Genomic DNA, 92,518 nt, shown 5'->3' on the forward strand with positions numbered 1-92,518 from the left:
CACCACGAGGATGCGCGACAGCAGCCCGAAGGCCTGCTGCGCACCGGCCGTCACCACGATGTCGCCAGCGGTGCAGCCGACCGCGCGGGTGAACGACACATGCCCGGCGATCGCCTCGCGCAGCGCGGGCTGGCCTTGCGGATCGGCGTAGTCGGCCGGCTCGCGCGCCAGGCGCCGCAGCGCGCGGTCGGACAGGCGGCGCCAGATGTCGAAGGGGAAGGCGCCGACGTCGGGCAGGCCGACGCGGAAGTCGTCGCGCGAGCGCTGCGACTGCAGCGTGGGCGCGAGGCCAGCGCCCGGCACGAAGAGCGGCACCAGCCGCGGGTCGCGGCGCACCGCCGCGCTTGCCGTGCGGGCCGGCCGGCCGCGCCGCGATCGCGGCAGCGTACCGGCCACGTAGGTGCCGGCCCCGGGACGCGCCAGCAGATAGCCTTCGCTCAGCAGCAGGTCGTAGGCCGCGAGCATGGTGTTGCGCGACACGCCCAGGCGCTGCGCGAGCGCGCGCGTGGCGGGCAGCCGCGCGCCGGGCTGCAGCCGGCCGTCCAGGATGGCGGCGCGCAGCTGCCGGTGCAGCTCGCGCAGCAGGTGGCGCGAGCCGACGCTCGGCAGGCGGATCGCGAGTTCGAAGAAAAGTGGCTCCATGAATTTCGCCGATTGTGGTTCTTTTGAAGAGCCACCTGCAAGCCTATTCTGGAGGTCTCGAAACGCTCGCCGGAGTCCGCCATGAACACCGAACCCGCTGCCGCTGCACCTCGGACGGAACGCCTGCCCTTCGGCTTGGCGTGGCTCGCGCTTGGCGCCTTCGCCATCGGCACCGAAAGCTTCATGGTGGCCGGCCTGCTGCAGCTCTTGGCAGCCGACCTGCAGGTGAGCGCCACGCGGGCCGGCCAGCTGGTGCTGCTGTTCGCGCTGAGCTATGCGATCGGTTCGCCGCTGATGGCTGCAGCATGCGCGCGATTCGGCCGGCGGCCGCTGCTGATCGCGAGCCTCGCGGCTTTCTCCGCGCTCACGCTGCTGGCCTCGATGGTCCAGGGCTTCGCGCAGCTGGCGCTGGCGCGTGTGGTGCTGGGGCTGGTGGCTGGCGTCTTCCTGCCAACTGCGAGCGCGGTGGCGGCGGCCATGGTGCCGCCCGCGCTGCGTGGCCGCGCGCTCGCCATCGTGAGCGGCGGCGGCACGGTGGCGGTGGCGCTCGGCGTGCCGCTGGGCGCGTGGATCGCGGGCTGGGGCGGCTGGCGCACGGCCTACCTGCTGATTGCCGCGGTGGCGGCGCTGGCCGCCTGGGGCCTCGCTGCCGGCCTGCCGCGCCAACTGGCGGCGGCGCCCGATGGAGCCGCCGCCCGGCCCGCCGTGGCCCTGGCGGTGGCCCGCGAAGCCGGCGTGCCGTCGGCGCTGCTGGTCACGGTGCTGTGGGCCACGGGCGGCTTCAGCTTCTACACCTACATCGCGCCCTTCCTGTCGCACACGCTGGGCGTGGGGGCGGACGGCGCCGGCGCGGTGTTCTGCGCCATTGGCGTGGCGGCCGCGGTGGGCACGGCGGCGGGGGGCTGGGCCACCGACCGCTTCGGCGCCGACCGCGTGGTGCAGGGCTTCGCGCTGATGCTGGTGCTGGTCCTGGGCGGGCTCTCGCTCGCGGCGCAGATGCTGCCGCGCGGCCTCGCGCTGCCGCTCGTCGTGGGACTGTCGGCGCTGTGGGGCCTTGCCGGCTGGGGCTTCGGTCCGGCGCAGGCGGTGCGGCTGATCCGGCTGGCGCCCGAGCGCGCGCCGATGACGCTGTCGCTCCATGCGTCGGCGGTGTACCTGGGCATTGCGGCCGGCTCGGCGCTGGGCGGCGCGGCGATCGAGCTCTTCGGCGTGGCGGCGGTGGGCTGGGTGGGCAGCGCCTGCCAGCTCGCCGGATGGATGCTGCTGTTGCGCGCGGCGCGCCGGGCGCGCACGCTGCGCCTGCCCGCGGCGGCACCGCAAGCCGCCTGATGCAGGCGAAATTGCTCTTGTCTTGATAGCAGCAGATGCTTGAAAACAGGGCGCCGGACCGCCGATTCACGAGACCGTTGTTTTAAACACAAGCAACTGTCATGCCCCGCGGGTTATAATGCCGGGTTCGTTTCGATACCACGACGAAGCACTTTTCGTCATCCGCCGGCTGACCTGCACCGTCCCTTGGATTTTTCAGGCCTCTTTTCCTCAAGCCGGCTTCACAGTGTGTTGGAGCGCCAGACCGGGCGCCCATGATTGCCACCACTGCCTTCGTTCTTGTTGAAGCGAATAGCGCGTCCGCCGCGCCATTCCGGCCGGCCCACGCCCGTTTTCAATTATTTTTTCGGCATCCCGCGCACACTTTCCGCGCAGGGTGCCAAGGCTTCATGGACATCATTCAACACAGTATCGCGGTGGGCAAGTACCTTGTTTCGCCGCTCATTCGCCACCAGGACGACGGCAATTTCGCCGCGTCCGTCTCGATCCGCTCCGGCCGGGGCAGCGGCATGCACGACCGCGTGATGCGTTTCACGCCGCGCTTTGCCAGCCACGCCGCCGCGGCACGCTATGCCGTCGCCCAGGGCCTCGGCTGGGTGCGCGAACGCCATCCCCGCAGCGCGCCGCTGGCCTTGCCGTGCGCAGGCTGAAACAATTACGCCCATCTTCATCTCCAACACACATCGAACGAGAATTCAGAGGTAATCACACATGCCCAAGGAAGAACTGATCGAAATGAACGGCGCAGTGACCGAAGTCCTGCCCGACTCGCGCTACCGCGTGACGCTCGACAACGGCCACCAGCTGATCGCCTACAGCGGCGGCAAGATGCGCAAGCACCACATCCGCATCCTGGCGGGTGACAAGGTGTCGCTCGAACTCTCGCCCTACGACCTGACCAAGGGCCGTATCACCTTCCGCCACCTGGAGCGTCGCGGCCCGCCGCCGACCAACTCCGGCAACAACAACGCACCTCGCCGCTGATCCGCGACGGACGAAGGGCCTTGCAAGCGCCCCGCGGCGGGCGCTTGCAAGGCCTTTGTTTTTGTTGCGGCCGTCCGGCTGCAAAACGATGACCACACCCTCTTCCACAGCCGGCGACCCCCAGGCCGAGAACGGTTTTGCCGCGCTGGCGCTTTCGCCCCAGATGCTGGCCAACCTCACGCAGCTCGGCTACACGCAGATGACGGCGATCCAGGCGGCCGCGCTGCCGCCGGCGCTGCTCGGCAAGGACCTGATCGCGCAGGCCAAGACCGGCAGCGGCAAGACGGCCGCCTTTGCGCTGGCGCTGCTCTCCAACCTGAACCCGCGCCGCTTCGCCATCCAGGCGATGGTGCTGTGCCCGACGCGCGAACTGGCCGACCAGGTCACGACCGAAATCCGCCGCCTGGCGCGCGCCGAGGAAAACATCAAGGTGGTCACGCTCTGCGGCGGCGTCGCGCTGCGCGGGCAGATCGCCAGCCTGGAGCACGGCGCGCACATCGTGGTGGGCACGCCGGGCCGCATCATGGACCACCTGGAGCGCGAGAACCTGAACCTCGAGGCGCTCAACACGCTGGTACTCGACGAGGCCGACCGCATGCTCGACATGGGCTTCTTCGACGACATCGTGAAGGTGGCGCGCCAGTGCCCCAAGGAGCGCCAGACGCTGCTGTTCTCGGCCACCTACCCCGAAGGCATCGCCAAGCTCGCGCAGCAGTTCATGAAGAGCCCCGAGCAGATCACGGTGCAGGCGCAGCATGAAGGCAGCAAGATCCGCCAGCGCTGGTACCAGGTGAAGGAAAGCGAACGGCTGCATGCCGTGAGCCTGCTGCTCGACCATTTCCGCCCCGTCAGCACGCTGGCCTTCTGCAACACCAAGCAGCAGTGCCGCGACCTCGTCGAGGTGCTGCAGGCCCAGGGCTTCAGCGCACTGGCGCTGTTCGGCGAGCTGGAGCAGCGCGAGCGCGACCAGGTGCTGGTGCAGTTTGCCAACCGCAGCTGCTCGGTGCTGGTGGCGACCGACGTGGCGGCGCGCGGGCTGGACATTGCGCAGCTCGAGGCCGTGATCAACGTCGACGTGACGCCGGACGCCGAAATCCACATCCACCGCATCGGACGCACCGGCCGCGTGGGCCAGCAGGGCGGCGCCGAAGGCCTTGCGCTGAACCTGGCCAGCATGGACGAGATGGGCAGCGTCGGCAAGATCGAGCAGCTGCAGGGCCGCGAATCCGAATGGCACCCGCTGGCCGAGCTCACGCCGGCCCAGGGCGTGCCGCTCGCGCCGCCCATGGCCACCTTGCAGATCGTGGGCGGGCGCAAGGAGAAGATCCGCGCCGGCGACGTGCTGGGCGCGCTCACCGGCGACTGCGGCTACGCCAAGGACCAGGTCGGCAAGATCAACGTCAACGAGTTCTCGACCTATGTGGCCGTGGAGCGCGGCATTGCGGCCGAAGCGGCACGCAAGCTCTCGAGCGGCCGCGTGAAGGGCAAGAGCGTGAAGGTGCGCCTGCTGGAGCTCTGAAAGTCACCCCGCCGTGCCGGTTGCTTCGGCTTCCGGCAGGCAAAATCCCCGCTGTGGCCTAATTGAGCCTCGAACATCACTTTTTTACCCGAGCTTTTCATGCCCAAGAAAATTCGTACCGAAGCCGACCGCGTTGCCACCCCGAAGCCGACGCCCCTGCCCGGCTACGCCCTGCCCAAGTCCGGTGGCGGCCAGAAGGTCAGCCTGGAACGCGGCACCGCCACGCGCAGCAAGAAGAACCCCGGCAAGCGCGCCAAGAAGGGCGGCTGATCCAGCCCCCGGAGGCTCGCAAGAGCCGCGACGAACGCGCCCCCGGGCGCGTTTTGTCATTGGGGCAGCCACAAACCAATCCGCGATGTCCGACGACAACCAGATCTTCATCCCGCCCTCGTTCTTCGCGGTCTACAGCGATGCGCGCCAGCGCCTGTCGGAGCCGATCGGCGTGGTGCGCGAGCGCTACGAGATCTGCGAGGACCTCGCCAGCCACCTCGTGGGCCACGCGCAGATCCAGCACCACACCGAGGTGCCGGTCGAGAGCGAGATCCTGCGGCGCATCCATGCCGGGCTGACGGCGCCCGAAGCCGGCGTGTCGGCGGCCGAGGCCGGCTGGATCGTGCAGCGGCTGGCCGAGCTGCTGGGCTGGCCCGGACCCGAGCTGGCCGCGGACTGAAGCAGCGGCCGGGCGCCCGTCAGGCGGGCGCGGCGCGCTTGAGCAGGCTCAGGTAGCCCGGCTGCACTTCCATGCGCGCGGTGGCGCCGCGCCGCTGCAGCAGGCGGTGCGCCTTCGGCAGGCTCCAGCAGGGCAGGCTGGTGAACATGTGGTGCTCGCAGTGGTAGTTGACCCAGTAGGGCGCCACCAGCGCGCGCTCCAGCCAGCCGGCGTGCGTGGTGCGCGCCTGGCGCAGCGGATCGGCCTCGTTCTGCGCCACCAGCGCATGCTCGGCGATGTTGCGCACACGGCTCACGAGCGGCAGCCAGGTGGCCATCGGCAGCAGCCACATCAGGAGCCAGGCCCACCCATGCCCGGCCAGCGCGAAGGCCAGCAGGCCGAGGCCGTTGCCGGCGAGGAAGCGGCGGTCTTTCGCCAGCTCGCGCCCGAAGGCCTTCAGCGCCGATTCGCCGGGTGCGCGGTGCCGGATGCCTTCGGCGATGTGGCCGAAGCGCTGCTTGTAGAAGGTCTGGCCGCTCAGGTCGCGCACGACCTTGCGCCACATCGAACCACGCGTGATCGGGAAGGGCGCAGACAGCACCAGGTCCGGGTCTTCGGTCTGCTGCACGAAGCGGTGGTGCTGCAGGTGGTAGGGCCGGTAGCCGCGCAGCGTGGAGGAGCACAGCCAGTAACCCACCCAGTCGTTGACCCTGCGGCTGCAGTGCAGGCCCGCATGCGCGGCATCGTGCATGAGGATGAAGAGCCCGAGCTGCCGCGCGCCGACGATCGGCACCATGAGCGGCACGGTCCACGGCCACACGATACCCGCGAGCATCGCGGCGCCGATGACGCCCCAGCAGTGCGCCACCAGCCACAGGCCCTTCCATGACGAACGGGCGGTGAGCGACTGCCACTCCTCGGTGGTGAAGAAGTCCTCGGGTTGGGCGCGGGGGGCGACGGCCATCGGGCCAGTATGCGCCGATGGCCCGGCCGCGGCACGCGGAATTCCCCGGGCTTGCCGCCTGGCGGACGCGCCCGCAAACCGGGACCTCAGTTGTCGATCACCTTGCGGGCGAACAGCTCGAGGTAGTCCATCAGGCGGTTGGCGCCCGCGACGGCCGCGGCCTCGTCGCCGGTTGCAATGCCCTGCGCGAGCTCGAGGTGCGCATTGGCGCCTTCCACGATCTCGCCTTCATGCTGGTAGGCATACCAGAAGCGGCGGCATTGCACGATGACCGGAATCACGGCCTTCACCGCCGAATCGTTATGGCTCGCCTGGTGGTTGACGAGGTCGAGCGCGCGGTCGGCCTGCATGTAGTCGTTCAGGTCGCCGCGATGGGCGGCCTTCACCATCAGCTCGGCACAGCGCACGATCTCCTTGCGCTGCAGCGCGGTGGCGCGGCGCGCCGAGCAGGCTGCAATCAGCCGTTCGAGCACGCGCCGGGTCTGGATCACGTCGAGGTGGTCGGCCAGGTCGATGGTCGACACCAGCAGGCCGCGGCGCGGCTGCTGCACGATGAGGCCGATGGACACCATGCGCATCAGCGCCTCGCGCACCGGGGTGCGGCCCAGGCCGGTGCGCTCGGCGAGGTCGGCTTCGACGATCTGGCTGCCGGGCTCCAGCTGCAGCGTGGACAGCAGCGTCTCGATCGCGTCATAGGCGAGGTCGGCAGCCCGTCGCTTGGGCTGGGGGCGGGGCACGGTCTTCGTGGCGGACATTGATTTCTTTTGCTGCAGCTGCTTCGGGCTCATTGTCGGTCCACATCCTCATGGTCCGCGAGGCCGGCCAGCGTTGCGATGCGCGCCGGCGAGAGCGGCGGCCGCGGCGCGGGCGGCGTCCAGCCGAACAGGAACTGCGCCGCATCGCCGCACACGCGCCCCTGGCAGGCACCCATGCCGCAGCGGCGATGGAGCTTGGCGTCGGTCCAGCCGCTGCAATCCGCCAATGCGGAGAAGGGTACGTCTTCGCAGCGGCATACGAGGGTGCCGGGCTGCGGCATCTGCCTGATGGCGGGGCCGAGGGCGAAGCTTCGGTGCAGCCGCGCCGCAAAGGCATTCCAGCGGGCCCGCTCGGCTTCGTGCGGCTTCGCTGCGCGCTCGTTGCCGACCGCCGCATGGCCGGCGATGGTGCCCTGGACCAGCGCGCGCTCGCTGCCGCCGAAACCGGTGCATTCGCCGGCCGCGTAGATGCCGGGCAGGCTGGTGGCTTGCAGTGCATCGACGGCCAGCGCCTGGGCGCCACCGTCGGCAGTCGCGAGGGCGCAGCCCAGCATCCGGCCGAGCTGCGTGTTCGGTGTGAGGCCGAAGCCGCAGGCGACGCGCTCGCAGGCGATCTCCACCTCGCGGTCGCCCTGGAGAAGCCGGACCGACTCGACCTGCGCCCCGCCGTGCGCCGAAACGATGCGCGACGAGGTGCGGTACTGCCCATCGGCCAACGTCACCGCCTGTATCGCCTTGCCCGGCCAGCGCAGCAGGCTGGCGGCAAAGCCCGCGACCGCCGCGAACGACGCCTGCTCGGCAACGCGCACGACCTTGGCGCCCGCCGCGCGCACCGTCGCCGCGGCGGCGAGCAGCAGAGGCCCGCTGCCCGCGATCACGATGCGTTCGCCTTCGACCGGCAGGCCCGCCTTGATGAGCGCCTGCAATCCACCCGCGCCCGTGACGCCGGGCAGCGTCCAGCCCGGGAAGGGCAGCAGCAGCTCGCGCGCGCCGGTGCAGAGGATGAGTTTGTTCCACTGCATGCGCCAGCCGCGTTCGGCATCTTCGAGCAGCAGTTCGTTGCGCGCAGGCGCCGCGACGACGCGCGTGCCGCTGCACACGCGGATGTTGGAATGGCGTTCGAGTGCATCGCGCCAGGTGCGGGCAGCCACGGGCAGCGATGCACCGGGGCCGTCGCGCCAGATCTGCCCGCCGGGCGCGGGGTTGTCGTCGATCACGGCGATCGATGCGCCGCTCGGCGCGGCGGCCACCGCCGCGGCCATGCCGGCGGGGCCCGCGCCGACGATCAGCAGGTCGCAGTGCTCCAGCGCCATGGCCGTCATCCCGAGGTCTCCACGCGCATGCCTTCGGCGCAGACCGCCTGGCAGGCGAGCCTGCGCCGGCCGTCGATCAACACGCGGCATTCCTGGCACACGCCCATGCCGCAGAAAGGCGCGCGCGGCTGGCCCGTGACGGAGGTGCGCGCCACGCCCATGCCGCCGGCCACGCGCAGCGCCGCGGCGACCGAGCTGCCCGCCTTCACGCGGACGAGATGGCCGTCGATGTGCAGCAGGGTCTGGCCGCTCACTGGTGCACCCTTGGCGCTGCGCTCATGCGCTCCTCCAGCAGGCCGCGCGGCGCATACGGCGCCGCGTCGAATCCGGGCGCGGCGCCGGTCATCAGCGCCGCGAGCAGGTGCGCGCTGCCCGGCGCGGTGGTCACGCCCAGGCCTTCGTGGCCGACGGCAAGCCAGAGCTTCTCGCGCCAGGGGTGCTTGCCCAGCAGCGGCAACCCGTCGGGCGTCGCGGCGCGCAGGCCGGTCCACGAGCGGACCGCGTTGAGGTCCGCGAGCCCCGGCAGGTAGTCGAGCGCGCGCTGCAGCATGCGCGCGAGCATCGGCGCTTCGACCGCCGGATCGGTGGTGCCGAACTGGCGCGAGGAGCCGATCAGCAGCTGGCCCGTGGGCCGCGGCTGCACGTTGAAGGCGACCGAATCGCCGTCGCTGTGGTGCGCGCTGGTCACATAGCCGAGTTCGACGAGCTGGTGGTGCACCGTGCCTGGGTAGCGGTCGGTGATCAGCAGGTGGCCCTTCTTGGGGCGGATCGGGAGTTCGGGGCACAGCGTCGTCGCTTCGATGCCGTTGGCCAGCACGATCTGGGGCGCGGTGCGGCGGCTGCCGTCCGCGAGCTGCAGCGTGCCGTCGTCTTCGATGGCATCGACCTTCGCGTGCTCGACGCGGATCGAAGCGCCGCCCTGCGCGAGCAGCCAGCGCGCCGCGTTCGGCGCATAGAGGATGCCGTCGCCGGGCACTTCGAGCGCGCCTGCGAGGTCCTTGCGCAAGGCGGGCTCGGCGCGGGTCAGCGCGGGTGCATCGAGCAGGCGGCTGTCGATGCCGTGTGCATGCAGCCGCTGCTGCTTGCGCTCGGCCTCGGCCATTTCTTCTTCGTTGGCCGCGATCCAGAGCGTGCCGCAGGCGCTGTACGCGCAGTCCTCGCCCATGCGGGGCGCCAGGGCGCGCCATTGCGCCATCGAATGCCGGCTCAACGCAAGTTCGGCCGGGTTGTCGTCCATCACCACCAGGTGCCCCATGCCCGCGCCGGTGGCACCGCCGATGCGCGCATCGAGCACCAGCACCCGGCGGCCGGCCTGCGCCAGCGCATGCGCGCAGGCGGCACCGACGATGCCGGCGCCGATGACGATCACATCCGTGTCCATGGCGGCCGGTGCTAGAGCCGGATTCCCCATCCGAAAGGATCGTTGTCGTCGATCAGGAGCGTGGCTTCGGCGCTGATGTGCGCGCGGCCACGCAGCGTCGGAATGACCCTGCCGTCTTCCAATGCGTAGCTGGCCTCGAAGCGGCTGCCGATCACGCTGGCCTGCGTCCACACCTCGCCCGGCGCGAGCTTGCCGTCGGCCGCGAGGCAGGCGATCTTGGCGCTGGTGCCGGTGCCGCAGGGCGAGCGGTCGTAGGCGTTGCCGGGGCAGAGCACGAAGTTGCGGCTGTCGGCGCCTTCGCTGTCGTTGGCGAAGAGTTCGATGTGGTCAATTTCCGCGCCCTCGGCGCCCGTGATGCCCTGCGCCGCGAGCGCGCGGCGCAGCGCGATGGTGTAGCCGGTCAGCGCGGCGAGGTTGTCGCTCGCCACGCGCTGGCCGTGTTCGCTCACCAGGAAGAACCAGTTGCCGCCCCAGGCGACGTCGCCGCGTACGGTGCCGTGGCCGGGCAGATCCACCGCCACCTGGTGCAGATGCCGGTAGGCCGGCACATTGCGCACGCTCACCGAACCATCGGCATGCAGCGTGGTCGTGACCGTGCCCACGGGCGTCTCGATGCGATGCTCGCCGACGCCGATGCGCCCCATGTGCGCGAGGCTCACGACCAGGCCGATGGTGCCGTGGCCGCACATGCCGATGTAGCCGGCGTTGTTGAAGAAGATCACGCCGGCTGCGGCATCGGGCGACACCGGCTCGCACAGCAGCGCGCCGACCACCACGTCGCTGCCGCGTGGCTCGAGCACTGTTGCCGCGCGCCATTTGTCATGCCGCTCGGCCAGCAGCGCGCGGCGCTCGGCCATGCTGCCGCCGCCCAGATCGGGAAACCCGCCGATGACCAGGCGCGTGGGCTCGCCGCCCGTGTGCGAATCGATGATCTGGATGCGCTGCATGCGGCGTCGTCCGTTCAGTAGCTGGCGATGGGCACCGGGGCCGCGTTCTTGAAGGTGAAGACGGTGATGGGCGCCTGCTTCATGTTGCCCTTGTCGTCGTAGCTGTAGGTGGCGGCCACGCCCTTGTAGGTGTCCTTGTAGAGCTGCGCGCCCACCTTGTCGGGGTCGATCGAGTTGGCCTTCTTCATCGACTCGCCGATGAAGAGCACCTGGTCGTAGTAGGAGGCGGCATACGCATCGGGGTCCGCGTTGAAGCGCTTCTTGAATTTCTCCTTGAAGGCCGGACCGGTCTGCGCCTTCTCGAGCATGGAGCCGCCCTGCGAGCAGAACACCAGGTCGTTGACCGCGTCGCCGCCGATCTTGCCGGTGGCGGGACTGCAGACGGTGTCGCCGCCCAGCAGCTTGCCGGGCACCGCGAGCTGCTTCATCTGCCGCGCCATGGGGGCGGCCTGCGGCGCATAGCCGCCGAAGAAGATGGCCTCGGGCGCCTTGGCCTTCATGTTGGTGAGGATGGCGGTGAAGTCCACGGCCTTGTCGGTGGTGAACTCCTGGCCGACCACCGTGAGGCCCTGCTTCTTCGCTTCCTTGGTGAACTCTTCCGCCAGGCCCTGGCCGAAGGCGGTGCGGTCGTCGATCACGCCGACCTTCTTCACCTTCAGCTCCTTGGCCGCATACACGGCCATGCTGGAGCCGATCTGGTTGTCGCTCGCGATGATGCGGTACAGGTTCTTGTAGCCGCCCTGCGTGACCTTCGGGTTGGTGCCCACGGTGGAGACCATGGTGCCGCCGTCGGCATAGATGCGCGAAGCCGGAATGGCCACGCCCGAGCAGTACGGGCCCATGACGTACTTGACGCCGTCGTCCACGAACTTCTGCGCCACGCTCACGCCGGTCTTGGCGTCGCACTGGTCGTCTTCGGACACCAGTTCGAACTTCAGCGTCTTGCCGCCGGCTGTGAGCTTCTTCGCGTTGAGCTCCTCGATGGCGAGGCGCACGCCGTTTTCATTGTCCTTGCCCGCGAAGGCATTGGGACCCGAGAGCGGCCCGCTGTGGCCGATCTTGACGACCTGCTCCTGCGCATTCGCCAGGCCAGGGATGGCAAGTGCCACGAGGCCGACGACGCTGAGAAGTGGAACCATGCTTGCTTTTGTCTTCATGCTTCTTCCTGGGTTGGAACAATGAAAAGAGCGGTTATTACATGACCGACTGGTACTGCGCTGGCCGCGTGGCCAGCGCCTTCTTCACGATGGCCTCGATGGCCGCGCGCTCATTGCCGATGAGCGGCAGCCGCGGGCGTCGCATGTGCTCGCTGCCCACGCCCACCAGCACGTCGATGAGCTTGAGGTTCTGCACCAGCTTGGTCGACACGTCCAGGTGCAGCATCGGCGTCATCCACTGGTAGAGCTTCAGCGCCTCGGCGAACTTGCCCGCCTTCATCAGGTCGTACAGCGCCACCGTCTCGCGCGGGAAGGCGCAGCCCACGCCTGCCAGCAGGCCGTCGCAGCCCAGCGCCAGGCCTTCGTAGGCCAGGTCGTCCACGCCCAGGAACAGCTGGTAGCGATCGCCCACCGTGTTGCGCAGGTCCGTGATGCGGCGGATGTCGTCCGAGCTTTCCTTGATGGCCGCGATCCATTCGCAGTCCGCGAGCTCCAGCATGTGCTCGGGCTTCAGGTCCACCCGGTAGGCCACCGGGTTGTTGTAGACCATGATGGGTTTTTGCGCCGAATTGGCGATGGTGCGCACATTGAGCATGGCCTCGCGCGCGTCGGCCACGTAGATCACCGAGGGCATCACCATGAAGCCGGCCACGCCGAGCTTGTTGGCGCCGTCCACATAGCGCAGCGCCTCGCGCGTGCTGGTTTCCGACACATTGGCCAGCACCGGGATGCGGCCGTCGGCCGCTTCCAGCGCGATCTTCGCCACCTGCAGCTTCTCTTCGAGCGTGAGCGTGCTGGCTTCGCCCAGCGAGCCGCAGGTCACGAGGCCGTGGATGCCGTTGCGGATCTGGAAGTCGATATGCCGCGCGGTGCCTTCGGCATCGATGCTTTCGTCGGCGTGGAACTTGGTGGTGATGGCGGGAAAGATGCCTTGCCAGCGGGGTTGGGTCACGTGAGCGCTCCTGGATGTGCGGTGGGGAAGGGTCCTACTTTAAATATATTAATGATATATCGTCAAGATATGTGTAGGGGACGCGCTCTTTCGGAGTTAGGGGCTTCTGTGATATCGGGGCACAGACGGGACCTTCGGGGCGCGATCACGCCGACGGGGTACCTTGCTCCGCGAATGTCCCCCGGCCTGCGGCCTCCTCCTTTATTTCGCTGCGCAAGGCACCCCATCAGCGTGCTCGTGTTCAGAGCACGGGTTGATCAGCCGCGAACCAACAGCGTGCCCTGTGCACAGGGCATCGGGTGCTCCCCGCAGCGAAATCAAGGAGGAGGCCGCAGGCCGGGGGACATTCGCGGAGGGGAGTACCCGGTGGCCTGTGCACGCGCCCCGAACAACAGCGCCCCGAACAAGAGCGCCAAGAACAACAGCACAAGATTAGTCGATCTTCGCTCCCGAAGCCTTCACCACCGCCCCCATCGCATCCCAGTCCGCGCGCAGCAGCTTCTGGAACTCCTCCGCGCTTTGCGTGCGCGGCTCCACGCCCAGGCGCTTGAAGCGCTCCTGGATCGCCGGATCGGACAGCACCTTGTTGGTGGCCGCATTGAGGCGCTCGACCTCGGCCTTGGGCGTGCCCGCCGGCGCGAGCAGGCCGATCCATGAATCGAAGGCGTAGCCCGGCAGGCCGCTCTCGGCCACCGTCGGCAGGCTGGGCAGGAACGGGCTGCGCGCCTGGCCGGTGGACGCGAGCAGCTTCATGCGCGGATCGGCCTGGAAACCCATCACGCCGATGCTCGACGAGATCACGGCCTGCACGCGGCCCGCGAGCACCTCGTTGACGGCCTCGCCGGTCGACTTGGTCGGGATGTGCGTCATCTGCAGCCCCGCCTTGGCGAGGAACGACGCCATCGCCAGGTGCGTGGCGCTGCCGTTGCCGGCCGAGGCGTAGTTGTACTTGCCCGGATTGGCCTTGACCTCCTTGATGAAGTCCGCCGTGTTCGACACGTTGAGCCCGCTCGAGACCGCCAGCGCGTAGCCCGCGTTGCCGATGTTGGCCACGCCGACGAAATCCTTCAACGGGTCGTACGACAGCTTGCTGTACAGGAAGCCCGCGATGTTGTGGCTCGCGGCCGCGAGCACCAGCGTGTTGCCGTCCGGCGGCGCCTTGGCCACCGCCGCCGCGCCCACCGTGCCGCCCGCGCCCGCGCGGTTCTCGACGATGGCGCTGGCGTTGAGCGCCGCGCCCAGCTCGGCGTTGAAGGCGCGCGCCACCGTGTCCTGCACCGCGCCGGTGCCGAAGGGCACGACGATGTGGATCACGCGCTGCTGCGCGTGCACGGGCGCAAGGGCGCCGAGTGCCGCGGCGGCTGCAAGGGCAGCGAGCGAACGCCGGGTGAACAGGGTGGAGGTCATCGGGTTGGCCGCTTTCATCATCGTCGTTGCAGTGGAAAATTTCTTCGCTCAGCCGCCCGGCGGCAGCCAGCGCTGCACCAGCTTCACGAAGTAGCTGGCGCCGATCGGAATGATCTCGTCGTTGAAGTCGAACGAGGTGTTGTGGATGATGCAAGGGCCGGGCCCGTGGCCGTCGAGCCGGTGGTCGCCGTCGCCATTGCCCAGGAAGGCGTAGCAGCCGGGCCGCGCGAGCAGCATGTGGGCAAAGTCCTCGGCGCCCATCACGGCGGGGAAGTTGTCGGTGACCATGCCATCGCCCACCACCTCGCGCATCACGCTGGCGGCAAAGCGCGCCTCGGCCGGGTGGTTGACCACCGGCGGCGAGGAGCGGTTGAAGAAGACCTCGGCCGTGCAGCCATGCGCCGCGGCCACGCCCGCGGCCACTTCGCGCAGCCGCGCCTCGATCTTGTCGATGGCCTCGATGGAGAAGGTGCGGATGGTGCCGCCGACCGTGGCCACGTCGGGAATCACGTTGGGCGCATCCGAGCCCTGCAGCTGCGTGACCGCGAGCAGGGCGCGCTCGGTGCTCGGAATGGTGCGCGGCACGATGGTCTGCAGCTGCTGCGCGAGCGTGACCACCGCGGCCACCGGGTCGATGCCGGTGTGCGGCATCGAGGCATGCGTGCCGCGCCCATGCATGGTGATCCTGTAGGTGTTGCTCGAGGCCATCAGCGCGCCTTCGTTGAGCGCGAAGCGGCCCACGTCGCCGACGGGAAAGTTGTGCAGCGCAAAGACCGCGTCGCACGGGAAGCGCTCGAACAGGCCGTCCTGGATCATCTTCTTGGCGCCGGCCTTGCCCATCTCCTCGGCCGGCTGGAAGATGAAATGCACGGTGCCGTCGAAATCGTCGGGCCCCTGCTGCGACAGGTGCCAGGCGGCGGCCAGCAGCATGGTGGTGTGGCCGTCGTGGCCGCAGGCGTGCATGCGGCCGGTGTGGGTGGACTTGTGGGCGAACTCGTTGGCCTCGTGCAGCGGCAGCGCGTCCATGTCGGCGCGCAGGCCGATGGTGCGTGTGCCGGTGCCCTTGCGCAGCACGCCGACCAGGCCGGTGCCGGCAATGCCGCGGTGCACCTCGATGCCCCATTCGGCGAGCAGGCCCGCCACCTTCTCGGAGGTGCGGTGCTCCTCGAAGCCGAGTTCGGGATGGGCGTGGATGTCGCGCCGGATATCGACGAAGCGGGAGACGCTGTTGGCAAAGGAGTCGACGATGTTCATGGTGGCAAGGGTCGTGGGGGGCGAACGATTCTGGCGCAAGGCGGCGATCGGCGCCATGCGATCGGTCAGAGGCCGGCCAGCACCTGGTCGAGCGTCTCGACCAGCAGGTCGGCGTTGGCTTCGGAAAACACCAGCGGCGGGCGGATCTTGAGCGTGTTGGCATGTTCGCCGGTGGCGCTCAGCAGCACCTGCCGCTCGCGCAGGCCGTTGACGATGCGCGCGGCTTCCGCGGTGGCGGGCGTGCGGGCGCGGCGGTCCGTGACGAGCTCCACGCCCACGAAGAGGCCCGCGCCGCGCACGTCGCCGATCAGCGCATGGCGCTCGGCGAGCTTCGCGATCTGCGCACGCAGGTAACGGCCGACGCGCTGCGCATTGGCCATCAGGCCTTCGCGCTCGATCACGTCGAGCACCGCCATGCCCGCGGCCATCGAGACCGGGTTGCCGCCGAAGGTGTTGAAGTAGCGGCACTCGCGGCCGAAGGCGGCCAGCACCCCGGGCCGCACCGCGAGGCCGGCCAGCGGGTGGCCGGCGCCGAGCGGCTTGCCCATGGTGACGATGTCGGGCACCCCGCCATGCCGCTGGAAGCCCCAGAACGCATCGCCGGTGCGGCCGAGGCCGGGCTGCACTTCGTCGGCGATGAAGAGTCCGCCGGCTTCGCGCACCGCGTCCACCGCCTCGGCCATGAAGCCCGGCGGGTCGGTGAAGATGCCGTCGCTCGAAAACACGGTATCCACCATCAGCGCGGCCGGGCGCATGCCGTGCGCCTTGAGGTCCGCGATGGCCTCGCGCACGCCGTTCGCGAACGCGCGGCCCAGTTCGCCGGGCGCGATGCGGTAGCTGTCGGGTGCCGGCACGGTGCGCACTGCGTCGCCGAGCTGCACGAATTTGCCGAGCGAAGGCGAGGCCTCGGCAATCGACGCGGTGACGCCGTGGTACGCGAAGCGCGTGACGATCAGCCCCTCGGCCCGGGTGTGCGCGCGTGCGATGCGCATCGCGAGGTCGTTGGCCTCGCTGCCGGTGCAGGTGAACATCGCATGCGCGAGTTCGGCCGGCAGGGTGGCGAGCAGCCGCTCGGCGTAGTCGAGCACGCCTTCGTGCAGGTAGCGCGTGTGGGTGTTGAGCACGCCGGCCTGGCGCGCGATGGCCTCGACCACGTGCGGATGGCAATGGCCGACCGAAGCGACGTTGTTGTAGGCGTCGAGATGGGGCCGGCCCTCGGCGTCGTACAGCCACACGCCTTCGCCGCGCACCGGATGCAGCGGCGTGTCGTAGAACAGGCGGTAGGCCGGGCCGAGCACGCGCGCGCGGCGCTCGACGAGGGCCTGGGTCGAGGGGGCGAGGGAAGTCATGGGCGATCTCTCAGAGCTTCAGCGCGCGGCGAAAGGCTGCTGTCGCCGCGGCGCTGCCGACGCGCTCGCAGGCCTGCAGCCGCGCCCACGACAGCGGGTTGTTGCGCAGCAGGTAGGGCGCGTTCTCGGGATAGCGCGCGGCGCGCCAGCCGCTGATGGCCACCACCATCACGAGCCGCGCCGTGATCAGGTCGAACAGCACGCCCGCCTCCGCTGGCGACAGCGGCCGCACCGCGTGGTACGCGGCGACCAGCGGCACGATGGCCGCGAGCGGATCGCCGTCGGTGCCGGCCTGGTAGGCGGCAGCCACGGCCAGGTCGTTGATGCACGGCGCGCGGACCATGTCGCCGAAGTCGAGGATCGCGGCAATGCGGTCGGTGTCGGCCGGGTCGACCAGCAGGTTGTAGATGTTGAAGTCGTTGTGGATCGGCTGCGCGGGCAGCGTGCGCAGCACCGGCTTGGCGTCGCGCTCGAAACGGTCGAGCGCGGCGGCGGCCAGCGCGCGGCGCTCGGGCTCGGCGATGTGCGCGAGCAGGCCGCGCACGCTGTCGGCGCGCTGCAGGTCCCAGGGCAGCGGCAGTTCGCCGGCCGGGTGCTCGAAGCCCGCAAGCGCGAGGTCGAGCCGGGCCAGCATGCGCGCGAGGTTCTGCTGCTGCCGCGGCGTACGCGGCGCCTCGGGCAGCGGCAGGCCGGGCAGGTAGCTGAAGAGGCGCACCACGCGCGGCAGGCCGTCGCCCGGGTCGCAGACGAAGGAAGCGGCGCCCTCGCGCGTCGGCACGATGCGCTGCACCGGCAGGCCGGGGTCGGTGGCCGCGAGGTGCAGCAGCGCCTGGGTCTGGAAGTCGGCGACCTGCGCGGTCTCGGCCGGGTGCGAGATCTTCAGCATGAAGCGGGCGCCGTCGGCCGCACGCTCGAGCCGGTAGTTGCGATCGCGCTCGCCGGTCAGCGGCTTCATGTCGCCTTCGATGCCGTAGCGCTCGCGCGCGAGCTCGCGCACCCAGGCGTCGTCGAGCGCGGGCGAGGCTTCGCTGAGCACCTGCGCGTCGGTAAAGTCCGCAGTTGGCGTCATGCTGCGCTTTCAAAACCGCGCAGCGCACTCGCGATGTTCGGGCCGAGGTCGTCGGAGAGGTAACCGCCTTCCTGCACCAGCACCGTGGGCAGGCCCAGGTGCGCGATCTCGGCCAGCAGTACCGCGAAGCCGGCGGTCTGGATCTTCATGCCCTTGTAGGGATCGCGCTCGTGCGCGTCGAGTCCCAGCGCCACCACCAGCGCGCCGGGCGCATAGGCGCGGATGCTGTCGCAGGCATCGCGCAACGCGGGCAGGTAGCCGTCGATGTCGGTGCCCAGCGGCAGCGGCTTGTTGATGTTGTACCCCAGGCCTTCGCCTTCGCCGCGCTCGTGCGCATGGCCGATGAAGAAGGGCGTGAAGTTGCGCGGATCGCCGTGCAGCGAAATGGTCAGCACGTCGGCGCGGCCGTAGAAGATGCCCTGCGTGCCGTTGCCGTGGTGCACGTCGATGTCGAGGATGGCCACGCGGTCGTGCACGCCGCGCAGGTGCTGCGCGGCAATGGCCACGTTGTTGAGATAGCAGAAGCCGTTGGCGCGGTCGGCATAGGCGTGGTGGCCGGGCGGGCGGCACAGCGCATAGGCCGCGCGCTCGCCGTCGAGCACGAGCTGCGCCGCATGCGTGGCCATGTTCGCCGAGGCGATGGCGGCCTCCCAGGTGCGTGGTCCGATGGAGCAGGCGTTGTCGCCCATGTGGAAGCCGGCCTGGCCGACCACGCTGTCGGGGTAGGTGCAGGGCTGGCCCGGGAAGGGGTGGATGTTGGGCATCACTTCTTCCGACGGGTCGTCCAGCAGCTGCCAGCGCGCGTAGGCGGTTTCGAGGAAGCGCAGGTACTCGGGCGTGTGGATGGCGGCGCGCGGGCCGGCGCCGAAGTCGCGCGTGGCGACGATCTCGTGGCCTTCCTGCTGCACCGCCTCGAGCAGGCGGAATGCACGCTCGGGCTGCTCGTTGCTGCGCTTGAGCTTGCCGCGCACCATGAAGAGCTGCGGGTCGTGGTCCTTGTGGGTATCGCTGTAGACGACTTTCATCGGTGTGTCTCTCCGGTCTCAGGCATGGGCGGGAAGGGGCGCGGCGCCGTGCTGCTTCATGAACAGCGCGCGCACGTGCTGCCAGGCGTCTTCCAGGTGCACGCGCATCGCGGCCTTGGCGGCCTCGGGGTCGCGGCGCACCAGCGCATCGACGATGGGGCGGTGGGTCTCGGCCATGGCGGTGGGGTCGTGGTAGACCGCGTCGATCAGCGCGATGATCATCTGCATCTCGGTCTGCGTGTTCATGAAGATGCGGTGCAGGTGCGCATTGCCCGACAGCTCGCAGATCAGCGTGTGCAGCGCCAGGTCGTTGGCGATGCGGTGGTGCTGCGGCTGCGTGTTGGCCTCGCGCACCATGGCCTCGACCAGCGCCTGCACGCGCGCGATGCCCGCGTCGTCGGCCTTGCGGCAGGCCAGCTCGATGGAGGTGAGTTCAAGGCTCAGGCGCACCTCGAACAAATCGTCGATCTCCTGCACGCTGATGGTCCGCACCGCGAAGCCGTGGCGCGGTTTGGCCACCAGCACGCCCTGGCGTTCGAGCCGCCGCGCCGCCTCGCGCACCGGCGCGCGGCTCACGCCCATGCGGCGCGCGATGTCGGCCTCGACGATGCGGCTGCCGGGGGCCAGCCGTCCTTCGACGATGGCGCGCGTCAGCTGGGCCTCGACCAGCCCGACGAGGTCGGTCGACTCGACCGACTCGAACAGGGCCGCGTCGGCAGAAGGAGGAGTGGTTATGGAAGTTGCCATGTTGCTTGTCTCGTCATTGGGATGCTGCGCCAGGGGCGATTCTTCACCGGATGGCGTCCGGCGCGGCCGGTGCGATCTTCAGGCCCCGCCCCGCGCGCGCCAGGTAGATGCCCGCCGCCATGATCAGCGCGATGCCGGCCATCGCGATCGCGTCGGGCGGCCGGCGGAACCAGAAGGTGCTGAAGGCCACGGCCAGCAGCAGCTGGAAGTAGTTGAGCGGCGCGAGCGTGGAAGCCTCCACGCGCTCGAAGGCGGCCAGCAGCAGCCATTGCGCCGCCGCGCTGCAGGCGCCGCCCGCGAGCAGCAGCGCCACGTCGCCCCAGGGCGGCTGCTGGGCCGGCAGGAAGAAGGGCGCGGGAAGCAGCGTGACGACGAAGCAGGCCAGCGCGGTCCAGGCGTACTGCACCGGCCCCGCGACCAGGCCCGCGAGCCGCCGCGTGAGCAGCTGGAAGATGGCATAGCAGACGGCGGCCACGGCCATCAGCACCGTGCCGAGCAGCGGCAGGTCGGCCCCCGGCCGCACGATCAGCAGCATGCCGCCGAAGCCGACCGTCACCGCCACCCAGCGGCTGCGCCGCACCTGCTCGCCCAGCAGCCACGGCGACAGCGCCACCATCAGGAGCGGCGCGGTGAAGTAGATGGCCGTGGCCTCGGCCAGCGGCATCCAGATCAGCGCGGTCATGAAGCAGGTGGCCACCGTCGCGAGCATCAGGCCGCGCAGCAGCAGCAGGGGCTTGTGCGGCGTGCGCCACATGCGCAGGTCGCCATGGCGCAGCAGCATCGCAAAGGCAATGCCGCTCACCGCGACATAGCGCATCACGTTGACGAAGGGCGCCGGGTAGAACTGCAGCATGTACTTGCAGAACGCGTCGTAGGAGGCAAAGGCCACCAGCGCGCAGAAGAACAGCGCCACGCCGGCGCGTCTGGAACCCGCCGGACGCAATGAGAGAGCCGTGGCGGCGGTGCTCATCGCGCGGCCTGGAAGCCCTGCAGGAAATTGTCGAGTGCGGGGCCGATGGCCTCGACCATGTAGCCGCCTTCCTGCACGATCACCGTGGGCAGCTTCAGCGCGCCGACGCGCTCGCCGATGTGGCGGTAGGCGTCGAGGTCGAGCTTCAGCACGCTGATGGGGTCGTCCTTGTAGCTGTCGAAGCCGAGCGCGAGCACCAGCGCCTTCGGCGCGAATTCGCGCAGCGCGGCCGCGCCTTCATCCACCGCCTGCAGGAACGCCGCGTTGTCCGCGCCGTGCGCGAGCGGCAGGTTCAGGTTGAAGCCTTCGCCCGCGCCCGTGCCGCGCTCGTGCGCGTAGCCGGTGTAGAACGGGTAGTAGCCCGAGGGATCGGCATGCGTCGACACGGTCAGCACGTCGCCGCGCGCATAGAAGATGTTCTGCGTGCCGTCGCCGTGGTGCGCATCGACGTCGAACACCGCCACGCGGCCGTGCCGCCCGCAGAGGCGCTGCGCTGCGATGGCGCTGTTGTTGATGTAGCAGAAGCCGCCCGTGCGGTCGCGGTGCGCGTGGTGGCCCGAGGGGCGGCACAGCGCGTAGGCCGCGTCGCCGCTTTCCAGCACCGCATCGGCGGCGGCCACCGCGGTGTGGGCCGAGCGCAGGATCGAGCGCCAGGTGTGCGGGCCGAGCGGGCACGAGAGGTCGCTGATGTAGTAGCCCGTGCGCGCCACCAGCGAGGGCGAAGGACAGGGCGCGCGCGCCACGCCCGGCGTGCCGTTGTAGTAGGGCGAGAGGTTCGGCAGCACCTCGATGCCGGGCTCCACGCCGGGCACCTTCAGTTCGCGCCACAGCGCGTAGGCGGTTTCCAGGTAATCGAGGTAGTCGGCGCTGTGCACGGCTTCGAGCGGCGCGCGGCCATAGTCCCGCGGCTCGGCCAGCGCAATGCCGCGCAGGGCCAGCGCGTCGCGCAGCGCATGCGCGCGGCTTGGCAGGTCGGTCGGCTTGCAGATGCGGCCCAGCCGCATGAACTGCTGCGGATCGTGCAGCAGCTGCTCGTCGGTGAAAAAGGCCTTCACGCGAAGCTTTCCTCGAAGATCGCCATGGCGCGGCCGAAGCGCGCGAACATGTCGTCGATCTGTTCGGCCGTGATGATGAGCGGCGGGCAGAAGGCGATGGAATCGCCCATCGCGCGCACGATGAGCCCCTGCGCCAGCGCGAGCTCGGCCAGGCGGGTGCCGGCCTTCTGCGCGGGATCGAAGGGCGTGCGCTTCGCGGGGTCGGCATACAGCTCGATGGCGCCGATGAGCCCCACGCCACGCACCTCGCCGACGTACCTGCGCCCGGCGTGGGCCTGCAGCCCCTTCTGGAATTGCGGCACCAGCGATTGCACGTGCGCGACGATGTTCTCGTCCTCATAGACCTTGAGCGTCTCGAGCGCGATGGCGCAGGCCACCGGATGGCCCGAGTAGGTGAAGCCGTGGCCGAAGGTGCCGATCTTTCCGCTGTTGGCGGCCACGGCCGCATGCACCTTCTCGTTGACCATCACGGCCGAGATCGGCACGTAGCCCGAGGACAGCGCCTTGGCCGCGGTCAGGATGTCGGGCCGGAGGCCGAAGGTGGTGGAGCCGAACATCTGGCCGGTGCGGCCGAAGCCGCAGATCACCTCGTCGGCGATCAGCAGCACCTCGTACTTCGCGAGCACCTTCTGGACCTTGTCGAAGTAGGTGGCCGGCGGCACCAGCACGCCGCCCGCGCCCATCACGGGTTCGGCGATGAAGGCGCCGACCGTCTCGGGGCCTTCGTCGAGGATGCGCTGCTCGAGCGCAGCGGCCAGCCGCGTCGCGAAGTCTTGCTCGCTCTCGCCGGCCTCGGCGTAGCGGAAATGGTGCGGGCAATCGACGTGCAGGATGCGGTCGATCGGCAGGTCGAAGTCGCGGTGGTTCGGCGCGAGGCCGCTCAGGCTCGCGGCCGCGACGGTGACGCCGTGGTACGCGTTGCGGCGCGCGATGATCTTCTTCTTTTCAGGCTTGCCGATGGCGTTGTGGTAGTACCAGACCAGCTTGACCGCCGAGTCGTTGGCCTCCGAACCCGAGTTGGCGAAGAACACCTTGGACATCGGCACCGGCGCCAGCGACAAGAGCTTTTCGGCCAGCGCGATCGCGGCCGGATTGGAGCGGCCGTTGAACGTGTGGTAGTACGGCAGCCCGTGCAGCGCCTCGCTGCCGGCCTTGGCCAGGCGTGCGTTGCTGAAGCCCAGCGAGGCGCACCACAGGCCCGACATTGCTTCGAGATAGCGGCGGCCCTGGTCGTCCTCCACGAAGATGCCGTCGCCGCGCTGGATCACCAGCGGGCCGAGCTGCGGATGGGTCGCGAGGTTGGTGAAGGGATGGAGATGCGCGGCGATGTCGTTGGCGGCGTTCTCCGCGTGCGTGCTGGCGTTCATGAAGTCGGTTCCGGTTTGTGGGGAGTTCAATAGCCGCGCGCCAGGTCGACCTGGTTGGCGGGCCGGCGGCCTTGCCGCAGCGACGCGAGGTTGTCGAGCGTCTGGCGCGCGATCACGAGGCTGTCGGTGCGCGTGGCGATGTGGGGCGTGACGAGGATGCGCGGGTCGCCCCAGAACGGATGGTCCGGCGGCAGCGGCTCCTGCGAGAACGCATCGAGGGTGGCCGCCGAGAGCTGGCCCGCATCGAGCGCCGGCTGCAGGTCGGCCTCGACCAGGTGGTCGCCGCGGCCGACGTTGATCAGGTGCGCGCCGCGCGGCAGCTTGGCGAACAGCGCGGCATCGAGAAAGCCGTGCGTCTCGGCGGTGAGCGGCAGCAGGCACACCAGCGTGTCGCAGCCCGCAAGGAATTCATCGAGCTGCGCGGCGCCGTGGAAGCCCTCGACGCCGGCCGGCAAGGCCTCTTTCGCGCTGCGGCTCCAGCCGCGCACCGGGTAGCCGATGGCGGCGAGCGCCTCGGCGCAGGCCATGCCCAGCGTGCCCAGGCCGGCAATGCCCACGCGATGGTGGCGCGGCGACACGATCGGCTGTTCCTCCCACCGGCGGGCGGCGGAACTCGCGACGTAGGCCCGCATGCCGCGATGCTGCTGCACCACGGCCCAGCAGACATAGGCCTTCATGCCGGCCGCCATGCCGGTGTCGACGATGCGGCACAGCGGCACCTGGCGCGGCAACTCTGCATCGGCCGTGATGTGCTCGATGCCCGCGGCCAGCGACTGCACGAGCCGCAGCTTCGGCATCCGGGCGAGCAGGCCGTGCGGCGGAAACCAGCACACGGCCGCTTCGATCTGGTCGAGCGCGCCGAGCTCTTCGCCCAGGCGCAGGTCGATGCCCGGATGGGCCTCGCGGAAAGCCACGGCAAGGTATTCCATGTCCAGCACCGCGCTCAGGATCGCCACGCAGGGCGCGCGTCCCTTGTCGTCCGTGGACGCCATCACGCGACCAATGCCTCGGCCGGCGACGCGGCGGACACCAGCCGCGGCACCGCCTCGATCAGCTTGCGCGTGTAGGCGTGCTTCGGATCGCCGAGCACCTTGTGCGTCTCGCCATATTCGACGACCTCGCCGCGCTGCATCACCGCGATGTGGTCGCACATCTGGCCGGCCACGCGCAGGTCGTGCGTGATGAAGACCATGGCGAGCTGGAACTGCTCGCGCACCTGCGCGAAGAGTTCGAGCACCTGCGCCTGCACCGACACGTCGAGCGCCGACACCGGCTCGTCGGCCACCAGCAGTTCGGGCTGCATGGCGAGCGCGCGCGCAATGCCGATGCGCTGGCGCTGCCCGCCCGAGAACTCGTGCGGATAGCGCTCGGCCGCGTCGGCGCCCAGGCCGACGAGCTTGAGCAGCTCCATCGCGCGCGCCATGGCTTCGGCCTTGCCCACGCCCTGCGCGATCGGTCCGCCCGCGATGGCCGCGCCCACGCGGTGGCGCGGGTTCAGCGAGGCGTACGGGTCCTGGAACACCATCTGGATCCTGCCCGCGGCCTCGCGCCGGAAGGCCGGGCCCTGCGACAGGCTGCGGCCCTTGAAGAGGATGCGGCCGCTGTCGAACGGCGAGAGCCCCACCAGGCAGCGGCCCACGCTCGACTTGCCCGAGCCCGATTCGCCGACCAGTCCCAGCGTTTCGCCGCGGCGCAGCTCGAAGCTGACGTTCTTCGCGGCCTGCACCGAGCGGCCGCGCTTGAAGAGGCCGTTGCCCGAGGTGTAGGTCTTGCACAGGTCCTGCACCTGCAGCACGCGCACGATCTCGCCGGTGGGGGTGTCGCGCTCGGCGTTGCCTGTGGGGATCGCGGCGATCAGCTTGCGCGTGTACGGGTGCTGCGGCGCATCGAGCACCTGGCGCACCGGCCCGGCCTCGACCACCTGGCCGGTCTGCATCACGACCACGTGGTCGGCAATCTCGGACACCACGCCGAAATCGTGCGTGATGAACAGCACCGCCGTGCCGCGGCGCTGCTGCAGCTCGCGGATCAGCGCGAGGATCTGCGCCTGCGTGGTCACGTCGAGCGCGGTGGTCGGTTCGTCGGCAATCAGCAGCACGGGCTCGAGCACCAGCGCGCAGGCGATCATCACGCGCTGGCGCTGGCCGCCCGAGAGGCGGAACGGATAGGCGTCGATCAGCAGCTCCGGATCGGGCAGGCCCACGTCGGCCAGCGCGGCCAGGATGCGCCGCCGCTTCTCGGCCGCGGGCACGCTGCCGTGCGCGTCGAAGACTTCGCCGATCTGCTCGCCGATGCGCATCACCGGGTTCAGCGCCGTCATCGGCTCCTGGAACACCATGCCGATGCGGCGTCCGCGCAGCTCGCGCATCTGCGGCTCGCTGAGCTGCAGCAAGTCGCGGCCCTCGAACAGGATCTGCCCGGCCACGGGTGCCACGTGCGGGCGCGGCAGCAGGCCCATCACGGCGTTGGCGATCATCGACTTGCCCGAGCCCGATTCGCCGACCACGCACAGCGTCTGGCCCGGCAGCACCGACAGCGTGGCGCCGTCGACAGCCAGCGCGCGGTCCGCGCCCCTGGGCAGGCGGATGCCCAGGCCGACGACGTCGAGCACCGGCTGCACCGGCTTCATGGGTGTGACGGTGGCGCTCATTTGCCCCTCCCGTCGAGCCGCGTGTTGAGCCCGTCGCTGAGGCCTTCGCCCACCAGGTTGAGCGCGAGCACGGTCAGCACGATGGCCAGGCCCGGGAACAGCGCCATCCACCAGGCCTGGCGCAGCACGGTGCGCGCCGCGCCCACCATGTAGCCCCAGCTCATCTGGTTCGGATCGCCCAGGCCGAGGAAGCTCAGGCTCGACTCCAGCAGGATGGCCGTGGCCGTCATGAGCGAGGCCATCACGATGATCGGCGACATGGCGTTGGGCAATATCTGCGTGAGGATGATGCGCGGCGTCGACTGGCCCGCGAGCAGCGCGGCCTGCACGAAGTCGCGCTGGCGCAGCGTGAGGAACTCGCTGCGCACCAGCCGCGCCACCGGCGGCCACGAGACGATGGCAATGGCCACCACGATCGAATTGACCGAGGGCTGGAAGATCGCCACCAGCACGATGGCGAGCGCGAAGCTCGGCACGGCCTGGAACAGCTCCGTGAAGCGCATCAGCGCCGCATCGATCCAGCCGCCGAAGTAGCCGGCAATGGCGCCGAGCGTCACGCCGATCAGCAGCGCCACCACGGTCGACACCAGCCCGATCAGGAGCGAGATGCGCGCGCCGTAGATCACGCCCGAGAGGATGTCGCGGCCCAGCGTGTCGGTGCCGAGCGCGAAGCCGGGCTCGGTCCACGGCCGCACGAACGGCTGCTCGACCATGTTCCATGGATCGTTGGTCGCGACCCATGGGCCGATGAGGGCCACCACGGCCACCAGCACCAGCACGGCCATGCCGAGCACGGCGCCCTTGTTGCGGCAGAAGCGCCGCCAGAATGGACTTTGCAGCAGGGTCATAGTTCGATCCGCGGATCGACCAGCGTGTAGACGAGGTCGGTGATGAGGTTGAACAGCACGGCCATGGCCGCGGTGACCAGGAAGGCGCCGAGCAGCAGGTTGTAGTCGCGCTGCAGCAGCGCGTCGAACATCAGGCGGCCGATGCCGGGCCAGGCGAACACGGTCTCCGTCAGCACCGCGCCGCCGATCATTCCGCCGGCCTGGATGCCCGCGAGCGTGACCACCGGCAGCAGCGCATTGCGCAGCACGTGCGCGCGCAGGATGCGCCCGGGCTTCACGCCCTTGGCGCGGGCGGTCTTCACGAAGTCCATCTGCGCCACCTCGAGCATGGCGGCGCGCGTCATGCGCGCATACACCGCCATGTAGAAGAGCGCGAGCGTCAGTGCCGGCAGCACCAGGTGGCCCGCGATGTCCCAGGCCAGCGCCAGGCCGGTGGCGCCGGAGCCCACGGTGCTGAAGCCGAAGCCCGGCAGCCAGTCGAGCTGCACCGTGAACACCAGCACCGCCATCAGCGCGAGCCAGTAGAGCGGCGTGGCATAGAAGATGAGCGCCACCACGGTGATCGAGCTGTCGACCCAGGTGCCGGCCCGCCGCGCGGCCAGCGCGCCCAGCGTGATGCCGAACAGCAGCGACAGCGCGAAGGCCGTGCCCGTGAGCAGCAGCGTGGCGGGCAGCCGGTCCATGATGAGCTTCAGCACCGGCTGCTGCTGCCGGTACGAGAAGCCCAGGTCGAGCCGCACCACCTTGCCGACGTAGGTGGCGAGCTGCGTGGTGATCGGCTGGTCGAGCCCGAACTGCGCGCGCAGCTGCGCCACGAACTGCGGATCGGACGCGCCCGCCTCGCCCGCCAGCACCGACACCGGATCACCCGGCGCCGCGCGCACCAGCATGAAGTTGACCGTGGCGATCAGCAGGATCGCCAGCAGGCCCTGCATCACGCGGCCCAGCATGAACTGCGTACGTTTCATCGGCGGCTCCTGTGAGGTGGCGTGCGCAGGCTGGCCGTCATGCGAGCGTTGCCGTACCGAGGCTGTCGTTCAGGCCGATGCCCGACGTGATCAGGTTGCCGAGCTTGGTGCGGTACAGCGTCGGGAAGTTGAGCTCATGCAGCCAGGCCACGGGCACTTCGTCGAGCAGGATCTTCTGCACCTGCAGGTAGATGGCCTTGCGCTTCTCGGGGTCGGCTTCTTTGGCGCCGGCGTCGAACAGCTCGTCCACCTTCGGGTTCGAGTAGCCCTCGACGTTGTTGAAGGGCGAGCCCTTGGCGATGTTGCTGGTGGTGTAGTTGCGCGCCACGCCGAGCGCCGGGTCGCCGTACTGGTAGACGTAGGTGAAGGCGAGGTCGTAGTCCCACTCGTTGAGCTTCTGGTTCCAGCCGGCCACGTCGGTGGCCACCAGCTCGACCTTGATGCCGGCCTGCGCGAGATTCTGGCGCAGGATCTCGGCCGAGCGCGCCCAGGTCTCGCCGTAGGGCAGCGGCAGCAGGCGCAGCGTCTCGCCCTTGTAGCCGGCTTCTTCGAGCAGCTTCTTGGCGGTGGCCACGTTGCGCGGGTACTTGGCGACGTCGGTGCTGTGGAACTTGATGTTGCTGTTGAACGGACCGGTGGCCGGCTTGGCAAAGCCCTGCCAGGCGATCTTGGCCATGGCCTCGCGGTCGATCGCGTACATCACGGCCTGGCGGAACTTGACCTTGTCCATCGGCGCCTTGCGGTTGTTGAGCCACAGCCACGAATGCGGTGCGAAGAACTCCCAGCCCTTGGTGGTGACCGCCGCGCCCGGCAGCTTGGAAAGCCGCAGCACGTCGAAGTATTCGACCGCGCCGCCGGGCACCAGGTCGACCTTGCCCGACTCGAAGGCCGCCGCGCGCGAGGCTGCGTCGGGAATGACGTGGAAGTACACGCTCTCGACCAGCGGCACGTCCTTGACGTGGTACTTGTCGTTGGCCGCGAGCTGGATGTACGAGCCCTTGACCCACTCCTTGAACTTGAACGGCCCGGTGCCGATGGGCGTGGCGTTGGCCGGGTTGGTGGCGAAGTCGGTGCCTTCGTAGATGTGCTTCGGGATCATCGGCATGCTGCCGACCTCGAAGATGCCGATGAAGGGGCCGAAGGGGTACTTGAGCTTGAACTCGACCGTGAGCGGATCGATGGCCTTGATGCTTTCCACCGCCGCCAGGTTGGCGCGCAGCCGCGCATGCGTCTTGCGCAGGAACACGTCGGCCGAGAACACCACGTCGGCCGAGGTGAAGGGCTTGCCGTCGTGCCACGTGACGCCGGGCTTGAGCTTGAAGGTGTAGAGCGTGCCTTCCTTGTTGACGGTCCACGAGGTGGCCAGCGAGGGCAGCGGGTTGATCTTCTCGTCGTAGCGCAGCAGGCCTTCGTAGATGTTGCCCGAGATCATCTGCGTGGGGCCGTTCTGCGTGATGCCCAGCATCAGGCCCGGCGGCTCCGGCTGCACCACGGCGTTGATCACGCCGCCCTTCTTGCCCTGCGCCAGCAGGTGCAGCGGGACACCCGCCAGCGTCAATCCGGCGGCCGAGGCGGCGCCCATCTGGATGAGGTTGCGACGTTTCATGTGCGGAAACTCCTTGTGGCTCTGTGCGAGCGGGTGGGGACGAGGAAACGGGAACGGAAGAACGCGGGCGCCGCGCGCGGCGCCAGGTTCAGTCGCGGTACGAGGTGGCGGGAAGCGGATCGATGCGCTGCAGCAGGGCGCGCCATTCGCGCGCGTTCGGATCGGGCTGGCCCGGCTGGCGCACGCTGTCGCCGCTTTCGTACTGCTGCGCGGTCTTCTCGCAGACTTCGGCCGGCACCGGATGCACCGGCAGGCCGCTCGACTGGATCGCCACCTGCACACGGCAGGCGCGCTCCAGGTTGAGCATCAGGATGAAGGCCTCCGACACCGTGCGCCCGAGCGTGACCAGGCCGTGGTTGCGCAGGATCAGCGCACGCGCCGTCGGACCCAGGTCGGCCACCAGGCGCTCGCGCTCGTCGGCGTCCAGCGCGATGCCCTCGAAGTCGTGATAGACCACCCGGTTGTAGAACTGCAGCGCCCACTGGTTGCACGGCTGCAGCCCGGCGGCCAGCGACGACACCGCCACGCCCGCCACCGTGTGCGTGTGCAGCACGCAGGCCGCGTCGTGGCGCGCCGAATGCACCGCGCTGTGGATGGTGAAGCCGGCCGGGTTCACGTCCCAGGGCGAGTCGTCGAGGATGCGGCCGTCCAGGTCGATCTTCACCAGCGACGAGGCCGTGATGTCCCTGAACAGCATGCCGAAGGGGTTGATCAGGAACTGGTCCTCGGTGCCCGGCACGCGCGCGGAGATGTGCGTGTAGATGCTGTCGTCCATGCCGTAGTGCGCCACCAGGCGGTAGGCGGCGGCCAGGTCTTCGCGCACCTGGCGCTCGGCTTCGGAAACGGGTGGGGCCTTGCGGCCCACTGCCTGCAATTGCATGTCGCGTTCCTTTTTCAGGCCCGGCGGGAAGCCGCCGGCGCCATGTTCGGGTTCATCGGATCGACTGTGCGAGCTGTCGACAGTCAACCGACGACAGTCTTAAGCAATATGCAGGCCCGCGTGATGGGGTAAGCCCTTGGTGGGGCGGCCGGAAGCGCGCAAAGCCGCGCCGGCAAAGGGCAGGCGGCAGGAAAAACGCCGCGCGCACCGGGGAAAGTGCGCGCGGCGCGTGGGGCCGGACGGTGCCTTTGGGGCGGGATGGCTGCGCCATGAAGGCGCCGGCTGCACCAGGGTGTAGCGCTGAAACGCAGCTCAGCGCAGGCGGCCTTCCTCGCGCAGCCGCGCCCCGATGCGGCGGATCTCGGCCTCGCCCTGGTCGAGCGCCGCCTGGCTGGTGTGCACCGAGTAGTGGCCCATCACCAGTTCATGCGGATGCTTCACGGCCGAGCCCAGCACGAAGGACGTGTCGCCATGGGCCACGAAGCCGATGGCCGCGCCCGATTCCTCGAACACCGCCAGCTCGCCGGCGGCGACCGGTTCGCCGCCGCCTACATCGAGCCGGCCCGCATCGACCGCGATCCAGCCCACCGTGTGGCCGGCGGGCGGCGTGTAGCGCCAGTGTTCGCCGTCCTTCAGCTGCACGGCCAGATAGTTGATCGGCGCCGGGGCCGGAATGGGGCTTTGCGCCGCGCCATGGCGCCCGAGCAGTACGCGCGCCGGCCCTTCCCGCGGCACCTGCGAGGGCGCGAGGTAGATGCTTTGCGCCCGCGCGTTCTCTTCCGAGGCCGGCAGGGCCACCCAGAGCTGGAAGCCCTGCACGCGCTTGGTGCCCGGCGCAGGCGCACCGTCGTGCCACACGCCGTTGCCGGCGCGCATCCACTCGACGCCGCCGGCCGGCAGCACGCCCTGTTCGCCGGTCGTGTCTTCGTACCGCGTGTCGCCTTCCATCAGCCAGGTCAGCGTGGCAATGCCCGAATGCGGATGCATGCCGAAGCCCTTGCGGCCGCCCGAGGTGTCGAAGCCGAAAAGGTCGAGGAACACGAAAGGCTTGAGGAATTCGCCCAGGTCGCCCGGGCTCATGAGCCGCGTGATCGGCCCGTGCTGCGAGCCGCGCGTGCGGTAGACGATGGCGCGGGCTTCGGTGGTGGTGGCAACGGCAGTTGTCATTGGAGGGTCCTTAACCGATGGAAGAAGAAAGATCAGGCTGCCCTGCCCGCCGGCACGGGCCGCAGGCGCCAGGCCACGAAGGCCGACAGCAGCAGGAGCACCATGGCCGGCACGGGGCTGCCGCCGATCAGCACAAGGTGCGTGGCCACGGCGCCGGCCATGGTCGCGGTCAGCAGCAGGCCGCCGATGAAGCCGGTTGCCGGCACCAGCAGCAGCACCGCGCCGCCGACCTCGACCACGCCCGTCAGGTAGCGGAACCACTGGCCGAAGCCGACCGCCTCGAACACCTGGACCATCTGCGGCAAGCCGGCCAGCTTGGCGAGGCCGGCGGCACCGAAGGCCAGCGCGAGAAGAATGCGAGCGCCCCAGACGATGCGGCGCTGGATCGGGGAAGTGGAGGATGAGGAAGTCATGGGCACAAGGTTAGGGCCGCACCCATTGATCAACTAGACGGCAGAATCGGATTGCACTCATCCATCAGAAGAAGGAATCACCGCCATGCTCGATCTCAACGACATCGCCATGTTCGTGCAGGTGGTGCGTCACGGCAGCTTTGCCGGGGCGGCGCGCCGGCTGGGCCTGCCGCCCAACACCGTGAGCCGGCGCGTCCAGCAGCTCGAGGCGCAACTGGGCACGCGGCTGATGCAGCGCTCCACCCGCAAGCTCACGCTCACCAGCGCGGGCCAGGCCTTTCACGAGCGCTGCGCGGGCGCGGTCGACGGGCTGGCCGAGGCCGGGCAGGAGCTGATCACCGGCAGCCAGCAGCCCAGCGGCCTGGTGCGCGTGGCGGCGACGGCCGATTTCTTCGATTTCTTCCCGATGGAATGGGTGGCCGACTTCCTGGCTGCGCATCCGCTGGTGCGCATCGACTTCGTGCTCAGCGACGCCAGGGCCGACCTGATCGCCGAGCAGATCGACATCGCATTCCGCGGCGGCGCGCTGCCCGACTCCGGCTACGTCGGCCGCCAGCTGCTGGGCGCCCGGACCGACGGCATGGTGGCGAGCCCCGCCTACATCGCCGCGCGCGGCGCGCCCGCCAGCTTGCAGGACCTGGCGAACCACGACTGCGTCACCTCGCCCCATCCGAGCGGCCGCACCCTCTGGCGCCTGGCCGGCCCCGGCGGCGCGGAGGAAGAAGTGCAGGTCGCGGGCCGCTTCAGCGGCAACACCGCGCAGGCGCTGCGCAAGGCCGCGCTCGCCGGCCTGGGCGTCGCGCTGTTGCCGCCCACCATGGCCAGGCTCGACCTGGAGGCCGGCCGGCTGGTCCCGGTGCTGCCGCAGTACCAGCGCACGGGGCAGGGGCTGAGCGTGCTCTATCCGAGCCGCAAGCACCTGCCGCTGGCGGTGTCGGCGTTCATCGCGATGGTGATGGAGAAGCTCAGTACGGTGGAGGCGTTGCCGGAGATGTTGCGGGCGGCGCGGGCCCCGTCCCGCTGAGCGATCGATTTCCACAGAAAATGCCCCCATGAAAATCGAAAAAGACACCGTCGTCACCCTCAAGTACAAGGTCGCCGACGCCCAGGGCAAGCTCATCGAGGCCAGCCCCGAGCCGATGGCCTACCTGCATGGCGGCTACGAGAACACGCTGCCCAAGATCGAGGAAGCACTCGATGGCAAGGAAAAAGGCTTCCAGACCACGCTGAACCTCGCACCCGAAGACGCCTTCGGCCTGCGCGACGAGTCACTGGTGCGCAGCATCCCCAAGTCCGAATTCCCGCCGGGCGTGAAGGTGGGCGGGCAACTGCAGGGGCGGCTCGACGACGGACGCGAGCACCTCTTCACGGTGATGAAGATCAAGGGCCCGGTCGTGCTGCTCGACGGCAACCATCCGTGGGCGGGCAAGGCGCTGAAGTTCAGCCTCCAGGTGACGGACGTGCGCGCGGCGCTGCCGGTGGAGATCGAGCATCGGCACGTGCATGGTGCGCATGGGCACCATCACTGATCCTTCCGGATCAGCTCTCTAATTCCTCTTTTTCCAGAACCGCGGCGCCTTCCCGATCCTGCCCAGCGCCTTGCGGCAGGCCTTCGCGCCCGCCGCACGGCGCGCGCTGAACCAGCCGACGGCAAACCATGCGCGGGCATCGCGCGCGGTGGCTTCGCGGTAGAGCGCGAGCGCCACGGCTTCGTCGTTGAATTCGCCGAGCGCGTCCTGCGCGGGGCGCAGGCGCTTCAGGTAGCGCTCGGCGGGCGATGACTTTTCGTCTTCATCATTCCCATCGGCGAACAGCGGCGCCACGAATTCGGCCAGGTAGCGCAGGCGCTTGAGCCGCTTGCGCGTGCGGTGCTGGTCCTCGGCCGACAGCGATTCGAAGCGGCGGCCGTCGCGCACCGCCTGCCGATGCAGCCTCTTCAGGCGCTTGCGCAGATGGCGGCGCGCCTCGGTGGCGCCGAGCGGCGCTGACGCGGGCTGCCCGGCGCCTTCGGCACTGGCGTGTGGCGCGGCCGTCGCCGCGGTGAAGCCGATCAGCGAAACCAGCACCGACTGGAACGCGGGCGCTCGCACCACTTCGCCGGGCGACGGCGCTTCGGCCGCCGCATCGTCGCCAGCCAAGGGATCGAACTCCGGCGCCCCCGCGTCGCGCAGTTGGGGCTGCGCCAGCTTCACGACCTGCTCGCGGTCGCGCAGGGCGCCGAGCGCGCGGAAGGCCTCGACCAGCGGCGGCTCCCATTCGGCGCCGTTGAAAAGATCGGTGCGCGGGTCGAGCCCCGCGAGTTCGCGCAGCGCGGTGCGCAGGCGCCGGATGCCGATGCGCAGCTGGTGGATCTGCTCTTCATCCGTGCTGCCCGCGGCGATCTCGCTCGCGTTGGGCAGCATCTGCGCCAGGCAGGACGCGACTACGGCCTGCTGGATGGCGCGGCCGTCGAGCTTGCCTTTCTCGCCGGCAAAGCGCGGCGTCTCGGCCTTCACGGCCGGCACCACGTCGAGCTTCGCGAGCAGGCGCGCGCCGCGCTCGGCCTTGGACACGGTGCTGAACCACAGGCCGTGCTGCTGCGACCAGCGGCGCGCGAGCGCGACCAGGCCCCGCACGCCGCCGCGCTTGAGTTCGAGCTCCAGCTCGCACACGGGCGATTCGCGCTCGTCGGGCGTGCCCGCATGGGCGATGACCTTGCCGACATCGAGCGCCAGCTCCACCACGGCCGCGCCGTCGCCCGTGGTGCGCACGTCGCGCGTGAGCCGCACGATGTCGGTGGACTGCCGTTCGACCAGCGGGGCGCCGCTCGCGGCCAGCACCTTGGCAAGCCGCTCGCCCACGGGCGTGCCGTGGTGGCGCTGCGGGTCAATGGCCGGCGCGGCGCGGCTGGCCGCCGCGGCGCCCAGGTCGACGTTGTGTTCGAGCCGATGCAGCGCGTTGTCCCCGGTGGCCTTGGCGGTCTGCACCCAGCGCCGCCCCTCCTTGCGCAGGCGCAGCACGATGCCCTCGGCGGCCAGCGCCTGGTCGGCGGTGTCGAAGTAGCGCGCCTGCAGCCGGGTACGCACGACGCTGCCGCGCCGCATGGCGGCTTCCACGGCTTTCAGGCGCTGTGCGGGAACATGAAACTTGAACTCGATTTCCATGCCGGCCATGATGCCCGGTCTTTCTCCGCACGCCATGCGGGCACTGTCGCTGGAATGGACAAGCAGCAGAAAGGCACACACCATGACCGCCCTCGACCCCACCACCCTCCTGGCCGCCGGGGCCGCACGGTCGGCCAAGGCGCTGGCCGCCAGGCAAGTGAGCGCGGTCGACTTGTGCGAAGCCGCCATCGCCCGCATCGAGGCGCTCGACGGCCCGCTCAACGCGGTGGTGGTACGCGACTTCGACCGCGCGCGCCGCCAGGCCGCCGAAGCCGACGCGGCGCTCGCGCGCGGCGAGCGCCGGCCGCTGCTGGGCGTGCCGATGACGGTGAAGGAGGCCTTCAACGTCGCCGGCCTGCCGACCAGCTGGGGCCTGCCGCAGTACCGCGATTTCGTGCCGCAGCAGGACGCCGTCGCCGTGGCACGCCTCAAGGCGGCAGGCGCGGTGATTCTCGGCAAGACCAACGTGCCGCCGGCGCTGGCCGACTGGCAGTGCGACAACCCGGTGTATGGCCGGACGGTGCACCCGCTCGATGCCAGGCGCACGCCGGGCGGTTCCTCGGGTGGCGGCGCAGCGGCGGTGGCCACCGGCATGGTGGCGCTGGAGCTGGGCTCCGACCTCACGGGCTCGCTGCGCGTTCCCGCGAGCTTTTGCGGCGTGTACGCGCACAAGCCGAGCGAGGGCCTGCTGCCGACGCGCGGCTTTGCATTTCCGGGCACCGAGGAGGCGCCGGCCGCGCTGCCCTCGGTGATCGGGCCGATCGGCCACGGCGCGGACGACCTCTCGCTGGCGCTCGATGTGCTGGCCGGGCCCGATGCGGCCCACGTGGCGCAGGGCCGCTTCATGCTGCCGGCGGCGCGCCATTCGGCGGCGAAGGACTGGCGCGTGCTGGTGGTCAGCGCGCATCCGCAGGCCGCGGTGGCGGCCGATGTGCGCGCCGCCGTCGAAGGCGCCGGGCAGCGGCTGGCGAAGGCCGGCGCCTCGGTCGCCCAAGCCTCGGACCTGCTGCCCGACCTGGCCGAGGTCGGCGACACCTACGGCCAGATCGTGCAGACCGTGCTCGCGCATGCCGAGCCCGGCGGCCGTTCGCCGATGCGGCTGCGCACCTGGTTCGACCTGCTGGCCACGCGCACGCGCATCCGGGCGCAGCTGCGCACGCTGTTCATGCAATTCGACGCCGTGCTGTGCCCGGCGGCGGGCTGCGCGGCCTTTGAACACGTGACCGAGCCTGATTTCGAGAAGCGCACGCTCACTATCGATGGAAAGCCCACACGCTATGACGCACTGGCCGCCTGGTCGGGGCTCGCGAGCCTGGGCGGCCTGCCCGCCACGGTCGCTCCCGTGGGCTTCACAGCCGGTGGATTGCCGCTGGGCGTGCAGATCGTCGGCCCGTATTTCGAGGACCGCAGCACCCTCGCGCTGGCCGGGCTGCTGGCAAAAAGTGCCCTCCGATAAAAATAATGTGGACACCGTACATTTTCTTTGCTATCTTTTGTGGACGGCGTACACAACACGCCGGCAAACCTCCGATCCACTCTTCATCAACATAGGAAGACAACCATGGCCAACAAGCAGATCTTCGTGAACCTCGCCGTCAAGAACCTCGACAAGTCCAAGGCTTTCTTTGCCGCGCTGGGCTACACCTTCAACGAGAAGTTCACCGACGCCAACGCCGCCTGCATGGTGATCCAGGAAGGCAGCATCCACGCCATGCTGCTGGTGGAAGACTTCTTCAAGACCTTCACGAGCAAGAGCCTGGCCGACACCAGCAAGAGCACCGAGGTGCTGCTGTGCCTCTCGTGCGAAAGCCGCGCCGAGGTCGACGAGATGGTGGCCAAGGCGGTGGCCGCGGGCGGCACGGTGCCGCGCGAGCCGCAGGACTACGGCTTCATGTACGGCCACGGCTTCCAGGACCTCGACGGCCATCTGTGGGAGCTGATGTACATGGACCCGAACGCCGAAGTGACCCATCAGAACGCCTGATGCTGCGCTGCTGACGCACAAGAACGATGCCCATCGTTCCATATGCGCTCCTCACTGTTGCGCGGAAGGCCCCTTCCCTGAAGCGGGTGCGCCCCGATATTCCACAAAGCAGCGCCGCCGCGCATTCAGCGGCGGCGCACCCAACCGAAAGGAATACCGAGGTGTCCAGCAACAACGACAGCAGCAGCCATATCGAGGAAGGCCGCAGCCCCGTGCTGCAGGTGAGCCCGCTCGGCTTCCCGTGGCAGACGATCGATCCGTTCCTGTTCTGCGTCTATCACGACGACGCCTACCCGAAGGCCAACGCGCAGATGGGGCCCGCGGCGCCGCTCGCGGGGCGCCAGATCGGCCAGGACTTCAGCCGCAAGGACGGCTGGAGCATGTACCACGGCGACACGGTGCCGGGCTTTCCCTCGCATCCGCACCGCGGCTTCGAGACGGTGACCATCGTGCGCAAGGGGCTGATCGACCATTCCGATTCGCTGGGCGCCACCGCGCGCTTCGGCGGCGGCGACGTGCAGTGGCTCACAGCCGGCAAGGGCATCGTGCATTCGGAGATGTTTCCGCTGCTCGATGCGAACGCGCCGAATCCGCTGGAGCTGTTCCAGATCTGGCTCAACCTGCCGGCCAGAAGCAAGATGGCCGAGCCGCACTTCACGATGTTCTGGTCGGAATCCATTCCGCACTTTGCGTCCGACGATGCGGCGGGCGGCCGCACCGAGGTCGCGGTGATCGCGGGCCGCTTCGGCGGCACCGCCGCGGACGGCGGAACGGCGCCGATCCATCCGCTCGCGCCGCCGCCGGATTCCTGGGCCGCGCAGGCCGATGCCGACGTGGCGATCTGGACGCTCAACATGACGCCCGGCGCGCAATGGACGCTGCCGGCCGCCGCGGGCGATGGCACGCGGCGCATGCTGTACTTCTTCAAGGGCGCGGTGGCGACCATCGCAGGCCGGCGCGTGGAAGGCCCGGCCGCCATCGAACTGCGCGCCGACACGGCCGTCGAACTGCGCAATGGCGATGAAGAGCCGGGCGAATTCCTGCTGCTGCAGGGCCGCCCCATTGCCGAGCCGGTGGTGCAATACGGTCCGTTCGTGATGAACACGCAGGCCGAGATCAGCCAGACGCTGGCCGACTACCGCCGCACGCAGTTCGGTGGCTGGCCCTGGAGCGATCCGGCACCGGTGCATGGCCGCGATGCGGCGCGTTTTGCGCGGCACCCCGGCGGGCGCGAGGAAAAGCCGGCGGCCTGAGCCACGCGGCCCCGCGGTCTCAAAGCGCCTTGAGGATCTCGGTCGCAGGTGCGGTCATGCTGGGCACGAACTCGATCACGTGCGTGCTGGCCGCGCCGTTCTGCACGAAGGGGTCGCGTGCGAGCACGGCCTCGAGCTCTGCCCGGTCGCCCGAGCGCGCGAAGATCACGCCGCCCTTGCGCGGCACCTGCCGGCCCGAGGCCAGGAACAGACCACTTTGGTAGTGCTTTCGCAGCCACGCCATGTGCCCATCCATCAATACATCGAGCTCTTCAAGCGGACGGATGTAGGTGAGGGTGACGATGAACATGGCAGGGGCGGCAAGTGGATCGGAAGGCTCCGATCGTATGGCCTGGAACGCGGCCATCTCATGACCAGAAGTAACGGAGTGATCCAGGTTTTACGGCTTTCTGATACCGTCTTTTTCGTTGCCCCCAGCTGCAAAGGAGAGTCGCCCATGCCGCTTCACCCACCGGGCCTTGTGCCGCCCAGCTTCGTACCGCCGTACCTGCTGGACCGGCTGGCGCAACATGCCGGTGCGCATGCCAGCGCGAAGGCGGCGCAGACGCTGATGATCGACCGCCAGCACCGCGGGCTGCGCGAGGCGGTGGCCGGGCAGGGCGTGTCGTCGGGCCCCGCGCCCAGCTACCTGCGGCGGGGGTCGCCCGCGCGCGCCATCCACGACGCGGAACACACCATGGCCCTGCCGGGCCGGCTGGTGCGCGCCGAAGGGCAGGCCGCCACCGGCGACATCGCCGCCGACGAGGCCTACGACTACCTGGGCGCCACCTACCGCCTGTATCACGACATCTTCGAGCGCGATTCCATCGATGGCGCGGGCATGCCGCTCACGGGCAGCGTGCACTACGGCAACGACTACGACAACGCCTTCTGGAACGGCAGGCAGATGGTGTTCGGCGACGGCGACGGCGAGATCATGAACCGCTTCACCATCGCGGTGGACATCATCGGCCACGAGCTCACGCACGGCGTGATCGACCACGAGGCGGGCCTGGTCTACCAGGGGCAGCCGGGCGCGCTCAACGAATCGATCTGCGACGTGTTCGGCGCGCTGGTCAAGCAGCACCTGCGGAAGCAGACGGCCCAGCAGGCCGACTGGCTGGTGGGCGCGGGGCTCTTCACCGACAAGGTGAAGGCGCGCGCACTGCGCTCGATGGCCGAGCCCGGCACGGCCTACGACGACCCGGTGCTCGGCAAGGACCCGCAGCCTGCCCACATGAAAGACTTTGTCGACACGCGGCAGGACAATGGCGGCGTGCACATCAATTCCGGCATTCCGAACCGCGCCTTCCATCTTGCTGCCACCGCCATCCAGGGCCCGGCATGGGAGACGGCCGGCCGCGTCTGGTACGACACGGTGTGTGACCGGCGGCTGCGCCGGGACGCCGATTTCCTGGCCTTCGCACAGCTCAGCGTGGAAAATGCGGCCAGGCGCTTCGGCGCCGGCAGCGCGGCGCACAAGGCCGTTGGCGCCGCATGGAACACCGTGGGAGTCACACCATCATGATTCAGCTTCCGCCCCTGGACCAGGCCTCCGTCGTGCGCCTGACGCGCGAGGGCGGCGTGGCCTACGTGCCGGGCCTGTCGCGCCCGCGCAGCTACCAGCTTGGCAACTGCAGCGAGGAATTGCGCCAGCAGATCGGCGAAGCGCTGCAAAGCGCCGCGCCGCACGCGGAGCCGCGCGGCGGCCCCGGTTCGCCGGGCGGCGACCAGCGCTTCTACCGCGTGGAGGTCGTGGTGGAAAGCGCCACTTCCCATTCGGGCTCGGTCAGCTTCGAGGTGCCCGAGAACGAAGCGCCCGAGTCGCTGGTGCACCTGTGGAAGGACGCGGCCGAGCGCTAAAGATACAAGGCTTCGTCTTCACCAAATCAAGGGCCGCCGAGCACCGTCGACGCCACCAGCCACACGTTGGCCGAGCTGATCACGCCGAACAGCCCCCAGGCCAGCAGCTTGACCAGCCTGCCGTTGGCAAAGCCGCCCATCAGCGCGCGGCTGCTCGTGAAGCGGATCAGCGGCCACATCGCGAACGGCAGCTGGAAGCTCAGCACCACCTGGCTCAGCACCAGCATCTTGCCCACGCCGCCATCGCCGAACCACCAGACCCCCAGGAACGCCGGCCCGAGCGCCAGCCCCCGCGTGATCAGGCGGCGCTGCCAGCACGGGATCTTCAGGTCGAGAAAACCTTCCATGATGATCTGGCCCGCGATGGTGCCGGTGAAGGTCGAGCTCTGGCCCGAGGCCAGGAGCGCAATGCCGAACAGCGTGGCCGCCACCGCGCTGCCCACGATGGGCTCGATGAGCCGGTAGGCGTCGTCGATCTCGGTCACCTCCACATGGCCGGTGCTGTGGAAGGCGCTGGCCGCCAGCACCATGATGGCCGCGTTGACCAAAAGCGCGAGCGAGAGCGAGAACACCGCGTCGAAGGTGCAGAAGCGCACTGCCTCGCGCCGCGCCGCATCGCTGTCGGCCACCAGCCGGGTCTGCACGATGGACGAATGCAGGTACAGGTTGTGCGGCATCACGGTGGCGCCGACCACGCCGATCGCGAGGTACAGCGCGCCCGGCTGCTGCAGCCGCTCGAAGCTGGGCGCGAAGCCCATCGCCACGCCGAACCAGTTGGGCTGCGACATCGCGAGCTCCACCACGAAGCAGCCCGCGATGGTGCCCACCAGCCCGAGCACGATCGCCTCGACGCGGCGGAAGCCCGCGCCCTGGAGCCCCAGCACGAGCAGCGTGTCGAACGCGGTGATGCCGATGCCGACCGGGATCGAGACGCCGAACAGCAGGTGCAATGCGAGCGCGCTGCCCAGCACCTCGGCCAGGTCGCAGGCCACGATGGCCAGCTCCGCGCCCAGCCAGAGGAAGCGGCTCACGCGCGGCGAATAGTGCTCGCGGCAGGCGCGCGCCAGGTCTTTCTGCGCCACCAGCCCGAGCCGCACGCACAGCGTCTGCAGCAGCATCGCCGCGAGGCTCGCGAGCAGCACCACGAAGAGCAGGCCATAGCCGAAGCGCGACCCGGCCTCGATGTCGGTCGCCCAGTTGCCCGGGTCCATGTAGCCCACCGACACCAAGAGGCCGGGCCCCGCGTAGCGCAGCAGCTTCTTGCCGAAGGGCAGGTCCTGCGGGACCGCCACGCTACCCTTGACTTCAGAGGGACAGAACGGTGCGGTGGCCGTGCGGGGCAGGGGAAAGAACATGCGGGCGATGATAGGGTCGCGCGCGGGACCGCTGGCCGGGCGGCCGGTCTTTTAGATTCGACGGTCCCATTCCACACACATGCAACAACGGAGCTTTTTTCCATGATCCACGTCGTCGCCGTCATCACCGCCAAGCCGGGCCAGCGCGCCAGCCTGCTCGAAGCCTTTGCCGCCAACCGCGCGGCCGTGCTGGCCGAGGAGGGTTGCATCGAATACGGCGCCACGGTCGACGCCGCGGGCGTGCCTGCATCGAAGGCCAGCTTCGGGCCCGACACCTTCGTGGTGATCGAGAAATGGGAAACGCTGGCGCACCTGCAGGCCCACGCGGTGGCGCCGCACATGGCGGCCCACGGGGCGAAGACGAAGGAGCTGGTCCAGAGCAAGCTGATCCACGTGCTCGAGCCGGTCTGACGCGGCCGGTTTACGTCATGTTACTGTCGCGCCTCCAAACAACTCTGGAGGAGAAGAAACATGGCAAACAACCGCCTGCTCGGCGTTGTCCTCTGTGCGCTCGCCGTCCTGGCGACGGGTTGCGCATCGCCCAAGGCACCGCCCTACGCGCCGGACTACGCCGCGCTTGACCAGCTCAAGGCCTCGAAGCCTTCCACCGTCGCAGTGGTGAAGGTCGAGCCGACCGACCCCAACGCGCCCGTCAACAGGATCTCGCTGCGCGGAACCCGGCTGGATTCGCCCAGCGGCACCTTTGCCAAGTATCTCGAGGAAGCGCTGGTGCGCGACCTGAAGGAAGTCTCCGCATTCGATGCCAAGTCGCGCACGCGGCTCGATGCCCGGATCCTGGCCAACGACGTCAGCGTGGGGAACATCTCCACCGGCACGGGCGTGATGGAAGTGCAGATCGAGGTCACGCGCGAAGGCGTGCAGCGGCTGAAGAAGACCTACAAGGCCGACATCAGCTTCGAGTCCAGCTTCGCGGGCATGGTGGCCATTCCGGCCGGGCAGACGGCCTATCCGACGCTCGTTCGCGCGCTGCTGAAAAAGGTCTACACCGACCCGCAGTTCGCCGCCGCCATCGGCTCCTGACGCCACCCGTTCGAAAAAAAAGGAAGACCAACATGTCCTTTTCCGGAACCGTCCGCATTGCGCTGGCGCTGGCCTTCGCCGCGGTGCTCGCAGGTTGCGCACACCCCATCTCGCTCAGCACCGAGGCGGCGCCGCCACAGCGCGTCGACACCTACCTGGTGCCGAAGAAGGTGGCCTATGCCATGAGCGATGCCGAGCGCGGCAAGCAGGCCATCACCCCCGGCGGCGGCGGCGACCGCATCAGCTACTACCCGTACCGCGACCTGGAAAAATCGATCCGCGATGCGCTTCGCGCGGTCTACCAGGACGTGGTCGTCATCCCCTCGGCGGCCGATGCCAGTGCCGTCAAGGCGTCGGGGGCAGCCTATGTGTTCACGCCGGCGATCACGACCAGTTCCAGCTCCTCGTCGGTCCTCACCTGGCCACCCACGGAGTTCACCACCGAGATCGCCTGCACCGTGACCGATCCGGCCGGCGCGGAAATCACGCGGGTCAAGGCGACCGGCCGGGGTGCCGCGGAGTTCAGCGAGTTCAAGCACGACCTCGCGCTCTCCGCCAAGCGCGCATCGGCCGAGGTGGCGAACCAGCTGGCCAGCGAGATCCGCAGGAACGAGAAGCTGCGCTGAACCGCCCGGTGCCACGTCCATGAAAAAACGCGCCCGAGGGCGCGTTTTTGTTGCCGGGTCCGCGAAGCTTTTACTTCGCCACGACCTTCACCATCTCCAGGCACTTGTTCGAGTAGCCCCATTCGTTGTCATACCAGCTCACGAGCTTCACGAAGGTGCCGTCCAGCGCAATGCCGGCTTCGGCGTCGAAGATCGAGGTGCGCGGGTCGCCGCGGAAGTCGGTGGCCACCACCTTGTCCTCGGTGTAGCCCAGCACGCCCTTGAGCGCGCCTTCGCTCTGCGACTTCATCTCGGCGCAGATTTCCTTGTAGGTGGCTTCCTTCTCGAGTTCCACCGTGAGGTCGACCACCGACACGTCGGAGGTCGGCACGCGGAAGCTCATGCCGGTGAGCTTCTTGTTGAGCTCGGGGATCACGACGCCCACGGCCTTGGCGGCGCCGGTGCTCGAGGGAATGATGTTTTCCAGGATGCCGCGGCCGCCGCGCCAGTCCTTGTTGCTCGGGCCGTCGACGGTCTTCTGCGTGGCGGTGGCGGCGTGCACGGTGGTCATCAGGCCGCGCTTGATGCCCCACTTGTCGTTCAGCACCTTGGCCAGCGGTGCCAGGCAGTTGGTGGTGCAGCTGGCGTTGCTGACGATGGCTTCGCCGGCGTACTTCTTGTCGTTCACGCCGTAGACGAACATCGGGGTGTCGTCCTTCGACGGCGCCGACATGATCACCTTCTTCGCGCCCGCGTCGAGGTGCTTCTGGCAGGTTTCCTTGGTGAGGAAGAGGCCGGTCGACTCGAGCACGATGTCGGCGCCGACTTCGTTCCACTTCAGCTGCGCCGGATCGCGCTCCTGCGTGAGGCGGATCTTCTTGCCGTTGACGATCAGCGTGTTGCCTTCCACCGTGACTTCGCCCTTGAAGCGGCCGTGCACCGAGTCGTACTGGAGCATGTAGGCCAGGTAGTCGGGCTCGAGCAGGTCGTTGATGGCGACGATCTCGATGTCGTTCTTGAAGTTCTGCACCGCTGCGCGCAGCACGTTGCGACCGATGCGACCGAAGCCGTTGATACCGAGTTTGATAGCCATCTGATTTGCTCCTAAGGTTGAAAAACTTGTGGTCGGACAGAAAGGGGAAAGGCCTCGCCGGGCTCAGCCGCGCAGTGCGGCTTCGACCGTGGCGGCAACGTTCTCGGCCGTGAAGCCGAAGTGCTTGAACAGCGCCCCGGCCGGTGCCGACTCGCCATAGGTGTCGATGCCCACGACGGCCGCGCAGCCGTATTTCCACCAGCCGCCGGTGCAGCCCATTTCCACCGCGATGCGCGGCAGCTTCTTGGGCAGCACGGCCTTCTTGTAGGCCACGTCCTGGCGGTCGAAGGTGGTGGTCGAGGGCATCGACACCACGCGCACGGCAATCTTCTTCTCGGCCAGCAGCTTCTGGGCGGCCAGTGCCAGCTGCACTTCGGAACCGGTGGCGATGATGACCGCGGCGGTCTTCTTGCTCTTGAGGCCGACGGCTTCGGGCTCCGCCAGCACGTAGGCGCCGCGGCTGATGTCGCCGAGCTCGCCCTTGGGCGCGTAGGCGATGTTCTGGCGGCTCAGCAGCAGCGCGGTGGGGCGCGACTGGTTCTGCAGCGCCACGGCCCAGGCCACGGCGGTTTCGGCGGTGTCGCCCGGACGCCAGACGTCGAGGTTCGGGATCAGGCGCAGCGAGGCGGCATGCTCGATCGACTGGTGCGTCGGGCCGTCTTCGCCCAGGCCGATGGAGTCGTGCGTGAACACGTGCACCACGCGGCGCTTCATGAGCGCGGCCATGCGGATGGCGTTGCGGCTGTAGTCGCTGAAGGTCAGGAAGGTGCCGCCATAGGGAATGAAGCCGCCATGCAGCGCGACGCCGTTCATGATGCCCGCCATGCCGAACTCGCGCACGCCGTAGTTGATGTGGCGGCCGACGACGCCGTGGGGCGGTTCGGCGTTGTCGGCGGTGCTCTCGGGTGCGGCTTCGTCTTCGGCACCCTGGTTCGGCTGCTGGACCGGCACGTCCATGACCACCGCGCCGGTCTTCGCATCGAAGCGCAGGGCGGCCGTGCTCTTGGTGTTGGTGAGGTTGGAGCCCGTGAGGTCGGCGCTGCCGCCGAGCATCTCGGGCAGCGCGGCGGTGAAGGCCTCGAGCGCGAGTTGGCTGGCCTTGCGGCTGGCCACGGTTTCGCCCTTGGTGTGGGCGGCCACCACGGTGTCGAACGCCACCTGGTGGAAGTTCCTGGGCAGTTCGCCCCGCATGCGGCGGGTGAACTCGGCGGCGAGTTCCGGGAAGGCCTTCGCGTAGGCGGCGAACTTGTCGTTCCAGGCGGCTTCGGCCTTGGCGCCTTCTTCCTTGTGGTCCCAGTCGGCGTAGGCTTCCTCCGGCACTTCGAAGGCCGCGTAGGGCCAGTTCAGCGCGGCGCGGGTGAGCGTGATCTCGTCGGCGCCCAGCGGCTCGCCGTGGGCCTTGGCGGTGTTGGCGCGGTTCGGGCTGCCCTTGCCGATCTGCGTCTTGCAGATGATGAGGGTGGGCTTCGAGTCTTCCTTCTTCGCCTTGGCGATGGCCTTGGACACGTCCTTGGCGTCGTTGCCGTCGATCGGGCCGATCACGTTCCAGCCGTAGGCCTTGAAGCGCTCTTCGGTGTTGTCGATGAACCAGGGCTTCACCTGGCCGTCGATGCTGATGCCGTTGTCGTCGTACAGGGCGATCAGCTTGTTCAGGTGCCAGGCGCCGGCCAGCGCGCAGGCTTCATGGCTGATGCCTTCCATCATGCAGCCGTCGCCCAGGAAGGCGTAGGTGTGGTGGTCGACGATCGCGTGGTGCTTGCGGTTGAACTCGGCCGCGAGGAGCTTCTCGGCCAGCGCGAAGCCCACGGCATTGGTGATGCCCTGGCCCAGCGGGCCGGTGGTGGTTTCCACGCCGGGGGTCACGTCGACCTCGGGGTGGCCCGCGGTCTTGCTGTGCAGCTGGCGGAAGTTCTTGAGCTCGGCAAGGGGCAGGTCGTAGCCGGTGAGGTGCAGCACCGAATACAGCAGCATCGAGGCGTGGCCGTTCGACAGCACGAAGCGGTCGCGGTCGAACCAGTGCGGGTTGGCGGGGTTGTAGCGCAGGTGTTCGCCCCAGAGTGCGACGGCCATGTCGGCCATGCCCATCGGTGCGCCCGGATGGCCGGAGTTTGCTTGTTGGACGGCATCCATGGCCAGCGCGCGGATCGCGTTGGCCATCAGGGCTTGGTTTGCCATGGGCGGTGGGCTTTCGGGGAATGTGGATTAGGGGGAACCCGCGATTTTACCGGCCTCGCTCCAACCCCCTCCTGCAGCGGCCAGAACACCCCACTGATGCTCTTTGGCGACACCCGGGCTGCTAGAGTTGTCACCCATGCACGGGCTGCACCTCACCGCCGATCTCCACGACTGCCAATGCGCCATGCAATGGCTCACCGACAAGGAGGCGCTCGGCGCCGTCTGCATCAAGGCGGCAACGGCCGCCGGGCTGCAGCCGGTGGGCAAGCTGGTCCATGGTTTTCCGGCCACGCCGCAAGGGCCGGGCGGCGTCACGGCCACCGTGCTGCTGGCCGAATCGCACCTGTGCATCCACACCTGGCCCGAACAGCGCGGCGCCACGCTCGACGTGTATGTGTGCAACTTCGGCGGCGACCATTCGGCCAAGGCGCATGCGCTGATGGAATGCCTGGTCGCGCTGTTCCAGCCGCGCCACAGCGAGCGCAACGAACTGCTGCGCGGCAGCGTCGCCGCGTGAGTGCCCCGGCTTCCGTGCGGGCGATGATCCTCGCGGCCGGCCGCGGCGAGCGCATGCGGCCGCTGACGGACACCACGCCCAAGCCGCTGCTCGAAGTGCGCGGCAAGCCGCTGATGCAATGGCCGATGGAGGCGCTGGCCGCCGGCGGCTTCACCGACCTGGTGGTCAACACCGCCTGGCTCGGCGAGAAGATCTCCAGCCGCTTCGGTCTCAATCCCTTGCTGAATGGGCATCCTGCGCTATCGATTTCCTACTCCGACGAAGGCCGCGATTTCGGCGAAGCGCTGGAAACGGCCGGCGGCATCGTGCGCGCGCTGCCCCGCCTGGGCGAGATTTTCTGGGTGGCGGCCGGCGACGTGTTCGCGCCGGATTTCGCCTTCGCGCAGGCCGCGGTGGACCGCTTCGCGGCCAGCGGCAAGCTGGCGCACCTGTGGCTGGTGCCGAACCCCGCGCACAACCCCAAGGGGGACTTCGGACTCTCCGCAGAAGGCCTGGCGCTCAACTCGGCGGCCGAGAAATACACTTTCTCGACCATTGGCCTCTACCGGGCCGCGCTCTTCGCGCCGCCTTACTGCGGCATCCCGGCCGGCAACCCGGCGGGCGCCAAAGCCCCGCTGGCCCCGATCCTGCGCGCCGCGATGGACAATGAACGCGTGAGCGCCGAGCTCTACGCCGGTCCCTGGACCGACGTGGGAACGCCCGAACGGCTTCTTCAACTGAACACGCCAAGATGACCTCAGAAGACCACCGGATCTACGCCGAGCGCCGCGCGCGCCTCGCCTCGCAACTGGGCAAGGACGGCATCGCCATCGTCCCGACCGCGCCCGAGCGCCAGCGCAACCGCGACAGCGACTTCCTGTTCCGGCACGACAGCTATTTCTATTACCTGACCGGCTTCACCGAACCCAACGCCTGGCTGGTGCTCGCGGGCGACGGCCGCAGCATGCTGTTCTGCGCGCCCAAGGACCTGGAGCGCGAAATCTGGGACGGCTATCGCCTGGGCCCCGACGCGGCGCCCGCGCCGCTTGGCATCGACGAGGCCTTCTCGGTCGACGAGCTCGACGCCCGGCTGCCGAAGCTGCTCGAGAACAAATCGACCGTGTGGTTCCCGTTCGCGATCCACAAGGGCCTCGAAACCCGCGTCGACGGCTGGCTGCAGTCGGTGCGTGCACGCGTGCGCTACGGCGCGCTGTGCCCCGAGGAACTGCACGACCTGTGCGGTCCGCTCGACGAAATGCGCCTGGTGAAGGACGCGCACGAACAGGACATCATGCGGCGCGCCGCGCAGATCAGCGCGCGCGCCCACATCCGCGCGATGCAGCTGTCGGCGCGCATGCTGCGCGAAGGCAAGGACGTGCGCGAGTACCACCTCGACGCCGAGCTGCTGCACGAGTTCCGCCTGGGCGGCTCGCAGTACCCGGCCTACGGCTCGATCGTGGCGGCGGGCGCCAATGCCTGCGTGCTGCACTACCGCGCCGACGCCGCGCCGGTGCGCAATGGCGAACTGGTGCTGATCGACGCAGGCTGCGAACTCGACGGCTATGCCAGCGACATCACACGCACCTTCCCGGCCAACGGCAGGTTCAGCGGCCCGCAGCGCGCGCTGTACGACCTGGTGCTCGCGAGCCAGGACGCCTCGGCCGCGGTGACCAAGGCCGGCAACCGCTTCACGGACCCGCACGATGCGGCGGTCAAGGTGCTGGCGCAGGGCATGCTCGACCTCGGCCTGCTCGATGCCGGCAAGGTCGGCAGCGTCGACGACGTGATCGACTCGCGCGCCTACTTCCAGTTCTACATGCACCGCACCGGCCACTGGCTCGGCATGGACGTGCACGACTGCGGCAGCTATGTCGAGCCCACGCAGGTGGGCGAGGTGAGCGAACGCAAGGACCCGCTGTCGAACGAAGTCATCAAGAACCGGCCGAGCCGCATCCTGCACCCCGGCATGGTGCTGACGCTGGAGCCCGGCATCTACGTGCGCCCCGCCGACGGCGTGCCCGAGCAGTTCCACAACATCGGCATCCGCATCGAGGACGACGCGATCGTCACGGCCACCGGCTGCGAACTCATCTCGCGCGGCGTGCCGGTGAAGGCGGACGAGATCGAGGTGCTGATGCGAGCGTGAGCACCGTCCGCAAGCGGCGTTCCAAACCGGTGGACGACCGCCCACCGTATTGGATGCAGCAGTGGCTGGTGCATCACAGGAAGTCTGGCCGCTTCGATGGGCATGAGTACTGCATCTACGACATCCACAAGCCCAAGGGCCCGCCGCTGTCCTCGGCCTGCGCGGAAGGCGTGATCTCGCGGATCGGCGATACCGCACTGGAACTGCGGGAGCCCGAGTCCGCCTTTTCTGGTTATGCGATCTGGTTCGGCCTGCTGGCCGCGGCGCCGATGGTGGCGCTGCTGTTCTACGCAGACATGCCCCGGTCCCTCTGGGGTGCGCTGCTTGCACTCTGCCTTGCCTGTGTGGGAGTGTGTGCCTCCGCTTTCGGGGCGCTCTGGATTTTCGCGACTTTCAAGGAACTGCTGGCCCCCACGCCGTTGAGCGTCGGTTTCCTGTGCGACCGGCTCAACCAGAGACTGTGGTGGCACGACGGCGTGAAGGAACGGTGGGTGGCGTGGGACCGGATCCGTGTCGTCCATCGCCCAGGCTTCCCGGGGACGGAAAGCGTCGAGGCTCTGCGCCTGCTGGTACTGGATCAGGATGATTCACTCGTCTGCACATCGCCGCAAGGGACGAAACCATTGGCGTTCACGCTGCCCGCCTGGCGGGTCGGCCATCGATGCGCGCGATCGCACAATCCCCACACCGAAGCGCGCAAGGCCGTCCTCGACTTCATTGCGGTGTTCATGCGCGAGGGCCGCGCATCGTTGCCTGCCACCCGCTGGCGAACGCCAGCGAAGGACCTCGAAAGGCTGTTTCTGGATCTGGCTCACACATTGGATTTTTTCGCCGGTCCTCGCGCAAGCGCCTCGAGGAATGCACGCGCCCTCTGCGCGGTGCTGATGGCGCTGGCCGCGCCCTTCCTGCTGCCGCCGCAATGGATGCACGCGCTGGCCGAGTTCCGGCGGCGGCCGGGCGAATGGTCGGCTGCCACCTTGCAGGCGGTCGGAATCGACCCTGGTTCGCCAGCAACCCACCTGGCCGCTCCTGCAGGCAGCCGGTCCTTGCACGCCCCTCTTGATCGGGAGCAGCGTACGCTGGCGTGGATCTGGATCGCCACGGCCTTCGCCACGTATCTCATCATCGGGTGGAAGATCATCCACTGAGTCAGCGAAGGATCTGTGCCAGCTGCGAGCTCATTTCGCGCGGCGTGCCGGTGAAGGCGGACGAGATCGAGGTGCTGATGCGAGCTTGACGGCACGCTGAGACACCGGCGGCGGCGCATGCCGCGCCTGCAGGAAGTCGATGAACACCCGGAGCTTGCGCGGCATCTGCGCGCGGCTCGGGTGGTAGAGGTAGAAGCCCGGAAACGTGGGCCACCACGGCTCGAGCAGCGGCACCAGGCGGCCGCTTTCCAGGTCGCCGCGCACCGCGCCCTCGAAGGCCACCATGATGCCCGCGCCGTCGCGCGCGGCGGCCAGCAGCACATCGCCGTCGTTGCTGATCAGCGGACCGGCCACTTCGACGTCGAGCACGCGGCCGTCCTGCGCGTATTCCCAGCGATAGAGGGCCCCCGTGGTCAGGCGGTAGTTCAGGCACTGGTGCTCGCGCAGGTCCTCGGGCGTCTTTGGCAGCCTGCGCCCCGAGAGATAGCGCGGCGACGCGAGGGTCACCATGCGCTGCGGCCCGCCCACCGGCAGGGCCACCACGTCCTGCGCCAGGCTTTCGCCGAGCCGGATGCCGGCATCGAAGCCGCCTTCGACCAGGTCGATCATCCGGTTGTCGCAGACCAGCTCCAGCGTGATGTCGGGATAGGCCTCCGCAAAGTCCGCGAAGTGCGGGTTCAGCAGCAATTCGGCCGACACGCGCGCGACGTTCAGACGCAGCAGCCCGGCCGGCTTGTCGCGCGCCTCGTCCAGGCCTTCGACCGCCTGCGCGAGCGCGGCCAGCGCCGGCTGGGCGCCCTTGAGCAGTTGCTGGCCCAGTTCGGTCACGCCGACGCGCCGCGTGGTGCGGTCGAGCAGGCGCACGCCGAGCCGCCCCTCGAGCATGCGCACGGTCTGCGACAGGGCCGAGGGCGACACGCCCAGCTCTTGCGCGGCCCGCGTGAAGCTGGCGTGGTGCGCAATGCGTGCGAAGGCGGCAATGGCGGGGAGCAGTTCGGGCGACATGCGCGGATTATGAAGACGCGCTTCCGCCGGCCACTCGCGCTGGCGCTACCTGGCCTGCAGCAGCGCGCCCGCTTCCAGCAGCACCAGCTCGTTGTCGTCCGCCTGGTTCGGCTCGCGGCTGCTGGAGAACGGCAGGTTGTTGTCGTTGCCGACCACGATGTGCGTGGCATCGACCACGTCCACGTTCTCGATCGTGAAGAACGGGAACTTGAGCACGCCGTCGTTGAGCGGCTTGCGCGCGAGCCCGGCCGGGTCGGCGATGTTCAGCAGGTCGATGTAGCCGATCTTGCGTACCGCGCCGCCCGCGTTGGCGTCGCTCAACTCGATCTTGTAGACGCGCTTGAATTTGGCGATGTCGTGGAAGCAGTCGCTGCGCTTCTGGCCCTCGGGGCAGGCCTTGTCGCTGGCGCCTTCGCCGTTGTCGCGCTCGATGATCAATCCGGTGGTCGCGTCGATCATGTTGAAGTCGCCGATGGCGTGGCCATTGGCTTCGAGCGGGTATTTCCAGTGGCGGCCGGTCCATTTTTCCGAAGCCACGTCGAACTCCAGCACGCGCAGCGCTTCCTTGCCGTCCAGCTTCTCGTAGTCCTTTGCCTCGGCGTTCCACACCGGGCCTTCGAGCAGCGCGTAGAGCTTGCTGCCGTCCTTCGACGAAGCCATGCCTTCGAAGCCCTTGGAGCGCTTGATCTGGAAATCGACCGCGCCGCCCGGTGCGCCCGGCGTGGTGACGGCCGGATGGTCGGGGGAGCGCACGGCCTTGCCGTCGACCTGCGTGTCGAACACCGCGAGCACCTTGCCCTTGAGGTCGGCCTTGATCAGGAAGGGGCCGAACTCCTCGCCGATCCACAGGGCGCCGCCGGCAAACTGGAAGCTCTCGGGATCGAAGTCGGAGCCGGTCAGGTAGCGCTGCTTCGTGCCTTCATGGACGATGCGGAAGGGCACCTTCTTGTCCGGGTCGTGCAGGAAGATGGTGTTCAGGCGGTTGAACTTGCCGCTCTTGAAGTCCACCTTGTAGTGGTTCAGGTAGAGCATGAAGTCGGGCGAGTTGGCCTCGGCGCCGGCGCCGTTGTCGGTGAGGATCCAGAACGAGCCGTCGTCCATCTTCTTGATGCCCGAGTGGCCCTGCAGCGGCTGGCCCTTGAAGGGCAGCGAGACACCGGTGCCGCGGCCACCCGACAAGCCTTCGATGGTGCCCAGCGCCTCCACGCGCTTGCCCGAGGTGAACTTGCCGCTCACCTGCAGGTCGGCGGGCGCATCCTTGGGCGCCGCGACGAAGCTTTGCGCGGGCAGCACGGCATGGCCGGCCAGCGTCGCAGGGAAGGCGGCCTGTGCGGCGGCATGGCCGCAGGCGAGCGCGGCGGCCAGCGCGATGAAAGAAGTACAGAAGAAGAAAGAAGCGGGGCGCGTCATTGGAAAGAGAGGTTCCGTGTCGAAACGCGAGACCATGCCGGCCACGCGTGACGCGGCCATGACATGAGGCACCCGGGCCTTCAGCCCGGCGCCGCGCCCGCGATGTGCCCGCGCGTGAACGCCTCCTCGAAGATCGAATAGCCCGACCAGTCGGCATGCGCGAACGAAAGCCGGCCCGCGATGACACGGCCGCGGTGCCCCGCGTCCGGCGACATGCGGTGCGCGCCGATCTGCGCAAGCAGGCCCGGCCGCGGGATCGACATGGCGTGGCCGTAGCGCGTGATCTCGATGCGCGTCGCGAGCGAAGGCAGGTCGGGGTGCGGCACCGAGAGTTCGGCGAGCAGCTCGTCGCGCCAGCTGGTCCAGGGGCGGTCGAGCAGCAGGCGCCGGCCATCGGCGCCGTCGTGGCGGCTCGGGCCGAGCGGGCGGTACCAGCTCAGCACGGTGCCGCGCGGCGTGGGGTCGAGCGTCTGATGGCGCGCATCGACGTAGCCGAGGCCGCGCGTGCCGTGGATCACGTTGTCCCAGCTCGGTGCGGCGCCGGGCCGGTCGGCGAGCGGTCCGCGCAGGTGCACGTTGGCCACGAGCCAGGGGGCATAGCGCAGGTGCGCGGCGGCGTTCTTCAATACCTCCGGCGCGTTTTCGACCACGCGCGCGGCGATGAACACCGGCAGCGCGACGATGCAACGCCCGGCCTGCCAGCGCACCAGCGATTGCGATGCGGCATCCCACGCGTCGACCTCGACACCGCCGCGAAGCTCGGCGATGCGCGTGACGGCCTGGCCTGTGCGCAAGCGGTCGCCGAGCGGCGCGGCCAGCCGCTTTGTGAGCCAGCCATTGCCCTCGGGCCAGGTAAGCACTCCGTCGCGCTCGGCGGCCGATTCGGCGCCGCCGCCTTTCGCATCGCCGGGCGCGTGAAAGCCATGGCGGCTCGCGAAGTAGTGGATGCCGGCCCAGGCCGAGACCTGTTCGATGCCTGCGCCGTAGTCGTCGCGGCAGCAGTAGTCGAGGTACCAGCGCAGCTGCGCATCGCCGAAGCCCTCGCCGTCGAGCCATTGCGCGAAGCTGACGGCATCGAGCGCCAGCAGCTCGGGCGTGAGGGCGGCCTTGAGCGTGGGAATGACGAAGTGCGCCGCGTGCTGCAGCGCGTCGATGCGCTGCGCGAACCTGCGGTACTGCGCGTGCGTGTCGGCGCCCACGCCATGCAGGGGCAGCAGGCCGTCCTGCCACTCGCCGCGGAAGAACAGCCGCTCCTGCGGGCTGTGGCAGAGGTGGCGCTCGTCGTATTCCCAGCGGCCCGCCACGCGCCGGCGCAGGCCGAGTTCCTCGAGCAGGTCCTGTACTTCACGCGCATCGTCGCCGGGCGTCGGCAGGTAGTGCGCGCCGAGCGGACAGGCAATGCCGCTCACCATGCCGCCGCGCGCATTGCCGCCCGCCGCATCCTCGAGCTCGAGCAGCACGAAGTCCTCGATGCCCGCGAGCCGCAGTGCGCGCGCGGCGGCGAGACCCGCGACGCCGCCTCCGGCAATCACCACGCGCGTGCGCTTCATGCTTGCCGGAGACGGGCCCTTGAGCGCGCTGTCGCGCAGTGCGTGGCCGCGCGCGACGTCGATGCCGGTGAAGCCGCCGTCGATGGGCGGCGGCGGGGCCTCGCAGCCAGCGAGCGCAAGGGCGCCCGCCGCAGCCCCAAGAAAACCCCGGCGCTTCATTGCACCCGTCCCTTTCGGGAAACACCGCGGAACCGGCTTTGCCGGGCCGCTGGTGTTGCCCCCGGCGAGGGGGTGGGCGAAGCGACACGAAGTGCGCGAAGGCTGGGGGAGATCATTCAGTGCGTCGTGATCACCTTGCCCCACTCCTGCTCGTAGGTGGTGACAAGGGTCTGGTTCGACAGCCGGTTCACTTCGGCCGGCACGCGCGCCATGTCGAGCGGAAAATCGAACATCAGCGGCAGGGTGGAGGGCGAGAGAAAGCGCAGCCCGGAAGGCAGCGCATCGGGCATGCGGTACGGCCGCCGGCTCGCGATGATGTAACCCCATTCGCCGAAGCTCGGCACATGCGCGTGGTAGGGCGTTGCCTGCAGGCCGACCGATTCGATGGTCGCCGCCACGGTCCAGTAGCTCTTGCGCGCGACCAGCGGCGAGGTGGTCTGGATCACCGCGTAGCCGCTCGCCGAAAGGCGCTTTTCGAGCAGCGCATAGAAGCTGTTGGTATAGAGCTTGCCGATCGCGAAGTTGGTGGGATCCGGGAAGTCGACCACGATCACGTCGAAAAAGTCCCCGGGCTGCTGCAGCCACTGGAACGCATCGGTATTGACGACCTTCACCTTCGGCGACGAGAGCGAATGCCCGTTGAGCGCCGCCAGCGTTTCATGCGCGGTGAAGAGCTGGGTCATGTTCGGATCGAGCTCCACCAGCGTGACCGATTCGACCGAGGGATATTTCAGGATCTCGCGCACCGCCATGCCGTCGCCGCCGCCGAGCACCGCGACTTTCTTCGGCGCGCCCTGCGCGGCCATCACCGGATGGACGAGTGCCTCGTGGTAGCGGTACTCGTCGCGCTCGGCGAACTGCAGGTTGCCGTTCAGGAACAGCCGGTGCCCGAGCTGCCCGCGCGTGACCACGATGCGCTGGTAGGGCGAGGTGGCGCTGAACACGATGCGGTCCTGGTAGAACTTGTCCTCGGCCAGCGTGGTGATGTGGCCGGCCCCGGCGAAGGCGCCGACCAGCGCGGCCAGCGCCAGCAGGCAGGCCAGCGCATGCGCGCTGATGCGGCGCAGCTCATGGCGGAACAGCCACAGCGCCCACACGGCCACGGCCGCATTCATGATGCCGAACAGCAGGCCGGTGCGGATCATGCCCAGCTGCGGCACCAGGATGAGCGGAAAGGCCACCGACACCGCGAGCGCGCCGAGGTAGTCGAAGGTGAGCACCTGCGACACCAGGTTCTTGAGCTGGATGTTGCGCTTGAGGATGCGCATCACCAGCGGGATCTCGAGCCCCACCAGCGTGCCGACCACCACCACGAGCCCGTAGAGCAGCAGGCGGAACGCGCCGGGCACGTAGGCGTTCGCGAGGAAGAGAACGGCCGGCAGCGCGCCGCCGACCAGCGCCACGAGCAGCTCGATGCGCAAAAAGTGCGCGGGCAGCTGGCGCTCGAAGAAGCGCGAGAGCCACGAGCCCACGCCCATCGCGAACAGGTAGGTGCCGATGATGGTGCTGAACTGCAGCACCGAGTCGCCGAGCAGGTAGGAGCTCAGCGCGGCCGCGGTCAGCTCGTAGACCAGCCCGCAGGCCGCGACCACGAACACGCTGGCCAGCAGCGCGATCTCGACCGGCTGCGGCCCGCGCGCATCGGCGGAATGCGCGGACACGGCCGCCTCCCCGCTCAATGGATGGCTGCGGCGACGATGACGCAGATGCCCAGGCTCATGGCGGCCACCACCAGGCCCAGCGCCACGTTCTGCTTCTCGACGATTTCGCCCCAGAGGTCGTAGGGCGTGAGCTTGTCGATGATGAGGAAGCAGAGCCAGAAGATCAGCACGCCGAGCAGCGCATACACGAGCGATCCGAGGACCACGCCCGGTTTCAGCCATTCAAATCCCATGGGGACCTCCAGTCGTAGTTGCAGTAGTGGGTGACATCAGCGCGAAGCTATGTTGCTCTTGTTCATTTGTGGCCGCCGCCGCTCGAATAGCCGCCATAGGAGCCGCCGTAGCTGCGCGACCCGCCCGACGAGCCGCTGCAGGTGCTCAGGATGACCAGCAGCACGATGATGACGATCACGATGAGGATGATGGTGCCGCAGCCCAGGCCCGATGCGGCGCTGACCGGCAGCGCATCGCCGCGCGCGAACATGTCCTTCTTGTCGTCGAGCTTGAAGGCGGCGGACACCAGTCCGCTGTCGAGCTTGCTGCCCGAGGACCAGGTCAGCTCGTTGGCCGAGCGCTCCATCGAAAGCAGCGCGTTGCCGCTGGCGAAATCGCGGTTGAAGGTTTTCTGGCCGCGCTCCACCTGCCAGTAGAACTCGCCCGCCACATAGGTGGTTTCGGCGTTGTAGGCGTACTGCTGCGTATAGCGCTTGCCCAGGTAGGTGGCGCTGCTGCCGTTCTCGGCCATGACCGGCGCGCCGGTGGTCGGCTTGACCATGCTCCAGCCGTCCTCGGCGTCCACCAGGAAGCTGAAGCCGCGCTTCTTGTTGTACAGCAGGTATTCGTTCCAGCCGAAGTGCTCGTCGTCGCCGGGCTCCACGCCCATGCGGTGCTGGAAGCCCACCACCTGCCACTGCGCGCCCTGCAGCTGGCCGGTGCTGCCGATGGGGATGAGCGGGCGCACGGGTTCGTTCTGCTCCGCGTGCTTCAGCTCGCCGCCGATGCCCTGCGACAGGTCGATGATGCTGTTGCACGAGCCGCAGGTGATGCTCTTGCTATCGGCCAGGTTGACCGTGACGGGCGCGCCGCAGTTGGGGCAGTTGAAGGCGCGGCCTTTTTCGTCCTTGGCGGATTCGTCGCGCAGGCCCGTGAGCTGCAGGTCCTCAAGCTGTACCGAGCGGCCCAGGTAGGCGCCGGGCGGCTCGGTGCCGTAGTCGATGCTGAGCACCAGCCCCTTGTCGCTGCGCAGTTCGACCATGGGGAACGGGCGGCCCAGCTCGGGCAGGTGCGGCAGTTCGCCCTGGGCGGACAGCAGCGTCACCTGCTCGTTGGACGAGACGGTGTAGCTTTGGCCGTTGAATGCGCTGGCGGCCCCCACGCGCAGGTCGCCCGGCGGTGGCGCGGTGCGCTGCAGCTCGAAGGGCAGCGCGAACACGTAGGCGCCGTTGTCCTCGCTCAGGATGCCGGTGCGGTCGCCGTCGAGCTCGGCGATCCACTCGGTCCAGCGCCCGCCGGCGGTGCTGTATTGCAGCCGGCCGATGATGGTGAACGGCTGGTTCTGGATGCGGCCCGCGGCAAACAGCTGCAGCGGGCTGAAGTCGTCGAACAGCTCCGCCATCTTGCCGATGCGCGCGAGCGTCTCGCCCTGGCGCACGACGGTGCTCTGGCAGTAGGGGCAAACGGCGAAGGCCGATTGTGCGGACCTGAATTCGACCGGCGCGCCGCAGCCGGGGCAGGGCGCACGGTAGGCGCGCTGGGCGCCGCCTTCTTCAGCCATGGCAAACGGCAGCGGATGCAGCTGCGGGGAATGCCGTGGAACCGGCTACGCCGGGCCACAGGCATTGCCCCCTGCAAGGGGGAGGGAGTAGCGACACGAAGTGCGCGAAGCCTGGGGGTTAGACCAACTTCTTGAGCAGCTCCGCCTTCTTGGCGTCGAACTCTTCCTGCGTGAGGATGCCCTTGGTCTTGAGCTCGCCGAGCTTCTCGAGCGTGGTCATCACGTCGGCCGGGCTCACCACGGCCACGGCAGGCTGCTGCTGGGTCGCTGCGGCCTGTGCCGCCGCGCCCGGGCTCAGCCCCTGCGCGAGGTTCTGCGCCAGCACCTGGCCCAGCGCCACGCCGGCGCCCAGGCCCATGGCATCGCCCGCGATGCCGCCGCCCTGGCCCGCGCCCTCGGCGAACTTGGGAATGGCCTGCGCGGTCTGGTACTGCATGAACTTGCCCATGTCGTTGCCGACCATGCCCATGCCGATCTTCTGGTCGAGGATCTTCTGCAGCTCTTCGGGCAGCGAGACGTTCTGGACCGTGATGTTCTCGAGCTTGATGCCGATCTTGGAAAACTCCGGCACCAGCTGCGCGGCCAGCGCCTGGGCAAACTGGATCTGGTTGGCGGCAAGGTCCAGAAACGGCACGCCGCTGGACGCGATGGCATTGCTGATGTTCTGCAGCACCAGCCCGCGCAGCTGGCCGTCGAGGTCGGCCACGCCGTAGACGTCGCGCGTGCCCGAGATCTCGGTGTGGAACAGCTTGGCATCGCCGATGCGGAAGCTGTAGTTGCCGAAGGCGCGCAGGCGCACGGCGCCGAAATCCTTGTCGCGGATGGTGATGGGCTGCGGCGTACCCCACTTCTGGTCGACCTGCTGGCGGGTGCTGAAGAAGTAGACGTCGCTCTTGAACGGGGACTCGAACAGCTTGTCCCAGTTCTTCAGGTACGTGAGCACGGGCAGCGTCTGCGTCGTGAGCTTGTACATGCCCGGGCCGAACACGTCGGCCACCTGGCCTTCGTTGACGAACACCGCCACCTGCGACTCGCGCACGGTGAGCGAGGCACCGTTCTGGATTTCCATCTCCGCCATCGGGAAGCGCCAGGCCAGCGTGCCGTCGCCGGTCTCGGTCCACTGGATGATGTCGATGAACTGTTTCTTGATGAAATCCATCAGGGCCATGGCTGCTCCTCGTCGAATTTTTTCCGGACTGCGCATATTGCCACATCGTCTTGACGGGTCTTGCTGCTTTCGGCAGGGTGGATCTCCGCCATGCGGCCTATGGCGCCCCGGGCCGAGGTCTACAATCGGCGCCCCCAGAAGAAGCGCCACCAGGAGCAACGGCCCATGTCCGATTCGACGATCCCATCGACCCCCACGCCCGAAGACAAGCGCGCCGAACTGCGGCGCGCCGCCCTCGAGTACCACGAGCTTCCGGTGCCGGGCAAGATTGCCATTGCCGCCACCAAGCAGATGGTCAACCAGCGCGACCTGTCGCTGGCCTATTCGCCCGGCGTGGCCGCGCCCTGCGAGGAAATCGTCAAGGACCCGGCCAACGCCTTCAAGTACACGGCGCGCGGCAACCTGGTGGCGGTGATCACCAACGGCACCGCCGTGCTGGGCCTGGGCGACATCGGCGCGCTGGCATCCAAGCCGGTGATGGAAGGCAAGGGCGTTCTCTTCAAGAAGTTCGCCGGCGTCGACGTGTTCGACATCGAGATCGACGAGAAGGACCCGGCCAAGCTGGTCGAGATCATCGCCTCGCTGGAACCCACCTTCGGCGCCATCAACCTCGAGGACATCAAGGCCCCCGACTGCTTCTACGTCGAGCGCGAGCTGCGCAAGCGCATGAAGATCCCCGTGTTCCACGACGACCAGCACGGCACGGCCATCACCGTGGCCGCGGCCATGCTCAACGGCCTCAAGGTGGCTGGCAAGGACATCAGCGAGGTCAAGCTGGTGACCTCGGGCGCGGGCGCCGCGGCACTGGCCTGCCTGAACCTGCTGCTCAAGGTGGGCCTCCAGCGCGAGAACGTGTTCGTGACCGACCTGGCCGGCGTGGTCTACGAAGGCCGCGAGGAGCTCATGGACGACGACAAGCGCCAGTACATGCAGAAAACCACGGCCCGCACGCTGGCCGAGGTGATCGAGGGCGCCGACGTGTTCCTGGGCCTGTCGGCCGGCGGCGTGCTCAAGCCCGCCATGGTGGCCAAGATGGCGCCGCGCCCGGTGATCTTCGCGCTGGCCAATCCGAACCCGGAAATCTCGCCCGAGGACGCCCATGCAGTGCGCCCCGACGTGATCATGGCCACCGGACGCACCGACTACCCGAACCAGGTCAACAACGTCCTGTGCTTCCCGTACATCTTCCGCGGCGCACTCGATTCGGGCGCCACCACGATCACCGACGAGATGGAAATTGCCGCGGTGCGCGCCATCGCCGATCTCGCCCAGGCCGAGCAGAGCGAGCGCGTCGCCGCCGCCTACGTCGGCGAAAAGCTGACTTTCGGGCCCGAATACCTGATTCCGAAGCCCTTCGATCCGCGCCTCATGATGAAGATCGCGCCGGCGGTGGCCAAGGCCGCCGAGGAAAGCGGCGTGGCCTCGCGCCCGATCAAGGACATGGACGCCTACCGCGACCGCCTGCAGAGCTTCGTCTACGCCTCGGGCACCACGATGAAGCCGATCTTCGACGCCGCCAAGCGCGCGCAGAAGAAGCGCGTGGCGTACTGCGAGGGCGAGGAAGAGCGCGTGCTGCGCGCCGCCCAGATCGTGGTCGACGAAGGCATTGCGCGCCCCACGCTGATCGGCCGCCCGGCCATCATCGCGCAGCGTATCGAGAAGTTCGGCCTGCGCCTGAAGGAAGAGCTCGACTACGACATCGTCAACGTCGAGCAGGACCACCGCTACCGCGACTTCTGGCAGACCTACCACCGCATGACCGAGCGCAAGGGCCAGACGGTGCAGACCGCCAAGATCGAGATGCGCCGCCGCCTGACGCTGATCGGCGCCATGCTGCTGCACAAGGACGAAGTCGACGGCATGATCTGCGGCACCTGGGGCACCACGCTGATCCACCTGCACTACATCGACCAGGTGATCGGCAAGCGCCCGGGCGGCTGCGAAAGCACGCCGCAGGACGTGCCGGTGTACGCCTGCATGAACGGCCTGCTGCTGCCCGACCGCCAGGTGTTCCTGGTCGACACCCACGTCAACTACGATCCCTCGCCCGAGGAACTGGCCGAGATCACGACCATGGCGGCCGAGGAAATGATGCGCTTCGGCCTCAAGCCCAAGGCCGCGCTGCTGTCGCATTCGAACTTCGGCACGAGCAACGAGCCCAGCGCGGTCAAGATGCGCAAGACGCTCGACCTGCTGCGCGTGCAGGCGCCCTGGCTCGAGGTGGACGGCGAAATGCACGGCGACGTGGCGCTCGACAGCAAGCAGCGCGCGATCGTCATGCCGCACAGCGCACTGGCGGGCGATGCCAACCTGCTGGTTTTCCCGAACATCGACGCGGCCAATATTTCCTACAACCTGCTCAAGACCGCGGCCGGCGGAAATATCGCGATCGGCCCGGTGCTGCTCGGTGCCGCCAAACCTGTGCATATTCTCACGGCCAGCGCAACAGTTCGGCGCATCGTGAACATGACAGCCTTGACAGTCGCCGACGCAAACGCAGAGCGATAAGCCATTTGGCGAGAGTGGCCGCCAACTTAAAGCGCCACTCGATCCCCTTGCGACTGCTCAAACTTTGGGCAGTCGCTTGCTATTTTCGCCAGCGTGGTGCACACTCGCGGGCTTGAATTTGCGGGTTAACCCCAGGGTTGGCTGCCAATTCGGAACCCCGCTCTTTTCTTGTGGTGCCCCATGGCGGCTTACGCCTCGATCACGTCCTCTGTCACTAAGTTTGCGCTCACCGGCTTGATGCTGGCGGCGTTGGCGACGGGGGCCGAGGCCCGCGGATGGTTCGGCACCGGAAAGCCCGCCCAGGAATCGATTGCACTGTCCGAACTGCCGGTTCAGGGCCAGCGAACCTACGAAGCCATCCTGAACGGCGGCCCCTTCCGATTCGAAAAGGACGGCACGGTATTTGGCAACCGCGAGCGTCTTTTGCCGCCCGCGCGGCGCGGTCACTACCGCGAGTACACGGTGGCAACGCCCGGCTCGCGCGATCGCGGTGCGCGGCGCATTGTCTGCGGCGGAGAACAGCGCACCACACCCGAGGCCTGCTGGTACACGGCAGACCACTACGCGAGTTTCAGACGGATTGCACCATGAGCGATGACAAAGACTTGAGCGGCGCCCCGAAGCGCCCCGAAGAAATGATGATGACTATGGAAAGACCAGCGGAGATGACCCTATCCCTTCGTGCCGTACGCCCGAACATCGTGCAGTCGATTCGTGCGTTCCGCGTGAACGACCTGCAGGAAGCCGCCAACGCCGCGGGCCAGCACTTCCTGTACGCCAATCTGGGGAATGCCCAGACCAAGCAGGACGTTCTGGACCTGATCGCCCAGCAGTTCACCTTTCCGGCGCATTTCGGCAAGAACTTCGACGCGCTGTACGACTGCATGACCGACCCGTTGCATAAATCGGGCCCGCAGCCCGGTTTCGTGATCGTGCTCGAGCAGATCCCGGCCAACGCCAAGTTCGACAAGGAAGCGCGCGAGCAGCTGCTCGACATCTTCCGCGATGCTTCCGACTACTGGGGCGACCGGAAAGTCCCGTTCCGCTGCTTCTATTCTTTTCTGTAGCCCGTTCTGCACACACCAGCCAAGCAGAACGGGCGAACGAGGCTCAGCCGAACGGCGCAGCACTCGATGGCATCGAAATCAACGGCAGCACCGCCAATGCGGCCGCCGGCACGGAACCCGAAGGCGAAAAGATGCCGACCGACAAACTGGTCGACGTCTCGCCGCTCGCATTGCGCATGAGCAGCCCCTTCAACGCGGGCTACTGGCTCGCGGCGGCCTGAACAAGCCCACCCCCGAAGCGGCTCACTTCGTGTAGCCGCCTCCCCCTCAAGGGGGCAACACCTGCGGCCCGGCTAAGCCGGTTCCGCGGTGTTCACGAACGAAAGCCCGCCTTTGCCAAGGCGGGCTTTTCTATTTGGGCTCGGGGGGAACGGCCTGGGCCAGGGCGACGTATTCGGCCACGGGCACTTCCTCGGCGCGGCGCTGGGCGTCGAATTCGCCTGCAAAGCCGTGCGCGTCCAGCCATTTGCCCAGGGTGTGGCGCATGATCTTGCGGCGCTGGCTGAAGGCGACCTGCACGATTTCGCCCAGGCGGGCGGCATCGACGGCCGGCGGCTCGGCCAGCGGCACCATGCGCACCACGGCGCTGTCGACGCGCGGCGGCGGATCGAAGCTCTCGGGCGGCACAAACAGCACGTTTTCCATCCGGTAGCGCCACTGAAGCATCACGCTCAGGCGGCTGTAGTCGGACGTGGCGGGGCGCGCGACCATGCGGTCGATCACTTCCTTCTGCAGCATGAAGTGCTGGTCGGCGATCAGGTGCGCGAAGCCCAGCAGATGGAACAGGATGGGCGTGGAGATGTTGTAGGGCAGGTTGCCGACCACGCGCAGCGGCGCCGCGAACCTGGCGGCCAGCGCGGCGAAATCGACCTTGAGCACGTCGGATTCGATGACGTCGAGCTGCGGATGCTCGCGCAGCCGCTTGGCCAGGTCGCGGTCGAGCTCGATGACGGTCAGGCGCCCGAGCCGCTCGACCAGCGGCTGGGTGAGCGCCGCCAGCCCCGGACCGATTTCGACCATGGCGTCGCCAGGCTGCGGCGCGATCTCCTGCACGATGGCATCGATGATGCCGCCGTCGGACAGGAAGTGCTGCCCGAACCGCTTCCTGGCGATGTGTGCCATCAGGACTGGGGCGCCTCGCGGTATTCGACGTAGGCGCGCGCGCGCACTTCCTGCACCCAGGTGCTGAAGGCTTCATCGACCCGTTGCTCGCGCAGCACGGCCCGCGCGGCTTCGCGCTGCTCGGCCTGGGTGAGCTTGGATTCGCGCCGGCCGACCACCTGGATCAGGTGGACGCCGAAGCGCGACACCACGGGGTCGCTGATCTGGCCCGGCGCCAGGCGGTCCATGGCTTCCTCGAACTCGGGCACGAACTGGCCCGGGCGCGACCAGCCCAGGTCGCCGCCTTCCTTGGCGCTCGCGTCCTGCGAGTTGTCGCGCGCCAGGCCGGCAAAGTCGGCCGTGCCGGCCTGCAGGCGGCGCTTGAATTCCGCGAGCTGCGCAACCGCCTGCGCGGTGGTGCGCTTGGGGTCGTTGAGCAGCAGGATGTGGCGCACCTGCGTCTGGGTGACGGTGGCGTCGGCGGCGCCGAGCTGGGCCTTGGCCAGCACCTTGAGCACGTGGAAGCCCGCACCCGAACGGATCGGGCCGGCAATGCCGTTGACCGGCGTCGACTGCGTGGCTTCGACGAACAGCGACGGATAGCGGTCGGCGGTGCGCATGCCGACGGCGCCACCGTTGGCGCGGTCCGGCGAATCGGAGTTTTCCTGCACCAGCTTGGCGAAGTCTTCGCCGGAGCGAGCGCGCTGCGCGAGGCCCTGGGCCCGCTGCTGCAAGGTGGCGACCTGCGCGTCGGTGGCGTTCTCGGGCACGGCGACCAGGAGGTGCGCGAGGTTGATGTTCTGCAGCGCCGCATCCTTGGTGGGGGCATTGCGCTGGTCGCGCAGGTATTCGTCGGCCTCGGAGTCGCTGATCTTGACCTTGGACTCGACCTCGCGGTCGCGCAGGCGCGTGAGCAGCAGCTGGTCGCGCAGGTCGTTGCGGAATTCGCGCTGCGAGATGCCTTCGGCCACCACGCGGCGGCGCAGTTCCTCGACGCTGATCTGGTTCTGCCGCGCCACGGTCTGCTCGGCCTGGTCGATGGCGACGTCGTCCACCTTGATGCCGTTTTCCTTGGCCAGCTGGAGCTGCGCGCGCTCCGAGATCAGGCGCTCGAGCACCAGGCGCGTGAGTTCGGCGCGCGGCACGCGCTCGGCCTCGGCATTTTCCCGGATGAGGCGCGTGACGCGCGACTGCACCTCGGTGTTGGTGATGGGCTCGGAATTGACCAGTGCGACGATGTATTCGGCCGAGCGCTGCACCGGCGCGGCGGTGGAAGGCGCGGTGCGCGGCGCCGGCGGCGCCAGTCGGGGACCGGCGCGCATGATGTCGGTGATGCCGCTGCCGCCACCGGGACGCAGGCCTTGTGCGCCCGAGGCCGCGGCCAGTGCCGCGAGGCAGCCCAGGGTCAGGATGGAACGGATGTGTTTCATGGCGTTGCTCAATCGTCTCAGTCGTAATTGGTGAAGCGGCTCGGCCCTTCGGTGGGCTGGCGAAGGGGCTGGTAGCGCTGGATGTTGGTCCGCAAGGTCTGCATCGGGCTCGACCCGATGCTGGAGAACCCGACGAATTCGAGCTGGAACATGATGCGCGTGTTGGCCGTCACCGTGCCGGTCGTGATGCGCTGCAGCACCACGCGTCCGATCCAGCAGCAGCCGTCGTACTCGAAGCCGAGCACGCCGTCGGTGAGTTTCTTGTCCTGCAGGCTGTAGTTGAGCCGGCCGACCGCGTACCAGCGCCCGCCGCCCTGGCCCTTGCCCGGGCCGAGGTCCTTGCCCTTGTCGCCCCACAGGTCGTTGAGCGGCCACTGCCAGCCCACGTCGAAGGACTTGTTGCCGTCGGTGGCGAGGGGGGTGGTGGGCGCCTGGTAGCGGAAGGCCGCGCTCAGGTTGCGGTACGGACCCGGGTTGTAGCGCGCGGTGATGGCCGAGCGCTCCGACTTGCGCGTGTCGGGGTTGTACTGGACGACCGTGTCCAGGCTCCACTTGGGCGTCCAGTTGATCTGGGCGCCCAGCAGCAGGTCGCTCGCGCGGTCGGTCACCGGCGTGCCGCCCGGCAGCGTGACCCTCTGGTCGCTGAAGCGCAGCCGCTGCGCAACGCCGAAGCGCGCCGCCTCGACGCCGGTGTCGGGGTCGATCAGGCGCGAGGTGACGCCGAGCGTGAGCGTGTTGGTGTCGGAAATGCGGTCGTTGCCCGAGAAGGCGTTCTCGGTGTAGATGGTCGCGAAGCTGAAATCGTTGGCCGCCGAATCGTAGTTCGGCAGCATGCTCTGGTTGCGGAACGGCGTGTAGACGTAGTAGGCGCGCGGCTCCAGCGTCTGACGGAAGGCGCGGCCGAAGTAGTTGGCGTCGCGCTCGAAGATCAGGCCGCTGTCGAGGCTGAAGGTCGGCACCGTCCGGTTGCTCGAGGTCGGGAAGAAATACAGCGAATTCGGGTTGTAGGGCACGCCGTTGACGTACTGGGTTCCGTTCACGGTGAGCCTGGGAACGTCCGACTGCGGCAGGTAGTAGTTGTACGAAGCCGTGTTCAGCTGCAGCTTCGGGATGACGAAGGAGCTCGGTGTGATGAACGGCCGGCTGATGGTGGCAATGGCCAGGGCGCGGTCGCCGTCGGGCTGCGACTGCTGGTTGATGTCGAAGCCGGGCTGGCCGGCCAGGATGGTGTTGACGCGAAAGCGCGTGTAGTCCAGGTTCAGCGAAACGTCGAAGCCGTGCCAGTCGTACTTGTTGTAGTTGGCCGTGATCTGCGGCATCCGGTCATAGGACGGAACGATCGGCGACAGGCTGTATTGCAACGTCTGGTAGCGCAGCGCACGGATGCCACCGTTCCAGTCGCCCTTGCTCCAGTTGAGCGAGGCGTCGTTCGACAGCTGGCGCTGTGCCAGCGTGGGCGTGCGCGTGAAGTCGCGCCAGTAGTCGTTGTCGCTGACCCGGTTGATGTTGATGCTGGCCGAGAGCGAATCGAGCCCCAGCGCCTTGGCATTGAAATCCTGGTGGTGATTGGCCCAGATGCCCCAGCGCTTGCTGCTGGGCGGCGCGCCGAAGCTCAGGGCCGAGGCCTGGATTTCGCCGTTGGCGAGCTGCTGCAGCTGCGCGGCGCGCGTTTCGTTGTAGCGCTGGCCCACGAGGCGGTCGCTGCCCATCAGGTCCAGCCGGATGCTGCCGCTGTATTCCTTCTCGAGGTAGCGGAATTCCGAACCCAGGTTGAGGCCGCGCTTGCTCATCAGTGTGGGCGTGAACGTGGCGTCGCGGTTGGGCGCGATGTTCCAGTAGTACGGCTGCGAGATCTCGATGCCGTTGGTGTTGTCGACGCCGATCGTGGGCGGCAGCAGGCCGCTCTTGCGCTCGTTCGACAGCGGAAAGCTCACGCTCGGGATCGGCGGCGTGCTGATGCCCATGAAGCTCAGCCGCGCGTCGGTGGCCACGCCGACGTTTTCCTCGGTGTCGGTGGTCAGCGTGGCCGCGGACAGCAGCCAGGCCGGCATCCAGCCCGGGAAATCCTCGCGGCGGCAGGTGGTGTACGTGGCGGTGCGGGCCACCGACACGTTGCTGTCGACGAAATCGATGCGCTGCGCCTCGCCATGCCCGCCGGTGGCAAGGAAGGAGTAGCGCACGTTGTTGAAGAAGCCTTCGAAGGTCTCGAGCTTGAGCTCGAGCTCGGGGCCTTCGTACACGTTGCCGGCCTGGTTGACGCGCACATTGCCGCGCGCCTTGGCGCGGTCGTCGGGCTGGTAGTACTCGAGCCGGTCGGCGGTGATGGCGACTTCGCCGCGACGCAGCGTGGCATGGCCTTCGACCACGGTTTCGAGGTCCTGGCGGCCCGACAGGCGGTCACCGGTGATCAGGCTGGGCAACTGGCTGCGCTCGGCGGGCGGCAGCGATTCAGTCAGCTGCGGCGTGCGCTTGAGCGTGAGCGGGCCATCGAGGCCTCCGGCCGGCTGGGCCGAGGCGCCGTGCGCGTGCAGCAGCGCCAGCGACAGCACGGCCAATGGCAGGGGCGGTCCGGAACGCCGCAAGGCAACGCGCCGCCTCATCAGGCCTCCCGCCGCATCGTTCCGGCGGAGGTCCGCAGTCTTCCCGAGGAAGGCTGCGAGTGCACAGGGTGCCAAGCGTGGGGGCTTTGGATCGTAGGCATCGGTCAGGAACGAAGGATCGTCGGGAGGACGGCGCGGCAGGCCGGCAGGTTGCAGGAGCCGGCGGCAACTCTGTTCGACCAGGGAGGACCGCAGGAGTTGCCGCGCCAGGCGGATTTGTAGAATCGATTATCCATGACAGCACCCCCGCTCCCGGCCTCCGAGCCCATCCCCTCCGCCACGGCCATTCTCTGGACAGATCCGCAGCGGGCCGCGGCGTTCCAGAACTGGCTGGCCGGCATCGGCGCCGCGCACGGCCTGCTGCCCGAGACGGTGCGCCTTGCCTCCGCCGATGCGAGCTTTCGCCGCTACTTCCGCATCGACGCCACGGGGAGCGCCGCCAGCCGCATCGTGATGGATGCGCCGCCCGACAAGGAGAACAGCGAGCCCTTCGTGCAGGTTGCCCGCCTGATGGCCGAGGCCGGCGTGACCGCGCCGCAGGTGCTCGAGTGGGACCGGACCCACGGCTTCCTGCTGCTCGACGACCTGGGCCGCGAAACCATGCTCGACGTGATCGACCCGGCCCGGCCCGACGCCAGCCGTCCGCTCTACGACCAGGCGATCGATGCGCTGATCCGCTGGCAGCTGGCTTCCAGGCCGGACGTGCTGCCGCCCTACGACCGCGCCTTGCTCGAGCGCGAACTGGCGCTTTTTCCCGAGTGGTACATCGGGCGCCACCGCGGCATTGCCGTCGAAGGCCAGCTCAAGGAGCGGCTGGAACGCAGCTTCAGGCTCATCGTCGAGAACAACCTGGCCTCGCCGAGCGTCTACGTGCACCGCGACTTCATGCCGCGCAACCTGATGGTCCGCAACGATGCCGATTTGGGCGTGCTCGACTTCCAGGACGCGGTCTACGGCCCCATCACCTACGACATCGCGAGCCTGATGCGCGACGCCTTCCTGAGCTGGGACGAAGAGTTCGTGCTCGACGTCACCATCCGGTACTGGGAAGCGGCGCGCAAGGCCAAGCTGCCGGTCGATGCCGATTTCGGCGCGTTCTACCGCTCGGTCGAATGGATGGGGCTGCAGCGCCACCTCAAGGTGGCCGGCATCTTCGCCCGCCTGACGCTGCGCGACGGCAAGCCGCGCTACCTGGCGGACACGCCGCGCTTCATCGCCTACATCCGCTCCACCGCCAGCCGCTACATGGAACTCACGCCGCTGCTGCGGGTGATCGACGAGATCGAAGGCACGTCGGCGCTGACCGGCTTCGCCTACGGCAGGGTTTAGGGCTCTAGATGCCCCGCTTCCACTGCCCGGTGCCTTTGACCGCGGGTGCCACGCTCGAGCTGCCTCCCGGTCCCGCGCGCCACGTGCAGGTGCTGCGCATGCAGCCCGGCGACGCGCTCACCTTGTTCGACGGCTCGGGCGGCGAATACGCGGCAACCGTGGAGCGCATGGGGCGCAGCGATGTGTCGGTGGCGATCGGCGCCCATGCGCCGGCCGAGCGCGAAGCCATGCGCGCGGTGCACCTGGCCGTCGGCATGCCCGCCAACGAGCGCATGGACTGGCTGGTCGAGAAAGCCACCGAACTGGGCGTCGCGAGCATCCAGCCGCTGGCCACGGCCCACGGCGTGCTGCGGCTCTCGGGCGAGCGCGCCGAGAAGAAGAGGGCGCATTGGGAAGCGATTGCCATTGCCGCCTGCGAGCAATGCGGCCGCAACCGCGTGCCGCGGATCCATCCGGTGCGGCCGTTCTCGAGCCCCTCGGCATGGATCGACGCAAATGCGGGCGCCGCCACGCTGCGCCTTGTCCTGAGCCTCGCCCAAGGCACGCGGGGCCTGGCCGATGCCACCGCCTCGGCGCCGGCCGGCGGCAGCGTGCTGGTGCTGAGCGGACCCGAGGGCGGCCTGAGCAGCGCCGAGGAACAGGAAGCGCTGGCATGCGGCTTTGCGCCGGTCACGCTCGGGCCGCGCGTGCTGCGCGCCGAAACCGCAGCACTCGCCGCGCTGGTATTGCTCGCCGGCCCTTGAGGAATGCTTTCCGCGAAGGCTTGCCACACCCACTCCCCATCACAAGAAAAGGATCTCCACGCCATGCCTCGTTCGCCCCGCGCCCTCCGGCTCGCTCCCCTTATGCTGGCCATGCTCTGCGCCGTCCACGGCGCGCAGGCCCAGAACACCGCCGTGGCGCCCACGCCGGCACAGGTCACGCCCGAGGTGGACAAGACCTTCACCCAGATGATGGCGGCGCCCGCGATCCAAAAGCTGCTCGACGCGGTCAAGGCCGACCATGAGCGCTCGGTCGAAGACCTCAAGATGCTGACCGAGATCGAAGCGCCGCCGTTCAAGGAAAGCAAGCGCGCCGAAGCCTTCCTGGCACGCATGAAGGCGCTCGGGCTCGCCGACGCGAGGATCGATGCCGAAGGCAACGTGATCGGCCTGCGCAAGGGCACCGGAAACGGCCCCAAGCTTCTGGTGTCGGCCCACCTGGACACCGTGTTCCCCGCCGGCACCGACGTGAAGGTGAAGGAGCATGAGGGCAAGCTCCACGCGCCCGGCATCGCGGACGATACGCGCGGCCTGTCGGTGCTGCTGTCGTGGCTCAAGGTGCTCAACGACAACAAGATCCAGACCGTGGGCGACCTGCTCTTCGTCGCCAATGTCGGCGAGGAAGAGCTGGGCAACCTGCGCGGCATGAAGGCCATCTTCCGCGACCATCTCGACATCGACGGCATGGTGGGGCTGGAGCCTTCACCCGACGGCAACGTGCTGGTCCTGGGCACGGCGAGCCATCGCTATGAAGTCACGTTCAAGGGACCGGGCGGCCACAGCTTTGCCGCGTTCGGCCAGGTGCCCAGCGCCATCCACGGCATGGGCCGCGCCATTGCCAAGATCGCCGAAGTCCGCACGCCCAGCTTTCCCAAGACCACCTTCACCGTCGGCACCGTGGGCGGCGGCACCTCGGTGAACACCATTGCGCCCGATGCGCGCATGGCCATCGACATCCGCTCGGACGACATGGCGTCGCTGCTGGAAACCGAAAAGAAGATCCTCGCGGCCATCGACGAAGCGGTGGCCGAGGAGAACAAGCGCTGGAACGTGGCGACGCTGAGCGCCAGCAACAAGCTGATCGGCGACCGGCCGGGCGGGCGCACGCCGTCCGATTCGGTGATCGTGGAGGCGGCAGTCCGCTCGAACACCGCCTTCGGCCACAAGACGCTGCTGCGCGGCGGCAGCACCGACGCCAACGTGCCGATGTCGTACGGCATCCCGGCCATCATCATCGGCGGCGGCGGAAAGTCGACCGGCTTCCATGCCCTGAGCGAATCGATCGACGTGACAGATGCCTGGAAAGGCGCGCAGAATTCGCTGGTGACAGTGCTGGGTCTGGTCGGCGTGCAAGGGGTAAGCCCCGCATTGCTGCCGAAACGCGCATCGCGTCCCAGGTAATTTGTCACGCTGCGGGCTTAAAAGTAAACAAGCTTGCTCGCCCGGGGCCCCTCGCGCTGGGAAAATGCCAGCGGTTCTGTCACACACCAAGGAAACGTCCATGGGAATGCTCGATTCGGTACTCGGCCAGGTTCTCGGGGGCGCCGCCCAACAGCAGCAGCCGCAAGGCGGCGGCATCGGCGGGCTGGGAGACCTGGGAGGCCTCGCTGGCGCGCTGGGCGGCCTGCTCGCCAACAACGGCGGCACGGGTGGCCTTGGAGGGCTGGTCTCGAAATTCGAGCAGGCCGGCATGGGCGACGTGATCGGCTCCTGGATCGGCAAGGGCGAAAACCAGCCCGTGTCCGGCGACCAGTTGGAGAACGCACTGGGCAGCGACACCATCGCCAGCATCGCCTCCAAGCTTGGCATCAATGCGCAAATGCTGCTGCCCATGCTGGCCACCATGCTGCCGGCCCTGATCGACCAGCTCACGCCGCACGGCAAGGTGCCGGAGCAGGGCCTGGACAACCCGAACGACCTGCTGGGTACGCTCGGCAGCCTGCTGCAGAACAGGCAGCCTTGAGCGAACTGTTTGCTCATCGGAAATTCCGGCGCCCGCGAGGGCGCTTTTTTTTTGCCTGCCGCATTTCGGCTGGCGCATCCGGGGCGATTCGCGTAGAACCGCAGCCTTCCATGCCGCAACACGCCTTCGCCGCCATTTCTCCATGAACCGCAACCTCTGGCTGCTCGCCATCTGCCAGGGCCTGTTCCTGACCAACAACGTCACCTTCATTGCCATCAACGGGCTGGTCGGCCTGAGCATCGCGCCGCGCGGCTGGATGGCCACGCTGCCGGTCATGGGCTATGTGGTGGGCGGGGCGCTCACCACCGGGCTGGTGGCGCGCACGCAGCAGCACTTCGGGCGGCGCGGGTCGTTCCAGATCGGGCTGGCGGTGGGGCTGGGCTCGGCCTTGCTGTGCGCCTTCGCGGCCATCTCGAAGAACTTCTGGCTCCTGTGCCTGGCCACGCTGGTGGCGGGCTACTACAACGCCAACGCCAACCTCTATCGCTTCGCGGCCGCCGAACTCGCGGCCCCGGCTTGGCGCGAGAAGGCGGTGTCGCTGGTGATGGCCGGCGGCTTGATCGGCGCGGTGGCGGGGCCCAACCTCGCGGCCGCCACGCGCGAAGCGTTCGCGGTGCCGTTCGCGGGCGCCTACATCGCGCTGGCGGCGGTGGCGCTGGTGTCGATGGTGGTCATGCGCTTCATCGAGTTTCCCGCCACGCTCACGCGCCAGCAGGCGCTGGGCGGGCGGCCGCTGTCTCAGATCATGCGCCAGCCGGTGTTCATTGTGGCGGCCGCGGCGGGCGCGCTGGGCTTTGGCGTGATGAACCTGCTGATGGCCGCCACGCCCATTGCCATGCAAATCTGCAGCCTGCCTTTTTCCGACGCCGCGCTGGTGCTCGAATGGCATGTGATCGGCATGTTCGCGCCGGGCTTCTTCACCGGCCACCTGATCCGCCGCTTCGGCGCGCTGCCGGTGATGGGCGTGGGGCTCGCGCTGAACTTCGGCTGCATCGCCGTTGCGCTGTCGGGCGTGGCGCTGCAGCACTTCCTCGTGGCCCTGTGCCTGCTGGGCGTGGGATGGAATTTCCTGTTCACGGGCAGCACCACGCTCTCGCTCACGGCCTACACCGCGGAAGAGCGCGACCGGGCGCAGGGCGCACTCAATTTCTGCGTGTTCGCGACGCTCGCGCTGACTTCATTCGCCTCGGGCGTGCTGGTCACGACGCAGGGCTGGCAGCTGCTGAACTACGGCTCGCTGGTGCCGGTGGCGCTCACGGGCGCGGCACTGCTCTGGCTCGCGCAGACGCGCCGGCGCGCGGCTGCGGCCGCGAGCGCCTGAAGCGCGTCCTCCTTCTTCAGTCCGGCGGAAAGCGCTTGCCGAGCCAGCGCTGCAGCGCGGCGAACACGGGTTCAGCCTCGAGCTCGTTGAATATCTCGTGGTACATCGATTCGAAGCACTGCGCTTCGACCATGCCGCCGGGCGCGGCGGCAGCCGCGAAGGCCCGGCTGGCGGCCGGCGCCACCAGGCGGTCGTCGCCTGCATACAGCAGCAGGGTCGGCACCGGCCAGTGCGCCGCCGCCTGCTGCACTATCGTCCCTTCGTGCGCCAGAAAGCGCGCGAGCCGGCCGCCGATGCGGTCGTGCGTGAGCGGATCGTCGCGGTAGGCCTGCACCACCGCCCGGTCGTGCGAAAGAAAGTTGTCGTCCAGGCCGTTGCCGACGCGCAGCCCGGGCGCAATGCGCGGCAGCACCGCGAGCAGCGCCTTCTGGAACCAGTTCAGGCCCGGGTCGAGCCCTGGCGAGGACAGCACCAGCCCGTCGACCGGCCGCACACCGCGCGCCACCAGGCTGGCCGCGACCAGCCCGCCCAGGCTGTGGCCCAGCAGCAGCAGCGGCAAGCCGGGGTTCTCGCGCCGCGCATCGTCGATGACCAGCGCGAGGTCTTCGACCAGCCGCAGTTCGCCGGGCAGCGCGCCGCGCGCACCGGACGATCCGCCGTGGCCATGATGGTCATGGGCCCACACTGCGAAGCCCCATGCGTGCAGGCGCGCCGCAAGTGGGTGATAGCGCCCGGCATGCTCGCCGAGCCCATGCACCAGCACGACGACGCCGCGCGATGCGCCGGCCGCCGGAAGGCGGCGCAGCAGCAGTGTTTCGCCGTCCGGCGTGGGCAGCGAAACCCGCTGCGGCAAAGGCAGCAGCTGCGCCGCCGCCGGGCTCAAGCGGCCGCCGGCTCCGCAGCCGCGGCGCGGTGCGCGGCCGGCAGCGCCGCAATCACCTCGGCCACCGCAGCCGTGAGCTTCTTGGCGTAGGGCACGTGCAGGAATTCATTGGGGCCATGGGCATTGCTCTTCGGACCCAGCACGCCGCAGACCATCATCTGCGCCTTGGGGAAGCCGGCGCTCAGCATGTTCATCAGCGGAATGGTGCCGCCCTGGCCGATGTAGCCGCAGGATGCGCCGAAATGCGCCCGCGAGGCCTTGTTGAGGGCATCCTCGAACCACGGCGTGATCGTCGGCGCATTCCAGCCGGTGGCGCCGCCGCCGCTTTCGAAGGTCACGCGTGCCTGGTAGGGCGCGTTGTCCTCGAGCAGCGTCTTCAGCTGCTGCACCGCTTCGGCCGCATCGACCAGCGGCGGCAGGCGCAGCGACAGCTTGAACGCGGTGTAGGGGCGCAGCACGTTGCCCGCGTCCTTCAGCGCCGGAAAACCCTCGGCGCCGGTCACCGAGAGCGTGGGCTTCCAGGTGCGGTTGAGCAGCGCCTCGACCGGATCGGTGGTGGTCGGCAGCGCGAACACGGTCGAGCCGCCGCAGTCGTAGTGCGCCCACGGAAAGCGCTTGTAGACCTCGTCGCCCAGGATCGCCGCGGTGGCTCTGGCCTGCGCCAGGCGGTCGGCCGGCACTTCGCAGTGGAAGCTCGCAGGCAGCAGGCGGCCGGTGGCGCTGTCCTCGAGGCGGTCGAGCACCTGCCGCATGATGCGGAAGCTCGAGGGCACGAGGCCCGACGCATCGCCCGAGTGGATGCCTTCGGTCAGCACCTCGACCTTGAGCGTGCCGCTGGCCATGCCGCGCAGCGAGGTGGTGAGCCACAGCTGGTCGTAGTTGCCGGCGCCGGAGTCGAGGCAGATCACCAGTTCGACATTGCCCAGCCGCGGACGCAATGCGTCGACATACGGCAGCAGGTCGTAGGAGCCGCTTTCCTCGCAGGTCTCGATCAGCCCGACGATGCGCGGATGCGCCGCGCCCTGGTTCTTGAGCGCCTGCAGCGCGGCGATGCTGGCGTAGACCGCATAGCCGTCGTCGGCGCCGCCGCGGCCGTAGAGCAGGCCGTTCTCGTACTTGGGCGTCCAGGGGCCGAGGTCGTTGCGCCAGCCGGTGAATTCGGGTTGCTTGTCGAGGTGGCCGTACATCAGCACGGTCTCGCCCATGTCGGTGCCGGTGGCCGGCACTTCGAAGAACAGCACCGGCGTGCGGCCTTCGAGGCGCACGATCTCGAGCTTCAGCCCCTCGACCTTCTGCGCCTCGACCCAGGCCGCCGCATTGCGCAGCACGGTTTCAAGGTAGCCGTGGGCCGACCAGTCCTTGTCGAAGCCGGGCGACTTGGCGGGAATGGCGATGTAGTCAGTGAGTTGCTTGAGGATGTCGCCATCCCACTGGGCGGTGACGTCGGACAGGGCACGCTCGGCATCGAGCAGGCCGGTGGGCATTTCGCGGTGCAGGGGGGCGTTCATCGGGTTCTCCGCGGGGAAGGAAAAAAACGCATTTTGCGCCCTTGGGCGAGCGCGCGTAGAGTGCGGCGATCTCAACCCGGAGCGCAATGTGAGCAAGGCAGCATCGACTCGGATCAAGGTGGGCATCGGCGGCTGGACCTACGAGCCCTGGCGCGACAATTTCTATCCCAAGGGGCTCGCGCAGGCGAAGGAGCTGCGCTATGCGAGCCGCCAGGTCAGCGCCATCGAGATCAATGGCACCTACTACAGCACCTTCAAGCCCGAGACCTTCCGCAAATGGCACGACGAGGTGCCGGAGGACTTCATGTTCTCGATGAAGGCCTCGCGCTTCGCCACCAATCGCAAGGTGCTGGCCAGCGCGGGCGATTCGATCAAGCGCTTCATCGACAGCGGCGTGAGCGAACTCGGCGACAAGCTCGGCCCGATCGTGTGGCAGTTCATGCCCACGAAGCCCTTCGATGCGGAAGATTTCGAGGCCTTTCTCGAGCTGCTGCCCAAAAAGGAAGGCAGCCGCGCGCTGCGCCACGTGATGGACGTGCGGCACCCGAGCTTCATCACGCCCGGCTACCAGGCGCTCGCGAAGAAGCACAAGGTCTCGACCGTGTTCACCGACGCGGACAAGTTTCCTTCGTTCGAGGAGCCCGAAGGCGACTTCGCCTATGCGCGGCTCATGATGGCCGACGCCAAGCTCAAGACCGGCTATGCGCCGAAGGCGCTCGACGCCTGGGCCGAGCGCGCGCGGCAATGGGCCGAAGCACCCAGGAAGCGCGACGTGTTCGTCTACTTCATCAACGGCGCCAAAGAGAAAGCACCGGCCGCGGCCGGTGCCTTGCTGGAGCGCCTGGGTTGGAAGCCGCCTGAAGAGGCGGCCTGAGCCGAAAGGCCTGATCGGTCAGGCTGCAGCTTGCAGCGACGGCTTGGCGCCGAAGCTGATTTCGCCGGACAGCTGGCCGCCTTCCTCGATCACGATCTTGCCGTAGCGGATCTTGCCGGTGACCTTGCCGGTCGAGTGGATCACGAGCTTTTCGCGCACCGTGAGGTTGCCGTCGAACACGCCGCGGATCTCGGCGATGTCGATCTCGGCCGAGCCCTTGAACTCGCCCTGTTCGGCGATCTGCATCAGGCGCGAGTCCATGGTCGCTTCGACCAGGCCTTCGACCACGAGCGTGTCGCAATCGGTGATCTCGACGCCCTTGAGCTTGATGTTGGGGCCGACGGTGAGCTTGCTGCCGCCTTCCTTGGCCGGCGCGGTCGCTGCAGAGAGGCCCCCTTGCTGCGCGGTCAGCGACGAAGGATTGACGGGCGAGCCCGAGAGATTGGTGCCCGAGCCCACCAACGGCGCGGGACGAGAGGTCAACGAGTCGGTGTCACGATCACGCTTGCCGAAAAAGGGGGACTGTGTGGCCAATGGGGAGCTCCTCAACAAAACGGCTATCGTAAGAACCCGCTCGCGGCCTGCGGCACTTCATTGCGCAATAAACGTAACCGAATAAGTCCCGCAGCACGCCGCCAATGCCGCTTCCCCGTGCCCCGGCCACCGAAAAGATGACCCGATCGAACACTGCACCCGCCGCCCGGACCCTCGCGATCTCCTCGACCATCGATTCGCGCTTCGACAAACCTGCGAGCGGCTGGCGGCGCCAGCTGTTCACGGTGATCTTCGAGGCCGACACGCGTGCTGGCCTGCTGTTCGACCTCGCCTTGATCGCCGTGATCGTGGCCAGCGTGCTGGTGGTGATCCTCGACAGCGTGCAGCCGATCCGCGAGCAATGGCGGCCCGTGTTCAACCTGCTCGAATGGGTGTTCACCATTTTGTTCACGCTCGAATACATCGCGCGGCTCGCCTGCGTGAACAAGCCGCTGCGCTACGCGCTGAGCTTCTATGGCGTGATCGACCTGCTCGCGCTGCTGCCGACCTTCCTGGTGGCGCTCGCGCCCGAGCTCGCCTACCTGATCGACGTGCGCGTCCTGCGGCTTTTGCGCGTGTTCCGCATCTTCAAGCTGTCGCGCTATTCGGTGGAATACCGCGCACTGGTCTCGGCCGTGGCCGCGAGCCGGCGGAAGATCACGGTGTTCGTGGGCTTCGTGATGCTGGTGGTGCTGGTGATGGGCACGCTGATGTACGTGGTGGAAGGCCCGCAGCACGGCTTCACGAGCATTCCGGTGGCGATCTACTGGGCCATCTCGACCATGGCCACGGTGGGCTTCGGCGACCTCGTGCCGAAGACGGATCTCGGCCGCGCGATTGCCTCGGTGATGATGCTGCTGGGCTGGGGCGTGCTCGCGGTGCCGACCGGCATCGTGACGGCCGAGATGGCCCGGCGCGGGCCCGACGACGACATGGCAGGGCCCGTAGCGCTCGCATCGCGGGGCGTGCTGGCGATGACACCGCCCTCGGCCGTGGCCGCACCGGTGCGCCGGCTCACGCCTGCGGCCAGACGGCGCGCCCTTGCGCAGCATCGTCGAGGCGGGCGATGAAGGCATTCGCGTCGGGTTCGGGCAGCGTGAATGTGAAGTCCACCGCATCGCCGTGCCGCACATCGACCAGCGAGGCGCCGGCCACGGCAGCGATCTCGCGCCGCACCAGTCCTTCGAGCGCATAGGGCACGGCGCATTGCAGCAGCCGCTGGCGCACCAGCGGCACCAGCGTGGCCCCGAGGCAGGCCTGCGCCACCGCGTCGGTGTAGGCCCGCACGAGTCCGCCCGCGCCCAGCTTGATGCCGCCGAAGTACCGCACCACCGTGGCAAGCACGCCTTCGAGCTGCTGGTGCCGCAGCACCTCGAGCATGGGGCGCCCGGCCGTGCCGCCCGGCTCGCCGTCGTCGTTGGCGGCCGACTGGCCACCCGCCATCAGTGCCCAGCAGACATGCGCGGCGGCGGGGTGCTCGGCGCGAAGGGATGCCACCACGGCCAGGGCCGCGGCCCGGTCGGCCACCGGCTGCACGCAGCCGATGAAGCGGCTCTTCTTGACCAGCAGTTCGCTGTGTACCGGTTGCGCAAGCGTGAAGCTCATGGAGCTGCCGTTTTCAGTCGGGGCGCGGAAGCGCTCAGCGCTCCCGCTCGAACTTGAACACGGCCGTGCCCGCGCGTGCATTGGGCAGCCAGCGCACGCTGCGGCCTTCCTGCACGCCGAAGGCATCGAGCACGCGCAGGCTGTTCTTCTGCGCCAGCACCTCGAAATCCTTGAAGGTGCCGACCCGGATGTTGGGCGTGTCGTACCACTGGTAGGGCAGGCGGCGCGTCACCGGCATGCGGCCGCGCGCAATGCTGATGCGGTTGGGCCAGTGCGCGAAGTTGGGAAAGGCCACGATGCCGATGCGGCCCACGCGCGCGGTTTCGCGCAGCATGATCTCGGCGTTTCGCAGATGCTGCAGCGTGTCGATCTGCAGCACCACGTCGAACGAGGCGTCGTCGAACATCGCCAGGCCTTCGTCGAGGTTCAGCTGGATCACGTCGACGCCGCGGCGGATGCACTGCAGCACGTTGCCGTCGGCAATTTCCACGCCGTAGCCGCTGCAGCCGCGCTCGCGCTGCAGCAGGTCGAGCAGCGCGCCGTCGCCGCAGCCGAGGTCGAGCACGCGCGCGCCCTCGGGCACGAGGTTGGCGATGAGCCGCTGGGTCTCGATGTCGCTCACGATGCACTCCCTTCGGCCAGCACCTCGTGCGCCACGCGCTCGAAGTAGGAACGCACCACGCCCATGTAGCGCACGTCGTCGAGCAGGAAGGCGTCGTGCCCGTGCGGTGCGTCGATTTCGGCGTAGCTCACGTTGCGGCGGTTGTCGAGCAGCGCCTTCACCAGTTCGCGGCTGCGCGCGGGCGAGAAGCGCCAGTCGGTCTTGAAGCTCACGAGGAGGAACTTGGCGGTGGCGCCCGCGAATGCCGCGCTGAGGTTGCCGCCATGCGAACGCGCGGGGTCGAAGTAGTCGAGCGCGCGCGTGATCAGGAGGTAGGTGTTGGCGTCGAAGTATTCGCTGAACTTGTCGCCCTGGTAGCGCAGGTAGCTCTCGATCTGGAATTCGATCTCCTGCGTGGAGTAGCGGTAGTCGAGCGCCGCCGCCTCGCCCTCGACCGCGCTGCGCAGGATGCGGCCGAACTTGGCGTTCATGACGTCGTCGCTCAGGTAGGTGATGTGGCCGATCATCCGCGCGATGCGCAGGCCGCGCTTGGGGATCACGCCGTGCTCGTAGAAGTGGCCGCCGTGGAAGTCGGGGTCGGTGACGATGGCGCGGCGCGCCACTTCGTTGAAGGCGATGTTCTCGGCCGTGAGGTTGGGCGCGCTGGCCACCACCACGGCATGCCGCACGCGATCGGGGTACTGCAGCGTCCACGACAGCGCCTGCATGCCGCCCAAGCTGCCGCCCATCACCGCCGCGAGCGTGCGGATGCCGAGCGCGTCGAGCAGCGCGGCCTGCGCATCGACCCAGTCTTCGACCGTGACCACCGGAAAATCCGCGCCATAGACGCGGCCGGTGGCAGGGTTGACATGCATCGGGCCGGTGGAGCCGAAGCAGGAGCCGAGGTTGTTCACGCCGATCACGAAGAAGCGGTCGGTGTCGACCGGCTTGCCCGGGCCCACCATGTTGTCCCACCAGCCTTCGGACCGCGCCTGGCCTTCGTAGGTGCCGGCCACGTGGTGCGAGGCATTGAGCGCATGGCAGACCAGCACCGCGTTGCTGCGCTCGGCGTTCAGGGTGCCGTAGGTTTCGTAGGCGAGCGTGTAGCTGCCGAGCGACGCGCCGCTGCGCAGGGCCAGCGGGCCCTCGAACTGCATCGACTGCGGAGTGACGACCAAGGGAGGTGACGACATCAATGAAAAAACCCGGCCTCGCCAAAAACGAGCCGGGTTGCTTGTTCGCCAACTTGACTGTCTTTAGCTGAATTTATTAAGCGCCCGCAAGCTGAAGCAAATCGGCGCAGCCGGCAGTATATCGTCCCGCCGCGCTACCAGCCGACGATCATCACGAGGCCGAGCACGAGGAAGATCGCGGCCGAGACGCCGTGCACCAGCTTGATGGGCACGCGCCGCACGATCTTCTCGCCGAGCCACACCACCGGCGCGTTGGCCAGCATCATGCCGAGCGTCGTGCCGGCGACCACCCAGAAATACTCCTGCGTGAAGCGCGCGGCCAGCATGACGGTCGCGATCTGGGTCTTGTCGCCCATTTCGGCCAGGAAGAACGCGACCAGCGTGGTGACGAAGACCCCGTGGTGGGTGGCCGCGGGGGCGTCGTCCTCGTCGAGCTTGTCGGGGATCAGCATCCACGCCGCCATGGCGATGAACGAGCCGCCCAGGATCCAGCGCAGCACGTCGGGCCCGAGCCAGTGGGTGATCCAGTTGCCGACCGCGCCGGCCAGTGCGTGGTTGACGATGGTGGCCGCGAAGATCCCGAGCACGATCGGCCAGGGTTTCCTGAAACGCGCCGCAAGCAGAAGAGCCAGCAGTTGGGTCTTGTCGCCCATTTCGGCGAGCGCAACCACGCCGGTTGCAACGAGAAAAGCTTCCATGAAAGAGAGGGGTTCCTTGGGCCGAAGGACGCAATTGACCGTGCAACACCTTCGGCCATATTCCCGAAGTTGCACGGTCAAAGGTCTCGCCAGGTGTGTCCACTGCACGCGCCATGTCCTGTGTGGGGCAGGACAAGTCTGTTGACGCGGGCCCTTCTCGCGATGGAAGGCGGCTACTCCCCAATGACGGGTCGGATTCTACCTGCTGCGCCGCAGCCAACGGCTGGGTTTGTAAGCGTGCGCTAGCTTTCCCTAAATTTTTCGAGGCCCTACAGGATGCAGCAAATTACTGCTTGCATTTCACGTATTTCACCCATAATGCACGAGCCTCCCTCTTCATTTTGCCGGGGAGGAAGTTCGGTGATCGGTCAGTTTCGCGCGACTCGACGGCTCTCGTTTGAGTGATGCTTTCGGGACTCCATCGCTTTTCTTGCTATGTGTTTATAGGAGTCCCTTGATGGGCAACAAACTGTATGTCGGCAACCTGCCTTACTCGGTGCGCGACAGTGATCTCGAACAGGCTTTCGGACAATTCGGCGCGGTGACCAGCGCCAAGGTCATGATGGAACGCGACACGGGCCGCTCGAAGGGCTTCGGCTTCGTCGAGATGGGCAGTGACGCGGAAGCGCAAGCAGCCATCAATGGCATGAACGGCCAGCCGCTCGGCGGCCGCAGCGTCGTCGTCAATGAAGCACGTCCCATGGAAGCACGCCCCCCGCGCAGCGGTGGCGGCGGCTACGGCGGCGGCGGTGGTGGTTATGGCGGCGGTGGTGGCGGTGGCTACGGCGGCGGTGGTGGCGGCTACGGTGGTGGCGGCGGTGGCCGCTCCGGCGGTGGCGGCGGCTATGGCGGCGGTGGTGGTGGCCGCTCCGGCGGCGGTGGTGGTGGCGATGGCGGCTTCCGCAGCCCCTATGGCGCCGGCCCCCGTGGCGGTGGCGGCGGTGGCCGCTCCGGCGGCGGCGGCGGCTACGGTGGTGGCGGCAACAGCGGCTACTGAGCGCTGCGGCCAGGCACGCACAAGTAAAAAGGGCTCCTCAGGGAGCCTTTTTCATTGGGGCCGCCGCCCCGGTGAATTCATCAGCTTTCGCCGCTGCGCTTCTTGCGGGCGCGGCCCTGCACGGCGCGGTCGAGCAGCGCGTTCGGCAGCATGCGCATCAGCTTGGCGACCACGCCCATCTGCCAGGGAATCACGCGGTAGCTGGTGCCGGCCTCGATGGCGCGCAGTGCTTGGTCGGCAAAGTCCCGGGCCTTCATGAGAAAGGGCATGCCGTAGCGGTTGCCCTGGGTCAGCGGCGTGTCGATGTAGCCGGGGCACAGCGTGACGACCTTGACGCCGCTGTTGTGCAGTTCGCCGCGCAGGCTCTCGCAGTACGCGACCACGCCCGCCTTGCTGGCGCAATAGGCGCCGTGCCCCGGCAGCCCGCGAATGGCCGCGACGCTCGCGATGCCGACCAGCCGGCCGCTGCCGCGCTGCCTCATCGCCGCCACGAAGGGATGGAAGGTGGCCATCAGGCCCACGTTGTTGGTGGCGAAGGTCCGGGCCATCACCTCGATGTCCTCGCGCTGTGCCGTGTCGATGCCCACGCTGATGCCGGCGTTTGCAATCACCACGTCGGGCAGGCCCTGGCGTTCGATGCAGGCGGCGCCCGCGGCCACGATGCTGTCGGTTTGCGCCACGTCGGCGCCATAGACCTGGTAGCGGGCGGGGTCCAGCTGGCGCTCACCGGCCCAGGATTCGATTTCCGCGGTGCGCCGCGCCACCAGCGCGAGGCGGTAGCCCGCCTCGTAGAAGCTGGCGGCCAGGGCCTGGCCGATGCCGCTCGATGCGCCGGTGATGAAGACAAGCGGGGAGGGGCTCATGCGCGGGTTCAGCGCGGCTTGCCGGCCGCCGAGGGAATCAGGACGCCGCGCACCCGGCCGGTCAGGTTGGCAACGCCGCTCAGGTTGTCGTAGTCGAGGTTTTCGGCGGTGAACTGGTCGGCGCCGCGGATGAGCGTGACCGGCTTGTTCGAGGTCACGCGTTCGGTGTCGAGAAAGGCGTGCAGGAAATCGCCGCGGAACTCCAGCCGCGGCGTGGACTTGCCGTTGGGCCCCACCACCGGATCGCGGATGACGATGGCGTTGCCGAAGAGCTGGATCTCGCTGCCGTCGGAATTGGAGATGCCGCGATTGGCGGTGGCGTGGGTCGTGAAGCCCTGCGGCGAAACCGAGCGCATGCGCACGTCGTCGACCTCGACGGTGTCGGTGTCGGGGTAGTGCCGGCCTTCCTTGCCATGGAGTTCGCTGCGCAGGTCGCCGTTGGGCAGGAAGTTCTTGATCACGAAGCCGCGCATGAAATAGTCGGGCTCGTGCGTGGGCGCGGCCTTGGCCGTGGGTGCGAGCAGCTTGGGCGCGTTGCGCACCAGCCAGTAGGTGCCGAGCGCAACGGCCGCCGTGAGAATGATGGGCAGGTAGATCGTGGCGCGGTCGAGCACGTCGCGCAGCAGGTTCCAGGCACGCTTCATTGCCTGGGACCCCGGGCGGCGTCGAGCAGGCGGCGGTATTGGCCGCAGGCCGTCAGCAGCAGATCGCAGAACTCGCGCGCCGCGCCTTCTCCGCCGCGTGCGCGGGTGACGTAGTTGACCGCGTCGCGCACTTCGACATGCGCATTGGCGGGCGCGGCCGCGAAGCCGACGCGCGCCAGCACGGGCAGGTCGGGCCAGTCGTCGCCGATGGCCGCGGCCTGCAGCCAGCTGAAGCCGAGCTCCTCGAGCATGGCCTGGGCCGCGGGCAGCTTGTCTTCGGTGCCGTAGCGCACGTGCTGGATGCCCAGCGCTTCGAGCCGCACGCGCAGCGGCTTGGAGTCGCGGCCGGTGATCACCGCGGGCGTGATACCCGCCAGGCGCAGCAGCTTGAGGCCGTAGCCGTCCAGGATGCTGAAGCGCTTGAGGGTTTCGCCGTGCTCGGTGAAATACACGCCGCCGTCGGTCAGCACGCCATCGATGTCGAAGAACGCGATGCGCACGTCCTGCGCGGCGAGCAAGGTTTCGGCCTGGAAGTCGAGCGGCATCAGATGACCTTCGCGCGCATCAGGTCGTTGATGCTGAGCGCGCCGATCAGGAGCCCCTGGGGGTCGACGATGAGCACGCTGGTAATGCGGTGTTCTTCCATCAGCTCGGCCGCCTCGACCGCCAGCGCCTCGGCGCGCAGCGTGCGCGGGCCGGGGTGCATCACGTCGGCGGCGGTGAGGCCGCGCAGGTCGCCGCCGGTCTCCACCTGGCGGCGCAGGTCGCCGTCGGTGAAGATGCCGATGGCACGGCCTTGCGCATCGACCACGGCGGTGGCGCCCAGGCCCTTGGAGCTCATCTCGCGCATCAGCTCGCTGAGCGTTGCGGTGGGCGCCACGCGCGGCACCTCGTCGCCCGAGCGCATCATGTCGCTCACGTGCGTGAGCAGCTTGCGGCCGAGCGCGCCGCCGGGGTGCGAGCGCGCGAAGTCTTCGGAGCCGAAGCCGCGCGCGTCGAGCAGCGCCACCGCCAGCGCGTCGCCCATGGCCATCTGGGCGGTGGTGCTCGCGGTGGGGGCGAGGTTGAGCGGGCAGGCCTCCTTGGCCACGCCGGCGTCGATCACGATGTCGGCGTGGCGCGCGAGGGTGGAGTCGGTGCGGCCGGTCATGGCAATGAGCGGCACGCCCTGGCGCTTGACCACCGGCAGGATCACGGTGAGTTCGTCGACCTCGCCGCTGTTGGAGATGGCCAGCACCAGGTCGACCGGCTTGATCATGCCGAGGTCGCCGTGGCTCGCTTCGGCCGGGTGGACGAACATGGCCGGCGTGCCGGTGGAGGCCAGGGTCGCCGCAATCTTGCGGCCGACATGGCCGCTCTTGCCCATGCCCATGACGACCACGCGTCCGCGCACGTCCAGGATCTTGCGCACGGCGTCGACGAAACTCGGACCCACGCGCGACTTGAGGCCGAGCACGGCATCGGACTCGATGTCGAAGGTGGCGCGCGCCCGCGCCAGGATTGCGTCGGCGTCGACCACGGGGGGCAGGGGAGCTGAACTCATCGGCGGATTTTACGGGCCGGCCGGCGCGCGCCGCCGCTCGATACAAGCCGCACGTTCGGGGCATGGACATTGCTCTAGCATCCGGCCATGTCCTCGTTCGATCTCACGCTGATGTATTTGCTGGCCGCAGTGCTCGGCGTGGTGGTCTGCCGCTCGCTGAAACTGCCGCCGATGCTGGGCTATCTGTCGGCCGGCGTGCTGATCGGGCCGCATGCGCTGGCATTGGCGCAGAACTCCGAAGCCATCCGCCACCTCGGCGAGTTCGGCGTGGTGTTCCTGATGTTCGTGATCGGGCTGGAGTTCAGCCTGCCCAAGCTGCGCGCCATGCGCAAGCACGTGTTCGGCCTGGGCCTGCTGCAGGTGCTGCTGACCATGGCCATTGCCACCGCCGGGGCGCTGCTCATCGCCTCGCAGCTCCCGCCGGCCTGGCGGCTCGGATGGCAGACGGCGCTGGCGCTGTCGGGCGCACTCACGATGAGCAGCACCGCGATCGTCGTGAAGCTGATGGCCGAGCGTCTCGAACTCGAAAGCGAGCACGGCAAGCGCGTGATGGGCGTGCTGCTGTTCCAGGACCTGGCGGTGGTGCCGCTGCTGGTGCTGATTCCCGCGCTCGGCGCACCGCCCGAGGCGCTGGCCAAGGCCATCGGCCTGGCGCTGGTGAAGGCCACCCTGCTGATCGGCGTGCTGCTCTACGGCGGTCCGCGCATCATGCGCTGGTGGCTCACGCTCGTCGCGCGGCGGCGCAGCGAGGAGCTCTTCATCCTGAACGTGCTGCTGGTGACGCTCGGCCTGGCCTGGCTCACCGAGCTGGCCGGCCTGAGCCTCGCGCTGGGCGCCTTCATCGCCGGCATGCTGGTGTCGGAGACCGAATACAAGCACCAGGTCGAAACCGACATCCGCCCGTTCCACGACGTGCTGCTGGGCCTGTTCTTCATCACGGTGGGCATGTCGCTGGACTGGCACATCGTGGTGGAGCGCTGGGCGCTGGTGGCTGTGCTGCTGGTGCTGCCGCTGGCCTTCAAGCTGGCACTGGTGACGGTGCTGGCGCGGGTGCTGGGCGCCACCGCGGGCGTCTCGCTGCGCACCGGCCTCTACCTGGCGCAGGCCGGCGAATTCGGCTTCGTGCTGCTGGCGCTGGCGCAGGAGCGCAGCCTCCTGCCGCCGTGGCTGGCCAACCCGGTCCTGGCGTCGATGGTGCTGTCGATGCTCGCCACGCCCTTCATCGTGATGTACACCAACGCCATCGTGCGCAAGCTGGTGGCGAGCGACTGGCTGCAGCAATCGCTGCAGATGACCACGATCGCGCGCAAGACCATCAACACCGCCCGGCACGTGATCATCTGCGGCTACGGGCGCTGCGGCCAGAACCTGGCGCGCATCCTCGAGCGCGAAGGCATTCCCTACATGGCGCTGGACCTCGACCCCGACCGCGTGCGGCAGGCCGCAGCGGCGGGCGATTCGGTGGTGTTCGGCGACGCGGCCCGGCTGCAGGCACTGATGGCGGCCGGCCTGGCGCGCGCCAGCGCCGTGGTCGTGACCTATCTCGACGTGCCGGGCGCCATGAAGGTGCTGGCCAATATCCGCTCCCACGCGCCGCAGGTGCCTGTGATCGTGCGCACGCAGGACGACCTCGACCTCGAGAAGCTGCAGGCGGCCGGTGCGACCGAGGTGGTGCCCGAGGCGATCGAGGGCTCGCTGATGCTCGCCAGCCATGCGCTGGCGCTGGTCGGCGTGCCGATGCGGCGCGTGATCCGCGTGGTGCAGGACCAGCGCGACGCGCGCTACAACCTGCTGCGCGGCTACTTCCACGGCGCGGACGACGACAACGCCGACGAGCTCGACCACGAGCGGCTCAACACCTTCACGCTCACGCCCGGCGCCCGCGCCGTCGGCCAGAACCTGGCGCGGCTGGCGCTCGACAGCCTGGGCGTGCGCGTCGCCAGCCTGCGCCGCCACGACGGCCAGAACCAGGTGTTCACCGGCGACACGGTGCTGACCGACGGCGACACGCTCGTGCTGTGCGGCAAGCCCGCCGCCCTGGCCGTGGCCATCGAGCGGCTGCAAAAAGGCTGAGCCGGTGCGCCGGAGCGCGTACGCTCAGTTCACCAGGGTGGGATTGCGCTTTTCTTCCTCGAGGCGCTGCTGCCGGCGTACGGCTTCGCACTGCGCATGCGGCTTGTGTTCGGGCTTGAGGCACTGCGCAGCCATGCATTGGGCCTTGGCGATGAAGTTCCGGTCGCCGCAGAGGGCCAACGGATCGGCAGGCGCCGCCGCTGCCGGGGACGAAGGTGCCGCAGCGACGGGAGCCGGTGCGGGCTCGGTCGCGCCAGACTGCGACGGTGCCGCCGGAGCGGGCTTGCGCGGCTTGGCCGCGGCGGCCGGCGGCTTGGGATTGGCAGCGGCCGGCGCGTCCTTCGCCGAAGCCGATGCCGCCGCGTCCGCGGCGGGCATCTCGGCGGCAGGTGCCTCCGGCGCGGCTGCGGCCGGCTCGGGCAGCAAGGCGGGCGCAGGGGCCGGCATGGGAGGCACCGCGGCCGGAGGAGTCTCTTCGGACGGCTTGCCGGTTCCGTAGCCGTACCAGCCGGCGGTGATCATGAGCAAGCCCACCGCCAGCAGCGCCCCCCACAGCCACATGCCGCGGGAGCGCGAAGGCTTCTTCTGCGCCTCGGCGCCGGCGGACCGCCGCGTCCTGCTCCCGGAAGAAGAAGAGGATTTCTTCCTCGCACGGCCCTCCCGCGGCCGCGAAGGCAGCCGCTCGGAAGACCCCGGCGCAATGATGACGGTCTTGTCCTCGTTCGGCAGGCTCGCGCTCGCGGAAGAAGCAGCGGAAGCCGCGTAGGCGCCGGTTTCGAACAGCCCGCCCGGAATGGTGGGCGCGCGCAGTTGCGCGGGTGCCGTGGCGGCCCACTCGCGCTCCGATCTGCTGCCGGGGGCCGGGAGCGGCGCCATCGGCGCGGGTGCCGCAGGCGCCAGCTTGCCGCCGCAGCCGCGGCAGAAATTGGCGCCCGCGCGGTTCTCCGCGCTGCACACCGGACAGATCAAGGCCATGACGACGGACTTCTAGGAGAAAACGATTTCAGAAAAACTGGCGGCGAAGAGCCGTCGAGGCCGAATTCGAGGCGCGAAGCGGCAGGCCGGCGCTCAGGTCACCGCAACGCGCTTGGACCGGTGAGCCATGCGTTTGGCGATCACCGCGCCGAGCCCCATCGCGATCTCCAGGGCCAGGTTGGGCTGCCGGTTCGACATTTCCGCGAAGCGGATTGCCGTGAGGCGCCACACGCGGCCCGCGCCGGTGACCACCACGTTGGCGGAGTGCGGCTGGCGCGAGAAGAAGGAGCCCTCGCCCACCACCGATCCGGGCATGAGCACGGCCAGTTTCATCTGTTCCTTGCTGCTCACGCGGTGCACGCTGATCGCGCCGCTCTCGAGGAAATACACCGATCGGTCGTGCGTGCCCTGCTCGATCAGAACGTCGCCAACGCCGGTATCGATGGGCTGCAGGTAGCCCGCCAGCGTTTCCCACTGCTGTACGTTGAGCGTCAACGCGAAGGCGTCGTTGCTGCTGTTGTCCGCGATGGCGCGGCTCAGGTTCTGGATGGACATGCTTTTCTCAACCCCCGCATCTGTGCCGGAGTATCCGCGAAGGGCGCGGTTTTCGACTACAACTCTTTACGTTTTTCGGACGGGCTGTCTCTATTTGCCGATACAGAAGCGAGAAAAGATGACCCCGAGCAGGTCGTCGGCGCCGAACTCGCCGGTGATTTCATTCAGTGCGTTCTGCGCGAGGCGCAACTCCTCGGCCAGCAGGTCGAGCAGTTGCGCCTGCGCCGCCAGATGGTCCGCGGCCAGCGCCAAGTGGATCTCGACCTGGCCCAGCGCCTGCACATGGCGCGCCCGCGCCAGGTAGACGCCCTCGGGCACCGCCTGCCAGCCGGCCATGGCCAGCAGCTGTTCGCGCAGCGCCTCGATGCCGAGGCCGGTCTTGGCGGACAGGGCGATGCCTTGGGCCGCGCCCGCCGTATCCGGCACTGGCGCTGCATCCTGCTTGTTCCAGACATCGAGCACCGGCACGCTCGCGGGCAGCTTCTGTTGCAGCCCGCGCAGGATCTCGGCGTCGGCGGCTGCGTAGTCGGGCTGGCCGGCACGCGTCAGGTCGTGCAGGAACAGCACGGCATCGGCGCCCTCGATCTGGCCCCAGGCGCGGGCCACGCCGATCTGTTCGACCTCGTCGCTGCTTTCGCGCAGGCCGGCCGTGTCCACCACATGCAGCGGCACCCCGTGGATCTGGATGGTCTCGGACACCACGTCGCGCGTCGTGCCCGCCACCGCGCTCACGATGGCCAGCTCGGCGCCCGCCAGCGCGTTGAGCAGCGAGCTCTTGCCCGCATTGGGCTGGCCCGCAATGACCACCTTGATGCCTTCGCGCAGCAGCGCGCCTTGTCTTGCGCGCTGCTGCACGGCCGCGAGCTGCGCCTGCAGCTTCGCCAGCTGCCCGGCCGCATCGGCCTTTTGGAGAAAGTCGATTTCCTCTTCCGGAAAGTCGAGCGTCGCTTCCACCAGCATGCGCAGGTGGATCAGCGCATCGCGCAGCGCGTGGATCTCGCGCGAAAAGGCGCCCGACAGCGAACGCCCCGCGCTGCGCGCGGCCGCCTCGGTGCTGGCGTCGATCAGGTCGGCAATGGCTTCGGCCTGGGCGAGGTCGATCTTGCCGTTGAGAAAGGCGCGCTGGCTGAACTCGCCCGGCTCGGCCACGCGCAGGCCGGGCAGGCGCGGCCGCCCGGTGACCGGATCGGCCTCGGCAGCGGCCTCCAGGCAGCGCGCCAGCAGCAGCTGCAGCACGACCGTTCCGCCATGGGCCTGCAGTTCGAGCACGTCTTCGCCCGTGAACGAATGGGGCGAGGGAAAGTGGATGGCCAGGCCGTGGTCGACCGGTTCGCCGGCCGCATCGCGGAAGGGAAGGTAGGTGGCTTCGCGCGGCTTCAGCGGCCGGCCGCAGAGCGCGTCGACCAGCGGCGCGAGCCGGGCGCCCGACACCCGCACGATGCCCACCGCTCCGCGCCCCGAGGCGGTGGCAATGGCGACGATGGGATCGGTGGTGCGGGCGAGCATGGTGCGGATTCTTTCAGCAAAAAGGGCCGCTGACGCGGCCCTTCGGGGATGGCTCGGAACGCGGGCCGGCTACTTGGTGCCCAGCACGCCCAGCCGCTTGTTGATGAACCACTGCTGCGCGATCGACAGCACGTTGTTGGTGATCCAGTACAGCACCAGGCCGGCCGGGAAGAAGATGAACATCACGCTGAACGCGAGCGGCATGATCCACATCAGCTTGGCCTGCATCGGATCGGGCGGCGTCGGGTTGAGCCAGGTCTGGAACAGCGAGGTGAGCGTCATCACGATCGGCAGGATGTACCAGGGGTCCGGTGCCGACAGGTCGGTGATCCAGCCGATCCACGGCGCGTGGCGCATTTCGACCGACGACAGCAGCACCCAGTACAGCGCGATGAACACCGGGATCTGGATCACGATCGGGAAGCAGCCGCCCATCGGATTGACCTTCTCGGTCTTGTAGATCCGCATCATTTCCTGCTGCATTTCCTGCGGCTTGTCCTTCAGCCGCTCGCGCATTTCCATGATCTTGGGGTTGATGGCCTTCATCTTGGCCATGCTCGCGTAGGCCTTGGCATTGAGCCAGTAGAAGGCCGCCTTCAGCAGCACCACCAGCGCCACGATGGCCCAGCCCCAGTTGCCCAGGATGCCGTGCAGCTGCGTGAGCAGCCAGTACAACGGCTTGGAGATGATCGCGAAGATGCCGTAGTCCTTGACCAGGTCCAGGCCCGGGGCGATGGCTTCGAGCTTCTTTTCTTCCTCGGGGCCGGCGAACAGCGCGCTGTTCACGACCTGCGTGGCACCCGGAGCGATCTTCGGCAGCGTCGCCACCATGGCGACGGTGAAGAGGTTGTCGCCCAGGTCCTTCACGCGGAATTCGCGGCGCAGCTGTTCGCTGGCCGGGTCGCCCTTGAGCAGCCAGGCCGACGCGAAGTAATGCTGCACCATGGCGATCCAGCCGTCGTTGGCGGGCGGCGGCGGCTCGATCTTGCCCTTGGCAATGTCCTTGAAGTCGAGCTTGTGGAACTTCTTCTCGTTGGTGTAGGCGGCCGGACCGGTGAAGGTGTTGGTGCCGAACATGGTGCCGGCGGCCACGGTGCCGTGGCGCAGCAGCTGCATGTAGAGCTGCGCATCGCGCGGCTGGTCGCTCACGTTGACGACTTCATGGCGCACGCCGATGGCGTAGTCGCCGCGTTTGAAGACGTAGGTCTTGACGTATTTCAGGCCGCCGGCCGGCGCGCTTTCGAAGCTCACTTCCAGCGTGTTCTGGCCTTCGGCCATTTCGCGCGGACCCGCCTTGGGCGCCATCGGCGTCAGGTGGTTGGGGAAGCGCTCGCCCGAATCGACGGGGTTCAGCAGGCCGGTCTGCGCCACGTAGCGGGTGGCCGGCGAGGTGTTCTCGAACAGCACCACGTGCTTGGTGCGGTCGGCCTCGTCGTACTTGAGCAGTTCGAGGTAGTTGACCGTGGCGCCTTCGCTGTCGATCACGGCCTTGAACAGGTCGGTGGTCACGTTGACCTGCTCGCGCGGCGCGGCCGCGGCGGCCTGCGTGGGCACGGCGCCCGCGCTGCCGCTGGCAGCGGACGCGCTGGGCACGCCATTGCTGGCAGCGGGTGCGGCGGCGCCCGCCGGGGCGGAGGCCACGGCGGCCGGCTTGCTCGAGGGCAGGAAGGTCGGCTTGTTGCCGTTGAAGACCTGCCATTGGTCCCACAGCAGCACCAGCGAGAAACCAAAAATCACCCACAGGATCGTGCGGCGGATATCGTTCATGACGAAGACTTCTTGTCGGAGGAGAGGAGAGACGAAAACAGTGAGCCTGACTTGTCAGTACGACACTGTGATGCCGGTGGAACCGGATCGTGCCCGCCCTGGCACCAGGGCTGGCAGCGCGCGATGCGGTGCAGCGTGAGATAGCTGCCCTTGAGCGCACCGTGCACTTCCAGCGCCTCGATCGAATACACGGAGCAAGTCGGCGTGAAGCGGCACGACTGGCCAAGCCAGGGGCTCAGCAGCAGGCGATAGCCCTTCACGAGGCCGATCAGCAGGCGTTTCATGAGGAGGAGGGAGAAGAGGGCGAGGCCGGAGGCACCGGCGCACGCGCTGCGCGCGCCAGCAACTGCTGGAGTTCAGCCCGAACGGCACCCTTGAGCTTGTCCGAAGAGGCGCTCACGAATTCCTTGCGGTCGAAACCCGCGCGCAGGCGCACCACGTGCGCAGCACGCGGCAGGCCGGCGTCGGGCGCGGCGCTCACGGTGTAGATCTGGCGCTTGATGGCGTTGCGCGTAACCGCGCGGCGCGCCCAACGCTTGGGCACCATGGCGCCCAGCCAGACATCGTCGGACGCGAACAGCGGCTGTGCGCTCGACGAAAGATCGAGCGCACAGCGATGCAATGCGAAATGAGCAGTGCGCGCCACGGTGGCACCTGCGAGGACGGCCTGGAATTGCGCGCGGGTCTTGAGCCGCTGCATGGAAACCGAGCCGAGTCCGCCGTTACGGGTCGGGCCGGAAGCGCTGGCTGCAGGAGCTGGCGCTGGCGGTTCGGCTGCTGGCAACGGCAGGCGGGCTGCCGTCAGACGGCCAGGCGCTTGCGGCCCTTGGCGCGGCGTGCGTTGATGACGGCACGGCCGCCGCGGGTCTTCATGCGGACCAGAAAGCCGTGGGTACGGGCGCGGCGGACTTTGGATGCTTGGTATGTGCGTTTCATGATGGTTCCTGATTCCCTGTTTCCGCAGGCGAAAAAGCCGCGGGCGCCGGAGAGCGTGTTTCGGATTGGCCCCCGAAAGACGCAATGAGGTTTTCAGGGAAACCCGCAATTATCGCAAACATTCGGCCCCTCAACAATCTTCGACTGGATTTGCGGGCCTTTCGCCGCCGCCGGCAGCGTGTGGATAAGGTTTTGACAAGTTAGAATGCCGAGCGCCTTCAGCAGAGAATATCCACAATACATATACCAAAAAATGCCCGAGGGTCTCACCATTTTTTCAAGCGCCC

91 protein-coding genes and 1 riboswitch (1 of these 92 running past the window's edge) are annotated in these 92,518 nt (G+C 68.5%); of the genes, 32 read left to right on the top strand and 59 right to left on the bottom strand.

Features of this window, described 5'->3' with window-relative positions:
• On the bottom strand, positions 1-642 hold the 5' portion of the coding sequence (locus ACAM54_RS25520) for a PLP-dependent aminotransferase family protein (RefSeq protein ID WP_369649335.1). It extends 825 nt beyond the left edge of the window; 642 of the gene's 1,467 nt are visible here — the first part of the coding sequence; the start codon lies at positions 640-642; its stop codon lies off the left edge, out of view.
• 81 nt (positions 643-723) lie between these two features.
• On the opposite strand from ACAM54_RS25520, the gene ACAM54_RS25525 reads away from it, so the two are divergent.
• The 6 genes from ACAM54_RS25525 to ACAM54_RS25550 all read left to right on the top strand — a co-directional run bounded on the left by ACAM54_RS25525 (position 724) and on the right by ACAM54_RS25550 (position 5,144).
• Positions 724-1,971: an MFS transporter gene (locus tag ACAM54_RS25525; protein ID WP_369649336.1), complete on the top strand. Its 1,248-nt coding sequence runs from the start codon at positions 724-726 to the stop codon at positions 1,969-1,971.
• A 389-nt stretch (positions 1,972-2,360) separates the two neighbouring features.
• The gene (locus ACAM54_RS25530; RefSeq protein WP_015867949.1) at positions 2,361-2,621 is read left to right on the top strand and encodes a hypothetical protein; all 261 of its coding nucleotides are present in this window, start codon (positions 2,361-2,363) and stop codon (positions 2,619-2,621) included.
• Positions 2,622-2,682: 61 nt separating this feature from the next.
• Positions 2,683-2,955: a translation initiation factor IF-1 gene (gene infA / locus ACAM54_RS25535; RefSeq protein ID WP_015867950.1), complete on the top strand. Its 273-nt coding sequence runs from the start codon at positions 2,683-2,685 to the stop codon at positions 2,953-2,955.
• 88 nt (positions 2,956-3,043) lie between these two features.
• The gene (dbpA, locus tag ACAM54_RS25540; RefSeq protein ID WP_369649337.1) at positions 3,044-4,474 is read left to right on the top strand and encodes an ATP-dependent RNA helicase DbpA; all 1,431 of its coding nucleotides are present in this window, start codon (positions 3,044-3,046) and stop codon (positions 4,472-4,474) included.
• A 99-nt stretch (positions 4,475-4,573) separates the two neighbouring features.
• On the top strand, positions 4,574-4,744 hold the full coding sequence (locus tag ACAM54_RS25545; RefSeq protein ID WP_164547821.1) for a hypothetical protein: 171 nt from the start codon (positions 4,574-4,576) through the stop codon (positions 4,742-4,744).
• Positions 4,745-4,829: 85 nt separating this feature from the next.
• Positions 4,830-5,144 (top strand): hypothetical protein, encoded by a 315-nt coding sequence (locus ACAM54_RS25550; protein WP_145739062.1) that lies wholly within the window; start codon positions 4,830-4,832, stop codon positions 5,142-5,144.
• Between the two features lie 19 nt (positions 5,145-5,163).
• Here the strand turns inward: ACAM54_RS25550 and ACAM54_RS25555 are convergent, their stop codons facing one another.
• The 25 genes from ACAM54_RS25555 to ACAM54_RS25675 all read right to left on the bottom strand — a co-directional run bounded on the left by ACAM54_RS25555 (position 5,164) and on the right by ACAM54_RS25675 (position 31,367).
• The gene (locus ACAM54_RS25555; protein ID WP_369649338.1) at positions 5,164-6,087 is read right to left on the bottom strand and encodes a fatty acid desaturase family protein; all 924 of its coding nucleotides are present in this window, start codon (positions 6,085-6,087) and stop codon (positions 5,164-5,166) included.
• Positions 6,088-6,173: 86 nt separating this feature from the next.
• Complete coding sequence (locus tag ACAM54_RS25560) at positions 6,174-6,842, bottom strand: GntR family transcriptional regulator (RefSeq protein ID WP_145739058.1); 669 nt, start codon at positions 6,840-6,842, stop codon at positions 6,174-6,176.
• A gap of 29 nt (positions 6,843-6,871) precedes the next feature.
• Positions 6,872-8,164, bottom strand: coding sequence for an FAD-dependent oxidoreductase (locus ACAM54_RS25565; protein ID WP_369649339.1), 1,293 nt, complete (start codon positions 8,162-8,164; stop codon positions 6,872-6,874).
• The gene (locus ACAM54_RS25570) at positions 8,161-8,409 is read right to left on the bottom strand and encodes a (2Fe-2S)-binding protein (RefSeq protein ID WP_369649340.1); all 249 of its coding nucleotides are present in this window, start codon (positions 8,407-8,409) and stop codon (positions 8,161-8,163) included. The genes ACAM54_RS25565 and ACAM54_RS25570 overlap by 4 nt, the downstream gene beginning before the upstream one ends.
• Entirely contained in the window at positions 8,406-9,536 is a 1,131-nt protein-coding gene (locus ACAM54_RS25575) for an NAD(P)/FAD-dependent oxidoreductase (protein ID WP_369649341.1), read from the bottom strand. The genes ACAM54_RS25570 and ACAM54_RS25575 overlap by 4 nt, the downstream gene beginning before the upstream one ends.
• Positions 9,537-9,547: 11 nt before the next feature.
• Positions 9,548-10,483: a 4-hydroxyproline epimerase gene (locus ACAM54_RS25580; protein WP_369649342.1), complete on the bottom strand. Its 936-nt coding sequence runs from the start codon at positions 10,481-10,483 to the stop codon at positions 9,548-9,550.
• Positions 10,484-10,497: 14 nt separating this feature from the next.
• Entirely contained in the window at positions 10,498-11,640 is a 1,143-nt protein-coding gene (locus ACAM54_RS25585; protein WP_369649343.1) for a branched-chain amino acid ABC transporter substrate-binding protein, read from the bottom strand.
• A gap of 37 nt (positions 11,641-11,677) precedes the next feature.
• The gene (locus tag ACAM54_RS25590) at positions 11,678-12,592 is read right to left on the bottom strand and encodes a dihydrodipicolinate synthase family protein (protein WP_209535681.1); all 915 of its coding nucleotides are present in this window, start codon (positions 12,590-12,592) and stop codon (positions 11,678-11,680) included.
• A gap of 432 nt (positions 12,593-13,024) precedes the next feature.
• A complete protein-coding gene (locus tag ACAM54_RS25595) occupies positions 13,025-14,017 on the bottom strand; it encodes a tripartite tricarboxylate transporter substrate-binding protein (RefSeq protein ID WP_192324924.1) in 993 nt (330 codons plus the stop codon).
• A 30-nt stretch (positions 14,018-14,047) separates the two neighbouring features.
• Positions 14,048-15,253 (bottom strand): M20 aminoacylase family protein, encoded by a 1,206-nt coding sequence (locus tag ACAM54_RS25600; protein WP_369649344.1) that lies wholly within the window; start codon positions 15,251-15,253, stop codon positions 14,048-14,050.
• A 65-nt stretch (positions 15,254-15,318) separates the two neighbouring features.
• Positions 15,319-16,602 carry an aspartate aminotransferase family protein gene (locus ACAM54_RS25605; protein ID WP_369649345.1) on the bottom strand — a complete coding sequence of 428 codons (1,284 nt, stop codon included), beginning with the start codon at positions 16,600-16,602 and terminating at the stop codon, positions 15,319-15,321.
• 10 nt (positions 16,603-16,612) lie between these two features.
• Positions 16,613-17,671 carry a phosphotransferase gene (locus ACAM54_RS25610; RefSeq protein ID WP_369649346.1) on the bottom strand — a complete coding sequence of 353 codons (1,059 nt, stop codon included), beginning with the start codon at positions 17,669-17,671 and terminating at the stop codon, positions 16,613-16,615.
• Positions 17,668-18,696 (bottom strand): histone deacetylase family protein, encoded by a 1,029-nt coding sequence (locus ACAM54_RS25615; protein ID WP_369649347.1) that lies wholly within the window; start codon positions 18,694-18,696, stop codon positions 17,668-17,670. The genes ACAM54_RS25610 and ACAM54_RS25615 overlap by 4 nt, the downstream gene beginning before the upstream one ends.
• Positions 18,697-18,714: 18 nt before the next feature.
• Positions 18,715-19,443, bottom strand: coding sequence for a GntR family transcriptional regulator (locus ACAM54_RS25620; protein ID WP_209500301.1), 729 nt, complete (start codon positions 19,441-19,443; stop codon positions 18,715-18,717).
• Positions 19,444-19,486: 43 nt separating this feature from the next.
• Positions 19,487-20,413 (bottom strand): DMT family transporter, encoded by a 927-nt coding sequence (locus ACAM54_RS25625; RefSeq protein WP_369649348.1) that lies wholly within the window; start codon positions 20,411-20,413, stop codon positions 19,487-19,489.
• Positions 20,410-21,468 carry a histone deacetylase family protein gene (locus tag ACAM54_RS25630; RefSeq protein ID WP_369649349.1) on the bottom strand — a complete coding sequence of 353 codons (1,059 nt, stop codon included), beginning with the start codon at positions 21,466-21,468 and terminating at the stop codon, positions 20,410-20,412. Before ACAM54_RS25630 ends, ACAM54_RS25625 begins: the two co-directional genes overlap by 4 nt.
• Positions 21,465-22,835 (bottom strand): aspartate aminotransferase family protein, encoded by a 1,371-nt coding sequence (locus ACAM54_RS25635; RefSeq protein ID WP_369649350.1) that lies wholly within the window; start codon positions 22,833-22,835, stop codon positions 21,465-21,467. The genes ACAM54_RS25630 and ACAM54_RS25635 overlap by 4 nt, the downstream gene beginning before the upstream one ends.
• Positions 22,836-22,861: 26 nt before the next feature.
• Positions 22,862-23,827, bottom strand: coding sequence for a 2-hydroxyacid dehydrogenase (locus tag ACAM54_RS25640; protein ID WP_369649351.1), 966 nt, complete (start codon positions 23,825-23,827; stop codon positions 22,862-22,864).
• Entirely contained in the window at positions 23,827-25,485 is a 1,659-nt protein-coding gene (locus tag ACAM54_RS25645; protein WP_369649352.1) for an ABC transporter ATP-binding protein, read from the bottom strand. Before ACAM54_RS25645 ends, ACAM54_RS25640 begins: the two co-directional genes overlap by 1 nt.
• On the bottom strand, positions 25,482-26,333 hold the full coding sequence (locus tag ACAM54_RS25650) for an ABC transporter permease (RefSeq protein ID WP_369649353.1): 852 nt from the start codon (positions 26,331-26,333) through the stop codon (positions 25,482-25,484). Before ACAM54_RS25650 ends, ACAM54_RS25645 begins: the two co-directional genes overlap by 4 nt.
• Complete coding sequence (locus ACAM54_RS25655) at positions 26,330-27,301, bottom strand: ABC transporter permease (protein ID WP_021013118.1); 972 nt, start codon at positions 27,299-27,301, stop codon at positions 26,330-26,332. Before ACAM54_RS25655 ends, ACAM54_RS25650 begins: the two co-directional genes overlap by 4 nt.
• A gap of 37 nt (positions 27,302-27,338) precedes the next feature.
• On the bottom strand, positions 27,339-28,907 hold the full coding sequence (locus tag ACAM54_RS25660) for an ABC transporter substrate-binding protein (RefSeq protein ID WP_369649354.1): 1,569 nt from the start codon (positions 28,905-28,907) through the stop codon (positions 27,339-27,341).
• 88 nt (positions 28,908-28,995) lie between these two features.
• On the bottom strand, positions 28,996-29,787 hold the full coding sequence (locus ACAM54_RS25665; RefSeq protein ID WP_369649355.1) for a class II aldolase/adducin family protein: 792 nt from the start codon (positions 29,785-29,787) through the stop codon (positions 28,996-28,998).
• A gap of 312 nt (positions 29,788-30,099) precedes the next feature.
• The gene (locus ACAM54_RS25670; protein WP_369649356.1) at positions 30,100-30,954 is read right to left on the bottom strand and encodes a pirin family protein; all 855 of its coding nucleotides are present in this window, start codon (positions 30,952-30,954) and stop codon (positions 30,100-30,102) included.
• Positions 30,955-30,986: 32 nt separating this feature from the next.
• Positions 30,987-31,367 (bottom strand): DoxX family protein, encoded by a 381-nt coding sequence (locus ACAM54_RS25675; RefSeq protein WP_369649357.1) that lies wholly within the window; start codon positions 31,365-31,367, stop codon positions 30,987-30,989.
• 85 nt (positions 31,368-31,452) lie between these two features.
• Between ACAM54_RS25675 and ACAM54_RS25680 the strand changes: the two genes are divergently transcribed.
• The gene (locus ACAM54_RS25680) at positions 31,453-32,391 is read left to right on the top strand and encodes a LysR family transcriptional regulator (protein ID WP_369649358.1); all 939 of its coding nucleotides are present in this window, start codon (positions 31,453-31,455) and stop codon (positions 32,389-32,391) included.
• Positions 32,392-32,419: 28 nt separating this feature from the next.
• Positions 32,420-32,896 carry a peptidylprolyl isomerase gene (locus ACAM54_RS25685; protein ID WP_369649359.1) on the top strand — a complete coding sequence of 159 codons (477 nt, stop codon included), beginning with the start codon at positions 32,420-32,422 and terminating at the stop codon, positions 32,894-32,896.
• A gap of 18 nt (positions 32,897-32,914) precedes the next feature.
• Here ACAM54_RS25685 and ACAM54_RS25690 read toward each other — a convergent pair whose 3' ends face one another.
• Entirely contained in the window at positions 32,915-34,519 is a 1,605-nt protein-coding gene (locus tag ACAM54_RS25690) for a CHAD domain-containing protein (RefSeq protein ID WP_369649360.1), read from the bottom strand.
• A gap of 73 nt (positions 34,520-34,592) precedes the next feature.
• Here ACAM54_RS25690 and ACAM54_RS25695 point away from each other — a divergent pair, with 73 nt between their 5' ends.
• The 3 genes from ACAM54_RS25695 to ACAM54_RS25705 all read left to right on the top strand — a co-directional run bounded on the left by ACAM54_RS25695 (position 34,593) and on the right by ACAM54_RS25705 (position 37,747).
• On the top strand, positions 34,593-35,966 hold the full coding sequence (locus ACAM54_RS25695; protein ID WP_369649361.1) for an amidase family protein: 1,374 nt from the start codon (positions 34,593-34,595) through the stop codon (positions 35,964-35,966).
• 105 nt (positions 35,967-36,071) lie between these two features.
• Complete coding sequence (locus ACAM54_RS25700; RefSeq protein ID WP_015867988.1) at positions 36,072-36,494, top strand: VOC family protein; 423 nt, start codon at positions 36,072-36,074, stop codon at positions 36,492-36,494.
• A gap of 77 nt (positions 36,495-36,571) precedes the next feature.
• Entirely contained in the window at positions 36,572-37,747 is a 1,176-nt protein-coding gene (locus ACAM54_RS25705; protein ID WP_369651016.1) for a pirin family protein, read from the top strand.
• A gap of 19 nt (positions 37,748-37,766) precedes the next feature.
• Here the strand turns inward: ACAM54_RS25705 and ACAM54_RS25710 are convergent, their stop codons facing one another.
• Complete coding sequence (locus ACAM54_RS25710; protein WP_215248273.1) at positions 37,767-38,057, bottom strand: YciI family protein; 291 nt, start codon at positions 38,055-38,057, stop codon at positions 37,767-37,769.
• 147 nt (positions 38,058-38,204) lie between these two features.
• Between ACAM54_RS25710 and ACAM54_RS25715 the strand changes: the two genes are divergently transcribed.
• Positions 38,205-39,275 (top strand): M4 family metallopeptidase, encoded by a 1,071-nt coding sequence (locus ACAM54_RS25715; protein ID WP_369649362.1) that lies wholly within the window; start codon positions 38,205-38,207, stop codon positions 39,273-39,275.
• Positions 39,272-39,610 (top strand): protealysin inhibitor emfourin, encoded by a 339-nt coding sequence (locus ACAM54_RS25720; protein ID WP_145739009.1) that lies wholly within the window; start codon positions 39,272-39,274, stop codon positions 39,608-39,610. Before ACAM54_RS25715 ends, ACAM54_RS25720 begins: the two co-directional genes overlap by 4 nt.
• 26 nt (positions 39,611-39,636) lie before the next feature.
• Here the strand turns inward: ACAM54_RS25720 and ACAM54_RS25725 are convergent, their stop codons facing one another.
• Positions 39,637-40,965, bottom strand: coding sequence for an Nramp family divalent metal transporter (locus ACAM54_RS25725; RefSeq protein WP_307698263.1), 1,329 nt, complete (start codon positions 40,963-40,965; stop codon positions 39,637-39,639).
• A gap of 102 nt (positions 40,966-41,067) precedes the next feature.
• On the opposite strand from ACAM54_RS25725, the gene ACAM54_RS25730 reads away from it, so the two are divergent.
• From ACAM54_RS25730 to ACAM54_RS25740, 3 genes are read left to right on the top strand one after another with little or no spacing between them, the layout of a single operon-like run.
• Positions 41,068-41,376 carry a putative quinol monooxygenase gene (locus tag ACAM54_RS25730; protein ID WP_015867994.1) on the top strand — a complete coding sequence of 103 codons (309 nt, stop codon included), beginning with the start codon at positions 41,068-41,070 and terminating at the stop codon, positions 41,374-41,376.
• Positions 41,377-41,436: 60 nt separating this feature from the next.
• On the top strand, positions 41,437-42,006 hold the full coding sequence (locus tag ACAM54_RS25735) for a hypothetical protein (RefSeq protein WP_145739005.1): 570 nt from the start codon (positions 41,437-41,439) through the stop codon (positions 42,004-42,006).
• Positions 42,007-42,038: 32 nt separating this feature from the next.
• Positions 42,039-42,632 (top strand): hypothetical protein, encoded by a 594-nt coding sequence (locus ACAM54_RS25740; protein WP_145739004.1) that lies wholly within the window; start codon positions 42,039-42,041, stop codon positions 42,630-42,632.
• A 70-nt stretch (positions 42,633-42,702) separates the two neighbouring features.
• Here the strand turns inward: ACAM54_RS25740 and gap are convergent, their stop codons facing one another.
• Both gap and ACAM54_RS25750 read right to left on the bottom strand, forming a co-directional pair.
• Positions 42,703-43,704: a type I glyceraldehyde-3-phosphate dehydrogenase gene (gene gap, locus ACAM54_RS25745; RefSeq protein WP_015867997.1), complete on the bottom strand. Its 1,002-nt coding sequence runs from the start codon at positions 43,702-43,704 to the stop codon at positions 42,703-42,705.
• Positions 43,705-43,767: 63 nt separating this feature from the next.
• Positions 43,768-45,879 carry a transketolase family protein gene (locus tag ACAM54_RS25750; RefSeq protein ID WP_369649363.1) on the bottom strand — a complete coding sequence of 704 codons (2,112 nt, stop codon included), beginning with the start codon at positions 45,877-45,879 and terminating at the stop codon, positions 43,768-43,770.
• 136 nt (positions 45,880-46,015) lie between these two features.
• On the opposite strand from ACAM54_RS25750, the gene speD reads away from it, so the two are divergent.
• From speD to ACAM54_RS25770, 4 genes are read left to right on the top strand one after another with little or no spacing between them, the layout of a single operon-like run.
• Positions 46,016-46,396 (top strand): adenosylmethionine decarboxylase, encoded by a 381-nt coding sequence (gene speD / locus ACAM54_RS25755; protein ID WP_145738999.1) that lies wholly within the window; start codon positions 46,016-46,018, stop codon positions 46,394-46,396.
• A 23-nt stretch (positions 46,397-46,419) separates the two neighbouring features.
• Complete coding sequence (locus ACAM54_RS25760) at positions 46,420-47,130, top strand: NDP-sugar synthase (RefSeq protein ID WP_369651017.1); 711 nt, start codon at positions 46,420-46,422, stop codon at positions 47,128-47,130.
• Positions 47,127-48,521, top strand: coding sequence for an aminopeptidase P N-terminal domain-containing protein (locus ACAM54_RS25765; RefSeq protein WP_369649364.1), 1,395 nt, complete (start codon positions 47,127-47,129; stop codon positions 48,519-48,521). The genes ACAM54_RS25760 and ACAM54_RS25765 overlap by 4 nt, the downstream gene beginning before the upstream one ends.
• Positions 48,518-49,669: a hypothetical protein gene (locus ACAM54_RS25770; protein ID WP_369649365.1), complete on the top strand. Its 1,152-nt coding sequence runs from the start codon at positions 48,518-48,520 to the stop codon at positions 49,667-49,669. Before ACAM54_RS25765 ends, ACAM54_RS25770 begins: the two co-directional genes overlap by 4 nt.
• A gap of 30 nt (positions 49,670-49,699) precedes the next feature.
• Here the strand turns inward: ACAM54_RS25770 and ACAM54_RS25775 are convergent, their stop codons facing one another.
• From ACAM54_RS25775 to ACAM54_RS25805, 7 genes are all read right to left on the bottom strand, one after another.
• Entirely contained in the window at positions 49,700-50,674 is a 975-nt protein-coding gene (locus tag ACAM54_RS25775) for a LysR family transcriptional regulator (RefSeq protein ID WP_369649366.1), read from the bottom strand.
• Between the two features lie 45 nt (positions 50,675-50,719).
• Positions 50,720-52,084 (bottom strand): esterase-like activity of phytase family protein, encoded by a 1,365-nt coding sequence (locus ACAM54_RS25780; protein WP_369649367.1) that lies wholly within the window; start codon positions 52,082-52,084, stop codon positions 50,720-50,722.
• Between the two features lie 80 nt (positions 52,085-52,164).
• Entirely contained in the window at positions 52,165-53,793 is a 1,629-nt protein-coding gene (locus tag ACAM54_RS25785; RefSeq protein WP_369649368.1) for an FAD-dependent oxidoreductase, read from the bottom strand.
• A gap of 116 nt (positions 53,794-53,909) precedes the next feature.
• Positions 53,910-55,454, bottom strand: coding sequence for a polyamine aminopropyltransferase (locus tag ACAM54_RS25790; RefSeq protein ID WP_369649369.1), 1,545 nt, complete (start codon positions 55,452-55,454; stop codon positions 53,910-53,912).
• A gap of 14 nt (positions 55,455-55,468) precedes the next feature.
• Positions 55,469-55,687 carry a DUF350 domain-containing protein gene (locus ACAM54_RS25795; RefSeq protein ID WP_015868006.1) on the bottom strand — a complete coding sequence of 73 codons (219 nt, stop codon included), beginning with the start codon at positions 55,685-55,687 and terminating at the stop codon, positions 55,469-55,471.
• Positions 55,688-55,749: 62 nt separating this feature from the next.
• Positions 55,750-57,228, bottom strand: coding sequence for a DUF4178 domain-containing protein (locus ACAM54_RS25800; RefSeq protein WP_369649370.1), 1,479 nt, complete (start codon positions 57,226-57,228; stop codon positions 55,750-55,752).
• Between the two features lie 118 nt (positions 57,229-57,346).
• Positions 57,347-58,396 carry an SPFH domain-containing protein gene (locus ACAM54_RS25805; RefSeq protein ID WP_369649371.1) on the bottom strand — a complete coding sequence of 350 codons (1,050 nt, stop codon included), beginning with the start codon at positions 58,394-58,396 and terminating at the stop codon, positions 57,347-57,349.
• 165 nt (positions 58,397-58,561) lie between these two features.
• Here ACAM54_RS25805 and ACAM54_RS25810 point away from each other — a divergent pair, with 165 nt between their 5' ends.
• The 3 genes from ACAM54_RS25810 (at position 58,562) to ACAM54_RS25820 (ending at position 61,971) form a co-directional block, all read left to right on the top strand.
• A complete protein-coding gene (locus tag ACAM54_RS25810) occupies positions 58,562-60,904 on the top strand; it encodes an NADP-dependent malic enzyme (RefSeq protein ID WP_145738984.1) in 2,343 nt (780 codons plus the stop codon).
• A 180-nt stretch (positions 60,905-61,084) separates the two neighbouring features.
• Positions 61,085-61,495 carry a ribonuclease domain-containing protein gene (locus ACAM54_RS25815; protein WP_145738982.1) on the top strand — a complete coding sequence of 137 codons (411 nt, stop codon included), beginning with the start codon at positions 61,085-61,087 and terminating at the stop codon, positions 61,493-61,495.
• A 50-nt stretch (positions 61,496-61,545) separates the two neighbouring features.
• Entirely contained in the window at positions 61,546-61,971 is a 426-nt protein-coding gene (locus tag ACAM54_RS25820; RefSeq protein WP_086012221.1) for a barstar family protein, read from the top strand.
• Positions 61,972-62,322: 351 nt separating this feature from the next.
• Here the strand turns inward: ACAM54_RS25820 and rsmA are convergent, their stop codons facing one another.
• The 3 genes from rsmA to ACAM54_RS25835 are packed head-to-tail and all read right to left on the bottom strand — an operon-like array spanning position 62,323 to position 67,102.
• On the bottom strand, positions 62,323-63,093 hold the full coding sequence (rsmA, locus tag ACAM54_RS25825) for a 16S rRNA (adenine(1518)-N(6)/adenine(1519)-N(6))-dimethyltransferase RsmA (RefSeq protein WP_369649372.1): 771 nt from the start codon (positions 63,091-63,093) through the stop codon (positions 62,323-62,325).
• Positions 63,093-64,502 (bottom strand): peptidylprolyl isomerase, encoded by a 1,410-nt coding sequence (locus tag ACAM54_RS25830; RefSeq protein WP_369649373.1) that lies wholly within the window; start codon positions 64,500-64,502, stop codon positions 63,093-63,095. The genes rsmA and ACAM54_RS25830 overlap by 1 nt, the downstream gene beginning before the upstream one ends.
• Positions 64,503-64,519: 17 nt before the next feature.
• Positions 64,520-67,102, bottom strand: coding sequence for an LPS-assembly protein LptD (locus ACAM54_RS25835; protein WP_145738976.1), 2,583 nt, complete (start codon positions 67,100-67,102; stop codon positions 64,520-64,522).
• 234 nt (positions 67,103-67,336) lie between these two features.
• Here ACAM54_RS25835 and ACAM54_RS25840 point away from each other — a divergent pair, with 234 nt between their 5' ends.
• From ACAM54_RS25840 to ACAM54_RS25860, 5 genes are all read left to right on the top strand, one after another.
• Positions 67,337-68,431, top strand: a complete 1,095-nt coding sequence (locus ACAM54_RS25840; protein ID WP_145738974.1) for an aminoglycoside phosphotransferase family protein — start codon at positions 67,337-67,339, stop codon at positions 68,429-68,431.
• Positions 68,432-68,439: 8 nt separating this feature from the next.
• A complete protein-coding gene (locus ACAM54_RS25845) occupies positions 68,440-69,174 on the top strand; it encodes a 16S rRNA (uracil(1498)-N(3))-methyltransferase (protein WP_369649374.1) in 735 nt (244 codons plus the stop codon).
• Positions 69,175-69,237: 63 nt separating this feature from the next.
• On the top strand, positions 69,238-70,593 hold the full coding sequence (locus tag ACAM54_RS25850; protein ID WP_369649375.1) for a M20/M25/M40 family metallo-hydrolase: 1,356 nt from the start codon (positions 69,238-69,240) through the stop codon (positions 70,591-70,593).
• Between the two features lie 100 nt (positions 70,594-70,693).
• Entirely contained in the window at positions 70,694-71,155 is a 462-nt protein-coding gene (locus ACAM54_RS25855) for a YidB family protein (protein WP_369649376.1), read from the top strand.
• Between the two features lie 142 nt (positions 71,156-71,297).
• Positions 71,298-72,476, top strand: a complete 1,179-nt coding sequence (locus tag ACAM54_RS25860) for an MFS transporter (RefSeq protein ID WP_369649377.1) — start codon at positions 71,298-71,300, stop codon at positions 72,474-72,476.
• A 16-nt stretch (positions 72,477-72,492) separates the two neighbouring features.
• On the opposite strand, the gene ACAM54_RS25865 is transcribed toward ACAM54_RS25860, so the two are convergent.
• Both ACAM54_RS25865 and ACAM54_RS25870 read right to left on the bottom strand, forming a co-directional pair.
• Positions 72,493-73,359, bottom strand: coding sequence for a lysophospholipase (locus tag ACAM54_RS25865; RefSeq protein WP_369649378.1), 867 nt, complete (start codon positions 73,357-73,359; stop codon positions 72,493-72,495).
• The gene (locus tag ACAM54_RS25870) at positions 73,356-74,867 is read right to left on the bottom strand and encodes a M20 family metallopeptidase (protein ID WP_145738962.1); all 1,512 of its coding nucleotides are present in this window, start codon (positions 74,865-74,867) and stop codon (positions 73,356-73,358) included. The genes ACAM54_RS25865 and ACAM54_RS25870 overlap by 4 nt, the downstream gene beginning before the upstream one ends.
• 88 nt (positions 74,868-74,955) lie before the next feature.
• On the opposite strand from ACAM54_RS25870, the gene ACAM54_RS25875 reads away from it, so the two are divergent.
• Complete coding sequence (locus ACAM54_RS25875; RefSeq protein ID WP_369649379.1) at positions 74,956-75,741, top strand: DUF72 domain-containing protein; 786 nt, start codon at positions 74,956-74,958, stop codon at positions 75,739-75,741.
• Positions 75,742-75,759: 18 nt separating this feature from the next.
• Here ACAM54_RS25875 and ACAM54_RS25880 read toward each other — a convergent pair whose 3' ends face one another.
• Positions 75,760-76,275, bottom strand: a complete 516-nt coding sequence (locus tag ACAM54_RS25880) for a polymer-forming cytoskeletal protein (protein WP_055807343.1) — start codon at positions 76,273-76,275, stop codon at positions 75,760-75,762.
• A gap of 137 nt (positions 76,276-76,412) precedes the next feature.
• Between ACAM54_RS25880 and ACAM54_RS25885 the strand changes: the two genes are divergently transcribed.
• Positions 76,413-77,345 carry an ion transporter gene (locus tag ACAM54_RS25885; protein WP_369649380.1) on the top strand — a complete coding sequence of 311 codons (933 nt, stop codon included), beginning with the start codon at positions 76,413-76,415 and terminating at the stop codon, positions 77,343-77,345.
• Here ACAM54_RS25885 and ACAM54_RS25890 read toward each other — a convergent pair.
• The 4 genes from ACAM54_RS25890 to ACAM54_RS25905 all read right to left on the bottom strand — a co-directional run bounded on the left by ACAM54_RS25890 (position 77,290) and on the right by ACAM54_RS25905 (position 80,372).
• Positions 77,290-77,880 carry a YigZ family protein gene (locus tag ACAM54_RS25890; protein ID WP_369649381.1) on the bottom strand — a complete coding sequence of 197 codons (591 nt, stop codon included), beginning with the start codon at positions 77,878-77,880 and terminating at the stop codon, positions 77,290-77,292. The two genes, ACAM54_RS25885 and ACAM54_RS25890, sit on opposite strands and share 56 nt — an antisense overlap.
• Positions 77,881-77,914: 34 nt before the next feature.
• Positions 77,915-78,502: a methionine biosynthesis protein MetW gene (metW, locus tag ACAM54_RS25895; protein ID WP_369649382.1), complete on the bottom strand. Its 588-nt coding sequence runs from the start codon at positions 78,500-78,502 to the stop codon at positions 77,915-77,917.
• On the bottom strand, positions 78,499-79,674 hold the full coding sequence (locus ACAM54_RS25900; protein ID WP_145738955.1) for a homoserine O-acetyltransferase: 1,176 nt from the start codon (positions 79,672-79,674) through the stop codon (positions 78,499-78,501). Before ACAM54_RS25900 ends, metW begins: the two co-directional genes overlap by 4 nt.
• Before the next feature lie 134 nt (positions 79,675-79,808).
• Positions 79,809-80,372: a TMEM165/GDT1 family protein gene (locus ACAM54_RS25905; RefSeq protein WP_369649383.1), complete on the bottom strand. Its 564-nt coding sequence runs from the start codon at positions 80,370-80,372 to the stop codon at positions 79,809-79,811.
• A gap of 17 nt (positions 80,373-80,389) precedes the next feature.
• Positions 80,390-80,566: riboswitch (yybP-ykoY riboswitch) on the bottom strand.
• Positions 80,567-80,829: 263 nt separating this feature from the next.
• On the opposite strand from ACAM54_RS25905, the gene ACAM54_RS25910 reads away from it, so the two are divergent.
• Entirely contained in the window at positions 80,830-81,369 is a 540-nt protein-coding gene (locus ACAM54_RS25910) for an RNA-binding protein (RefSeq protein ID WP_192324824.1), read from the top strand.
• 80 nt (positions 81,370-81,449) lie between these two features.
• On the opposite strand, the gene ACAM54_RS25915 is transcribed toward ACAM54_RS25910, so the two are convergent.
• From ACAM54_RS25915 to ACAM54_RS25930, 4 genes are read right to left on the bottom strand one after another with little or no spacing between them, the layout of a single operon-like run.
• Positions 81,450-82,232, bottom strand: a complete 783-nt coding sequence (locus ACAM54_RS25915; protein ID WP_145738951.1) for an SDR family oxidoreductase — start codon at positions 82,230-82,232, stop codon at positions 81,450-81,452.
• Between the two features lie 8 nt (positions 82,233-82,240).
• The gene (gene lptC, locus ACAM54_RS25920) at positions 82,241-82,876 is read right to left on the bottom strand and encodes an LPS export ABC transporter periplasmic protein LptC (RefSeq protein ID WP_145738949.1); all 636 of its coding nucleotides are present in this window, start codon (positions 82,874-82,876) and stop codon (positions 82,241-82,243) included.
• Positions 82,873-83,421, bottom strand: coding sequence for a KdsC family phosphatase (locus ACAM54_RS25925; RefSeq protein WP_369649384.1), 549 nt, complete (start codon positions 83,419-83,421; stop codon positions 82,873-82,875). The genes lptC and ACAM54_RS25925 overlap by 4 nt, the downstream gene beginning before the upstream one ends.
• Positions 83,421-84,419, bottom strand: a complete 999-nt coding sequence (locus ACAM54_RS25930) for an SIS domain-containing protein (protein ID WP_369649385.1) — start codon at positions 84,417-84,419, stop codon at positions 83,421-83,423. Before ACAM54_RS25930 ends, ACAM54_RS25925 begins: the two co-directional genes overlap by 1 nt.
• Positions 84,420-84,506: 87 nt before the next feature.
• On the opposite strand from ACAM54_RS25930, the gene ACAM54_RS25935 reads away from it, so the two are divergent.
• A complete protein-coding gene (locus ACAM54_RS25935) occupies positions 84,507-86,492 on the top strand; it encodes a monovalent cation:proton antiporter-2 (CPA2) family protein (protein WP_209500348.1) in 1,986 nt (661 codons plus the stop codon).
• Positions 86,493-86,516: 24 nt separating this feature from the next.
• On the opposite strand, the gene ACAM54_RS25940 is transcribed toward ACAM54_RS25935, so the two are convergent.
• The 7 genes from ACAM54_RS25940 to rpmH all read right to left on the bottom strand — a co-directional run bounded on the left by ACAM54_RS25940 (position 86,517) and on the right by rpmH (position 92,231).
• Positions 86,517-87,467, bottom strand: coding sequence for a hypothetical protein (locus ACAM54_RS25940; protein WP_369649386.1), 951 nt, complete (start codon positions 87,465-87,467; stop codon positions 86,517-86,519).
• A gap of 93 nt (positions 87,468-87,560) precedes the next feature.
• The gene (locus ACAM54_RS25945; protein ID WP_047784544.1) at positions 87,561-88,022 is read right to left on the bottom strand and encodes a Crp/Fnr family transcriptional regulator; all 462 of its coding nucleotides are present in this window, start codon (positions 88,020-88,022) and stop codon (positions 87,561-87,563) included.
• Positions 88,023-88,112: 90 nt separating this feature from the next.
• Positions 88,113-89,528 carry a tRNA uridine-5-carboxymethylaminomethyl(34) synthesis GTPase MnmE gene (gene mnmE, locus ACAM54_RS25950; protein WP_369649387.1) on the bottom strand — a complete coding sequence of 472 codons (1,416 nt, stop codon included), beginning with the start codon at positions 89,526-89,528 and terminating at the stop codon, positions 88,113-88,115.
• 69 nt (positions 89,529-89,597) lie between these two features.
• A complete protein-coding gene (yidC, locus tag ACAM54_RS25955) occupies positions 89,598-91,295 on the bottom strand; it encodes a membrane protein insertase YidC (RefSeq protein WP_369649388.1) in 1,698 nt (565 codons plus the stop codon).
• Positions 91,292-91,579, bottom strand: a complete 288-nt coding sequence (yidD, locus tag ACAM54_RS25960) for a membrane protein insertion efficiency factor YidD (protein ID WP_015868039.1) — start codon at positions 91,577-91,579, stop codon at positions 91,292-91,294. The genes yidC and yidD overlap by 4 nt, the downstream gene beginning before the upstream one ends.
• Positions 91,576-91,995, bottom strand: a complete 420-nt coding sequence (locus ACAM54_RS25965) for a ribonuclease P protein component (protein ID WP_145738933.1) — start codon at positions 91,993-91,995, stop codon at positions 91,576-91,578. Before ACAM54_RS25965 ends, yidD begins: the two co-directional genes overlap by 4 nt.
• Positions 91,996-92,096: 101 nt before the next feature.
• Positions 92,097-92,231 (bottom strand): 50S ribosomal protein L34, encoded by a 135-nt coding sequence (gene rpmH / locus ACAM54_RS25970; protein WP_007834827.1) that lies wholly within the window; start codon positions 92,229-92,231, stop codon positions 92,097-92,099.
• Between the last annotated feature and the right edge of the window lie 287 nt (positions 92,232-92,518).

It is taken from the genome of Variovorax sp. V93 (assembly GCF_041154485.1).
Classification (GTDB): domain Bacteria; phylum Pseudomonadota; class Gammaproteobacteria; order Burkholderiales; family Burkholderiaceae_C; genus Variovorax; species Variovorax beijingensis_A.

Excerpts from the sequence above, each read along its gene's own strand:
- yidD (WP_015868039.1), bottom strand. The coding sequence starts at position 91,579 with ATGAAACGCCTGCTGATCGGCCTCGTGAAGGGCTATCGCCTGCTGCTG.
- ACAM54_RS25940 (WP_369649386.1), bottom strand. The coding sequence starts at position 87,467 with ATGGCCTTGATCTGTCCGGTGTGCAGCGCGGAGAACCGCGCGGGCGCC.
- dbpA (WP_369649337.1), top strand. The coding sequence starts at position 3,044 with ATGACCACACCCTCTTCCACAGCCGGCGACCCCCAGGCCGAGAACGGT.
- rpmH (WP_007834827.1), bottom strand. The coding sequence starts at position 92,231 with ATGAAACGCACATACCAAGCATCCAAAGTCCGCCGCGCCCGTACCCAC.
- ACAM54_RS25885 (WP_369649380.1), top strand. The coding sequence starts at position 76,413 with ATGACCCGATCGAACACTGCACCCGCCGCCCGGACCCTCGCGATCTCC.
- ACAM54_RS25840 (WP_145738974.1), top strand. The coding sequence starts at position 67,337 with ATGACAGCACCCCCGCTCCCGGCCTCCGAGCCCATCCCCTCCGCCACG.
- ACAM54_RS25775 (WP_369649366.1), bottom strand. The coding sequence starts at position 50,674 with ATGTCGCCCGAACTGCTCCCCGCCATTGCCGCCTTCGCACGCATTGCG.
- ACAM54_RS25785 (WP_369649368.1), bottom strand. The coding sequence starts at position 53,793 with ATGAAGCGCCGGGGTTTTCTTGGGGCTGCGGCGGGCGCCCTTGCGCTC.
- ACAM54_RS25565 (WP_369649339.1), bottom strand. The coding sequence starts at position 8,164 with ATGACGGCCATGGCGCTGGAGCACTGCGACCTGCTGATCGTCGGCGCG.
- ACAM54_RS25585 (WP_369649343.1), bottom strand. The coding sequence starts at position 11,640 with ATGAAGACAAAAGCAAGCATGGTTCCACTTCTCAGCGTCGTCGGCCTC.
- ACAM54_RS25740 (WP_145739004.1), top strand. The coding sequence starts at position 42,039 with ATGTCCTTTTCCGGAACCGTCCGCATTGCGCTGGCGCTGGCCTTCGCC.
- ACAM54_RS25555 (WP_369649338.1), bottom strand. The coding sequence starts at position 6,087 with ATGGCCGTCGCCCCCCGCGCCCAACCCGAGGACTTCTTCACCACCGAG.
- ACAM54_RS25900 (WP_145738955.1), bottom strand. The coding sequence starts at position 79,674 with ATGTCGTCACCTCCCTTGGTCGTCACTCCGCAGTCGATGCAGTTCGAG.
- ACAM54_RS25750 (WP_369649363.1), bottom strand. The coding sequence starts at position 45,879 with ATGGCAAACCAAGCCCTGATGGCCAACGCGATCCGCGCGCTGGCCATG.
- ACAM54_RS25610 (WP_369649346.1), bottom strand. The coding sequence starts at position 17,671 with ATGACGCCAACTGCGGACTTTACCGACGCGCAGGTGCTCAGCGAAGCC.
- ACAM54_RS25710 (WP_215248273.1), bottom strand. The coding sequence starts at position 38,057 with ATGTTCATCGTCACCCTCACCTACATCCGTCCGCTTGAAGAGCTCGAT.
- ACAM54_RS25625 (WP_369649348.1), bottom strand. The coding sequence starts at position 20,413 with ATGAGCACCGCCGCCACGGCTCTCTCATTGCGTCCGGCGGGTTCCAGA.
- ACAM54_RS25550 (WP_145739062.1), top strand. The coding sequence starts at position 4,830 with ATGTCCGACGACAACCAGATCTTCATCCCGCCCTCGTTCTTCGCGGTC.
- ACAM54_RS25945 (WP_047784544.1), bottom strand. The coding sequence starts at position 88,022 with ATGTCCATCCAGAACCTGAGCCGCGCCATCGCGGACAACAGCAGCAAC.
- ACAM54_RS25700 (WP_015867988.1), top strand. The coding sequence starts at position 36,072 with ATGGCCAACAAGCAGATCTTCGTGAACCTCGCCGTCAAGAACCTCGAC.
- ACAM54_RS25655 (WP_021013118.1), bottom strand. The coding sequence starts at position 27,301 with ATGAAACGTACGCAGTTCATGCTGGGCCGCGTGATGCAGGGCCTGCTG.
- ACAM54_RS25690 (WP_369649360.1), bottom strand. The coding sequence starts at position 34,519 with ATGGCCGGCATGGAAATCGAGTTCAAGTTTCATGTTCCCGCACAGCGC.
- ACAM54_RS25670 (WP_369649356.1), bottom strand. The coding sequence starts at position 30,954 with ATGACAACTGCCGTTGCCACCACCACCGAAGCCCGCGCCATCGTCTAC.
- ACAM54_RS25905 (WP_369649383.1), bottom strand. The coding sequence starts at position 80,372 with ATGGAAGCTTTTCTCGTTGCAACCGGCGTGGTTGCGCTCGCCGAAATG.
- ACAM54_RS25800 (WP_369649370.1), bottom strand. The coding sequence starts at position 57,228 with ATGGCTGAAGAAGGCGGCGCCCAGCGCGCCTACCGTGCGCCCTGCCCC.
- ACAM54_RS25795 (WP_015868006.1), bottom strand. The coding sequence starts at position 55,687 with ATGGGATTTGAATGGCTGAAACCGGGCGTGGTCCTCGGATCGCTCGTG.
- ACAM54_RS25545 (WP_164547821.1), top strand. The coding sequence starts at position 4,574 with ATGCCCAAGAAAATTCGTACCGAAGCCGACCGCGTTGCCACCCCGAAG.
- ACAM54_RS25835 (WP_145738976.1), bottom strand. The coding sequence starts at position 67,102 with ATGAGGCGGCGCGTTGCCTTGCGGCGTTCCGGACCGCCCCTGCCATTG.
- ACAM54_RS25695 (WP_369649361.1), top strand. The coding sequence starts at position 34,593 with ATGACCGCCCTCGACCCCACCACCCTCCTGGCCGCCGGGGCCGCACGG.
- ACAM54_RS25935 (WP_209500348.1), top strand. The coding sequence starts at position 84,507 with ATGTCCTCGTTCGATCTCACGCTGATGTATTTGCTGGCCGCAGTGCTC.
- ACAM54_RS25870 (WP_145738962.1), bottom strand. The coding sequence starts at position 74,867 with ATGAACGCCCCCCTGCACCGCGAAATGCCCACCGGCCTGCTCGATGCC.
- ACAM54_RS25855 (WP_369649376.1), top strand. The coding sequence starts at position 70,694 with ATGGGAATGCTCGATTCGGTACTCGGCCAGGTTCTCGGGGGCGCCGCC.
- rsmA (WP_369649372.1), bottom strand. The coding sequence starts at position 63,093 with ATGGCACACATCGCCAGGAAGCGGTTCGGGCAGCACTTCCTGTCCGAC.
- ACAM54_RS25890 (WP_369649381.1), bottom strand. The coding sequence starts at position 77,880 with ATGAGCTTCACGCTTGCGCAACCGGTACACAGCGAACTGCTGGTCAAG.
- ACAM54_RS25575 (WP_369649341.1), bottom strand. The coding sequence starts at position 9,536 with ATGGACACGGATGTGATCGTCATCGGCGCCGGCATCGTCGGTGCCGCC.
- ACAM54_RS25730 (WP_015867994.1), top strand. The coding sequence starts at position 41,068 with ATGATCCACGTCGTCGCCGTCATCACCGCCAAGCCGGGCCAGCGCGCC.
- ACAM54_RS25760 (WP_369651017.1), top strand. The coding sequence starts at position 46,420 with ATGATCCTCGCGGCCGGCCGCGGCGAGCGCATGCGGCCGCTGACGGAC.
- ACAM54_RS25660 (WP_369649354.1), bottom strand. The coding sequence starts at position 28,907 with ATGAAACGTCGCAACCTCATCCAGATGGGCGCCGCCTCGGCCGCCGGA.
- ACAM54_RS25645 (WP_369649352.1), bottom strand. The coding sequence starts at position 25,485 with ATGAGCGCCACCGTCACACCCATGAAGCCGGTGCAGCCGGTGCTCGAC.
- ACAM54_RS25685 (WP_369649359.1), top strand. The coding sequence starts at position 32,420 with ATGAAAATCGAAAAAGACACCGTCGTCACCCTCAAGTACAAGGTCGCC.
- ACAM54_RS25925 (WP_369649384.1), bottom strand. The coding sequence starts at position 83,421 with ATGCCGCTCGACTTCCAGGCCGAAACCTTGCTCGCCGCGCAGGACGTG.
- ACAM54_RS25845 (WP_369649374.1), top strand. The coding sequence starts at position 68,440 with ATGCCCCGCTTCCACTGCCCGGTGCCTTTGACCGCGGGTGCCACGCTC.
- ACAM54_RS25780 (WP_369649367.1), bottom strand. The coding sequence starts at position 52,084 with ATGACGCGCCCCGCTTCTTTCTTCTTCTGTACTTCTTTCATCGCGCTG.
- gap (WP_015867997.1), bottom strand. The coding sequence starts at position 43,704 with ATGGCTATCAAACTCGGTATCAACGGCTTCGGTCGCATCGGTCGCAAC.
- speD (WP_145738999.1), top strand. The coding sequence starts at position 46,016 with ATGCACGGGCTGCACCTCACCGCCGATCTCCACGACTGCCAATGCGCC.
- ACAM54_RS25600 (WP_369649344.1), bottom strand. The coding sequence starts at position 15,253 with ATGAACATCGTCGACTCCTTTGCCAACAGCGTCTCCCGCTTCGTCGAT.
- ACAM54_RS25965 (WP_145738933.1), bottom strand. The coding sequence starts at position 91,995 with ATGCAGCGGCTCAAGACCCGCGCGCAATTCCAGGCCGTCCTCGCAGGT.
- ACAM54_RS25675 (WP_369649357.1), bottom strand. The coding sequence starts at position 31,367 with ATGACTTCCTCATCCTCCACTTCCCCGATCCAGCGCCGCATCGTCTGG.
- ACAM54_RS25820 (WP_086012221.1), top strand. The coding sequence starts at position 61,546 with ATGACTATGGAAAGACCAGCGGAGATGACCCTATCCCTTCGTGCCGTA.
- ACAM54_RS25915 (WP_145738951.1), bottom strand. The coding sequence starts at position 82,232 with ATGAGCCCCTCCCCGCTTGTCTTCATCACCGGCGCATCGAGCGGCATC.
- ACAM54_RS25860 (WP_369649377.1), top strand. The coding sequence starts at position 71,298 with ATGAACCGCAACCTCTGGCTGCTCGCCATCTGCCAGGGCCTGTTCCTG.
- ACAM54_RS25665 (WP_369649355.1), bottom strand. The coding sequence starts at position 29,787 with ATGCAATTGCAGGCAGTGGGCCGCAAGGCCCCACCCGTTTCCGAAGCC.
- ACAM54_RS25680 (WP_369649358.1), top strand. The coding sequence starts at position 31,453 with ATGCTCGATCTCAACGACATCGCCATGTTCGTGCAGGTGGTGCGTCAC.
- ACAM54_RS25810 (WP_145738984.1), top strand. The coding sequence starts at position 58,562 with ATGTCCGATTCGACGATCCCATCGACCCCCACGCCCGAAGACAAGCGC.
- ACAM54_RS25715 (WP_369649362.1), top strand. The coding sequence starts at position 38,205 with ATGCCGCTTCACCCACCGGGCCTTGTGCCGCCCAGCTTCGTACCGCCG.
- ACAM54_RS25815 (WP_145738982.1), top strand. The coding sequence starts at position 61,085 with ATGGCGGCTTACGCCTCGATCACGTCCTCTGTCACTAAGTTTGCGCTC.
- ACAM54_RS25580 (WP_369649342.1), bottom strand. The coding sequence starts at position 10,483 with ATGCAGCGCATCCAGATCATCGATTCGCACACGGGCGGCGAGCCCACG.
- yidC (WP_369649388.1), bottom strand. The coding sequence starts at position 91,295 with ATGAACGATATCCGCCGCACGATCCTGTGGGTGATTTTTGGTTTCTCG.
- ACAM54_RS25930 (WP_369649385.1), bottom strand. The coding sequence starts at position 84,419 with ATGAGTTCAGCTCCCCTGCCCCCCGTGGTCGACGCCGACGCAATCCTG.
- ACAM54_RS25640 (WP_369649351.1), bottom strand. The coding sequence starts at position 23,827 with ATGGCGTCCACGGACGACAAGGGACGCGCGCCCTGCGTGGCGATCCTG.
- lptC (WP_145738949.1), bottom strand. The coding sequence starts at position 82,876 with ATGAAGCGTGCCTGGAACCTGCTGCGCGACGTGCTCGACCGCGCCACG.
- ACAM54_RS25830 (WP_369649373.1), bottom strand. The coding sequence starts at position 64,502 with ATGAAACACATCCGTTCCATCCTGACCCTGGGCTGCCTCGCGGCACTG.
- ACAM54_RS25725 (WP_307698263.1), bottom strand. The coding sequence starts at position 40,965 with ATGTTCTTTCCCCTGCCCCGCACGGCCACCGCACCGTTCTGTCCCTCT.
- ACAM54_RS25720 (WP_145739009.1), top strand. The coding sequence starts at position 39,272 with ATGATTCAGCTTCCGCCCCTGGACCAGGCCTCCGTCGTGCGCCTGACG.
- ACAM54_RS25910 (WP_192324824.1), top strand. The coding sequence starts at position 80,830 with ATGGGCAACAAACTGTATGTCGGCAACCTGCCTTACTCGGTGCGCGAC.
- ACAM54_RS25620 (WP_209500301.1), bottom strand. The coding sequence starts at position 19,443 with ATGGCAACTTCCATAACCACTCCTCCTTCTGCCGACGCGGCCCTGTTC.
- ACAM54_RS25735 (WP_145739005.1), top strand. The coding sequence starts at position 41,437 with ATGGCAAACAACCGCCTGCTCGGCGTTGTCCTCTGTGCGCTCGCCGTC.
- ACAM54_RS25635 (WP_369649350.1), bottom strand. The coding sequence starts at position 22,835 with ATGAACGCCAGCACGCACGCGGAGAACGCCGCCAACGACATCGCCGCG.
- infA (WP_015867950.1), top strand. The coding sequence starts at position 2,683 with ATGCCCAAGGAAGAACTGATCGAAATGAACGGCGCAGTGACCGAAGTC.
- ACAM54_RS25530 (WP_015867949.1), top strand. The coding sequence starts at position 2,361 with ATGGACATCATTCAACACAGTATCGCGGTGGGCAAGTACCTTGTTTCG.
- ACAM54_RS25595 (WP_192324924.1), bottom strand. The coding sequence starts at position 14,017 with ATGAAAGCGGCCAACCCGATGACCTCCACCCTGTTCACCCGGCGTTCG.
- ACAM54_RS25560 (WP_145739058.1), bottom strand. The coding sequence starts at position 6,842 with ATGTCCGCCACGAAGACCGTGCCCCGCCCCCAGCCCAAGCGACGGGCT.
- ACAM54_RS25805 (WP_369649371.1), bottom strand. The coding sequence starts at position 58,396 with ATGGCCCTGATGGATTTCATCAAGAAACAGTTCATCGACATCATCCAG.
- ACAM54_RS25765 (WP_369649364.1), top strand. The coding sequence starts at position 47,127 with ATGACCTCAGAAGACCACCGGATCTACGCCGAGCGCCGCGCGCGCCTC.
- ACAM54_RS25615 (WP_369649347.1), bottom strand. The coding sequence starts at position 18,696 with ATGAAAGTCGTCTACAGCGATACCCACAAGGACCACGACCCGCAGCTC.
- ACAM54_RS25525 (WP_369649336.1), top strand. The coding sequence starts at position 724 with ATGAACACCGAACCCGCTGCCGCTGCACCTCGGACGGAACGCCTGCCC.
- ACAM54_RS25605 (WP_369649345.1), bottom strand. The coding sequence starts at position 16,602 with ATGACTTCCCTCGCCCCCTCGACCCAGGCCCTCGTCGAGCGCCGCGCG.
- ACAM54_RS25650 (WP_369649353.1), bottom strand. The coding sequence starts at position 26,333 with ATGACCCTGCTGCAAAGTCCATTCTGGCGGCGCTTCTGCCGCAACAAG.
- ACAM54_RS25850 (WP_369649375.1), top strand. The coding sequence starts at position 69,238 with ATGCCTCGTTCGCCCCGCGCCCTCCGGCTCGCTCCCCTTATGCTGGCC.
- mnmE (WP_369649387.1), bottom strand. The coding sequence starts at position 89,528 with ATGCTCGCCCGCACCACCGATCCCATCGTCGCCATTGCCACCGCCTCG.